The following is a 115,343-nucleotide window of genomic DNA, read 5'->3' as shown; positions in this document are numbered from 1 at the left end:
GGTCATTCGCATCGGCGGCTGAAAGCGCTACGAGGTCCGCAAGCACGGTTTTTAGTGCTGTCTGCTGTGCCAGATGGACGCGTAGGTCCGCCTCGTGCATTGGCGTCACGGGATGACGGCTCATGACCGGATGGCGGTCTATACGGTAGGTTTCACCCTGATAGGCGGCAAAGAGATTGCCGAAAGCGGTATAGCGCTTGAGCTGTGGTGCGCCGACTATCAGCGGCACATAAGCCTGATTAAAGATCGCCTTGCCGATTTCCACGGCCTTGCCGATATTTCCGACATGCGGTGCGGAATCGAATGTCGAGCAGACCTTGTAATGGGCAATCGCAGCATTGAGGCTTTTCAGCCAGTTGAATGCAGGTGTGAGATGTTCCTGCATCCATTCCGGCGTTTCGCTGCGGCTGGTGCCTGCAAGGCCGATGGCTTTGCAATGGGAAAAGCGTGACAGAAGCTTTTCATCCGGTACATTCATGAAAAGAACAGTGTCAACGCCGTTGGAAGCCATGGCTTCCATAACATCGGTCGAGCCGGTGAGGTCGTCGCCGTAATAGGACAGGAGAAGATTGTTCGCCATTATTCGCCTCCTTTCCCGAACTTATCGAGCGAGGCTGCAAGCTCAGGATGGTTCGTGGCATAGGTTTCAAGAGGGATGCCAGCGACTGCTGCTTCCCATGCCTGCTGCACGGCACGAACACCAGCTGCCGGGCCACCCGGATGACTGACAATGCCGCCGCCGCAAAGATAAAGAAGGTCCGTCGTGCGACCTGTGCGCTCATAGGTTTCAGGTGCCTGTCCGCCCCACTGGCCGGAACCTGCCACAGGCAGCGGGCAATCGGTCGGGTCGAACAGCGGCGTGCTGACAGCCTTGAACGAATTGACGAAGCTTTCGTCCGGCTCCCAGTATTTCACGCGGATGCCGTTGATCTGGAACTGATCGACGCCGAGCAGGCGCCAGAACTGCTGATAGACGCTGAAATCCATGCCTGCACCCGGATTGCGGGTCAGGATGTCCCAGCCGTTACGGTGCGCATGCAGCACAAGACCGGAACGCTTGCGCAGGAAGCTCATGCCGCCAAAACCGACGGAGTTGATGTTGACAACCGCGCAATTACCGCCAGCCTCCAGCACCATGTCATGATTGCGCATCATCTCATCAGGATCGGCGTGTGAAATGCCGAAAGCATACATAACTTTCTTGCCGGTCTTCTGCTCGTGATTGAGAATAAGCGGCATGATCGCTGCAATGCGCTCTTTAAGTGGCGAATAGGCAGGGCTCATCAGCTTTTCATCATCCTTGATGAAATCGACGCCGGATTCGATCAGTTCACCGACGAGTTCTGCGGTCTCATGCGGACGCAGGCCGAGTGCTGGCTTAACGATAGTGCCAATGATTGGGCGCTTTTCAACGCCTGTCAGACGGCGGCTTCCGGGTATGCCGAATTGCGGGCCGGGATGCGCGCCCTTGAAAGCTTCCGGCAGCTTCATGTCGATCACGCGGATGCCGGTCATGCCCTTGATCGAGTAAACACCGCCAACGGCAATCGTCATCAGCGCTGCAAGGTCGGTGCCGATCGCATCGAGCGGAAAAGCAATGTCCACATCAGCACGCTTGATAGGGCCGTGTCCGGGTTCAAGCTCTGGCCAGGCTGGAACTGTTGCGTCTTCAAGGGGGCGGATTTCCAACACACGCGCTGCAACGCGGGCTTTTAATTCTTCCGTTTCACCGAGGAGGGCGACAAAAGTGCCGGTCGACTGATCGCTGGCGATTTTGGCGGCCATCTTTTCGATGCTGCCGGTTGTCTCAATGCGATAGGTCAGACAGATGTTCATCGGGTTCTTTGTCGCTCGCTGCTTTTTTGAAGCGCATCCCGAAAACCGTTTCACACTTTTCGGGATTCGCTCTCGTGTTCCACCCATGTCAGAAAGGCTCTGACATTTTATGTCGCGCATTCGCCGGAAAGTTTCTCCTCACTTCCCGGGATGCCATTGAAGCACTTGGCTCCGATAGCGAACTGGTATAATGAGTATTCCAATATCTGCAAGTGGAAAATTGTTGGCCCATTGATGAGAATGTGGGTAACAACTTTCATCCCGTCGCTTGAAGATGCATAAGGGGGGAGAAAGCTCATGAACAGTGAGATGCCATGAACAAGCCCATAGAACCCATCGTTCGCCGCAAGTTATCTGACGAAGTTTTTGACCGGCTCGAAAACATGATTACGTCTGGCGAATTGACGCCCGGCGATGAAATGCCGTCTGAACGCGTGCTGATGGAGCGTTTTGGTGTGGGCCGCCCGGCGATCCGCGAGGCGATGCAGTCACTTGCCAAGATGGGGCTGGTCAGCATTTCGCATGGTGAGCGTGCAAAGGTGTTAAAGCTCACTGCGAGGTCTATCTTTCAGCAGGTTGATCCTACAGCGAAAATTATGCTCGCTCAATCGATTGATACGCTGGAGAATCTCAAGAGCGCACGTATCTTTTTTGAGCGTGGTATTGCACGTGAAGCTGCCCTTAAAGCGAGCGATAAGGACATTGCCGATCTTCGTGCGATCGTCGAGCGGCAGCGGGAATCGTTGGGCGATGCGGATGCATTCATTTCAGCCGATATGGAGTTTCATATCCGTATTGCGAAAATATCCGGCAATCCGATTTTTGTAGCGGTGAGCGAGTCTATGCTGTCCTGGCTGCGCGAATATCACACTCATATGCTGATTTGGACGGGTAAGGAAAACTACACGCTGGTCGAGCATGAAGAAATTCTTGATAGTATCGCTAAACGAGACCCGGATGCTGCGGAAGGTGCCATGCTTCATCACCTTGAACGTTCGAGGGGCTTATATACAAAATAGTAAGCCGTTCTTCCAACACCGCTAAAATGCGTTTTCAGAAGAGCCCCGCGCATCTGGAAAAATGCACGGGGCTCTCGATGTTAGGCTCTGCCTGTGAGGGAAGCATTGAGCAGATCAAGCGCACCCTGCTTCGTGAGTTCAATCGGATTGCCGCCTGCTGTCGGATCAACGATTGCCATTTCTGCGATCAGTGTCTTGCGGCCTTCGTCCATTTCAAGACCCTTGATAAAATCCTGCAATGTGTCGGGAACACCGAGATCGCTGCGTAACTTCATGATTGCGTCAATGAACCCGTCAAATCCGCCTTTGATACCCAGATAATTTGCAAGCCGTTCAATGCGCTTTTCGATTGCAGCCTGGTTATGATACAGAACATAAGGCATGAAAACGGCGTTGGTCATGCCGTGATGTGTGTCATAAAGCGCACCAATTGGATGGGATAGCGAGTGGATCGCGCCCAGCCCTTTTTGGAATGCGGTTGCCCCCATGGCGGCTGCGGCCATCAGATTGGCACGGGCTTCAATGTCAGAGCCATTGGCATAGGCCTTTGGCAGATTTTCAAATACCAGTCGGATACCTTCAACCGCAATGCCATCGGCCATGGGGTGAAAACCGGGCGCGCAATAGGCTTCCAGACAATGCGCAAGCGCATCCATGCCTGTGCCAACAGTGATGGAAGGCGGCATGCCGATTGAAAGCTCAGGATCGGCAATGACCGTCACGGGGAGCATTTTGGGGTGAAAAATAACTTTCTTGGTGTGGGTTGCTTCATTGGTCAGAACGCCCGCGCGGCCCACTTCCGAGCCGGTTCCCGCCGTGGTCGGCACGGCAATAATCGGCGCAATTGCGCTGCTGTCAGCGCGGGTCCACCAGTCGCCAACATCTTCAAAGTCCCAGACAGGGCGCGTTTGACCTGCCTGAAAGGCTATGAGCTTCCCCAGATCAAGTGCGGAACCGCCACCAAATGCAATCACACCATCATGCTTGCCGTCATTAAAGACGTTGACGCCAGCATTGAGGTTGCTTTCAACCGGGTTGGGCTTCACATCGGAGAAGACGGCATATTTGACGCCTGCCTTATCAAGAATGGCAAGCGTGGAAGCAACCACGGGAAGTTTTGCAAGTCCTGGATCGGTGACAAATAGTGGGTGTTCGATACCGGCTGCTTTCAGCACGGCCGGCAGTTCCTTAATACGGCCCGGTCCAAAAAGCACGGTGGTCGGGAAATTCCATTTGGCAGTCAGATCGGTCATGTCGATGCTTTCCAGATATTTGAAACAGATCAGATTTTTTCACGCAGGTGGAAGGATTTTGGCCGTGTCAGGTTGCCATAACCGATAGGCGAAAGGGCAGCACCCTTGCCGGTATCCTTCACGCCGGTCCAAACCAATGCCGGATCAAGATAATCGCAGCGGTTCATGAAGACGGTACCGGTTTCGATGCGGTCGCCAAGGCTTGCTGCACGGTCCGTGTCGGTTGTCCAGAGCGAAGCGGTCAGGCCGTAAATGCTGTCATTCATCAGCGCGAGCGCTTCCTCATCATTGCGCACCTTCATGATGCCTACAATGGGGCCAAAGCTTTCTTCCCGCATGACGCTCATCTGGTGATCAACATGGGTGAGCACCTCCGGCGCAATATAAGGCGAACCGGCGATGTCGTTCTCAACTTTCATATTGACGTGCGCTTTGGCACCCTTGCGCAAGGCTTCGGCTTTCTGCTCACGAATAAGATCGGCAAACCGTGCCTGCGCCATCGGTCCTAGCGTGGTTGCGGCATCCAGCGGATTGCCGACGACATATTGCTTTGTCAGATCGATGAAACCATCGACAAATCGGTCATAAACAGCTTCATGCACGTAGATACGTTCGATACCACAGCAGCATTGACCGGAATTGAAAAAAGCACCATCGACCAGATTGGCAACAGCATGGTCGAGATTAACGTCGGGCAATACATAGGCGGGGTCTTTGCCGCCAAGCTCTAGTCCCAGCGTCATGAAAGTGCCAGCGGCTGCCTTTTCGATAGCCCGGCCACCGCCAACGGAGCCTGTAAAGTTGACATGGTCGATGGTGCCTGATGCCAGCAGTTTTTCTGTAGAGCCATGATCGAGAACGATATTCTGGAAAACGCCTTTTGGAATGCCGGCCTTCTCAAAGGCCTGCGCGAAGCGTTCGCCCGTCAGCAAAGTTTGCGTTGCATGTTTAAGCAGAACCGTGTTGCCTGCCATCAATGCCGGAATGATCGTATTGACGGCGGTGAGATAGGGATAGTTCCACGGCGCGATGACCATGACCACGCCCAGCGGAACATGCTTTACATAGCGGCGAAAGCCATCTTTTTGTGCAGGCACATAAGGTTTCAGCGCTTCTTCTGCAATGTCGATCATGTACTGGCCGCGTTCCTGAACGCCGCCATTTTCGCCGCCATAACGTGTGGGGCGCCCCATTTGCCAGGCAATTTCAGGAATGATTTCATCCTGCATTGCGGCCAGCGCATCCAGAGCTGCACGACAATAACCGGCCCGTTCTGCAATGTTTAAAGCTGCCCATTGGGGTTGCGCCTTGCGTGCCGCCGTGACTGCCGCATGGATCGCGGTGTCACTGGCATAGGCGCGCTCTGCATAAACCGAGCCATCGATAGGGGAGATAATTCTGGCCGTGCCGCTCATCGGGCAATTCCTTATGTAAGTTTAGTAGCGTTCGAAACCACGATGCAGTTCCCAGTCGGTTACGCGACGGTCATATTCAATCTGCTCCCAGTGGGCGGTGTGGACATAGTGATTGACCACTTTTTCACCGAGTGCTTCCTTGAGGAATGCCGAGTTCTTGAGGGCTTCTGCCGCTTCGCGCAGCGTGTATGGAATTTCCTTGAGTTTGACTGCGCTATAGGCATCGCCAACGAAAGGATCTTCCAGTTCCAGCGCTTCGTCGATGCCCTTTAAGCCTGCCGCGATAAGCGCTGCAAATGCAAGATAGGGGTTGAGATCAGCGCCGCCAATCCGACATTCGATGCGGATAGATTTGCTGCCTTCGCCACAAAGCCGGAAGCCTGCTGTGCGGTTATCCTGACTCCACATGATCTTTGTCGGCGCGAATGTGCCCGCCTGAAAGCGTTTATAAGAGTTGATGTAAGGCGCCAGAAAATACGTATATTCAGCCGCATATTTAAGCTGGCCTGCCACCCATGAGCGCATCAGCGGTGTCATGGTGTGTGGTGCTTTGGGATCAAAAAACAATGGCTCCTTGCCATCCGCACTCCAGATAGAGTTGTGCACATGGCTTGAACTGCCAGCCTTGTCATAATCATATTTGGCCATGAAGGTGATGCACTTGCCATGGGCCTCGGCGATTTCCTTCATGGCGTTTTTCATGATGACATGACGGTCGGCCATTTCAAGTGCTTCCGCATAGCGAACATTGAGTTCCTGCTGACCCGGCCCCCATTCGCCTTTGGAGTTTTCAACGGGAATACCGGCAGCACCTAAATGATTGCGCATCGCGCGCAGAACCTGCTCTTCCTTGGTGGTCAGGTGGATCACATAATCCTGCACATAAGGAGAGGCGGTTTCCATCTCCTGCCAATGTTTGGCGCGCGCGGTTTTATAGGTTTCATCAAAGAGATAGAATTCGAGTTCCGATGCGAAATAGGCGCGATAGCCGCGTTCATGCAGGCGGGCGAGCTGCTTTTTAAGAACCGCACGCGGTGAATGCGCAAGGTCTTTGTGATCGTGATGATCAAGCACGTCACAAAGCACGATCGCGGTTTTTTCCAGCCATGGCGCAAGACGCAGGGTGGAGAGGTCTGGCTTCATCACGAAGTCGCCATAACCCTTGTCCCAACTTGCGGCTTCATAGCCCGGAACCGGCTCCATATCGATGTCATTGGCGAGCAGGTAATTGCAGCCATGCGTTTCATCATGGGCCGTTTCCACGAAGAATTCCGCATAAAAACGTTTGCCGATCAGGCGGCCCTGCATATCGACGAAGCAGGCGAGAACCGTATCAATTTCGTCATTTGCGACGGCTTTTTTTAATGTGTCGAAAGTTAGTTGTTCGGCCATTATGCTTCGCTCCTCACGGTATCACGCGCTCAATATCGCTAAAAATCGCAGCAAGTTGCTTAGCCCAGGTTTCCTGCGCTTCACGGGTGGCGATTTCGTCGTTGCGTATCTCAATCATTGCACAGGGTGCATTGCGCGGTCGCGCATGTCGCTCAAGGGTGTAATAAACGCGATCGGCTGGCGAATAGGGTTCATTTACGCCGACGTTCAGCGCCTTGTTTTTCTTAAGTGCAGCAATCAAAGGCTCTGCAATGCGCGCATCCGCATCATGAATAATGCCAATCTGCCATGGACGTGAGATGCCCTTATAGCTTGGTGTAAAGGAGTGAATGGTGACGATCCACGATGGTAGTCCACGTGTGGCACGTGCATGGATGACTTCTTCAATACAGCGGTGAAAAGGCCTGTGCGACAGGTCAATTCGTGCTGTGCGTTCAAGGGAATTGAGATCATGATTGCCGGGGATGACCGTCGTTTCGCTGATTTCAGGAATAAGATCGCGCGCTTCAAGTGGACGATTGCAATCAATCAGCAGGCGTGAATAGGTCGCCTCTATCAAAGGGGCATCAAGCTGTTGACTAAGATGGCGTGCAACCGCCACAGCACCCGGATCCCAAGCAATGTGTGCGTTTAACGATTGAGGGTCGAGGCCAAGCCCATCAAAGTGCTCAGGCATGAAATTGGATGCATGTTCGCAAACGAAAACATAGGGACTTCCCCCCGCTTCGTTGACGACCAGAACCGGCTTTAGGGCCGGGTCCTGATGATCTCGCTGGTCGGCCATTCTCTCTATTCCCCTGCGCTGTAACTTTTGTTACGTTTTTAAAAATATGCGCTATTGCGGAATATTTGATACGTCGTAAGATGCTTTGTCAAACATAATTTTGTGCGAAATTGAAAAGAGCTGCGGGAATGGAAATTGCCACATCGATGGGGGCCAGCATCGCGGAGTTGCTGAACGAACGGCTCGAAAGCATGCCCGCCGGAGAGCGCAGTGCCGCGCAAACTCTGATTGCCAATTATCCCATGCTGGGGCTGAAAACAGTGGCAGAATTTTCAGCACAGGCAGGCGTCAGTTCTCCGACCATTCTGCGGTTTGTAAACAGGCTCGGCTTTCAAAGTTATTCGGAGTTTCAGGCGCATTTGCAAAATGAGCTTGCTGCACAGTTGCAATCGCCGCATCATCGCAACGAAAAGCCTGAAAAGGCAACGGACACGGCCTATCCGGCAGTGGAATATACACTTGATAATATTCGGGAAAGTTTTCGGCATCTGGGCGACAAGCAATTGCAGCAGATCGTTGCTGCTCTGAGCAATTCCAAGGGAAACGTTTATCTGATCGGCGGGCGTTTCACAGATCCGATAGCACAATATATGACAGCGCATATGTCGATTATCCGGCCGCATGTTTTCCATCTGGGTGGACAGGAAAGCATGTGGCGTGATCGGCTGCTGGATATGGGAAAACGCGATGTTCTTGTTGTCTTTGACATTCGCCGCTATCAGGAAAGCTTGTTGAGCCTTGCGGAAAAAGCGCGTGGGCGAGGGGTTGAGATTATTTTGATAACCGATCAGTGGTTGTCACCGATTGCCCGTGTTGCCCGGCATGTCTTGGCGGGGCGGATTGCGGTGCCTTCTGCATGGGATTCATCAGCGTCGATTTTCGTTCTTGCGGAAACCATTATTCGCGAAATGACGCGCGCTTTAGAGCATGACAGTGCCGCGCGCATCGCTGAGCTGGAAGCACTCAGATGAGCGCATCACCAAATTAGCCGTGGCCAGAAGCATTTCCTGTTTTGATTGAATCCTTGGAAATGCTCTATTTCCCAGCTTTCGGTGCTTTAAAGACAGGAAACGGATATGTTTTGCCGAGAACGATGCCTGCTTTTTGCAGCACGTCTTCGGGTGCCGCATAAGGTTTATGGATCCAACGCTCCGGCAGGGTTGCAATTTCTGGCACCCATTCGCGTACATAAGCGCCTTCGCTGTCAAACTTGTCGCCTTGCAGAACTGGATTGAAAACGCGAAAGTAAGGGGCTGCATCCATGCCACAGCCTGCCACCCATTGCCAACTTCCCGGATTGCTGGCGATGTCGGCATCAACCAGCGTGTTCCAGAACCATTTTTCGCCTTCGCGCCAGTCGATCTGCATGTTCTTGCTTAAGACAGAGGCGACGAGCATACGCACGCGGTTATGCATCCACCCGGTTGCCCAAAGCTGACGCATGCCTGCGTCAATCATTGGCACGCCGGTATTGCCCTTCGTCCAAGCCTCAAACAATGCCGGATCATGTTTCCATTCGATATCTGCAAGCGTGTTGCGCATATCGTTTTCGGCAATATCCGGGCGAAAGTAGAGCTGATGATAATGAAAATCGCGCCAGATGAGTTCGGACAGGAATTTCTCGCCGCCGGTCTGGGTATCCGGGTTCTCATCCATCAACGATAGTGTTGCATGCCATGCCTGACGCGGACTAATCTCGCCAAAGCGAAGATGAGGCGAGAGCTTGGAAGTGCCTTCAACATTGGGGCGGTCACGATCGCCCGCATAATTGCGGATGGTCTTATCAAAGAAATGGTAGAGCTGATTGATGGCTGCGGCCTCGCCAATTTCCCACAGACCCTCCATTTTCTTCGACCAGAAAGGCTGTCTGAAAGGCGCTCTTTCCGGTTTATCTTGCAGCGTGGACGGTACAGCTTTCCAGTCAGACGATGAAAGGGGGCGGGTTACGCCTTGCTGGCGCAGGGTCTTTGCGTAAGGCGTGAAGACTTGATACGGTCCACCGCTGCCTGTTTTGATCTCCCATGGCTCTGACAGAAGATTGCCCGCAAAAGAGGCAACGTTCAGCCCTTTGTCTTTCAGAGCTGTTTTGACATGAGCATCCACGCCACGTTCTTGCGGGGCATAGCGCCGGTTCCAGAAAACAGCATTAAACCCATTTTTTTCGACGAGCTGTTCAATGATTTTCAATGCGTCGCCATGCATAACAATCAGTTCGACATTGCGCGCATGGAGGCTTTTCTCAAGCGAATTCAGGCTCTGTTCCAGCCACCAGAGCACAGCGCCGCCGGGCGCGCGCAATTGGGGATTGATTTCATGAACATAAAGCGCGGTTATACTACCGCCGAGTTTGACGGCTGCATCAAGTGCCGGATTGTCCGCAAGGCGCAGGTCATTCCGCAACCAGACAAGTGCATTTCCATTCATTGAATAATCCTTGCCTGACGGGCTTGAGAAGATTGAGCATGGGCTGCTTTGATTGTATATGCCAGTTTCTTCACTTGCAGGTTCGTGATTTACGACTTCGGCTTTCTGGGACCGGGAAAAAACGCATTGACGCGGCGTTGCAGTGCGCGGAATTTTTCTCCGCGTGATTTGATCATGTGGTCTTCAAGCGGTGGAATTCCCGATACGTGGACCAGCAGCCAGTACATCTGGATGGGGGCGAGCAGCGATAGCCAGCTCCATGGTGATGCGGTGATTGCCATGAACGGCCATGCGCACCAGAAAAGCCATTCGAAGAAATAGTTTGGATGGCGCGAATAGGCCCAAAACCCGGTCTCGCAGATTTCGGTTTTGGCGGCAGGCGTTTTGCGAAACTGCGCAAGTTGTGCGTCTGACAGCGCTTCGCCCGTGATCGCGATTGCGATAATTACGACAGTAATCATATCGACGAAATGCGGGAATTCAGGGCGGCTAACAGTGGCAAGATAGACTGAAAGCACCAGAATAAACGCTGCCAAAGCCTGTATCTGCAAAAACCAGAACAGACGTTTTGGTGCGCTATCGCCCCATTCCTTCATCAGCTTTGCATAACGTGGGTCTTTGCCGTGGGACATGCTTCGCTGTCCAATATGCAAGGCAAGCCGTAGCGACCATGCAAGGATGAGGATCAGGATCGCTGAACGGCGCGGCCAAGAGGTGTCGGCCAGAAGTACGGCGACCATCGCGCCCAGACCAACCGAAAGCGACCATATTGCATCGATCCAGCCGCTTTTGCCGGTTTTTCTCTCCAGCGCCCATGCAAAGCTCATGAGAAGAGACAGAAAGATAGCAACAATCAAAAGAAGGCCGATTTGCATGGCGCACCCTGGGTCAGAATGACGATTTATACCATGCAATACGTTTGGTCCCGCTGTTTGGTTTCCTAAGCCGTTTAAAAAAACCAAGAAAGTTTCAGCATCCGTTGAACCAATCGTCTTCTCAAAACGTAAGATAGAGAAATGCGGCACAGTGAGGGACTTATGGACATTACAAACCATCCGGGCGGCGCTAAACGTTTTAGGCTCGCGATTATCGGGAGCGGTATTTCTGGTCTGTCTGCTGCATGGCTTTTATCGCAACGCCATGACGTCACCGTTTTTGAAGCAGCGGAGCGCATTGGCGGGCATAGCAATACGGTCGAATTTGCAAGCAACACCGGCCCCGTTGCGGTCGATACGGGCTTTATTGTTTATAATGAAGTGACTTATCCAAATCTGACGGCATTGTTTAAAATACTTGATGTTCCGACTGCCGCATCGAATATGTCCTTTGCCGTCTCCATTGGAAATGGCGCTTATGAATATTCCGGCGGCACCGGGCTTGGCCTGTTTGCACAGCGCTCAAATCTCGTTCGCCCGCGTTTTTGGTCTATGATCCGCGATCTTTTGCGCTTTTACCGTAACGCTCCCAAAGACCTGGCGATGATGGGCGGCATTTCGCTTGATGATTATCTTGCGCGAAATGCTTATGGCCGGGCTTTCCGGGAGGATCATCTCTATCCGATGGCGGCTGCAATCTGGTCAACGCCTGCCATGGAAGTTGGTCAATATCCGGCAGCGAGCTTTGTTCGCTTTTGCTGCAATCATGGCTTGCTTGCTTTGCGGGATCGCCCGATCTGGCGGACAGTCAAGGGTGGCAGTCGTGAATATGTGCAGCGCATTACGCAGCCCTATGCCGACAATATCCGGCTTTCAACACCCATAAAATGGGTGCGACGGCATGAAAATGCGGTCGAATTGACCGATGCAAGCGGTGGTGTTCATTTCTTTGACGATGTGGTTATCGCAACTCACGCCGATCAGGCTTTGCGGATGCTGGCCGATCCCAGTGCAGAGGAAAGCCGCATTCTTGGTGCATTTAAATATTCACGCAATGAGGCGGTTCTTCATACCGATCTTTCGCTCATGCCAAAACGCCGGGCGGCATGGTCGAGCTGGAATTACCTGACCAATGCAGCCAACGGTTCGTCGCAGCCCTCAATCACCTACTGGATGAACCGCTTGCAGCCCTTGGGAACTGCGCCCGATACATTTGTCACGCTCAATCCGTGTCGTGCGCCGCGTGAGGATCTGGTGATCCATCGCGAGATCTATGAACATCCAATCTTTGATATGGCAACGGATCGCGCGCAGAGGGAAGTCTGGTCGTTGCAGGGACAGCGCCGAACCTGGTTTTGTGGCGCACATTTTGGTTCCGGTTTTCATGAGGACGGTTTGCAGGCCGGTCTTGCAGTAGCGGAAGACCTCGGCGGACTGCGTCGCCCATGGCGGGTTGAGCAGGAAAGCGCGCGCATTGTTCGCCAGCCTGTAACGATCCGGGAAAGGGCGCTGGCATGACCGGTATTTTCAAATCTGCACTGTTTCCGGGGCATGTGACCCATGCCCGCTTGCGGCCAAAGGAACATAAGCTCGCCTATAAAATCTATTCACTGCTGCTCGATCTTGATGAGCTGGATGTGCTTCACCGCAGGCTCAGGCTGTTTTCGGTCAATCGGTTCAATCTGTTTTCTTTTTGCGAAAAAGATCGCGGCAATGGATCAGCAACATCTTTGCGGGCGCAGATTGAAGATGCGATGCGCAGCACAGGTATGCAACCCGATGGAGGCGCGATCCGTCTTCTGACGATGCCGCGTATCCTCGGCTGGTCGTTCAATCCGTTGAGCATTTTCTTTTGCTATAATCGTGAAGATCGGCTCACGGCTATTCTATGGGAAGTCGACAACACGTTTAAGCAGCGCCATGGCTATATGATCCCGGTCGAAGCAGAGCAGGGCGAGCGCATCGTGCAGACCTGCGACAAGGCGTTTTATGTCTCACCCTTCATGGATATGAAGCTGCGCTATGAATTCGAGGTTCAGCCTCCGGCGGATAAGCTCGCAGTCAGGATCAACACCTTTGATGACGAAGGTCTGGTGCTGACAGCGCGTCATCTGGCGCGTCGTGTGGAGCTCAGTGACATGGCTTTGTTGCGTGCCTTTTTTGCCATTCCATTTCTGACGTTGCGCGTTGTCGGCGGCATTCACTGGGAAGCGCTGAAAATCTGGGCGAAGGGGATGAAACTCCGCAAGCGTCCAAGCCCACCGCAGGATCCCATATCCCATATCCATCATGACATGTCTCGGGAGAGGAACAGGGTTGCATGAGCCAGTTTGATGAGTCTTCCCATTACCCGGCCCCCATATCTGTTGGTCGTTCGGTTTTAAGCCCGTCGGCGCGTGTGTTAAGGCGGCTGCTCAGTCAGGTGCGATATGGCCGTCTGAACCTTGTTTTGCCTTCGGGACAATCCGTTGTTGCTCAAGGTATATTGCCCGGACCGGAAGCAAAAATCGTTATCAAGAGCTGGCGCTGCCTGCGTCGCTTGTTAGCGGGCGGCGATATTGGCTTTGCGCAGGCCTATATCGACGGTGACTGGTCGTCCCCGGACCTAACAGCGGTGATCCGCTTTGCCGCGCGCAATCGCGACACACTTGTTTCGACGCTGCACGGTTCACGCTTCATGCGCATTGTTCACCGTGTGGGGCATTTGCTCAATGCAAATACACGCCGTGGCAGCCGCAAGAATATCGAGGCGCATTATGACCTTGGCAATGATTTCTACAAACAGTGGCTTGATCACACGATGCTGTATTCGTCAGCCATCTGGAATGAAAACACGCATGGCCTTGAAGATGCGCAGGCATACAAGTTGAAGCGTATTGCTGACAAACTGGCGCTTGGGGGGGGCGAAAAAATCCTCGAGATTGGGTGTGGTTGGGGCGCCTTGGCAGCCCATCTTGCAGATGATGGCGATGCGCATGTCACAGGGATCACTTTGTCACCCTCCCAGCTCGCCTGGGGCAAGACTGTCGTTCAGAATGCGGGACTTAAGGATGCCGTTGATTTGCGCCTGCAGGATTATCGCGATGTCAAAGGGCAGTTTGACCGGATCGTTTCCATCGAAATGTTTGAGGCTGTCGGTGAGGCTTACTGGCCCGAATATTTTGCGACGCTCAAGCGGTGTTTAAAACCGGGCGGCAAAGCCGTTTTGCAAATCATCTCAATTGAAGATGCACGCTATGAAAACTATCGCCGCAAGGCGGATTTCATTCAGAAGTTCATCTTTCCGGGAGGTTTTTTACCTTCCGACAAGGTGCTTGAACGCGACCTCTCCAAAGCTGGTCTGGTTTTGAAAGAGATTGATCATTTCGGTCACTCTTATGCGCTCACGCTGGCTGAATGGCGGCAGCGTTTTACTGCCAATTGGCCTTCGATCGAAAAGCTGGGCTTTGACGACCGGTTCCGCAGGCTTTGGGAATATTATCTTTGTTACTGCGAGGGCGGGTTTGAAGAAGGCGCGATCAATGTCGGCCTTTATACGATTGAACATGCTTGATGACATGAATCCACGGATGCAGGAGGCACCGATGCAATGGATACGCATAATAGGGAGCATAGCTGTGTTAACGCCGTCGATTGCGCAGGCTGGCGACATAAGCGGCAACTGGGCGCGCGGCGATGGCAAGGCGCGGGTCAAGATTGCAGAATGTGGCAAGGATATTTGCGCCACCAATACGTGGATCAGGTCCGGAACCCCAAAAGAAAAAGCCGGCGACCGTCTGGTTATGAACATAAACCAGATTGCGGGCGGCCAATATTCTGGAACTGCTTTCGATCCCCAGCGCAACCTTACCTACAAGCTTAGCGTAAAGGTAAACGGCGATAAAATGACGACCTATGGCTGCGTTCTGGCAGGTCTTTTGTGCCGTGATGTCAGTTGGTCACGCATAAAGTAACGCAGAATGCATAATGTTTTAGTTAAGCCGGTTGGCACTGGAGAGTGGTTTAGATGAAATCCTATATTGTCGCTTATGTGGTCACAGCCTTCGCTTTTCTGGCAATTGATTCAGTCTGGCTGACGAATATGGCCAATGTGTTTTATCGCCCTGCCATGGGCGATATGCTTGCGCCAAGTTTCCGTCTCGCTCCAGCAGTCGTATTCTACGTGATTTTCGTATTTGGACTGGTGTTTTTCGCGGTGCGACCGGGACTTCTCGCAGGAAGTGGAGCCGTTGTGTTGCTCAACGGTGCGCTTTTAGGATTTGTTGCCTATGCGACTTATGACCTGACCAATCAAGCCACATTGAAAAACTGGTCATGGGCCCTGACAATTGTCGATCTGATCTGGGGGACTGTGCTGTCTGCCGTCTCGGCCTATATTGGCTATTGGGTAACGTCGCGTTTGGTCGGCTAGACTGGAGAAGTAATATGCAGAAATTGGGTCTTCTGGCGGTCTTCGTCCTTGTGACGATTACGATTGGCATGACGATGGGTATCAGTTTTCCTCCGGGTGAATGGTATGCATCGCTACAAAAGCCGTGGTTTACGCCGCCCAACGGCGCTTTTGCGCCAATCTGGACGATCCTCTATGTCTTGATTGCGATTGCGGGCTGGCGAACCTGGTTGAAGGACACCGGTTGGCAACGTCGCGGGCCATGGTTTGGTCAAATGGTGCTGAACTTTATCTGGTCGCCTATTTTCTTCGGTGCCCATATGACGATGCTTGGACTGGTGGTTATTATTGGCGCATGGCTTTGCGTGCTGTTGTTCATCATCCGCGCATGGCAGCCTGATCGCATATCCGCATTGTTGTTTTTGCCATATATCGTCTGGCTGTCTTTGGCGACTGCTTTGAATGCAGCCATCGTGGTTCTAAACTGAAAATGAAAAAGGCGGCAATTTTGCCGCCTTTTTCAGATGCCTATCAGCGGTTGAACCATGCGCATCAGCCAACCCTGGAATTTTAGTGGGGCATCCGTCACGGCAAGGCATATGCAATCACCGCCGTTCGAAGCGATTGGTTGATGCACAAGATCGGCATTTGCTTCTTCAATATCGCCACGCGCAAAAATGCCGGTTTCATCTTCGAAACTGCCACAAAGCACCAGCGTCAGCTCGCGTCCGCCGTGGCCGTGTTCGGGTACAGGTTTGCCAGCCGGGATCTTCAGCAGCCTGACATTGGTTTCGCCATCATTGATCGCAATCGGCACCTGATAAGCACCACGACCAAGAGATTTCCATTTCAAATCAGGCAGATCGCCACCAACGTAAGAGCGCAGTGGTTCAGGCAGAATGGCAGGCGTTGCAAGGGGTGAGCCGCGATGTTGCACGGGTTGCGGGGGCATCTTCGGCTGATTTGTGAGCCGGTCTTTTACCGAATCCCATGAATCAATTTTGATTTCCTGCGGAGCGACTGTTTCGAGAAGCTCACCGCCAATTTGCTCAAATTGTTTAAGCCGGGAGCGGCAGGCAGGGCAAAGCGCGAGATGTGTTGCGACAGCGATACTCCAGCCTTCAGCCAGTGTTCCGGCTGCATAGCTTGAGAGAAGTTCGTCGCTTAGATGGTGTTGAATGTTCATCACTGCGCTCCCGAATTATCGAGCGCAGAACGCAATTTGTTAAATGCCAGCCGCAGGCGTGATTTCACGGTTCCTAAAGGCAGATTGAGCTTTTTGGCTATCGCACTGTGGGTGCTTTCCTCGAAATAGGCGAGTTCGAGCAATGCGCTTTGCTCTATTGGCAGGTTCGCCATCGCAGCCCGCAACTGATTGGCGGATTGTTTCTGCGCAATCAGAATGTCGGCAGGCTGCTCTTCATCGGGCACGAAGGCCGGGTCGGTTGGGTCGAATTGCGGACGCCGCGCACGCCGAATGGCATCAATGCGTTGATTGCGTGCAATCGTGAAAATCCAGGTAGACAGGGCTCCTTTGGAAAAATCAAACTGGTCTGCCTTGTTCCAGACTGCAATCATGGTTTCCTGCATCAATTCTTCCGCTGTTTGCGTATCGGCAGACAATTTGGCCATATAGGCTTTAACGCGCGGTGCGAAATGTTTGAAAATCGCCTCGAACGCGTCCATGTCGCGCCGCGAACTGACCGCCAGCATCAATTCCTCCAGGGAGGGCTGATTTTCAGAAGCAGTCCGCTCGGTCATCCGTGTTGAATCCCATATGCTCAGATGCGACAAAGCCAGAAGCGGCGAATAGCACTCTATTTTCTTTTGCCACGTCTGTGAGCTGAAGGAAACGTTTGTATTCATAAAGCCTGATACGAAGGCAAAATGAAACTGGATCACAGTCCAGGTAAAACTGTCAATTTTTTGTGCTGTACGGCTGTATGATGGCTGAGTGTCGGGGCTGATAATCTTGCCCATAATCGCGCAACAGAGAGGTGGCAGTGTCATACTCTACGGCTTTGGAAAAGGCATAGCCTTGCCCAAGCTGGCATCCCATTTTTTCGAGAGTTTTTGCCAATTCAAGCGTTTCAACACCTTCTGCGACGAGTTTGATGTTCAAGTCTCTTGCGATTTGTACAATGCCTTTTACAATCGCGACACTTGGATCACCGGGCACAAGACGGCATACAAAAGACCGGTCAATCTTGATGATGTCGACCGGAACGGTGAGAAGATGGGCCAGTGCAGCAAAGCCAGTGCCAAAATCATCGAGCGCGATACGCACACCCAGTAAGCGAAGGTTTCGAATACCTGATGCAACAACATCGTCGCGCTGCCCGATATAGGCGTTTTCTGTTACCTCTATGATGAGATGGCACAGCGGAACATTATATTGGGCAAATGTCTTTGAAACGAAAGCAGCAAGATCGCCCACATAGAAGTCTGCTGCCGTGACGTTAACGCCGACATGCTGTACGGGAAGGCCCAGGTCCAGCCAGCGCCTTATGTCCTGCGCGACGATAGAAAGCATATATTGGGTGATCTCGGATGCAATATGCACATCGGAGAAAGATTCCTGAAACATGGCCGCAGAAAGAATGTCACCTGACGGCGTTGTCATACGGCTCAATGCTTCAAAGCCGATTATTTCCTTCGTATCAAGCCGGATGAGTGGCTGATAATGTGCCGTAATACGCTTTTCTTCGAGCGCTTCACGCACTTCCCTGATCGAGTTTCGCCTGTGAACGATCCGGGTGCCGACATTGGCTTGATAAAGCACAAAACTGCCGCGTGCATTTTCCTTGGCATGATAGAGCGCAAAATCCGCATTGCGGCGCACAGTTTGCGGATGCGTATCAAGAGCAGCAAGAACTGCTCCGCCGATCGTCACGCGTGGCAGGATTGTCTGACCGTCACAATGGACAGGCGAAGACAGAGCTTCAAAAACAAGATCTGCCGCATGATCAAGGTCGTAGAGTGCTTTATGGTTCTGGATGATGACGGTAAATTCATCCCCGCCCGTACGGAATGTTATATCCGGCGAAAGAGCCGCTGCAATGCGCGTGGCAATCGTGTTGATCAACACATCACCCACTTCATGGCCAAACGTATCGTTGGTGACTTTGAGGTTATCAATGTCGATAACAAACAAGGCCCAGCTACCGGGTAATTCGCAACGCAATTGCGACAGCGCATCATCAAAGGCTGTGCGATTGGCGACGCCCGTCTGAATATCCACCGTCGCTCTTCGCTCATAATTGAGGATTCGCATTTCGCGCATCATCGCAAGCTTGCAAAGCCCCACAGCTATATCGATGATTTCTTGCTCGGCTGCCGATGGCGTGTGCTTCTCATCAAAATAGACCGCCAATGCGCCCAGAGCATCGCCTGTATCGCTGAGGATGGGGATTGAAGTGCATGCAAGCAGCCCCAGTGGCAGGGCGAGCTGCTTATAACTTGCCCACTTGGGATCGTTTTCAATATCAGAAACGACGACCGGCACTTTGTAATAAATGGCGCGACCGCAAGAGCCGACGTTCGGCCCAACGACAATTCCATTGAAAGAATAGCCGTAACTATCGGGGAGATTTGGCGCGGCGAGCATATGCAGCATTCCCGCCTGATCGACGGAGCAAATCATCGTGCGGGCATTTAAAATCAGCCCTTCAATTCCAAGACACAACTGCTCAAGCGTTTGCTTCAGAGGATTGCCTCTGGCTATCAGCTCAAGAACATTGTTCTGAAATTTTAGCACGCATTCCCCTTCGTTTCGTCGTCTTATTTTGATTGTAATTTTACACGCTTATATCATTTTTCAAAGGACTGTCTTATGGGAGTATCGAATATAGTTACTTCAATATTTATTGAAGATTCATAAGTTTATTGCTTTTTTACTTTGTAGATTGTGAGCCTAAAATTAGAAATTGGTAATAGAAGGCGCACTGTTTCAATAATCGATCATCACCGCACCCATATCACGTTATGTGCCGGTAAATGGCGTGGTCTATGCTTTGGTTTGCATTCTGATAGAAGCGGGTAAGACAATGGATTGGCGCCCCTTCTTATAAGAGAGGTGTTGTGCACGAATTCCCGATGCTGCAAGCGTCGTGATTTGGCCATATGCGCCTGAATGGCAGGCTCAATGTAAAATCACGCCCGTGCCTTGTGGTTTTTGTCATCGCTCTGTCATGGGGGCAGAATAAAAGCGCGCAAACAATCAAAGATTGCGGGCAATGTTACACGTCTCAAATATATGCACTGATTTTGCTGTTCAGGCCGAGGGGATAAGCCTGGCCTATGGCTCAAGCATCATCCTTAAAAACATTGATCTGAATTTGCCAAAAGGCCAGACGCTTGCGCTGCTCGGTCCATCGGGGTGTGGCAAGACCACATTGCTGCGTCTGGTGGCAGGTCTTCTCGCACCAAAAACAGGTTCCGTCATGATTAATGGCGTGAAGGTTGCCGATGCTGCAACGGGGCGCTTTTCTCCGCCGGAAAAGCGTCAGCTTGGCATGGTGTTTCAGGATTACGCACTGTGGCCGCACATGTCGGTTTATAGGAATGTCTCGTTTCCGCTTGAAATGCGTGGGGTCGGACGGGCCGAGCGTGAGACTCGTGTGAAATCGGCATTGGATCGGGTTGGCCTTTCGGGTTTTGGTGATCGCTCGATCAGCGATATGTCGGGCGGTCAGCAGCAGCGTGTGGCGATTGCGCGTGCAATTGTTGCCGAACCTGGCCTCGTGCTGTTTGATGAACCGCTTTCCAATCTTGATCGTGAATTGCGTGAAAACATGGTCAGTGAAATCGGCCAGCTTGTCGCCAATCTCGGTCTGACCGCAATTTATGTGACGCATGATCAGAGCGAAGCTTTCTCACTGGCGCATCAGGTGGCGATCATGCGCGCCGGTGTTATCGAACAGCTTGCGGCACCCGAAATTCTCGTTGCGCAGCCGACCACACCAGCGGTTGCCGATTTTCTTCGGCTTGGCTGTGTGATGCCGGTGGAACGAGCGAGCGCTGGCTATCGGATAGCGCAAACGGACATTCATCTTTCACATCTTACGGCTCCCGAAATGGCCACGCACGTGCTGCTGCCGTCACGCTCGGTTCGCAGTGTTGAAATGAGTGATGCATCGATTCCTGCGACCGTTCTGCGCACACAGTTTCGCAGTGATGGGCACCTGACGACTGTCCGCATCGGTTCACAGCATGAGGGGCATGAACTGACCTATCTTGATAATCATCGTCACACGCCCGGTGTTCCTGTCGGCATAGCAATCAATGCTGAAGAGCTCCGCTGGTTCGCCTAACAATCACTTCACGTCCCATATCTCAGGAGAGATTTATGAAGAAGTCACTTATCGGTGCTGGTATGGCATTTGCCGCAGCTCTGCTCGCAAGCACGGCAGCATTTGCTGACATCACCGTTTATTCAGCTGGTCCCGGCAAACTGATTGAAGGCCTGGCCGCTGGTTTCACAGCCAAGACAGGCACAAAGGTCAATGTCTTTCAGGCAACGACAGGCAAGGTAATGGCGCGTATCGAAGCTGAAGCCGCCAACCCTGTTGTCGATGTTCTGATTTCGGCCTCATGGGATACAGCAACGGATTTCGCCAAGCGCGACTGGCTTGTGGCATACACAAGCCCAAATGCTGAAAAAGTTCCCGATTTTCTGAAAAATGAAACGGCTGTTGCACAGGGTGTTTCGGCACTTGGCATCGCATGGAATCCAAACAGCAAGACTCCAAAGCCAACCGAATGGGCTGACCTTGCCAAGCCTGAATACAAAGATCTGGTGAACCTTCCAGATCCATCGCAGTCGGGTGCAACTTTCGAGCTTGTTGCAGCGCTTTCGGAAACGCAGGGCTGTGATCTTTTCAAGAAGCTCCATGAGAATGGTGCGGTTGCTGCCGGTGCTAACGCAGAAGCGCTGAACCCCGTGCTTCAGGGCGCGAAAGCAGCTGTTTTCGGCGCTGTCGATTATATTTCCCTCGCAGGCAAGGCCAAAGGCGAGGCCATTGACGTGATTTTCCCGACATCGGGCACCGTCATTGCGCCGCGTCCGGCCATGATCCTTAAATGGTCCAAAAATCAGGATGAAGCCAAGCAATTCATTGATTACATGCTTTCGGAAGAAGGCCAGAAGATGGTGGCAAAAACCTATCTGATGCCCGCACGTTCCGACATTTCTGCAAACCGTCCTTTGATCAACGATCTAAAGATTCTGAAGATTGATGCAGCGGCCGTTTACGGCAAGCGTGATGAAACGCTGAAAGAGTTCAACGCGATTTTTGGCGCGAAGAAGTAATGAACCGGCGGCTCTCTCAATATTGGGAGAGCCGTTTCATATTGTTTATTTTTAAAAGCGCTGTCATTTTTCCAGACAGCGGGAATACCGCAGAGGCAATCATGAGTGCTAAGACCGCTACTGCTGCAAATCCGCTTGGGCTTGTGGCCGTCATCAGCCTTGCCATTGTCGTTGCGGTTCCTTTTATTTTCATCGTTCTGCAGGCGATTTTCCCGCAGATAGGGCAGGGTGTGTTCAGCGCGCCTTTTGTGCATTTGCCAGCATTGTTTGAAGATCCAAAGCTTATGCGTATGACCGGCAATACCATTTTGCTCGGTGTCAGTGTCGTCGTGCTGTCGGCTATTATCGCAGTGCCGCTCGCTGTGTTCCGAGCACTTTACAAAGTGCCGTTGGCGCTGGTCTGGGACGTGCTGATGCTCGTACCCTTCATGATCCCGCCCTATATTGCAACGCTTGGCTGGATCATGACTTTGCAGCCGCGCGGCTATCTTGAACAGCTTGCAGGGTTCAACCTGGCACCATTTCTGTTTTCGCTTGCAGGCATGACATTCGTGATGGCGCTCAACACGTTTCCGCTGGTCTATTTTGCGGTGTCCCGCACGATAGAAGCGGTCGGTGCGCGCTATTCTGACGTGGGCCGCGTGTTTGGTGCATCGCCTTGGCGCGCGTTCTTTCGCATCACACTGCCGCTGGCAACGCCCGGACTTGCAGCAAGCCTGCTGCTCGTTTTCGCTTCAGCAATTGAGGAATATGGCACGCCGGCCGCTCTCGGCAGCCGTTCGGGCTTCGATGTGCTGGTAACGGAAATCGACCTGCGCATATCCGATTGGCCGATTGATCTTTCGGGGGCTGCGGTCTTTTCGCTGGCACTGGTTTTGTTGTCGCTCGCGGCTTTCATGCTTCAGCGCTGGATTTTGACACGCCGTTCTTATGTGACGACTGGCGGTAAACCGCAGAACAAGGACAAGCGTGATCTTGGAGCGTTCAGGGTTCCGGTCGTTATCCTGTTTGGTGTGGTCGCTTTTGCGACAACCGGCGTGCCGCTCCTTGCCATTCTCGCAACTGCCATGTCGAAAACCATTTCCGGCGGGCTGACGCTGTCCAATCTCGGTTTCGATAATTTTGCTGATATCGCTGATAACAGCGCGGGCGCTATGCGAGCCTTGACAAACAGTCTTTCTTTGGGCGTCGCAAGTGCGCTTCTGACAGGTTTGCTGGGTGCTATCGCTGCCTATGCGGTTGTGAAGATGCGTTTTCGTGGACGTTTCTGGCTTGATGTTCTAACCGTTTTGCCGAACTCGCTTCCGGGTGTCGTGGTGGCAGTCGGACTTATCCTTGCGTGGAACCAGCCGTCGCTTTTAATCTCGCCTTACAATACGCCGCTCATTCTGCTGCTTGCTTATTGCTGCATTCTGTTGCCGCAGCCGATCCGCTATGCGACAGCGGCGTTTCATCAGATTGGTGACAATCTTGAAGCGGCAGCGCGCGTGTGCGGAGCAAGCAGTTTTACGACGTTCCGCCGCATCATGCTGCCGCTGATCGCACCAAGCTTGATCACCGCAATGCTGCTGGTTTTTGCAGTCGCAACGCGTGAGCTGGTCGCTTCCATTCTGGTGGCACCCGTCGGCATGCAGACGATTTCCATTTTTATCTGGCGGCAGTTTGAACAGGGATCAATTGGGCTTGGCATGGCGATGGCGTTCATTGCGATCCTGTTGACGACGCTGTTGCCGCTGTTGTTGATGGGGCTGCTCAAGCGCACCGGTTTGGTAAAAATCTAATTCTGTCGACAAATTGCGTACAGAGATTTATCCTTTCAGCATGCCACAGAGTCCGTGGCAGAGGCTGAAAGGAATAAGCAATGTCTCTCACCACTCAACACCCAAGCATTTCCAATGATGAGCGGTTGGCGCGTATTGATGTACTGCGCCGTCGTTTGAGCGAAAAAAACATTGGTGCCTTGCTGCTTGGGTCCACCGAGAGCCTGCTTTATTACACTGGCCTTGTCTGGCATTCGAGCGAGCGCCTACTTGGTGCAGTCATTACGCAAAGCGAGATTGTCTATATCGTTCCGGGTTTTGAGCAGAGCCGAGTGGAAAGCCTTCCGCATTTGGCTGGCGAAATCCGCATCTGGCAGGAAGAACAAAACAGTGCCGCCCTTGTGGCTTTTCTGCTGAAAGCCGGTGAAACGCTCGCTGTTGATGATGCTGTGCCGCTCTTTGTCTATAATGCTTTATGCAGAGAAATCGGTGCTGAGCGTCTTGTTGACGCTGGTCCGATCATTCGCGAACAGCGTATCGTTAAATCGCAGACCGAAATCGACATCATTAAATATGCCATGGGGCTGACACTGGAAGTGCATCGCCGCGCGCATCAGTTCATTCGTCCGGGCATTGCCGCTTCTGATGTCGTGCGCTTTATTGATGAGCAGCATCGTGAATTGGGCGCTGATGGCGGCTCGACCTTCTGCATTGTCTCTTTTGGCGAGGCAACATCGCTGCCGCATGGCGCGGATGGTGAGCAGTTTTATAAAAATGGCGATGTTATTCTGGTCGATACGGGTTGTCGGATTGATGGTTATCACTCTGATCTCACCCGCACCTATATGCTGGATGCGCCGACCGCCGAATTTGAGCGTATCTGGACGATTGAACGGCAGGCGCAGCAGGCCGTGTTTGATGCTGCAAAGATAGGGGCTGCCTGTTCCAGCCTTGATGATGCAGCTCGCGCCATACTGGTCAAGCATGGGTTGGGGCCGGATTATCAGCTCCCCGGTCTTCCGCATCGTGCGGGTCATGGTCTGGGACTGGAAATCCATGAAGCGCCTTACATTGTTCGTGGTAATTCGCTGCCGCTCCAACCGGGCATGTGCTTCTCGAATGAGCCGATGATTGTCGTACCGGGACAGTTTGGCGTGCGTCTTGAAGATCATATTTATATGAGTGCTGAAAGCGCGCAGTGGTTTACGCAGCCTGCCAAGGGACCAACAGAACCTTTCTCCTGATAACCGCAAAAGGATATGCTGATGACGGAAAGCGATATGAACGCCATCTCTGAACGCAAGCGCGGTTCTGGTGGGAAAATGGTCTATGACCTGCTGCGCGATGAAATCCTCGATCTGGTGCTGCCGCCTGGCAGCCCAATTGATGAGGTGCAGCTTGCAGAGCGGTTTAAAATGTCTCGCACCCCAATCCGCGAAGCTTTGGTGCGGCTGGCAGGTGAGGGGCTGATCGATACGCTGCCCAATCGTTCGACCATGGTATCGAATATCGATTTCCTCAATATGCACACCTATTTCGACGCGTTGACTTTGATGTATCGCGCCACGACCCAGCTTGCCGCCAAAAATCATCGGCAGGAAGATCTGGACATTATAGCGTTACATCAGGTGGAGTTCACGAAGGCTGTGGAAGCGCAGGATGCGCTTTTGATGATTGCGACCAATGCAGAGCTTCATCTTGCAATCGCCGAGGCGGGGCGTAATCCATATTTTACAAATCTTTTCAAGCGTTTGCTGGATGAGGGCCGACGCATTCTCCGTCTCTATTATCAATCCTATAATGATCAATTGCCTCGCAGTTTTGTGGAGGAACATGAAGAAATGATCGCCGCAATTGCTGCACGCGACATGAAGCTGGCGGAACAGCTTGCGCATGAACATGCCGAGCAGATCGTGCGTCAGGTGCAGAAACTCGTCATGCGTGAAGACCGTCTGGAAATAAACCTGTAGTGCCGTGTAATTTCTGTCGACAAATAAAATACAAACTGATATATCAGATATGGAGGGCCGAAAATGGCAATCGCCATCACAGGCCAATGGCTCTGGTTTTGTTTGTAGCATTGCCTGCATAAGTTGTTTGTCGGCAATACTCTGAGAGGATTTCTACATGGCTGCCAATATCTTTACCGGCGTGATTCCGGCTCTGATGACCCCTTGCAAAGATGATCGAACGCCTGATTTTGATGCGCTGGTGCGCAAGGGTAAGGAACTGATCGCCGATGGTATGTCGGCTGTCGTTTATTGTGGTTCGATGGGTGACTGGCCGCTCCTTACAGATGAACAACGTATGGAAGGTGTTGCACGCCTGACCGCCGCTGGGGTTCCTGTTGTTGTTGGGACTGGTGCCGTGAATACAACCATTGCCGCCGCCCATGCAGCGCATGCGCAGAAGGTCGGCGCCAAGGGCCTTATGGTTATCCCGCGCCTTCTTTCGCGTGGTTCGGTTGTTGCGGCTCAGAAAGATCATTTCAAGACTGTTCTTTCGGCAGCGCCCGATCTTCCAGCCGTCATCTACAACAGCCCATATTATGGCTATTCAACCCGTGCCGATCTGTTTTTCGCCTTGCGTGCAGAGCATCCAAACCTCGTTGGTTTCAAGGAATTTGGTGGGCCTGCTGACATGCGTTATGCAGCCGAAAACATCACCAGTCGCGATGATGAAGTCACGCTGATGGTTGGCGTTGATACGGCTGTGTTCCACGGCTTCGTTAATTGTGGAGCAACAGGTGCGATCACAGGTATCGGCAATGTGCTTCCAAAAGAAGTTATTCATCTTTGTAAGCTTTCGCAGGCCGCAGCAGCAGGCGACGCTGACGCCCGTCAGCGCGCGCTTGAACTCGAACAGGCGCTTGCCGTTCTTTCATCTTTCGATGAAGGCCCGGACCTCGTTCTTTATTTCAAGCACATGATGGTTCTGAAGGGGGACAAGGAATATACGCTGCACTTTAATGCAAGCGATGCCCTGTCAGACAGCCAGCGTGGTTATGTTGAAGCGCAGTTCAAGCTGTTCAACAAGTGGTATGCCGAGTGGAGCAAGCTGCCTGGCGCTGTTCAGACATACAAGGCTTGACATAGCCATAGGTTGAAAACAACTTCGTGCTGTCCGAAGGATGTAGCCTGGAGCGCATTCCGAAAAGTGTGAAACGGTTTTCTGACCAAGATGCGCATAAAAACAAAAAGATAGAGCGAGCAATCGGGTACGGTTAAGCGCGCACGCTCTGCCCAGAAGGTTTGTCAGCAGTTTGATGGCCGGGTGATTTATCACCCGGCCATTTTGATTAGTCTTTTGTTACTGTGGCGACATAGTTGGCATCAGCAACCATGTTGAAGTTATGCACATTCGCACCCGTTGCAGCTGTTTCGATCTGTTGATAGATAACAGCGATCGGGCTTGTTTCCTGAAACTTCTTCTGAATATCGTGGTACATTGCTTCGCGCTTGGTCGTGTCGCGCTCTTCGGCTGCTGCCATAGTTTCAGCAGTCAGTTCAGGAATGTCCCATGAAGCCTGCCATGCAGTGGTCCGCAAATTAACTTCATCGCCATTGTTCGGATTGTTGGTGAAGGTGACGGCATTCGTATGTGGATCCCAATAGTCCGGCCCCCAGATGCCGAGGGCAAGCTGGTGCTTGCGTGCGCGGACTTTTGTTGTCGTCAGTTTGCCGTCGCCCTGCAAAATCTCGACATTCACTCCAGCCTTTGCCATCGTCTGCTGAATGCTTTCAGCAATGCCGACATAAGGTTGGTTGTTGCGGACGTCTAAGGTGACGCTGATGCCGTCTTTTAATCCAGCTTTTTCAAGCAGTTCCTTGGCTTTTTCAACGTTGTAATCGAACGGATTGTCGTCCGTAGCGCCAAACATGCCAACCGGCAGGAAGGACTGATGCTTGCGGCCAATTCCCTTGATCAGGGTACCTTCGATGGTGTCGTAATCAATGAGATATTTCAGTGCCTGACGCACTTCCGGCTTGGCGAGTTCAGGGACACTCTGATTCATCGACAGATAATAGACGCGTCCCTTGGGGGCGTTGATGATGTTGAACTTGCTGTCCTTTGCCAGCTGCTCAATATCTCCCGGTTCCAGATTGCGTGCGATATCGATGTCGCCGGCCTCAAGCAAAAGCCGCTGCGACATGCCTTCCTTTACATGGCGGTAGATCACACGCTTCATTGCAGGCTTGGCGTCGGTATAATTGTCATTCCGTTCCAGCAAAAGTACTTCATTGGCACGCCATTGCTTGAGTGCAAACGGACCAGATCCTGCATAATTGTTCTTCAGCCATTCATAGCCAAAGTCAGTTTCATAGGGATATGTCTCGGTTTTTTCAGTTTTCTGCTCATGTTCCTTGACCAACTTGCTATCGACGAGCGAGGCGACGCTGGAGGTCAAACAGTTGAGAACAAAGCTTGGCGCAAAAGGCTTGCCGGTGGTGAAAACAAAGGTCTTATCGTCAACGGCTACTGCATTTTGCTCAACATTATCAGGCGTAATGCCAAACTGGCTGAGGATGAAAGCGGGACTTTTATCAAGTTTAATTGCACGTTGTATGGAGTAAGCCGCATCTTGCGCGGTGATCGGATTGCCCGAAGCAAACTTCAAGCCGTCGCGGATTTTGAATGTAATCGACTTACCATCATCAGAAAAAGTCCAGCTTTCGGCGATCTGTGGAATGATCTTAGTCGGATCCTTGGTATCTGTCGTTACCAGACGTTCGTAGGTGCTGGTCAGCATTTCCGATGTGGTAATTTCAAAAATTTCTGCCGGGTCGAGCGAAATGATGTCATCAATACTCATTGCAATCACCAGCGTGTCAGCGGGTGTCGCAGCTTCTACAGCTTGCGGCGATGCAGAAAGGCATAGGGCGAATATGAGTGCAGTTGGAATAGTTGAGCGCTTCAGGCGCCTCGGAGCGGTAGTCTTCATGCTTTTTCCTCTGGAGATCCAGGCTTCTGGGAGCCGGTAATCATCAATATTTTGCGGGTTTCAAGGGCGCTTCGGCGGAGGCGACTCTTAATATCGCAATTCATAATAGATTCCGGTTTTTCAACGGGCACAAGAGTTAGACAAATTTAGACGTAAATAAAAAGCGGCTGAAAATTCCAGCCGCTTTTGGTTTAGGAAATGGCATCCAGACCTTTTTCCAGAAGGAGATCAAGCTGGTCGATTTCTGCTTTGGTGAGCTTGACGCCATCGCTTTCAGATTCCGCGCGTGCCTTGAAGCGGCGCTGCGATGGCAGGCGAGCGCCCTGACCGACGATCGCCTCAAAGAAAGCTTCCGCACGGGCAAATGGATCACCGGGTCGGCCCTTGGCAAAGGCTTCCGGTGAAAATGCGATGATGAGCTCGCCATGCACTGGCGACAATGTGGTGGTGCCGAGGAAATCGAGCACTTCGGGGCTGGTCAGGTCGCCGATCATGATGGCAGCAAGCAGTTCAACCATTGTGCTGATTGCCGACCCCTTATGCCCGCCAAACGGCAGCATGGCACCTGCCAGTGCAGTTTCTGGATCGATCGTCGGGTTGCCTTCTGCATCCAGCGCCCAGCCTTCCGGCAATTGCTTGCCTGCGCGGCGATGCAGTTCGATCTCGCCACGCGCCGCAACAGAGGTTGCAAAGTCAAAGACATAAGGCGATGTTTCCTTGCGCGGCCAGCCAAAGGCAAAAGGATTGGTGCCGAGCAACGGCTTGTTGCCGCCGGTTGGCGCAACCGTTGCGTAGCTTGGGCACATGACGAGTGCTGCGAGACCTTCGCTCGTCAGCGCTTCGACTTCCGGCCAGAGTGCCGAAAAATGCGTGCAGTCGTTGATGACGAGGGCGGCTAAGCCGTTCTTACGTGCGCGCTCGGCAAGCACAGGGACGCCCAACTCGAAAGCCGGGTTTGCAAAGCCGAAATTCGCATTGACGCGCACGATGCTGGAGGCTTCATCTTTCACGATTTCAGGAATTGCGTCTGCTTTTACCTTCCCGGCCTTGACTGTGCGAAGCGCACCCTCGATACGGTATATGCCGTGAGATTTGCAGTGATCGCGTTCACCCGCAACAATCACACGAGCGACGGCAGCAGCCTGTATAGCGTTTAACCCTGCTTTACGAAAAATCGCCTCTACGCGGTCGTGAAGGCTAGCAATGCTCAGGATGGTCGTCTCGCTCATTATGCGTCTTTCATGGCTGCGCCTGACAGGAGGTGTCTACAGGCAATTGATATCTGCGCACACACTGTATACAAAGATTTAGGGTATACAATCATTAGGTATGTGCAATTTAGATGTAGCCGGATACTGGCTTAATTGTACGTCGATTTCTACAGGAGGATGAACGAATGGCATTCACGCCCAAAGGAAAACACCTTGTTGCTGGCGAGTGGCTCGACGGAGCCGGCACTTTTGAATCTTCACCAGCAAGTGGGCCTGCTCATTCGTTTGCAGTTGGTACAGTTGATCTGGTGAATCGTGCTTGTGAAGCAGCTGAAGACGCTTTCTGGTCTTACGGCTATTCAACCCGTGCCGAACGCGCTCAGTTCCTGCGCGCAATCGCTGATGAAATTGAAGCACGCATTGCCGATATCGTCGTGATCGGCTCACAGGAAACCGGCTTGCCGGAAGCACGACTTCAAGGCGAAACCGGACGCACCACCGGCCAGCTTCGACTGTTCGCCGACCATATCGAAAAGGGTGACTATCTTGATCGCCGTTTTGATGCAGCGCTTCCTGATCGTCAGCCAGCGCCGCGTCCTGAAATTCGTCTGGTTCAGCGTCCAATCGGGCCTGTCGCAGTTTTTGGTGCATCGAACTTTCCGATGGCGTTTTCGACTGCCGGGGGTGATACCGCAGCAGCGCTTGCAGCCGGTTGCCCTGTGGTCGTGAAGGGCCATTCGGCCCATCCGGGAACGGGTGAAATTGTTGCGCAAGCCGTAGAAGCCGCAATCAAGAAGACCGGCGTTCATCCAGGTGTGTTCTCGCTCATTCAGGGCGGTCGCCGTGATGTCGGTCATGCGCTCGTTCAGAACCCTTATATCAAGGCTGTTGGCTTCACGGGCTCTCTCGCCGGTGGCCGTGCATTGTTTGACCTTTGCGCTGCGCGTCCAGAGCCTATTCCATTCTTTGGTGAGCTTGGTTCGGTTAATCCGATGTTCCTGCTGCCGGAAGCCATGAAGGCGCGCGCCGAAACGCTCGGACAGGGCTGGGCTGGCTCGCTCACCATGGGTGCTGGTCAGTTCTGCACCAATCCCGGCATCGCCGTCGTTCTTGATGGTGCTGATGCCGATCGCTTCACTGCGGCAACTGTTGAGGGGCTCAAGAAAGTCGCTCCGCAGACCATGCTGACTGATGGTATTGCGCAGGCATATCATGAAGGCAAAGAGCGTTTTGATACGCGCAATGCAGTCAAGCCGCTCTACGAAACCCAGTCGTCGGGTCGTCAGGCTTCGCCAAACCTGTTTGAAACAACCGGTGAACGCTTCCTGTCCGATCATGCGCTTGGTGAAGAAGTGTTCGGTCCTCTCGGACTGGTTGTCCGCGTGGGTTCAGTCGATGAGATGGAAAAGCTTGCCCGCGGCTTTGAAGGCCAGCTGACCACGACCATTCATATGGATGCTGGCGACATTGCCTCTGCACAGAAGCTCCTTCCAGTGCTGGAACGCAAGGCAGGCCGTGTTCTCGTCAACGGCTTCCCCACCGGTGTTGAAGTGGTCGACTCGATGGTTCATGGCGGACCATATCCGGCTTCCACAAACTTCGGTGCAACCAGTGTGGGCACGATGTCGATCCGGCGCTTCCTGCGCCCGGTTTCTTACCAGAATTTCCCAAAGGAACTTCTGCCAGAAGATTTCGCATAATTTCGCAAACATAAAATCAGAAAGTCCCTCCAATAGAGGGGCTTTCTTCATTGGTTACTCGTAAAGCGCCGCAGCCAGTTTTCGGATTGCATCGGCTGTGCGTGGGCCAAATCCCAGCATATATGGTCCTTCCAGTACAATCAGTGACCGGCTGCGCGCGGCAGGCGTTTCTTGTAACGCTTTGTGTGAAAAGACATCTTCGTGCCTTGGCCCGCCATTGCCGTCAGAGAGCATCAAAACAATGTCCGGTTCAGCCTTGGCCAGCCATTCTTCGGATACAGGCTTATAGCCGGAATAGGCTGAAAGCGGATTGATCCCGCCTGCATAACGGATAAAAGCATCGGCTGCCGTGTCGCTGCCCGCACCGCTCAGACGCGCCAAACCATGAAAGAAGACCACTTTCTTTTGCTTGTCTGCCGATATTCTGCTGGCATAAGCCGTGGCCGCATCAAAATCGTCGATGACTGTCTGCGTCAGGGTTTCACCTTGCTGTTTCCGACCGAGGCGCTGTGCAATGAGGCTGATTTTTTTGATCAGTCCCTCTCGGGTGTTGTCTACGGGAACATAGAGAATTTCGACCGCTGATTGGTTGAGCACATCGGTTGTTTCCGGCGGACCAATATCTTCAGATGCAATAATCAGGTCCGTGTCGAGCGCCAGAATACCCTCTGGCGAAAGGCTGCGCCGGTAGCCAACATTGGCTTTAGCGGCAGTCTCGGCTGGAAATTTACTGCTTCGGTCAACAGCGATGATCCTGTCGCCTGCTCCCAGTGCGAAAATGATTTCCGTTATATCGGAGCCGAGAGAGACAATGCGTTTGGCGGGAGTATTTTCCGCAAAGGCCATCAGTGGTGCAACATGAAGCAGTATTAGCACAAACAGGGATTTTGCTATGCTGCGCAACAGGAAAACCCGGAGAGGATGTAAGAAATGCACGCCTGCCTGCCCATTTATTCTATGATCTGATCAGGAGTAGCTATTAAATATGAATTTAATAATCAAGTTAAATTACCCAAATTTATCACGGCGCGTGGAACGAGCCGCCTGTGTACTTACGATGCGCATAACACCCTTGACGGGCGGGCAAACACCCAGCCGAACCGCAGTGTCAAATTACTGTCGGTGCTGAGTTGATGATAATTGTGCTGACACCGAGCAGAGCTATTCCTTGCGCGCGGTGCGTTTGACGGGCTGTTTAGAAGTTGGCAATGGCCGCTTAAAATCTTGACGGTTAAAATAGAGAAAGCCCCGCGTTCCGGGGCTTTTTCGATGTTGAGTGGGCATCAACTGATTGCTCGGCCGACCCAGATCAATATACAGGCCCCGATAAAGCCGGCAACCAGATAGCCGAGCCAGCCACCGAACGACACACCGAGGAAGCCGAAGATAAAACTGGCGATCGCTGCGCCGATGATACCCAGAATGATATTCATGAATATGCCCGTGTCACTATTCATGAAATTGGATGCTATCCAGCCTGCAAGGCCCCCAATGATGATTGCTGCAATCCAGCCTATACCTGCCTCACCCATTCTTTGTCTCCCTGACTGATACAATAAAGATGGATATGTAGCAGCTCAGGCTTTCGGCAAGGGGTAAGATTAAGACGGGCAGGGGCTTGTCTCCGCCGCCCGGCTTACTCTGCGTTTTAGAATGGCCAGGCGCGCTGGGGTCCGCGCATCTCTTCCCACGCATGCGCCATTTGCAGAACGCCAAGGTCGTCAAAACGACGCCCGGAAATCTGCAAACCAATTGGCACCCCGGCGCTGTCATAACCACAATTGACAGAAATCGCGGGTTGCTCGCTCATGCTGTAAAGCAGCGTGAAATTGATATGCGCCATAGCCCGGTTAACATCGTTATCATATGGATAGGCCCAGTCTGCCGGGAAGCTTACATTTGGCGATACGGGCGAGAGGACGAAGTCATAAGCGGATGTGGCTGCGACAGTGGTTGAACGAATTTGCAACGCTTTCGTGTAGCTTTTGTAGACATCCTCGCCGCTTTTGCCCAAACCCGATTCCGCCCATGTGCGAATGATCGGCAACAACTTCTCACGCTTTTCATCGGAGAGAGCTGCAACATCAATACCTGCACGGGTGCGCCAGAAACTATCCAAACCGTTGAGCATATCTTCGCTCATCCATGGATCAAGCGTTTCAACAATCGCACCATTGGCACTGAACACGTCGGCTGCTGCTTTGACAGCATCATAAACTTGCGGATCAACAGGCATGCCACAGCCGGGATCAAGATGGAGGGCGATGCGCAATCCTTTTACATCGCGTTTGAGGTCGCTCCATGCAATATCTGCAAAGGGCAGGTTCATATGATCGCGGTGATCGGGCTGCGATAGCACGGCCATGGCAAGGGCAGAATCTGCAACTGTGCGGGTCATTGGTCCAACAACACGGCCCATGAAGGGCGGGTCAATAGGAATACGCCCAAGGCTTGGCTTCAATCCAGCAAGACCGCACCATGCCGCAGGCAGACGAACAGAGCCGCCAATATCTGTGCCAAGATGAATGGGGCCATATCCGGCTGCACCGGCAGAACCCGCACCCGCACTTGAACCGCCGGGGTTCATGTCCGTGTTCCATGGATTGCGCGCCAGCTTATGGAAACTTGAAAGGCCAGATGACAGCATACCGAAATCCGGCATCGTCGTCTTACCGATGAAGACTGCACCGGCTTCGCGCAGGCGCGCTGCCGGAGGCGCATCGGCTGCAAGGGGCTTCAACTCAGTCACCGCTGTGCCGAGCGGCATCGCATCGCCTTTGGTGGCGATGTTTTCTTTCAGTGTAACCGGCACGCCATCCAATGACACGCCATTGGCCATGATTTGCTCTCCGGCCTGCCAGCGTGCTTCAGAGGCTTTTGCGGAAGCAAGTGCACCATCCGCATCGACGAACCACATTGCATTCAATTCTGGTTCGTGGCGTTCAATATGCTCGAGAACGGCCTTGGTAACATCAACGGGTGAAAAGCGCCCGGCCTTATAGCCGTCAATCATTTCATGGGCGGTCAGTGCATTGAGTTTAGTCATGATCAGATTTTATCCATGGTATGGGAAACTAGAATTTGGTTTAGAAGGATTTGCTTCATGCGATGGCGAGTTCCCGGAATTGGGCAAAATCCCATTCTCTGCCGGGGGCTGCATCGATAAGGCTGCGCGTATAGGCGTGTTTTGGCGCGGAAAGCACGTTGAACGCGGTGTCGTATTCGACGACGCGTCCGTGCTGCATCACCAGCACATCGTCACAAATCTGCGCGGCGACCCGCAGATCATGGGTGATGAAAAGAATGGCAATGCCGAGTTTTTCCTGCAATTCGTCGAGCAATTGCAGCACCTGCGCCTGAACCGAAACGTCAAGCGCGGAAACGGCTTCGTCAGCGACCAGCACATCAGGTTCCATCGCAACCGCGCGTGCAATAGCAACGCGCTGGCGCTGCCCGCCTGAGAACTGATGCGGATAACGATTGATCGCATCCTCGGGCAGGCCAACCAGTTGCAGAAGTTCTGCCGCGCGCGCTGTCGCTTTGCGCTTTTCGACGCCCATATTGACCGGGCCTTCGATCAGGCTTCTGCCAATTGTCCAGCGTGGATTGAGCGAACGAAACGGGTCCTGAAAGATGATCTGGATATGTTTGCGATGGGGTTTAAGTTGGCGCTGGGTGAGTTGCGCAATATCAAAGTCCGCCACCTTAATCTCACCGGATGTCGGCTCGATCAGACGCATCACACAACGCGCTACCGTTGATTTACCAGAGCCGCTTTCGCCCACAATACCCAATGTGCGGCCACGTTTGATCGTGAAACTCACATCACTTGCCGCAAAGGTGTGATCGCCTTTTGCGAAGACGGAGTGGGTTCCGTAGCTCTTTTGAAGATCATTGACGCGAAGCGCGATTGCCTCGCAAGCAACATCGCGGGCCGCACGCGGCGTCAGGCTCGGCACCGATTGCAGCAGCTTCTTGGTGTAATCCTGTTGTGGTGCACGCAGCAGTGTTTCGACAGGGGCATGCTCGACCACATTGCCATGTTTCATCACATGAACTGTGTCGGCAATCTCGGCGACAACACCCATATCATGCGTGATGAAAAGCACGGCCGTCCCGTGCTTTTCCTGCATTTCAGAAATCAGGCTGAGGATCTGTTTTTGCGTGGTCACGTCAAGCGCGGTTGTTGGCTCATCGGCAATCAGCAATTGCGGCTCAAGCACCAGTGCCATGGCAATCATGATGCGCTGGCGCTGGCCGCCTGAAAGCTGGTGCGGATAGGAACGATAGACACGGTCGATGTCGGGCAGGTGCACCTGTTCCATGATGTCCAGAACGCGGGCTTTTCGTTCGTTGGCAGGCAGGTTCAAATGCGTGCGCAGCACTTCTTCGATCTGTTCGCCAACGCGCAACACCGGATTAAGTGCGGTCATCGGCTCCTGAAAGATCATGGATATTTTTCGCGCCCGAATGGCACGCATCGCCTGTGGACCGAGATCGAGAAGGTTTTTGCCCTCCAAATCAATTCGCCCGCCCGCAGGTTCCAGCGCGCCTTTTGGCAAAAGCCCCATGATCGAAAGCGAGGTGACAGATTTGCCCGAGCCACTTTCGCCGACAAGGCAGACCGTTTCACCTTTGCGGATTTTAAGCGAAAGGCCATTGAGAACTGGTGCAGCATTGCTATTGCCTGCAAGCCTCACGCTCAGATCGGTTATTTCGAGAACGGTGGGTTCTTTATCAAAATTGCGGTTCTTGAATATCATGATCAGCCCTCGCGTTTCTTCAGACGTGGATCGAGCAGATCGCGCGCCGTATCGCCCAGAAGGTTGATGGAAAGGATGCACAGCGACAGCAGCAGGCCCGGCCAGAAGATCAATGATGGCTTGAGCTGGAAGTAAAGCCGGCCCTCGGCCATGATGTTACCCCATGTTGGAATTTCGGTTGAAACACCGGCTCCGAGGAACGACAGAATTGCTTCGGTCAGGATTGCAGAGGCACAAACATAAGTGGCCTGAACTGTCAGCGGCGCCAAGGTATTCGGCATCAGATGCTGCCAGATAATTTTTGGTGTGGAAGAACCAAGCGAAAGCGCTGCTTCAATGTAAGGCTCTTCACGCGCCGAGAGCACGATGGAGCGTACCAGACGCACCACGCGCGGAATTTCCGGAATGGTGATGGCGGCAAGAACAGACCAGATGCTCGGACCGTTAAGCGCAATCAGCGCGATGGCAAGCAGGATTGAAGGGATTGCCATCAGGCTGTCCATGATGCGCATGATGATGGCATCTGCAAAGCGGAAGAAACCGGCAATCAGGCCAATGAACAAGCCAAACAACACGCTTATAATCGCCGCGCCAATACCGATGAGCAGTGAAACCTGTCCGCCCATCAGCACACGTGACAGGAGATCACGGCCATAACCATCAGTGCCCAACGGATAGGTGTCGGTTGGAGGCTTGAGGCGTTGCAGCGCATCCATGCCCATGGGGTCATGGGGGACAATCCATGGCGAAATCAGCGTTATGGCAACAATCACAATCAGAATGATGGCAGCGACCACCGGGCCAATTCCGAGCCGCGTTGCCTTGGAAAAGGATAAGGTATTGAGCAGCCATTGCAGGCGTGCTGCCGGGCGGGGTGAGGCTGACATCAGTAACGGATCCTTGGGTCGAAGAGGGTGTATGAGAGATCAATCAGCAGATTGACAAACACGTAGAGCGCACTGGTGAGCAGGATCATGCCCTGAATAACCGGATAGTCGCGCGCAAGCACCGCATCCACCGTCAGACGTCCAATGCCCGGAATGTTGAAGACGCTTTCGGTCACCACCACACCGCCGATAAGCAGGGCAAAGCCGGTACCGATCACCGTCAGGATTGGAACGGCTGCATTGCGCAATGCATGGTGAAAAAGCACCACTTTCTCGCGCACACCCTTCGCACGCGCTGTACGGATATAATCCTCACCAAGCACTTCGAGCATCGATGCGCGTGTCATGCGCGCAATTAGTGCCACGTAAATGACGGCGAGCGTGAAACAGGGCAGGGCTGCGCGTGATAGAAACTTGCCGAAATTCTGGGATGGAGCCGTGTACCCCTGAACCGGGAACCAGCGTAGCTCAATAGAGAAGAACTGGATGAACAGATAGCCGATCACAAAAACTGGTATTGAAAAGCCCAGAACCGATAGGGTCATGACACCATAGTCGATCCAGCTCCGATGACGCCATGCCGCAAGAATGCCCAGCGGTACAGCGATGACAACCGAGAGGACAATTGTCAGCACGGCGATGTTGAGCGTTGGCCAGATGCGCTGCCCAATCATTGTTGTGACCGACGTTCCCGAGATCAGCGATGTGCCGAGATCGCCCTGAAGCAGATGGCCGAGCCACGTTATAAACTGCACATGAAGTGGCAGATTAAGCCCCAGTGATTCACGGATGCGGTCCAGTTGCTCGGTCGTTGCGGCATCACCCGCAATGATTGCCGCCGGATCGCCGGGCGTCAGACGCAAAAGCAAGAAAACAAAGATCGCGACAATTGCCATCACCGGGATGACGGCAAGAATGCGACGCAGGATGAAACCGAACATCGAGTTGTCCTTGTCGGAAATTAGTCAAAGGGGTGTGAAGGTTGTAAAATGTAAGCAACGCTACGTTCACACCCTTGTCTGATTTTGTGAGGCGGCAGTTCTTAACGATCAGAACGCGCCGCCTGTCTGGTGTCCGCCGCTTTTATGCAGCCGTTTCAAAAGCCTATTCGGCCTTCTTCACGTTCCAGAAAACCTGCACCGGCGACATGACCATGTCTTCGAGAGCCTTGCTGCGTGCATGTGGCGAATAGAACTGGCCCAGCGGCAGATAGCTCACAGTATCCATCGCATGGACCTGAATTTTCTTCGCAACTGCTTTGCGTTCCTCAGGTGTCGTCGCGTCAATGAATTCCTGACGCATGACTTCGATTTCATCGTCTTTCGGCCAGCCGAACCACGCCTGATCGCCGCGGCCATTGAGCATCGGGCTGATGAGCGGATTATCAACTTCCGGCACGATCCAGTTTGTGAAGAACAGGTTCCAGCCGCCTTCGCTTGGCTTGCCCTTATTGGCACGGCGCGTGACAACGCTTTGCCAATCCATTGGCTGCATATCCACAGTGAAGCCTGCTGCTCGCAGAGCCTGTGCAGCAACGATAGGCTGGGAGGCAATGACACGAACGTCGGTCGGCTGAAGAATGACGACGGGTGTGCCGTCATAGCCTGCTTCTGCAAGAAGCTTTTTTGCGCCTTCAATATCACCACCGTTCACAAGCGTCTCACCGCCCGTTTCATCACCCAGTGGTGTTCCGCAGCCGAAGATCGCGCCGCAGACTTTGTAATATTCCGGGTTGCCGACGATGTTGGCCAGAAAGTCTTTCTGGCTCAGTGCCTTAAGAGCCGCCTGACGGACTTTTTTGTTATCAAAAGGTGGGTATTTGAAGTTCATGCGGCCAATGGCCTGATAACCCAGATCATCGCGCAGTTCGATTGCAATATCGTCACTGGTCTCAAGGATTGGAAGCAGATCGACAGGGACCTGATCAATGAAATCGACTTCGCCAGACATGATCGCGTTAACGGCGGTCTGGGAGTCTGCCATCGTGACCCATTTGACTTTCTCGACATTGACTTTTTTGCCACCGGCCATCCAGCTTGGTGGCTCATCGCGCGGTACATAATCCTCAAACTTGACATAGCTCGCACTTACGCCCGGCTGAAATTCTTCAGCCACAAATTTGAATGGACCCGATCCGATATGCTCGGTGATTGCGGTATCTGCCGGTGTTGCCGCGATGCGCGCAGGCATGATGAAGGGCGGAAGTGCAGACTGCTTGGCGATGGTATCAAGAAGCGGCGCGAAGGGCTCGCTCAATGTCCAGACAATGGTTTTGTCGTCTTTTGGTTCAAGGCTATCCGTCAGCTTGAAGATCGTTTGCCCACCGGAATCACGTTGGCCCCAGCGTTTGAGCGATGCAACGGCATCGGCGGCAGTGACAGGCGCGCCGTCATGGAATTTCAATCCGTCACGCAGTGTAAAAGTATAGGTCTTTTTATCATCGGAAACGGTCCAGCTTGCCATTTGTGGCTGTGGCTGAAATTCGTCGTCAACGGCCACAAGCACGTCATAAATCATGTAAGCATGATTGCGTGTGATATGCGCGGTTGTGATGACCGGATCAAGAACCCGCAGCCCTTCCATGACTGCTGTGATTGTCTGCGCCTGTGCTGGCAAGGAAAATGCAGCAGAGCTGGCGAGCAGTACGGCTGCCATTCCTGCGAGAGCAGATCTGAACCTGTTTAAGCTGCGCTTTGGCTGCGCTTTCGCTTTCCATGAAGGCTGAGAGTTCTTTTCATAAAACATTGTTTTTCCCATTTGCAGATGATGTTCCGTTGTTTTTTCTGACAGCGTTAAGGCTGCCTGGTGGCTTTGACATCCAACCTTTTTGCTCGCGTCGAAATTCAGATGTGTTTCGCGCATTTTTTCCTCCTCCAATCCACCCGTCACTCACTCCTCATGATTGACATAAGTATCGTTAGGCGATACGGTAGTATTGCTATTGACGATAGCTGGCATTTTGATAGGGTGTCAAGGGGATTTGAAGGAGGGGCTATGCGTGATGTTGAAAGAGTGGAATACGGAGTGCGTCCGGTTCCGGAAACAGAGGCGGAGGATCCGCTGTTCGTAAACGCCATAGCGCGGGCCATGCAGGTGCTTTCTGCTTTTCACGGAACCAGCAAACCGCTCACCCTCAACGAGATCGCAAAAATATGCGGAATGGGCAAAAGTGCCGTTCAGCGCATCGTTCATACCTTGCGCCAGCAGGGCTATATCGAACGCGATCCGAATGATCGGGGGTATGTACCCGGTATTCGTATTCTCGATCACACACTGGATTATTTGCGGCTTAACTCTGTGATCGTTCGCGCGCTGCCATCGCTGCTTGAGTTGCGGCGTGATGCGAGTGAGCGCGTCGATTTGAGCGTGCGCGACAATCTCAGACTGGTCTATGCTCTTCGCTTGCAAAGTAAACGCGAGGCTTTCTTCGCAACCCTTATCGGTAACAGTGTGCCTCTTTATTGCACGTCAGGCGGACGGGCGGTCATGGCGCAGTTGAGCGACGACGAGGTGAATGAAATCATCGAGCGGTCCAATCGACGAAAGTTTACGCCGCGCACGATCACCGATCCTCAGGCTATCTGGGAGAAGGTGCTAGAAGCGCGCGAGAATGGTTATGCGCTTGCATCGGAAGAGGTTTTGCAGGGCGAAATCGCGATTGGAGCGGCCATTCGTGGTCCTGATGGGCGTCCCGTTGCAGCGCTGCATGTGGGCGGTTCACTGAGCGAATGGAACAAAGAAACATTCTCCAGCCATTTCGCGCCATTGGTTATGGCGGCGGCGGGAACAATTAACCGGCTTTGACTGGGGTTAACCCCAGTTTTCGATGCGTAGTTTCGATCCATCGGAGAAGCGCGAAATATGGAACGGGGATGGATCAACGACTGGCGTTTCGCCGGTCACTATATCGGCCACCAGTCGCCCTGCTCCGGGGCCAATGCCAAAGCCATGCCCGGAGAAACCCGTTGCTACAATAAGACCATCAATGCCGGGCAAGGGCGAGATGACCGGAATAACATCTGGCATTGTGTCGATCAGTCCTGCCCATTCCTGTGCGATTTGAGCGGAAGCGAAAGACGGAATTGCTTGCTTGAGTTTGGTCAGCACTTGCGCATTGGCAGCGCGATGCGGCTCTGGATCAAGGATACGAATTTTCTCAAAGATGGAAGTTTGATCAGCCGGGCGAAGTTTCCATTGAAAAGCCTCTTCAAAGAACCGTTCGCCGAAACGAAAGCGCAATGAGCGCCATTCGGTTGAGAGTGACGGGATGAAATCCCGGAAGAAGCGGAAACTGTCGGGCACGATGTCGGCTATCGAGCCGCCAAGACTGGCAATCGTATAGCCGCCATCAAGGCGTTTGCGCAGCGCAAAGTCGGAAAACGCGATCGCCGGATCGATACCCGCATCAATGGGCGCAGTTCGGAATACGGATGAACGGACTTTCAACTGCGGAAGATGCGCATCAAAGCCTGACAAGATCAGTCGCGACCATGCGCCGCCGGCTACGACAATCGCTTCACAAGCAACGCGGCCTTTCTCGGTTAAAACCGCTGAAACCCGGCCATTGGTGGTTTCGATGCCGCGAACAGCACAGTTCTGCATAATAACAGCGCCCAGTTCCTGCGCTTTTGCGGCAAGCGCTGGAACCGCTTTTTGTGGTTCGGCGCGCCCATCAAGTGGCGTAATCATGCCGCCTTTGAGCGAACGCTTGAGCCCCGGTACAATGTCCGTTGCCTGCTTGCTGCTGAGAAGTTGTGTCTCAATACCATGTTCGCGCGCAATCCTGATCCACTGATCATAGCGCTCAACGTCCTCTTCTTTTTCGGCAGTATAAACAATGCCTGTCACGCGAAAGCCTGTTTCGCGCCCGGTATGTTCATTCATTGTTTCCCAAAGGCGCATGCTCTCGACGATCAGCGGCAGTTCGCGGCTGTCGCGACCTGTGCGGCGGCACCAGCCCCAATTGCGGCTTGATTGCTCACCCGCAATCTCGCCCTTTTCGAACAATGCGACAGGAATGCCGCGTTCTGCCAGAAAAAGTGCGGTTGAAACCCCTATCACGCCAGCACCGATGACGGCGACCTTCGTTTCCAGGGGCAAACGTTCAGCGGTTGTCACTTTGTCGGTGATCGGCCCCATGGTGCGTCTCCTGTCATGCAAATATGTTGGGTGCAGCATTGCGTGATTTGCGAGCTTATTCAACTGGATAAGGAGGCAAATTATTCTCATCGTCAGTGTATTCTGGCAAATGCCTGACGTAATTTCTCTTGTTTTATTGGCAAAGACGTTCAACTCGTTTTATATGCGCTTTGATGAAAACAGGACTCTCGGCCTCTTCTATGGATGCACGCACGCAACAAGACATGAAGCTACAGTACGAAACGGCCCCGGCACTGACACTTTCAGGCATTGGGCGTCAGTTCGGAACGGTGCGTGCGCTGGATCATATTTCGCTCGATGTGCAGCCGGGAGAGATTATCTGTCTGGTGGGGCATTCCGGTTGTGGAAAGACTTCGCTGTTGCGGATTATCGCCGGTATCGACGCGCCCGACGAAGGCCAATTGATCATGGGTGGGCGCACTTTGGTTGGTCCTTCGGTTTTTGTTGAACCGGAAAAGCGAAATATCGGGGTGGTCTTTCAGGACTATGCCTTGTTTCCGCATCTGACAGTGCGGGAAAATGTAATGTTTGGCTTGCGAAAGCTGCATAAGGACAAGGCGCTGGCGCGGGTCAATGAACTGTTGGATCTTGTCGGTCTTTCAGCCATGGCCGAGCGCTATCCCCACATGTTGTCAGGCGGCGAGCAGCAGCGTGTGGCCCTTATCCGGGCGTTGGCGCCCAAGCCCGATCTGCTGTTGATGGATGAACCTTTTTCCAATCTTGATCGTGGTTTGCGCGCGCGGGTTCGCAGAGAAACCATGGCGCTTCTGCGCGCGCTTGGCACACCGGTTATCATCGTGACACATGAGGCCGAAGAAGCGCTTTCCACAGGTGACCGGGTTGTTTTGATGCGCTCTGGCGAGATTGTGCAGCAAGGTCCGGCGCGGGATCTGCATGATCATCCGAGCAGCCGTTATGCTGCGGATTTTTTCTGTGATTTCAATGCGCTTGAGGGCGTGGTTCGCGGTAATGTTATCGAAACGGCAATCGGCGAGGTTAATCTGCCAAAGGATCGTTTGTTAACGGGGAATGTGCTGGTTTATGTCAGGCCACGTGACATCGCGGTTATTTCCGATGATGCGCCCGATAGATTGCGCGGTTATATCGAAACTCGTACCTATCTGGGTGAGACGGAAGAACTGCTGATCAATCTCGTTGATCATAAAGAACGGGTGCGTGTGCGTAACCAACATCATCTGCCTGAGAGCACAACGTCTGTCTGTGTGCGTGTCGATTGGGACAAAGCACTGGTATTTGCAAAATAATGAGTGAATTTATCATATTTATTGCCCCGCAAGATTGACCCTGCAAAATGCAGCCAATATATTCCGATTGCATCACATATAGTTCCAAATGAACATATTTTATCGGAGGTAATATGCCCAAGATCGCGCGTGCTGGACTGGCTCTTATGGCTGCGACGTTTCTCTCAGGTGCTGCAAATGCAAATGAGGTGAATATCTATACAACGCGTGAACCAGGCCTGATTCAGCCCTTGCTTGATGCCTATAAGGAAAAGACGGGAACAACCGTCAATACCGTGTTCCTTAAAGATGGTCTTGCAGAACGTGTTGCTTCGGAAGGTGATAAATCCCCAGCCGATATTCTTATGACGGTGGACGCAGGCAATCTTGTCGATCTCGTTGACAAGGGATTGACGCAGGCAGTTGATTCCCAGACGCTGAAGGATGCTGTTCCTGAACAGCTTCGCGATGCGAACGGCAACTGGTACGGCCTGTCGATGCGCGCGCGTGTGGTTTATGCGGACAAGGATCTCGAACTGGACCAGATTAACTATGAAGACCTGGCTGATCCGAAATGGAAAGGCAAGATCTGCATCCGTGCCGGTCAGCACCCTTATAATACGGCGCTGATTGCGGATTATATTGCGCATCATGGCGCAGAAAAGACCGAAGAGTGGCTGACAGGCCTCAAGGCCAATCTGGCGCGCAAGGCTGCCGGTGGTGACCGTGACGGCGCCAAGGATATTGCTGGCGGAATTTGTGACATTGCGGTTGCGAATTCCTACTATGTCGGACTGATGCGGTCAGGCAAGGGTGGCGATGAGCAGAAGACATGGGCCGATAGCATTAAGGTCGTTCTCCCAACGTTCAAGGATGGCGGAACACAGGTCAATATCAGCGGTGCAGCCGTTGCCAAAAACGCTCCAAACAAGGAAGAAGCCGTCAAGCTTCTTGAATACCTCGTTTCGGACGAAGCTCAGCAGCTTTATGCAAAGGCCAATTACGAATATCCTGTGAAGCCGGGTGCTTCGGTCGATCCGATTGTCGAATCCTTCGGCGAGCTGAAGATCGATCAGGTTCCACTTTCGGAAATTGTTACCCACCGCAAGCAAGCCAGCGAACTGGTCGACAAAGTTGGTTTTGACAATTAAAAGTCGATTACTGTTGTAAACGCGACGCCGGTGCACATCCTTGCGCCGGCGTTGTAATATGAGGAAAGCATGCCGGAAACAGCGCAAGCCGCATCGTCATCCCTGCCTTATCGGACCCGCTCCGGGCGCTGTTGGCTGTGGCTTTCCGGTCTGATTGCGCTGCTTTTTTGTCTGCCGGTGCTGGCGCTTATAACGGAAGCGTTCAGAGGTTCTTCCGGTTTGTGGGGCCATCTTTTCTCGACGATTTTTGCCTCTGCTTTCAAAGACACAGTTATTCTGCTGGTGGGGGTCGGGCTTATCACGGCGTTGGTTGGCACATCCACGGCATGGCTTGTGACGGCTTATGATTTTCGCGGACGTGGCGTGCTGGAATGGGCGCTTTTGCTGCCGCTTGCAGTGCCGACTTATATCGTCGCCTATGCCTATCTCGATATTCTGCATCCCATTGGCCCCGTGCAAAGTGCAATCCGCTTTGTGCTGGGTTTTGATACGCCGCGCCAGTTTCGTCTGCCCGATATAAGATCAATGACCGGTTGCATCATTCTGCTGGGCTTTGTTCTTTACCCTTATGTTTATATCCCGACACGCGCGATGTTTCTCACGCAGTCGGCAAGTTTGATCGAGGCCGCTCGCACCTTGGGCGTGAGCCGGAGGGGAATTTTCTGGCGGGTGGCGCTACCGCTCGCGCGCCCTGCGGTTGCAGTGGGGGTAAGTCTTGCCCTGATGGAAACACTCAACGACGTTGGTGCTGCCGAGTTTCTTGGCGTGCGTACACTGACAGTTTCGATCTATACGACCTGGGTGACGCGCTTTGATCTGCCGGGTGCGGCACAACTTGCGCTGGCGCTTTTGCTGTTGGTTGTTGCCCTTGTATCTGTTGAGCGCTGGGCGCGCCGCAAGCAGCGCTTTTCATCCAATATTCGCCATTCGCGCGGGTTTGAACCACTCAAAGTAACCCCACTCAGAGGTCTATGGCTGGCGGTGCTTTGTGCTCTGCCGATCATCATCGGCTTCATCATGCCTGCGACCTATCTGGTCATCGAAGCAATTAAACGTATGCGCTTTGCAGGCATCTCGCCGCGCCTTGCGGGAGAAGCCTTTAACACGGTCATGCTCGCGTCTGCCGCAACCATTCTGGTGCTGTTATTGGGTGTGATGGTCGCTTATGCAATGCGGCTTTTTCCCGGTGCTGCATCGCGCTGGTTTTATCGTTTTTCCACAATGGGCTATGCGGCCCCCGGAACGGTGATCGCAATCGGCATTATGATTGTTTCGGGCGCAGTTGATCGGTTGTTTGATCAGGTCTCTGGTTATCTGTTCGGACTATCAACCGGACTGCTGCTCATTGGCTCAGGTGCTGCAATTGTCTATGCCTATGTTGCGCGGTTTCTGGCGATTTCTGCCGGTGGCATCGATGCGGGACTCGAGCGCATTCCACAATCACTTGATCAGGCGTCGCGTAGTCTGGGGCGCGGTGTGACGGCCACATTCTATCATGTGCATCTACCGCTTTCCAAGACTGCAATCGTGGCGGCAGGATTGCTGGTCTTTGTGGATTGTGTGAAGGAGCTGCCTGCAACCCTTCTGTTGCGTCCGCTTAACATTGAGACATTTGCCACGCATCTTTATGGCGAGGCCGCGCGCGGCACTTATGAAGAAGCTTCTGTTGCGGCGCTGGCAATTGTTGTGGTCGGCATCCTTCCGGTTATTTTGTTGGCTCGTGTCGGTCGCCGACTGGGGCGCGCTCATTGATAGCTGTGGAAGCTCTGCAATATCAAATTGTTACAATATTGTTATGTGCCGTGGCTTTAACAGCGCGTTACATGCCCGTTTCTAAAGTCTTGAAGCTTAAAAACCCAGGACTATCAAAGGTTTTGAAGGGGAACGACATCATCTTCAAGTCAGATAGATCAATGATTTCAACACGATATTTCGCGTGATCGCAATAATATGTGACTGTATTAAAGCGCGGTTTCCATGCTTCTACCACTTTGACGCCACAAAGCGAAAGCTGAATGGCCACATGGAAACAACGCCGGGGATTTGCAGGCAATAGCCATTCGGGCTGGTCTTATAAAATCCCGGCATGACTTGGATGATGAAAACAATGCTGGATACGCAACACTGGCTCCCGGTCGAGTTGCTCAATATTGGTTTGGCTGCCGCCGTTTTCTTCGCTTGCCTTGTTCACTCTTTGTGGAAGGCGGTCTTTGATGAACTCAACCCCGTTTTCTGGCGTCGCACCGCTGCGGTTCTCTGGGCGGGTGTCGTTATCGTTGCTTTGAGCAGCGGAATTGAAAGTTTCAACTGGCCACAGGTCATTGGCTGGATGATGGTGGCGGGCGGCGTTGCTGCGACGACCATTCGCACCGGCATGAGCTATTATCGCCAGTATTCGGCGCATAATGGTCGCCGTACAAAACTCACACATTCTCACACGTCCGGACGGTGACAGCCATGTTTGCAAAGACTGTTCAAATGCCTTTGCGCCAGCACCGTCCGCGTAGTCTGCGTTCGTTCTTTATCCGCGCTTTTGGTTCTGCACGATCCCGTAAATATTCGTTGAGCGCGCTCCAGAGCGGCAGTAGCCCAAAATAGGGCCTTCGGCTTCGGCAATTGCTGAAGCCATATCGTCGACATTTTCCTGCGTTAGCTGGCCGCCGATCACTGGAATATAATAGGTCTTGATGCCAGCCTTTTCAGCAACTTTTGCAACTTCGGCAAAAGAAGGCTGATCCTCGCCGCCTTCGCCATCGGGACGATTGCAAATGATCGTCTGAAAGCCTTCGGCCGCAATATCACGCACGTCATCCGGCGTGATTTGGCCTGTGACCGAATAGTTGTCGTCGATCTGGCGAATATCCATTCTTTTCCACCTAAAAATAAGCTGCGTCTTTTTCAGACCTTCTGAGGTTAGCTGATATAGCTTGTTTGCAAGGTGCATCGCAAGGGTTGAGCATGTTGCTTCAAAGTCGTTGAGGTGTGGCCCGTAAATGCTATGACAGAGGGTGAGTTTGCATGTGTTTGCGGGGAGCGCAATGATGATACATAAAATCAGCCAGAATTTGCCGCGTCTGACACGCCGACACTCCAATTATCAAGAAAGTGATCGTGAGGTACCTGAAGAGGTTCCGATTGCGATGAGCTACAATGGCTCCACACAGGCCGTAATGATGGCAACGCCCGCTGATCTTGAAGATTTTGCCGTCGGCTTTAGCCTGACGGAAGGTATTATAAGTCAATTTTCGGAAATTGAGGATCTGAATATCGAAGTGCTCGATAAAGGCATTGATATTCAGATGCGACTGGTTGATGCGCGCAATGAAATGCTCACAGCCCGGCGCAGATTTATGGCCGGTCCTGTTGGGTGCGGCTTGTGTGGTATCGATTCCATTGATCAGGCCATCCGCCCGCTTGCCGGAATTGAAACACAAACAATGTTTGAAGCGGTTTCGGTCATCGCCGCAGTGAGTGAACTCGGCCGTTTGCAGCAATTGAATGCGCAGACTCATGCAGTGCACGGCGCCGGTTTCTATGTGCCGGGTGAGGGGCTTTTGATGGTTCGCGAAGATGTTGGAAGGCATAACGCGCTCGACAAACTGATTGGTGCATTGGCACGCGAAAATATATCTGCCAGCAAGGGTCTCGTCGCGCTGACAAGTCGTGTTTCTGTCGAAATGGTGCAGAAGGCGGTTATTCTTGGTGCGCCGCTGCTTGCTGCGATTTCAGCGCCCACTGCACTTGCCATTCGCACGGCACAAGCAGCCAAACTGACACTCGTCGCACTGGTGCGCGGCGACGATTTTGATGTCTACACCCACCCAGAACGCATCATCATTGAATAGCCGACCTTGCATTTGCAAGGCCGGCTGTCTCTTTAGGGGCATATGGTTATTGGAAAACCAACGCTCACGGTTTCGCACTCTGCGTTGGATTATACCAATGCTTCGATACGGGCGCGCTCACTGACGATCTGCAACGCTGCATGTGCAGCTTCGACACCCTTCACCTTGAAATGGTTGAAGAAGAAGTCGTGATGCTCCTTGCTGTCGTGATAATGATGCGGCGTGAGCGAAACGCTGAGAACCGGAACTTCGGTTTCGAGCTGCACCTGCATCATGCCATTGATGACGGCAGTGGCGACGAAGTCATGGCGATAAATACCGCCATCAATCACAAATGCAGCACCAACAATCGCCGCATAGCGGCCTGTCTTTGCAAGTGTTTTTGCGTGAAGCGGAATTTCATAAGCGCCGGGAACGTCGAAGACTTCGACTTCCACGTTGCTGCCGGTCTTGGCTTTGAGTTCAGCGATGAAGCTTTTGCGTGCTTCATCGACAATATCGGCGTGCCAGCGCGCCTGAATGAAGGCAATTTTGAAGGATGTCTTGTTCGGATAGCTCTGGTTCATAGGTTCCTCACGAAACTAGAATCAGGGCGCACAAAGGAACGCAAACCCGCGCGCAAGCCGAGTTTAACGCTCTTTCGCTCTCTTCCATCCGGACTTTAACCGTCGGCTCCGGCATCTCACCGGATCTGCTGACCCTGAAATCTTTACCCAAAAGGTTTTGGTTTCAGGCGCTCGCGGGCTCGAAGATCGCTCTTCATACCGCCGGTGGGGAGTTTCACCCCGCCCCGAGAACAAACCCGCACACCATTGTGCAGGTGAACGGAAATTATGCATTCTGATCGCGAATGTCCAGCCATATCACAGGAAATTTATACGCGTGCCTGAGTATCGCGGCGTTGATTTTTCTGCATTTTGACACCGAGATGAAATGTTGGCGCACGAAATGTACTTGAGGGGGTAAATGCCTCATTTTTCAACATTTTTTGGTTGTTTTTTTCAGCTGATGTCTTTCTTGCCTGCTCTATTTTGGGGTTGTCAGAGGAAATCTTATTGACACATATCGGGTGCATGAGCCTATGCTAGGGGCATATGTTGTCTTACGTTTATTTTTTCGGCCAAAAAAGACAACGTTGTCAATCGCAGGTGGAGCTGCGTGAATTACAGTGGGATGGAGGTCTCAAAACAGATTGAAGGCTGTTGCGGGTGTGCGGGGCAAGGCTTCCGTAATCATCCGGCGTGTTTTGTTTTATGGAGTTCTACGGGAGGTAGACATATGCATAAATTTTTTAAAATAGCCGCAATGGGTACGGCAGCATGCGCAATGTTTGCTGCAATGGCACCGGTTGCAAATGCGCAGGACAAGCAGAACGTTGAAGTTCTACACTGGTGGACCGCAGGCGGAGAAGCTGCGGCTCTTGATGTTCTCAAAAAAGATCTTGAGAGCAAGGGTATCAGCTGGACAGATATGCCAGTTGCAGGCGGTGGTGGTACGGAAGCTATGACCGTTCTGCGCGCCCGCGTTACCGCAGGCAATGCGCCAACTGCCGTTCAGATGCTCGGCTTCGACATTCGCGATTGGGCCGAGCAGGGTGCGCTTGGCAATCTTGACGAAGTTGCAGGCAAGGAAGGCTGGGACAAGGTCATTCCAGCACCTTTGCAGGATTTTGCGAAATATGACGGTCACTGGATTGCTGCGCCCGTGAATATCCATTCCACAAATTGGATGTGGATCAACAAAGCTGCTCTCGACAAGGCCGGTGGTAAAGAGCCGACCAATTGGGACGAACTCATTGCACTTCTTGATAATTTCAAGCAGCAGGGCATTACGCCAATCGCCCATGGTGGTCAGCCTTGGCAGGATGCAACGATTTTCGATGCGGTTGTGCTTTCTTTCGGGCCGGATTTCTACAAAAAAGCATTCATTGATCTCGACCCGGAAGCGCTGGGCAGCGATACGATGAAGCAGGCGTTCGATCGCATGACCAAGCTGCGTTCCTATGTGGATGACAATTTCTCCGGTCGTGACTGGAACCTTGCTTCGGCCATGGTCATCGAAGGCAAGGCTGGTGTTCAGTTCATGGGTGACTGGGCAAAGGGCGAATTCGTCAAGGCTGGAAAAAAGCCCGGCGAAGATTTTGTCTGCATGCGTTACCCCGGAACGCAAGGCGCAGTAACCTTCAACTCCGATATGTTTGCTATGTTCAAGGTTGCTGAAGACAAGGTCCCAGCACAGCTCGAAATGGCCTCGGCTATCGAAAGCCCGGCATTCCAGTCGGCTTTCAACGTGGTCAAGGGATCGGCTCCTGCACGGACTGACGTGCCGGACACCGCTTTCGATGCCTGCGGCAAGAAGGCAATCGCTGACGTGAAGGAAGCGGCTGAAAAGGGCACGATGCTCGGTTCCATGGCGCATGGCTATGCAAACCCGGCTTCGGTGAAGAACGCCATTTATGACGTTGTGACCCGTCAGTTCAACGGTCAGCTTTCTTCTGAAGACGCTGTCAAGGAACTGGTCTCCGCTGTTGAAGGCGCAAAGTAAGTAAAAGTGAGCGCCCGGCACGTCCGGGCGCTGTCTTTCCAAGCATGACAATTCATTGAACTTTTGGCGGATTTTTCGCTGAATAAATTCATTGCAGTGAACGGCAGACAGAAATGCCGTTGAAACAATAGCCCGCATCAAGAGCGCCGCGATTGAACGGCGCCGGGTGCGCAGCGCAGAAATGGGTGGCGCAGACATGAAGCGTAACAGCCGACTACAGGAACTGGTGCCCAAGCTGGTTCTGGCGCCGAGCTTTTTGATCGTTCTCGTCTTTGTATATGGTTTTATTATCTATACGGGCGTTCTTTCTGTCACCAACAGCCGCATGTTGCCCTCTTATGGCTTCGTTGGTCTGTCGAATTACCAAAAGCTGTGGGCCTTGCCACATTGGTGGCGTGCCGTCACAAATCTCGCGATCTTCGCATCGCTTTACATCATTATCTGTTCGGTCATTGGCCTGTTTCTGGCCATTTTGCTGGATCAGAAAATCCGTGGCGAAGGTTTTTTGCGCCCGATCTATCTCTATCCGATGGCGCTTTCCTTTATCGTTACCGGCACCGCTTGGAAGTGGTTTCTTGATCCGGGCATTGGACTTGAACACACGATGCGGCTATGGGGCTGGGAAGGTTTTACCTTCAACTGGATCAAGAGCAATACGATGGCGATCTATTGCCTCGTGATTGCGGCGGTCTGGCAATCCTCAGGCTTCGTCATGGCGATGTTTCTTGCAGGCCTGCGTGGCGTTGATAATGAAATCATCAAGGCCGCGCAGATTGATGGTGCTTCAACGACAACGATTTATCGCCGCATTATTATTCCGCTGATGCGCCCGGTCTTTCTGTCAGCTTTCGTGGTGCTCGCCCATCTTGCGATCAAGGCCTATGACCTTGTGATTGCATTGACGGGTGGTGGACCGGGACAGGCAACTGAACTGCCTGCGACTTTCATGTATTCCTATACTTTTACCCGCAATCAAATGGGGATCGGTGCGTCATCAGCAATTATCATGCTGGTGATGATTTTCTCGATCATCATTCCGTATCTTTATTCCGAATTGCGCGGAGGCTCACGCTCATGAGTGTCCAGACCCAGGAAAATGCGATCAACAGTGGTAAGTTTACACGCGCCCTGATTTATTCGGCGCTGCTGCTGTTTGCGATCTACTACCTGTTGCCGCTTTATGTGATGCTGGTGAATTCATTCAAACCGCTGGAAGAAATTCGTCAAGGCGGCATGTTGAGCTTGCCGCAGCAGTGGACGATTGAACCATGGCTTTCGGCATGGTCGACTGCACAGATCGGGGTGCAGCCGACCGGCCTCAAGCCATTTTTCATCAACTCAATCCTGATGGTTGTGCCAGCGGTTGCGATCTCAACAGTCGCGGGCGCTTTGAACGGCTATGTGCTCACAAAATGGCGCTTTCGCGGTTCAAACATCTTCTTTGGATTGCTGCTGCTCTCTTGCTTCATTCCGTTTCAGATTGTGCTGATCCCGATGGCACGTGTGCTTGGCATGCTCGGCATTGCAGGCACAATATGGGGTCTGATCCTCGTTCACGTGGTCTATGGTATCGGCTTTACAACGCTCTATTTCCGCAATTACTACGAGGCATTTCCGACCGAGCTGGTACGGGCTGCGCAGATTGATGGAGCAAGTTTCTTCCAGATTTTCTGGCGCATTCTTTTGCCATCGTCAGGCCCGATCATTGTCGTCTCGGTTATCTGGCAGTTCACCAATATCTGGAACGACTTTTTGTTCGGTGCTTCTTTTTCAGGCGCACATTCAACGCCTATGACGGTCGCACTCAACAATCTCGTTTCCTCCTCCACCGGCGTCAAGGAATATAACGTTCACTTTGCAGCAGCCATTCTGGCCGCTCTTCCGACGCTGATCGTTTACATCGTTTCCGGGCGCTACTTCGTGCGCGGTCTGATGTCCGGTGCCGTTAAGGGATAAGTCTCATATGTCATTTTTGAAAATCTCCAATCTCTACAAGGCCTATGGCAGCGTCTCCGTGCTCAAGGACATCAATATCGAAATTGAGGAAGGCGGATTTCTTGTGCTGGTTGGCCCTTCGGGTTGCGGCAAGTCCACGTTGCTCAACACGATTGCCGGTCTTGAGCCCATTACCTCTGGTGATATTTCGATTAATGGTCGCTCAGTATCAGGTCTGCATCCTTCGCAGCGCGATATCGCGATGGTGTTTCAATCCTATGCGCTTTATCCAAACATGACTGTGGGCGGCAATATCGCTTTTGGTATGGAAATTCGCAAAGTACCGAAGGCTGAACGTGAAAAGGCCATTCAGGAAGTCGCCGATATTCTGCAAATCGGTCATCTTCTTGATCGCAAACCAAGCCAGCTTTCCGGCGGTCAGCGTCAGCGCGTTGCGATGGGGCGCGCTCTGGTGCGCAACCCGCAGGTCTTTCTGTTCGATGAACCCTTGTCAAATCTTGATGCCAAGCTGCGTGTCGATATGCGTACAGAGATCAAGCGTTTGCATCATCGCATGAAGACCACGATCGTTTATGTCACGCATGATCAGATCGAAGCGATGACGCTAGCAACCAAGATTGCGGTCCTCAAGGACGGAATCTTGCAGCAGTTCGGGACGCCCGCCGAAATTTATAACAATCCCACCAATATGTTTGTTGCCGATTTCATGGGCTCGCCTGCCATGAACCTTCTTCATGCGAGTGTCGAGAAAAATGGAGAGGAGCTTGCCATTCTGCTCAAGCAGGGCGACGGGGAGGTCTTGAAGCTCCCGATCAAGAATGCGCCGAAAACTCTTGTTGATCATGTCGGCAAGGAAATCATCTTCGGCATCCGTCCAGAAGCGTTGACCGATCCCGATGGCGCGGATCGCAATGCGCGTTCTGTTGTCGAAGGGAGTTGCCTCATTGACGTGGTCGAACCTGCTGGTTCCGATACTTTTGCAGTGACGCGCATCGGTGGAAAGCAAGTGGTTGCGCGGTTGCGTGCGGATGCGCGGATTGATGCCGGGCAGCGCTCACCGCTTGCGTTTAATCTGGATAAGTCGGTGTTTTTCGATCCAAAGAGCGAAGAGCGTATTCGGTAGTCATGACGGCCACACACTTTGAGCTTTTGCAGGCAAATCCCTGGAATGGCATTCGCGGCGGCCGGATCTGGGACAGCGCATGCAGGTGCGTATGACCATAATGAAATTCTGAAGAAGAAACTGCTTACAGGTGTTTGCACGACATCTATTCTCGGATCGTAGCGAGAATAGAAATCAGTCGGGTAGAGTGCTTTCCCCGCGAAGGCGGCTCCCACTTTTCCGCGACATGCTTTACAAATGAAAAGAGTGTTCCTGCAATTTGCAGGAACACTCTTTTAAGACTTGCCTGGAGGGCAAATAAAACTTCACGGACGCAGCGGTTATCGCAGAAAGTCCAGCCCAAGAAGACCAATTGCCAGCGCTGTATTCAACGAAATGATCATCATTCCATAAACGATGGCTGTTCTTGTAATGTCATTCATTTTCTACCTCCTTGAACCGCGACGCCTCCACATCGGATTCTAAAGCACGAGAACTATAACGAAATGTAACAGCCTGTTACGCGATGCGCAACCCATTTTACACAAATGTGAACGAATGAAAGATTGCGTGAGGTGTCTTTGAACATGCTGCCAACATGCCGTGCGCTGAATCGGACGCTCTATCTCTTTGTTTTTACATATTTCATTATGGGGAAGCGGTTGCCACTTTTCATCGCAAGGCTCTTGCGTGTAAATTATCCTATACTCACCGCATTGTTACATACAATTGCTTGGAAAATTTCGAGTTCTCTATAAATAAAGCGCGTGAGACAATTATTAATGGCAGTATTTAAGTAACTGCTTTTATTCGGATTTAGTCGTGAACCGCATCGTTCCTCTCGTGCTGGCAATTGCTCTTTTCATGGAGCATATGGATTCGAATGTTATTTCTACATCGCTTCCCGCCATCGCTGCTGATATTGGCACAAGCCCAATCGCTTTAAAGCTGGCATTGACCGCATATCTGGTTTCGCTTGCGGTGTTCATTCCGGTCAGCGGATGGATGGCTGATCGATTCGGCGCGAAAAACGTGTTCAGAGCGGCAATTGCGATATTTGTGGTTGGTTCTGTGGCATGTGCTGCTTCAAACTCGCTTGCTGCATTTGTCGTGTCGCGTTTTCTGCAAGGGATGGGCGGTGCAATGATGACGCCTGTGGGGCGTCTGGTGCTTGTGCGCTCAACTCCGCGAAGTGAACTTGTGTCTGCGATGGCGTGGCTGACAGTTCCAGCAATGGTTGGGCCATTGGTTGGCCCTCCGGTCGGTGGCTTCATTACAACTTTTTTCTCTTGGCACTGGATATTTCTGATTAATGTGCCGATTGGAATTTTGGGTATCGGGTTTGCGACCCGTTTTCTACCGGACAATGACGAGCGCATTTTAAAGCCACTCGACTGGGCCGGCTTTTTGCTCTCTGGTATTGCAATGTCAGGGGTGGTGTTTGGTTTGTCTGTTGTAAGCTTGCCAGCGCTGCCTCCGGTGATCGGTCTGATCATCGTTGCTATTGGACTGGCCTCGACCATTGGCTATATTATCCATGCGCGGCATAACGAACATGCACTTCTCAATCTGAAACTCTTCGACAATCAGGTGTTTCGTTCGGCTGTTCTGGGCGGCAGTGTTTTCCGCTTTGGCATTGGAGCAATTCCCTTTCTGCTGCCGCTCATGTTCCAGCTCGGTTTCGGCATGACGCCGTTTCAGTCCGGCATGATGACGTTCGTTTCGGCCATTGGCGCTATCAGCATGAAATTTGGTGCCAGACGCGTTTTCAACCTGTTCGGGTTTCGCCGAACCCTGATGTATGGCTCACTGATTTCAGCATTTTTCATTGCAGCCAATGGGTTTTTCTTCCCCGATATGCCTTATGGTCTGATTATTGGGTTTCTCCTGATTGGTGGTTTTTTCCGTTCGTTGTTTTTCACGGGCGTAAATGCGTTGGCTTTTGCGGAGATACCGGATGACAAGACCAGCCAGGCAACCCCCATCACCGCAGTCGCGCAACAGGTTTCCATTGCTCTTGGCGTGGCTCTTGCAGGCGGTATTCTGGAAATGAGCACGGGTTTGCGTGGAAAAGGGCTGGAGCTGGCCGACTTCCATATCGCGTTTTTCGTGGTTGCCGCTGTTTCCGCGATGGCTTTCTTCTGGTTTGTAAGGCTCTCACCCGATGCAGGCCACGAATTATCCACGCCTGTCGCAAACAGAAAAAAGACCCGCGAAGCTGTTGCAGCCGAAGCTGCGGACAGCATTGCCGGAAAATAAAATCAGCCTTTAAAATCGCGGGCCAGCAGATAAAGCTCGACAGATTCCGCACGCGACGCTGGCGGCTTGATGTGGTGTACGGATTTGAATTTCTGTTTCAGCATGGCCAGCAAATCGTTTTCGGTGCCACCCTGGAACGTTTTGGTGAGAAAATGCCCGCCCGGTTTGAGCACGGAAACTGCAAAGTCTGCCGCAACTTCGCACAGATGGACGGTGCGAAGATGGTCGGTACGACGGTGCCCGGTGGTGGGCGCTGCCATATCGGAAATGACCAGATCTGGCTTGTCACCCAGCGATTCCATAAGTTTGTCGGGAGCGGTATCATCGAGAAAATCCATCTCAAGCAAAATGACACCGGGCAGTGGATCAACATGCAGATAGTCAATGCCGACAACCAACGGGTTTTCATCGGTTGAGCCAACAATTTTGGCGGCAATCTGCGACCAGCCGCCGGGGGCTGCACCCAGATCGATAATACGCTGGCCCTTTTTCAACAGGTCATAGCGATCATTAATCTCAATGAGTTTATAAGCTGCACGTGAGCGATAGCCGTCCTTCTTTGATTTGTGAACGTAAGGGTCGTTGAGATGGCGCTCCAGCCAGCGACGCGACGATTCCTTGATGGTCCCGGCTTTTTTCTTCACGCGAACACGAAGATTACTTGTGCCAGCGCCACCGCGTCCGCCGGTTTTCGTGCCGCCCTTGTTTCCGCCTGCTTTGCTCATCTTTAATGCCTGTTTCTTAAGTCGGGTTTGCCGCCGGTCTTGGCGATCTGAGCGCGGTTATGGCGCCAGGCACCGTCACGCGACATGAGTTCGGTCAATATGCCTTCGCGCAAACCGCGATCAGCAACAAGAAGTTTTTCACTCGGCCATACATTGCGAATGGCATCAAGAATAGCACAGCCAGCAAGAACGAGATCTGCGCGGTCCGCGCCAATGCAGGGATTGGCAACGCGGGCGTTGAAATCCCATGACAAAAGGCGGCTCGTCATCTGTGTAACGTCATCGGAATTCATCCACATGCCATCCACCCGACGACGATCATAGCGTTCAAGCCCAAGATGAATACCTGCAAGCGTCGTAACTGTGCCGGAGGTGCCCAGAAGATGAAAACGCGGGCTGGTTGCAAGACTGCCAAGGCAATGGCGTTCGGAAAAACTGGATAACAGCTCCGTTACATGCTCCACCATTGCGTTAAAACTTGCTTCCGTGACATCGCGTCCACCAAAACGCTCGGCAAGCGTAACTACGCCGACCGGAAGTGATGTCCATGCCATGATATGCTCGGCCAAACGGGGCGAGCGACGCTGCGATATGTCGATTAAGGCAATTTCCGAAGAACCGCCGCCAATATCGAACAATACAACCGCTTCCGTTTCGCGCGCCACAAGGGTTCCACAGCCCGACACAGCAAGGCGCGCTTCTGTCTGACGATCGACGATCTCCAGCTCAAGCCCTGTTTCCTGACGAACGCGATTAAGAAACTCCTCGCCATTTTCCGCTGCCCGACAGGCCTCGGTCGCGATCAGGCGGGACCGCCTGATCTTGCGTGCCGCAAGTTTATCCCGGCAGATTTTGAGCGCATCAATCGCGCGCTGCATGGCATGCTCGCTCAATCGACCTGTTGCGCTCAAACCTTCACCAAGACGGACGATTCGTGAAAATGCGTCCACCACGCGAAACTGGCCGGGACGGGTAGGTGACGCGATCAGAAGGCGGCAGTTGTTGGTGCCAAGATCAAGTGCTGCATAAAGTGGCGCTTCCTGCACATTGGCGCGCAAGGTGTGTGCACCAGCATTGTAGCGCTTGGGCGGCTGGACTGCGGCGCTGTCAGAGCGTGGAGCAGTGCTTTGTGCCTTCGTTGCGTTGTCAGTGTGCGCGGGTGCTCCCGCTTGCTGACGTGCCTGCTTTTTCTTGCGGGCGCGTCGGCGACGATTCGATAGCTTTCCAGCGGGTTTGCCTTCGGCAGATTTTGCGTCAGCGCCGGGAGGGGCTGCAACAGCCAGCTTTTGCACAGGCGTCTGCGCATCACGAGAAGCCTTGCCGCGATTGCGGCGGCGCGCGCGTTTACGCTGGCTTTGAGAGCCCTTGTTTTCAGTGTCTGAGCGTCCTTGTTCGGAGGCGCTGGATGCCTTGCCGACTTCTGGAACGGCTTGCTTGCGCTGTTTGCGCTTGCCGTTCTCGGACGGATTCCGGGTCTGTGTATTGCCCGTTTGTCCGCCGGACGCCCCTTGTTGCGCCAATCCTGCAGGGCGCTCCTCGGGGTTTTTCAAGGTTTTTATCCTTATGGCGCCGCGCGAACCTGAAAGGACGCAAGCATGGCGCTTCAATTTTTACGTTGTCCTTAATGTAGCAGTGCTTTGGACATTTACCAAGGGGCAGGCAGGAAAGTGGTGTTGGAAAATCGATAAAACCGCGAATGAATTTAAAATTACTTATAGGACAAAGGGCCTTGCAGAACGGAAGCCCTTCTAACCCGTTGCGCCCATTGGGACGCATAAAAATGCGCTCCCTTATTGAATCGAAGCATCGCCCAAAAAATGATCCTCGATTTTGGGGCGATGCTTGAGCCTGTTTAGATGTCGTAGCTGTGCGCTGCGTTGATCGTCGCCACAAATTGTTTTGTGCGTTCACGTGCCGGATTGACGAAAATATCGTGCGCACTTCCAGTTTCCACAATCGAACCCGCTTCCAGAAACACGACATTTTGCGCAATCTTTGAGGCAAGACGCAGATCATGGGTTGCCACAACCATTGTGGTGCCTTCCTTGGCCAGCTTGCTCAGGACATCCACCACTTCGGATGCGAGCTCTGGATCGAGAGCCGACGTTGGTTCGTCACACAGAAGAACACGCGGAGAAGGCGCAAGTGCACGCGCAATGGCAACACGCTGCTGCTGGCCACCCGAGAGCGTTGCTGGCCACGCATCGGCTTTGTGCGCCATGCCAACTTTTGTCAGCAGTTCCATTGCCCGTTCTCTGGCCTTTTCCTTTGGCCATTTGAGAACTGTGACGAGCCCTTCCATGACGTTCTGAATTGCTGTCTGGTGCGGGAAAAGCTGGAAATTCTGGAATACCATACCCGTCTGGCGGCGGATGGACTGGATTGCCTGCCAGCTCGGCTTGCGATCCGGGTCAAGCGTGATGCTCTGCCCGCCGATGATAAGTGTGCCGGAATTTGGAATTTCCAGCAGGTTGATACAGCGCAGCAAGGTGCTCTTGCCACCGCCCGACGGGCCAACGAGTGCCGTTACCGTGCCTTCGGCAATCTTCACGTTAATGTCGTTGAGGATTACAACATTATCGAAGCTTTTTACGATGTTTTTCAGCTCGATCATGCGTTTGTCTCCATCGTTCCACCATAGCGCCTGAAGCGTTTTTCCAGTCTTGCCTGAAGGTTGGACAGGATGGTGCTTAATGCCAGATAGATGAGCGCGGCTTCTATATAGAGGATGAGCGGTTCATAGGTTGTTGCGACGATGCGCTGTGCTGACTGGAAAAGCTCAGGCACCGTGATGGCTGCGGCGAGCGAGGTGTCTTTTACCAGCGAAATAAAGGTGTTCGACAATGGCGGCACAGCTGTGCGGGTTGCTTGCGGCAGAATGGTGCGGGTCAGCGCCTGACGCCAGCTCATGCCGATGGAATAGGCGGCTTCCCACTGACCTTTGGGTACTGAAGAGATAACCGCACGGATAACTTCGGAACTATAGGCGCCGACATTGAGCGAAAACCCGATCACCGCTGCGGGAAAGGCATCAAGATAGATGCCCGCGCTTGGTAAGCCGTAAAAAATCACGAATAGCTGTACCAACAAAGGCGTTCCGCGAAATATCCATACGTAGAAACGCGCAACAAACGATACCCAGACTGGTGCAAACAGACGTACCAGCGCGGTCAGCAATCCGAGCGACAGTCCGAAAATAAACGACAGAATTGTCAGAGGGATCGTGAACTTGAGCCCAGCCCAGAGCAGGGTGGGCAGTGAATCCGCCATGAGTTGAAACCAGTCGGGCACGTGTTCGATCCTTAAATATTAAACTCAGGGAATAGATGTGACGAAACAGATTCTATATATGCACAACGAAAGGAAGCCGGAAACACGTTCCGGCTTCTTTGCGACGATTCTCTAAAGCTTACTTGGAAACGTCCTGACCGAAATATTTCTGCGAAATTTTTTCGTAAGTGCCGTCAGCCTTGATTTCGTCGAGTGCCTTGTTGAGTGCTGCAACCAGATCATCGTCGCCCTTGCGCACGATAATTCCTGAAGCATCTGCATTTTTCTTTTCAGCAACAACTTTCACTGGCGCGTTTGGCTGCTGCTTTTTGAAATCCAGATATGACAAGCTGTCATTCAGCGTGGCGTCAGCGCGACCCGTCAAGACAAGCTGGATCGACTGGTCAAAACCGTCGGTCGCGACGAGCTCCGCGCCAGCTTCCTTCGCGATCTTGCCATAATTGCTGGTCAGCGACTGAGCTGACTTTTTGCCTTTCAGGTCGGCGAAGTCTTTGATCGTGTCATTCTTGTCATTGACGATCAGAACGACTTTGGAAACGATATAAGGATTGGAGAAGTTGAACTTCTTCTGGCGCTCTTCTGTGATGCCAACCTGATTGATGACGGCGTCATACCGCTTGGAATCGAGGCCAGCAATCAGGCCATCCCATTTGCCTTCAACGAATTCCGGTTTTACGCCGAGCTTCTGAGCGACGGCTTCACCGATTTCCACATCAAAGCCAACGAGCTTGTTGTCTTTATCGTGATAGGTGAATGGCGCATAGGTGCCTTCTGTGCCGATCTTGAGCACACCGTCTGCTTTGATTGCGTCTAGATTTTCGCCTGCAAGTGCAGTCGAGAGGAGGGCTGCCTGGAGAACGCCGACCGTTGCGAGGATTTTTGCAAACTTCATTTTGAGGCCACCTGTAAAATTATTCGATGAAATGTAAAATACAGGAATTCCATTCTAATGTAGCGTTGAAAATCGCAGCCATAAGGCATGATAGAGAAATTATTTCTATTTTTGTATCTTTTTTCGCAATATCAATCCGTATAATCGGAATTTGCGATTTCTGGTTCTAAAATATCGTGCGAACCGGGCTTTCAAGAGACGTATTGGGGCGAAAAGCGCAGTATTCTCTTAGTGATATTCAGCGCCACCTTATCTGAAATTGTCGACAAGTCCATCATTACAGATTTTATAGCTCCACTTTATTGACAAAATGTCGATAAGATGGTGACATAAAATCCAAACAAATTGGGGGCATTCAAATGGGGAACAATCGGGATATGGAGTTTGTGCCGGAAACGCTGACAAGTGGGCATGAGCAGAGCTTCGATGAAGTTTCTCTGCCAAAGCATCTGCGTTCCGTTGCTTCTCTGGGTCCTATCGTATCCTCTGCTCACCTTGCCGAAGGCGGGTCGCCCGGCATGTCGGAAGTTGAATACGGGCTTATTCTTGCGTCGCATGCTTTCTCGCGTTGGATGGTTCGTTGCATGGCTGCTGCCGGTATGCCCGGATTGTCGCCGATTGAAGTTCTGATTCTGCATTCGATCCGTCATCGTGGCCGTGAGAAGAAGCTTGCTGATATTTGTCTCGTGCTTGATATCGAAGACACGCACATTGCCACTTACGCGATCCGTAAACTCGAAAAAGCTGGCTTGTTGACCACTGGCAAGGCAGCCAAGGAAAAGACGGTCAAAATTACAGAGAAGGGGGCTGAGGCCTGCGCACGTTATCGGGAGATACGAGAGCGTTTGTTGATTGAATCAACAGCCAATGCCCGACCTTCGGAAGAAACGCTGTCGGAAGTGGCGGCTCTCCTGCGCTTCATGTCAGGTGCATTTAATCAGGCCACGCGGTCTGCGATAACACTATAAGAGAGTAACGATTTTGATCGGAACTGTGTCCAAGCCTCTTCTGTCGGTTGAGGGTCTGAGTGTTGAATTCGGAGCTAGTCGTGTTGTTGATGATCTGAGTTTTTCGGTGTCGCCGGGGCGTACTCTGGCGGTTGTTGGAGAATCTGGCTCGGGTAAGTCGATCACCTCACTCTCGATCATGCGCCTTGCCGATATGAGCGGCGCAAAGTTTCCCAACGGGCGCATTTTGTTTAATGGTCCCGAAGGTGAACGCGATCTGCTGAAAGCTGATCAGAAAGCAATGCGCGGCATTCGCGGCAAAGACATTGCGATGATCTTTCAGGAGCCGATGACTTCGCTCAATCCGGTCTTCACCATCGGCAACCAGATTTCAGAAGTGCTGATGCTGCATGAAGGTATGTCAAAGAGTGCTGCTCTGGCTGAAGGCAAGCGTCTGCTGGAAATGGTGCGCCTGCCGGATGCAGAAGGACTTCTCAAGCGTTACCCACATCAGCTTTCCGGCGGTATGCGTCAGCGCGTGATGATCGCGATGGCCCTTGCGTGCCGCCCGAAGTTGCTTATCGCTGACGAACCGACCACTGCACTTGATGTGACCATTCAGGCCCAAATCCTTCATATTATTAAGGATTTGCAAAAAGCGCTCGAAATGGCGGTCATTTTCATCACGCATGATATGGGTGTGGTGGCTGAAATGGCGGATGATGTTGTCGTCATGTGGAAGGGCAAGAAGGTTGAAGAAGGCCCGGTCGGCCGTATCTTTGAAGCCCCTCAACACCCTTACACGCAGACTCTTTTGTCGGCTGTTCCCAAACTTGGCAGTATGACGGGCGAGACGTTTCCGAAGCGTATGCCTGTGATGATGATGCGCGATGGTGTGCCCGTGCTGTCAGGCGAAGAGCGCATTCAGGATACCGCACGTTATAGCGACAAGCCGCTTCTTGCTGTTGATGATCTTTATGTTCGCTTTCCGATCAAGAAAAACCTGTTCGGCAAAGTCACCCATGTCTGCAATGCGGTTTCGAAAGTCGCTTTTGACATTTATCCGGGTGAAACACTGGCACTTGTTGGGGAATCCGGCTCGGGCAAATCGACTTTAGGCCGGACGATCCAGCAGCTTCAATCACCGCTCTCCGGCGATATTCGTTTTAATGGCAAAGCCTATTCGCAGATGAGCGCGCAAGAGCGCTATGCGATGCGCCGCGAAGTGCAATATATTTTTCAGGATCCGTTCGCTTCGCTTGATCCGCGCAAGACTGTCGGCTTCTCCATCGCAGAACCGATCCGCACCCATGGCCTTCTTGATAACAACAAAGCGACCAATGCGCGGGTGGCAGAGTTACTGGAACGCGTCGGCCTCGGCCCGGAACATGCTTCGCGTTATCCGCATGAGTTTTCAGGCGGTCAGCGTCAGCGTATCTGTATTGCGCGTGCCCTTGCTTCAAAGCCGAAGCTGATCATTGCCGATGAAGCACTTTCTGCGCTTGATGTTTCCATTCAGGCGCAGGTGATCAATCTGTTTATGGATCTGCAAAAGGAACAGGGACTGGCCTATCTGTTCATCAGTCATGACATGGCAGTTGTTGAAAAGATGAGCCATCGCGTCGCTGTGCTTTATCTTGGGCAGATCATGGAGCTTGGCTCGCGCCGGCAGGTTTTTGAAACGCCGTCGCATCCTTATACGCAGCGTTTGTTGTCTGCCGTTCCCGTTGCCGATCCATCGGCGCGTACGGAGCGCGCAGCCCTTGAAGGTGAAATTCCGAGCACAACGCGCCGGATCGACGAAAAGCCGACGATCTATAATCACCGCGAGATTTCACCAGGCCATTTCGTTGCCGAAAGCGCCTGAACTCCTGCAACTTTTTCCATCGCATTATCCAACGCAAAACCGCTTCACGCTTTTGCTGGAAATGCTCCAACAAACCCAAAGGGGAAAATAATGATAAAGAAAGCACTGAAAGCCGCTCTTCTGGCTTCCGCTCTGTCGGCCGCCGTGATCGCATCGGCTCCGGCTTTCGCCGCAGGCAAGCTCACTGTTTCGTCGCCGCAAGATCCGGGTAGCTGGGATCCGATCGATACGTTTCTCGTCAACTGGGCTTCGGTTGCAACCAATATTTTTGACGGTCTGGTCTATCGTGGCCCTGATCTCAAAATCGTACCGGGCCTTGCGGCCTCTTGGGAAGAACTGGACGATGGCAAGCGGATCCGCTTCAACCTGCGTGAAGGTGTGACGTTTCACGATGGCGAGCCCTTCAACGCAGAAGCGGTGAAGTTCACTTTCGATCGCCTGCTTGGTGACGAAGGCGCAAAAGGTCCGCAGCGTTCCAATTATATGGCGATTGAAAAGGTAGAAGTCATTGACGACAAGACCGTCGATTTTCATCTCAAAGCGCCTGACCCGGTGCTGATCACCAAGCTTGCTGGCTATGGCGCAATGATCGTGCCGCCGAAATATATCGCCGAAAAGGGTGAGGACTATTTCAACACGCACCCAGTTGGTACTGGTCCGTTCAAGTTTGTATCCTATGAGCCTAAGGTAAACATTAAACTTGAGGCTTTTGCCGACCATTGGGGTGGAGCGCCGAAGCTATCGGAACTCGAATACCGCTTTATTACAGAGCCTTCGACTGCCGTTGCGGAACTTCAGGCCGGTCGCGTTGATCTCGTTATTCCGCCAACGATCCCAATCGGCATGATCCCGACGATTGAAGGCGATGAAAATCTGGAACTGGTTACAACCGCTGGTCCAACTGTCGATGCTCTGCGCTTTAACACGCGCGATGGTATCACAAAGGATGAGCGCGTTCGTAAAGCCTTGATTATGGCTGTTGATCGCGATGCAATCATCCAGTCTATCCTTGCTGGTCAGGCAGAGCCAATTGCCAGCTTCCAGGGCGCATTGTCTTTTGGTTACGATCCTGAACTCAAGCCACTGCCATACGACCCTGAACAGGCCAAGAAGCTTCTTGAAGAAGCAGGTGTCCAGCCCGGCGCAACGGTGCAGATTGACGTTCGTGGTAATGATGCGACCTTCAATGAAGTGACACAGGCTGTTGCAAGCTTCCTGCAAATGGTTGGCATCAATGCAACGATCAAGCCATATGACGTGAATGTGCTGCTGAATGACGTCATTCCACAGGGCAAGACCGGCGCTATGTTCCAGCAGAAATGGGGCGGCTGGACGTTTGATTACGATAACACGGCTTACGCGATGTATCATTCGGGTGAGAAGTGGAACCCGTACGAAAAGGACGAGCGGCTCGACAAGATGCTCGAAGCGCAACGCTCTGTTCTCGACCGCGGTGAGCGTGAAAAGATGTTGCAGGAAATCGCCAAATATGCGGCTGATAAGGCATATGAAATGCCGCTTTATAGCTCCAAGGCGATTTACGGCGTGAACAAGCGGGTCAAGAACTTTGTGCCGGCACCGGATAACCGTCTGCGCCTCACAGACGTAACTGTAGAATAGTCAAAATGTATACGGCAAGCCGGTTAACGGCTTGCCGCTTTATTTCGGAGGCGCTCTGGTGGCCGGATTTCTGATAAAACGAATTTTGCAGGCGTTGTTCGTGCTGATCGCAATGACGATGCTCGTCGCCTATGCAATCCGCTTGACGGGCGACCCTGCACTGATGCTGACGCAAGGTGCGGGCAGTGTCACAGAGGCTGATCTTGAGCGCATCCGAGAAGGGCTCGGTTTGAACCAACCGTTCCTCGTTCAGTACTGGCAATTCCTCAAAGGGCTGCTCACATTCGACTTCGGTCGTAGTTTCCTCGGCGGTACGCCGGTTTCTGTACTGGTTGGAAAAGCCTTGCCGGCAACGCTGATGCTCGCGTTCGCGTCGCTGTTTGTTTCCCTTGTGATTTCCATTCCACTCGGCATCAAGGCAGCTGTTTCGCGCGGTAAATGGGCAGACCAGCTTATCCGTGTTTGCTCGCTGGTTGGCCTGTCATTCCCGAATTTCTGGCTGGCGACAATGCTGGTTCTGCTTTTTGGTATTTCGCTGCAATGGCTGCCACCAAGTGGTATGAGCGGTATCTCAAGTTTCATTATGCCAGCAATGACCATGGGCATTATTTTGACGGCAACCAATGTCCGTCTGGTGCGCACTTCGATGCTCGAAACGTTGCAATCGCAATATATTATGGTGGCGCGCGCAAAGGGGCTGAGTGAAAACAAAGTGCTCTACAAGCACGCTCTTCGTAATTGCGCCATTCCGCTGATTACATTCATTGGTCTTCAGTTTGGTGGTCTTTTGGGCGGCATCGTGGTCATTGAAAAAGTGTTCAATTGGCCGGGCATGGGCACGCTTGCCTTTGATGCAGTTGGTGGCCGCGATTATCCGGTTCTTCAGGCAACGATTGCCATTCTTTCGATGATGATTATCGGCGTCAATCTTCTGGTAGACATTGCATATGGCCTTGTCGATCCGCGTATTCGGACGGAGTAGAGCAGTGGCTACACAAGCGGTTAAAAAGACCTCGAACCTTCGGCTTTCACGCTTCGCAAGCATGGAATTCATTGTTGGATTTCTGCTGACAGGCGGCATCTGTTTTGCCGTTATCTTCTCCGGTTATCTGTTCCCGGCTGGTGCGAACAAGGTGGATCTTCTGGCGCGTCTGACGCCGCCATTTGTGAATCCTGCGCATATTTTCGGAACCGATCCGCTCGGACGTGACGTGCTGGCACGCGTCATTATCGGCGGCAAAATTTCGTTGTTCGTTGGCTTTGTCTCTGTGATTGGTTCGGTGATCATCGGTACGATCATGGGGCTGGTTGCAGGCTATTATCGCGGCTTTTGGGACATGGCACTGATGCGGTTTGTTGATGTGCAGCTGGCAATGCCATTCATCCTGCTCGCAATCACCTTCATGGCTATTCTCGGTGGCGGGTTGGTCAACACAATCATCCTGCTGATCGTTTCACAATGTGTGCAATATGCGCGACTGGTGCGCGGCTCAGTTTTGTCGCTGCGTGAGCGCGAATTTATCCTCTCAGCGCGTTCCATCGGCGTTAAAGACTGGCGCATCATCTTCCAGCATCTGCTGCCAAACCTTATGGGGCCTGTTATCGTTTTGATGACGCTCAATGTCGCCAATAACATTCTGCTTGAATCAAGCCTGACGTTCCTCGGTTTTGGTATTGATTCAACCATTCCTAGCTGGGGTGGCATGCTGGCCGATGGCCGCACTTATCTTCAGACAGCATGGTGGGTGAGCCTGTTCCCCGGCCTCGCAATCCTCTTCACGGTGCTTGGCCTCAACCTTCTGGGCGACTGGCTGCGTGACAGTCTTGATCCAACCGGCAGGACTTCACGATGAGCGTAATTTTTGAAAAGACTTACCAGCGTTCAATTGATGTGTTGATCGAACGCTTTTCAAAGCCGGAAATGCGCGATGCAAGAGTGCAAGCCTGGCTGTTCGATGATCAGCCAAGCCGCTTTGCTGCGGAAACGAAATTGCGTGAGGCAGGCATTGAGGCGCGCCTGCGTTCGTCTTATAAGCCGCTTCTGCATTTCTTTCTGGAAGAGGTGGATGGGGCAACCCTTAAGGCTGCAACAATTCGCTATCCGCGCCATGACAATTGTGTCGAGAACCGCTTTTTGCTGGAAACATATCCGCTGTCAGCACTTCTTCCAGATGCAAAGATCAGTTTCAGCGCATCCGGTAAGGATGATTTCTTCTACGAAGTCGATCTGACATTTGCCGATAGCCGCAGCGAAACTCATCGCGTTTTCGCTCCCAATCGTGTGCATGAAGATTTTATCGGCGAGACGCTTGTTTCACCAACTGGCTGGCTGATCGTCGAACATGAAGGCAGCATTAAAAGCGCACGCTTCGAGACAGCCTATGAAAAGCTGTTTCACGATACGATTTCGACTATTGCGACCCATGACTGGGGCAGGGGCGAGCCTTATTTCGAAGAGCTGAGCATTTCTGTCAGCCTGCCGATTACTGATCGCCGTCTGCCCTATGATGAGGAAGCGCTGAGCCTCACCGAAGCTCTGCACGAGGATATTTATTTCTCACTGCTCGAAGTTTTTCAGAAAAAGTCCGGGCGCCCGGTCGGTGATCGTGGCTTGCAGCCGGGGCAAATCGTGCCGGAGGTGCGTTTTCGCGATGCAGACCCTTGTGTGAAAGTGGAAACACGTCCGCTTGCAACAACTGATGCGCTGACTGCCGAGCAGGTTCTGGAAAAGGCGCAGGCGCCGCTATCCGCCGATCAGATCCGCCGTGAAATTGCAAAGCTCGGTGGTTCGCCTTTTGAAGCAAAGACCCGCGCCGGACGCACCGTGCGCGCCACCTATGTATCGGGCCGCGAAACACCGATGATGATCAGTGCTGGTCAGCATGCCAATGAGACGACAGGCGTTGTCGGTGCCTTGCGGGCAGCAAATCGTCTTGCTGCACGTGATGGCGGACATTTTACCATCTCGCCGCAGGAAAACCCGGACGGATATGAAATTCATAAGCGTCTGTGCGTTTTGCAGCCGCACCATATGCATCATGCATCGCGCTACACGGCTTTGGGTGATGATCTCGAATATCGCACTGGCGATGGGCTTTATGAGAAAGCGATCCGCGTAGAGGCAGAGGCACTTACAGGTGCCAAGCTTCACGTCAATCTGCATGGCTATCCATCGCATGAATGGACACGCCCATTGTCAGGCTATGTTCCACGTTCCTTTGCCATGTGGACGCTGCCAAAGGGCTTTTTCCTGATTGTTCGTCATCATGCATCATGGGAAAAGCAAGCTGAACAGCTGATGGATCATGTGACCAGGCATCTAGGTGCCATTGATGGTCTTCTTGACTACAATGATGCGCAGATTAAGCTTTTCGAGCAACATGCTGGCGAAACGGGCTTCCGCATCATCAACGGTTTTCCATGTCTGGTTGGCGTCGATGATCGTCACACGGTTCCGCTGACGCTGATCACTGAGTATCCGGACGAAACCATCTATGGCGATGCCTTTGTCAAAGGCCACACGGCGCAGATGGAAACGGTTCTCTCGGCCTATGATGCTTTGCAGCTGCTTTTCCCGAGCAAGCTCGTTGCATAATCAGAGATAGTAGATGCCAATACGGTTGCCGCCGATCATCTCGACGGCAATCTCCATCTCGTAAATATCGCGCAGAATATCCTGCTGAATGAGTTCTTCCGGCGATCCTTGATGCACGACCTTGCCCTTGCGCATGGCAACGATATGGTCGGAATAACAGGATGCGAAATTGATGTCATGCAGCACAAGCACCACTGTCTTGCCCAGCTCGTCCGCTGCACGCCGTAATAATTTCATCATTGACGCTGAATGTTTCATGTCGAGATTGTTGAGTGGTTCATCCAAGAGAACGTAATCTGTATTCTGGCAAAGAACCATTGCCACGAATGCGCGCTGGCGCTGGCCGCCGGAAAGCTCATCCAGAAAACGCTCTCCAAATTCATCAAGCCCCAGATAGCTGATTGCCTGCTCAACATGGTCGAGATCTTCACGGGTTGGGCGTCCTTTTGAATGCGGATAACGCCCGAAAGTCACGAGATCCCGCACGGTAAGGCGTGAATTGATCGCATTTTCCTGTCGCAGAATGGAAAGCCGTTTCGCAAGAACTTCGCCGGGTGTCGTGGAAACATCGAGCCCATCAATCGCAACTCGGCCTTTATCCATGGGCAGCAAGCGGCTGACCATGGAGAGCAAAGTCGACTTTCCCGCGCCATTCGGTCCGATGATGGAGGTAATACCGCGTGCGGGTATTTGCAGTGTTACATTATCGACGACGATGGCATCGCTGTAGGATTTGCTGACCTGATTTATTTCAATCAACGTGCGTTCCCCCTGACGAGAAGGATAATAAAGACGAGTCCACCCAGAAATTCGATGATGACGCTCAGTGCGGTGTTGAACGAGAACACGCGTTCAAGAATGGTTTGACCGCCGACGATGCAAAGGATTGCGAACAATATTGCAATCGGCATTACGATACGGTGCTTGGATGATCCTGCAATCATATAAGCGAGATTTGCGACCAGCAGGCCAAAGAAAGTTATCGGGCCAACAAGCGCCGTTGATACCGATACGAGGACTGTGACAATCAGCAGAATACGATGCACCACGCGGCTGTAATCAACACCCAGATTGATTGCCGGATCACGGCCAAGCGCCAGAATATCGAACACATTGAGAAAGCGCAGACCGTAAAGCGTGACGACGGCCACGATGATCGCCGCGAGCAGAAGAATATCCGCATTGACGCTGTTGAAACTTGCAAAGAAACGGTCCTGCAGCACTGCAAATTCGTTGGGGTCAATCATGCGCTGCATAAGGTTTGACAGGCTGCGGAAGAAGACTCCAAACACAATTCCGACCAGCATGACGAGGTGCAGGCTGCGTGAAGCCTTGGAAAACAGCCACGAATAAAGTGTGCTTGCAAAAACCACCATGATTGCTGTTTCGGCGAAGAAGCGCACATTGGGGCCAAGACCGTTTACATGAATGGCACCAAAGGCGAAAACTGCAATTGTCTGGATCAAGATATATAGCGCATCAAATCCCATGATGGAGGGTGTGAGAATGCGGTTGTTGGTGACGGTTTGAAACAGCACGGTTGAGACAGCAATTGAATAGGCAACCAGCACCATGGCCGCAAGCTTTGTGCCGCGGAAGGTGAGGATGAAAGACCAGCTGCCTTTTGCACCAAGTGTCATGAAGGCAACACAGGATACAAGGGCAAGCAATGCCAGAAGCAGGGTGATAAAGCCGGAATGTTTAAGCAAGGCGTGATCCTCGGCGCAAAAGCAGATAGAGGAAGATTGCACTGCCAACGACGCCCATCATCGTGCCTATGGGAATTTCATAAGGAAAGCGGATCAGGCGCCCGACGATATCGCAGGCGAGGACAAGTCCTGCGCCAAGCACGGCCACCCATGGCACAGCACGGCGCATGTTATCGCCAATGAACATGCTCACCACATTCGGCACGATCAGACCCAGAAATGGGATCATGCCAACCGTCACGACCACACTGGCACTGACCAACGAAACAATGACGAGCCCGAGCGTTACGACACGGCGATAGTTGAGGCCAAGATTGGTCGTGAAATCCTCACCCATGCCAGCAACCGTGAAACGATCAGCGGCGATATAAGCAATGACGGTTAGGAAAAAAGAGAGCCATAGCAATTCGTAGCGTCCGCGCAGAACACCGGAGAAGTCGCCCGTCGTCCACGAATTAAGCGATTGCAGAAGATCAAAACGATAGGCGATGAAAGTCGTCACCGCACTGATAACACCGCCGAGCATGATGCCGACAAGCGGTACAACGAGAACCGAGCGCAGAGGTATACTGCGCAGGATACGCAGAAAAAGCGCTGTGCCTGCAAGGGCCGTGGCAGAAGCCACAAGCATTTTACCGAAAACCGGTGTGTCGGGGGCGAAAAGAATGACCAGCAGGATGCCGAGACTTGCCGATTCAACCGTACCGGCTGTTGAAGGTTCCACGAAACGATTGCGGGTCAGCATCTGCATAATCATGCCCGCAACAGCCATCGACATGCCTGCGAGAATGATCGCAAGCGTGCGCGGTATGCGGCTGATCAGCAGCACTTCTGCCGCGCGATCAGTGCTGTTGGCACCCAAAAGTGTGCTGAGTGATACATCACTGACGCCGATGAACAGGCTGACGAAGGCCAGTATGACGACAACAATTATGGCTGCGGCAAGTGCCTTCACAAGGAATTCCTGTATTTTTGCCTTGTCAGCCGGGCTTTCCCGACTGACTGGGTAAGACGTTAATGCTTATTTTGCTTTGTCAAAGGCTTCAGACAGTTGCTGGATCGTGCTGTGAAGCGCACCGAGGCCACCGCCAACGAGATACCAGTTTTGAGCATTGAGATAGACGACCTGATCGTTCTTCCAGGCATTGGTCTGACGCACGAGTTCGTTGTCGAGCAATTGCTTGGCGGAGGTGCCTTCACGACCAATGGCCGCATCGCGGTCAAGCACGAAAAGCCAATCCGGATTGGTTTCGAGAATAAATTCCGAGCTGACTGGCTGGCCGTGATTGCCCACAGAAAGATCGGGGGCTGCTGCTTCGATGCCGAAACTGTCATGCAGCATGCCAAACCGTGAGCCGGGACCATAGGCACTGATTTTGCCGCCGGAGGTCAGGATCATCAGGCCGTTGCCTTTGCCCTTGGTCTTTTCTTTCAGCGCAGCAAGTTCGCTGTTGAGCTTATCAACTTCCGCTTTGGCTTCCGTTTCCTTAGCGAAAACCTTGCCGAGCTTTTCGATATTGGCTTCGGTACCGGAAATAAATTCCTTAGCCGGGACGGTGAGGTCGATTGTTGGTGCGATCTTTGCAAGTTCGCCATATTTCGCAGCCGAGCGACCACCGACAATGATTAGGTCAGGCTCTGCGGCATTGACCGCTTCGTAATCGGGTTCGAACAATGTGCCGACTTTGGTGTAATCAGCGCTTTCATATTTTTTGAGGTATTCCGGGTAAGCAATGCCGGTCGGAACACCGATTATTTTGACGCCGAGGCGGTCAAGATTGTCGAGTGTCGCAAAATCAAAAACCACAACTTTTTCAGGATTGGTCGCAACCGTGGTTTCGCCCTGCGCATGTTTTAAGGCGATATCGGCGGCGTTTGCGCCGGAGGCAAGTGCTGTTGCAACAAGTGCTGCGCCGCATAGACGGGAAAAGTGTCGGCTGAATTTCAGCATAGCGTTCAATCCTTTCGTCAATCCTGTGCTTTATAGTCCGGTTTTATGTCAGTCAAAGCCGGAAGGTTATAATTCAGTTGTTTTGTGCGCTTGGACTCTCATTGAGCAGAATGAATTTCAAACTGTCTTCAACGGTGAGGGGAATCATTGAGCCGTGGCTTTCATTATCGAAACGACGATAAGCGGCTTCAAAATCGGGCAGTTGTTTCAACTCGGTTTGAATATCTGCGCCAGATGGCCCACTGCGCAACTTCTTCAGGCGCTTGATTTCTTCTTTTGTCCGGCCCGGACGTTCGCCGCGCTTGCCGGACGATTCAACGAGCAACCGCATCGGTTTTGGATTGGCTTTGAAAGCCTCCACGAACCGATCTTTATCGGCAAGAATGGAACGACCGTTCCACCATATCGAAGGGTCTGCGGCAGCATAAGACTGAAATGAATCTGCATGATTAAACAGCGCGTAAAGTGTGAAAAGCCCACCAAGCGAATGCCCAAACAGCGCTTGTCTGGTTGGATCGATAGGAAACCGGCTTTCAATTTCAGCCTTTACCTGATGATTGATGAAATCGAAGAATGCGTCGCGACCGCCTGTTTTTGGAATATTGGTCTGGACGGGGATGAGATCATCAGGCGTCGGAGGCGTGAGATCAAAATAGCGCAAGCGGACGATTTCGTCCTTGTCGTCAGTCGGATAGCCAATGCCGACAAATATGGCTTCGAGCTTCGGATTTTCTCCCATCAGCTTTGCTGCGATTGGCAGCATTCGATTGCCATCCGTCATATAGATGACAGGAAAACCTTCTGCAGGCGCTTTTTTAGCGGGTGCGGCAACAAAAATTCGATAGTCGATACCGTTGGCTTGCATGTCAAAGGCGCTGACTTGCGGTGTTTCTGCCTGCGCGATCGCGCTTACGAGGATGCTCCCAAGCATGAAGCAAACTTTCAGAATTGTTTTTTTCATTCCGCTCATACGAGCACCCATTCCATAAAAATGACGCCAGCCCAAAGAAGCTGGCGTCAAACTGAGCATCAGAATCGTGATGTCATGCCGAGCCAAAGACGACGGCCTTCAACGACATTGTTTGTTTCATCAACCGTGACCTTCTTGTCGAAGATGTTGTAGACGGCTGCGTTCAGCGTCACGTTCTCACTGAATTCATAGGACCCGCCGAGATCGAGGGTTGCATAGCCCTTGTACTTGCGAGCAATCACGTCGCCTCGTTGGTTATAGGCATAAGGCTCACCGACCGTGCCGATGCGCAAACCGGCATTGATTTCGTCACCATGATAATTACCTGCCGTCCATGCCGTTAAACCTTCGACGGGCGTTTCCCAGTCGGCGCGAATGCTGGCCATATGCTTTGGAGTACGAGCCAGCGGCAGTCCTGCATATTCACCGGTTTTTTGTTCGGAATGGGTATAGGTATAGTTTGCACGAAGTTTGATCGTGTCAGTTGCTTCCCAGTCCGCTGTGAGTTCCACGCCTTGAATCACAGCATCATCAATGTTGTAGCTGTAATAAAGCACATAGTTCGGATCCTGATCCCAACGCAGCGGCAGGCCGGTGTTCGGGTCATATTGGATATTGCTGGCGATCTTATCTTTAAAATCGGTATAGAAGTAGGTTGCGCCCAGACGCAGCCCCCGCTGGTCGTCCCAAAGTACACTTGCTTCATAGCTTGTGCTCTTTTCCGGCTGCAAATTCGGATCGCCGATGATGACGCCGCATGTGCCGTTTGGACCATACGTACAATTTCCGCCGCCAGTCGTGTAAGCGTAACCGGGTGCAATCGTGCGAATTTCCGGTGCGCGGAAGCCTGTTGAAATACCGCCTTTGATAGTGAGCTGCTCGGTGGCATGCCACACTGCATAGCCACGTGGGCTCCAATGGGAACCATAGATTTCATGATGGTCCATGCGCAGGCCGCCGGTTAAGGCAAATTCAGGTGTGATCCACCACTCATCTTCTGCAAAAAGTGCCCACTGCTTGATGGTGAACTGCTCATCAAGCCCGGTGCGCCGACCGGGATTCTGGTCCGTCAGCGTGCCTTCGATAAACTGACCGCCTGTCACCAGCGTATGGTTGCCATAAAGTTCGAACGGGGTTGTGAATTTTCCGTCCAGAACAGAGTTGCGAATGTGTGGCGACCGAAGGTTCTCTACGAACTCACTGCGAGTGTTGTTCCAGCTAAAATTTGTTCTTTCAGATGTTTCCTGAAGGAAGGAGAAGTCGGAGGTTGTAGGCCCCCATCGTCCGGTGTGGCTGATCGACCAATGATTACGATCATTCAGATTATAGGTATCGACGGGGGCCGTCCCTCTCGTCGGCACCGGGTCGATATTGTTTCCGACGCTTGAATCGCGACGCAGACGTGTCTTGCCGACCTCTAAAACAATGTCATGGTCGGCATTTGGCGTGATTGTCACACGACCGGTGATATCAATGTCCTTTTGCTCAGGCGTACCATTGATAATCTGGTCCTCCTGACGCTTCATACCGCGTCCCCAAAGCTGAACACCAACAAGGTTGGGCACAAGCGGGCCGGTCATGTAATAAGACCCCTGATAGGAGTTTCCATATTTGGAATGCTGCTGCATGGTCGTATCGACGCTTAGCGAACCACTCCATTTGTCCGCGACTTTCTTGGTGATAACGTTGATAACGCCACCCATAGCATCGGAGCCGTAAAGCGATGACATCGGACCACGAATAATTTCGATGCGGTCAATCGCATTGGCTGGCGGCAGGAAGCTTTGCTCAAAACCGGAATTGCCGTTGGTGCGGGCATCACGCGTGCTCTGGCGCTTTCCGTCTACGAGAATGAGCGTATAAGTGCCCGGAAGACCGCGGATAAAGATGTCACGTTCCGCAGCGGCGCCTGTTACGGCAACGCCTTGAACATCCCGCAATGCATCGCCAAGATCACGATAAGCGCCTTTTTCGAGTGCCTCGCCGGGCACGACAGAAATACTTGCTGGAGCATCGGTGATATTTTGCTCAAAGCCAGTTGCCGATATAACGATCTGGTTGAGTGTAATCCCACCCTCAGCACTCACTTGTTCGGAAGCTTGTTTCTTTTTTGCGGCTTCTTCTTCTGCCGTCATTGCCGTCTGTGCGAACGCTGCTCCGCTCAGAATAAACGCTGTTGAAAGGCAGGTGCCGGCGAGGATCGCTTTTGCCAAAAGCGACCTGCTGGCCAATTGCCTGTTCTGCGAACCAAAGGTGCGCAATCCCCGAAACAAGCTGGTCATTTTTCACCACCATTAAAGTTGAGTTTTCAGCTCTCCTTATGTATGGCAAGAAGGTGACGTCAATCGTCATGATTTATAACAGTTCCAAGTTTCAGAAAACGCAACTGAACGGATGAAGCAGCAATGACTGGCAAGCGTATGAAAACGCAGGCGGACGTAGAAAGTGAAAGCCTGAGGCTTGGCCAATTGCGGCTGTTGATAGCGCTTGATGCACTTCTTGTCGAAGGCAGCGTTGGTGGTGCAGCCAAACAAATGGGGTTAAGTACAGCTGCCATGAGCCGGTTGCTTGGTCAGATTCGAGAAAAATTCGACGACCCCATTTTTGTTCGGTCCGGTCGCAATATGATAGCGACACCCAAGGCAGAGGCGTTGCGCGGACGCTTGCGCCGTCTGGCCAATGAAACGGAAGCACTGATGAATTTTGACAGCGATAATGCTGTTGAAACCCATTGTAGGAGAAAACATGGCTGGGAGCGCACAAGCACGATTGTGGCACCGCCGCCGCTCGGTATTCGTAAGGTCGTGGAGCTGGAAAACCATCCGACTCCTGAACAACTTGCAGCACAATTTGCGAATATTCAGGACGAGAATGATCCGGCTCTGCGGCTGGCAAAATATATAGGCATTACCGGACGCAAGGCTGGTCACACCCGGCCTCTCGAAATGCATGAAGCCGAAGATGCGTTCACAACAATCTTTGCAGGGCAGGCGGATCCCATGCAAATCAGTGCCTTGCTGCGTCTTATTCATTATCGCGGTGAAACTGCGCCGGAACTTGCAGGCATGGCGCAGGCAGCGAAGAAATATTATTCAACAAAAGCCGGTCTCGGCAGACCTGCTCTTGATTGGCCTGCCTATCTCTCGCCAAACTCGCACCAGTCGCCATGGTTTATGCTGTCCGCAATCCTTGTGGCGCGTGCAGGTTATCCCGTTGTGCTGCATGGCAATTGCGGGATGGGAGAAATCTCGGGCAAGCTGGAGCTGGCGGCAGAGGCCATCAAAATACCGATTGCCGGTTCATTGTCGCTCGGCGAGGAAGCTCTGAACGCACATGGCATCTGCTTCATGCCTTTGGCGGGATTTGCCCCACAAGTGCATGCATTGCTCGCACTTTATCCGCTGTTTCACTCCAGATCGTCCATCAACAGCCTCGCGCATCTGCTCAATCCAATGCAGCTTTCGGCGTCATTTCTTGGTGTCACGCAGCCAGCCTATCGCGAATTGCACCGTGATGCGGCGGCGCTTTTGGATTGGCAATCGGTCTCGGCGGTTTCGACGAGCCGTGACGTGGCGGAACTGGTACCCTTCCACGCCCATACGATTTACAGATGGGTTGATGGGCAAAAGTCTGACATGACATTGCCAACGCTCTCAAAAGCGACGACAGACAAGCATGCAAGTCTGACGACGTTTGAATATTGGCTTGCCGTCTGGTCTGGGGCTGCGGTTGATGAACGCGCGGAACTGACGGTTATTGCCTCAGCCGCAATGGCCCTCATGACCGTGCTTGGGGCCGACAATGAAAGCTATGGCCAGTTTCACAAGAAAGCAGAAGAGCTCTGGCGCACACGCCACACTGTTATGTGAGGATTGATAAGATTGTGCTTCAAATAAAATGATCGCAGTCCGGTCATCTGATTCAAACTGATAGCAACGTGTTTCGATCGGTGGAGAAAGATATTCTATATATGGCTTTTTAGAGAAAATAATTCCTGCCTTTGCAGCAGATCAGCACGTTGTTGCGTTGTTAACGGCCAGTGTAAGCCGTAGATTTTGCGGGAATAATCGGGACTCAGCAGGCGATTGCTCAAGCTGGTATTCCAAGGAGATTTTCTATGACTGCTCATTCGCATCCGTTCAATCTGCCGCTGCTTGATATATCCCGCTATAATGGAACGCCGGAAGAACGCGCCAATTTTATCGATGAACTTCGCCGCACGCTCCATGATCATGGCTTTTTCTATCTTACCGGGCATGGCGTTGACCCTCAGCTGATCGCGGATGTTATTGCGACAGCCAAGCGTTTCTTTGCGCTGCCAAGCGAAGAAAAGCTTAAAATTGAGATGATCAAAACATCGAATTTCCGTGGCTATAATCGTGCGGGCCTGGAACGCACGCGCGGAGAACAGGACTGGCGCGAACAGCTCGACATCAATACCGAGTTGGAGCCTGTCGACATTGGTCCTGACAGCCCGGCATGGAAGCGTTTGATCGGGCCAAATCAGTGGCCAGAGGCGTTGCCTGAGCTGAAGCCACTCTTGCTTGCTTATCAGGCGGAAGTGACGCGTGTTGGCATTGATGTACTCAAAGCCATTGCGCAGGCTCTCGGGCAGAGCGAAGATTTCTTCGCGCAAATCTATGAACCGCATCCCTCGCAGCTTTTGAAGATCATTCGCTATCCGGGGCGCGATGTGGCTGAAAGCGAACAGGGCGTTGGCGCACACAAGGACGGTGGCTTCGTGACCGTTCTGCTTCAGGATGTTGTTCCGGGTCTGCGCGTGCAGCGTGAAGACGGCGTCTGGATTGATGCGCCACCTGTGCCGGGCACGTTTGTCATCAATACGGGTGAACTCCTCGAATTGGCAACCAATGGGTTTGTACGCGCTGATGTGCATGGCGTTGTTGCGCCGCCTGCAGGCACTGAACGCTTTTCCGTCGCGTTCTTCCTTGGTGCACGTTATGATGCCACAATCCCTGTTATTGATTTGCCGGAAGACTTGAAGACAAAAGAGCGCGGCGTAAGCGTTGATCCGCTCAATACGCTTTTCCGCGAAGTGGGGCAGAACAATTTGAAGAGCCGCCTGCGTTCACATCCAGACGTTGCCCGCGCCCATCATCAAGATCTGCTGGACTCCCCGGAATTCGCCAGTCTCAAGCTGGGGGCTGCATATTAGAGTAGTGCTTTTGAAAGCGGGGATGCGTTCTGGGAAAAGCAGAGAAGTGAACCCGTTCCTTGCCGGCCGAATGCTCAAGTCGCTTTGGTCCATCAAGGAACAGGTTCGGGGGTACATATATATCATCCGCCCATTACGCCATTTATTATAGCTGGCAGGAATCACAGATAAATAAAGCGCCGGAGACCCGGCGCTTTTATTTTATTTTGTGGGTGTATTTCAGCCGCTGATCAGCTTCACTTCCATGAAGTCTTCCAGACCCCATTTGCCGCCTTCGCGTCCATTGCCTGATTGTTTGTATCCGCCGAACGGACTTCCGGCAACGCGCGATGTGCCGTTGATCTGAACCATGCCAGCGCGCAGCTTTCGCGCAACGCGCTTTGCCCGATCCGCATTGCCGGTCTGAACATAAGCCGCAAGACCATAAGGCGTATCATTGGCAATCGCGATGGCGTCTTCTTCCGTGTCGAAAGGAATCATCGCCAAAACCGGGCCAAAGATTTCTTCGCGCGCAATGCTCATATCATTGTTCACATCTGCAAAGATTGTTGGCTTGACGAAATCGCCTTCAGAAATACCGTCCGGACGGCCTGTCCCACCGGCAACCAGACGCGCACCTTCATCAATGCCCTTCTGGATCATTGTTTGAACCTTTTCAAACTGAACAAATGAGGAGAGGGGGCCGATATGTTCGCCTTCCTTTGCCGGATCATCGACCTTGGTATTTTCGGCTGCTTTTTTCGCAAACTCGACTGCCTTTTCGTAGACCGAACGCTCAACCAGCATACGCGTTGGCGCATTGCAGGATTGGCCTGTATTCTCAAAGCAATGGTTTACACCGCGTTTGATGGCCTGTTCGAGATCGCTATCCGCAAACACGATATTAGGCGACTTGCCACCAAGTTCCAGCGAAACACGCTTCACCGTCGCAGCCGCTGCACGCGAAACAGCCGTACCCGCACGCGTTGAGCCAGTGAAAGACATCATGTCGATATTCGGATGCTGCGACATTGCTTCACCCACGATCGGACCTTCCCCATTCACAAGATTGAATACGCCTTTTGGCAGCCCGGCCTCATCGATAAATTCGGCAAAGAGCATGGCCGACATGGGAGCGATCTCGGATGGCTTGAGGATAACCGTGCAGCCCACGGCAAGAGCCGGGATAACCTTGAGTGAAATCTGGTTCATCGGCCAGTTCCATGGGGTAATCAGGCCACAAACGCCAATCGGTTCATGTACGATTGTCTGATTGGGATGCTTGGGCGAAAGAATTTCCTCGAATTCAAAATTCTCGAATGCAGCGATAAAAGCCTTTGTATGCGACAGTCCCGCAGCGGCTTGAGACTCGCGCGCAAGTTTGATCGGCGCGCCCATTTCCTTGGAAATCGCCTGTGCCATTTCCTCAAGGCGGCGTTCATAAACATCCACAATACGGCGCAGATAACCAATGCGTTCTTCAGCGGGCGTTTCGCTCCATAGTGGAAACGCTTTGCGTGCAGCAGCGACAGCAAGATCAATATCCGCAGCCGAACCCGCAGAAATAACCGCATAAGGTTTTTCAGTTGCCGGATTGATGACCTCAATTGTTTTTGCCTCCAACGGAGCCTGCCACGCGCCGTCGATATAAAAATCCGTTTTCTGATCCAGATTTTTCTGAAGCATGATGAAGTCCTCCATGGGTGCTGATTTGATTTTAAGGGACGCCATTTCGCCCATTCCCGACGACGCATTATGCGCATTCATTTCGTATTCTAAACGATGCACCTTTCCCAAATACGACTTCGCTTTTGGGTCGCATTTTTCGCTTTGCGGAAACTACCTTCCATTCATGACGAGGTCAAAACAGAAGAAAGAATGGAACAATCAAATTTTCTTATTCATTATCGTAGGCTCCGAATTCGATGCCGAGCGTTTCCAGACCTTCTTCGATGTAGTCACCTAAAAGAGGAATGCCGAGCAGGTATTTCGCTTCACGTCCATTGTGACGATCTCCGGCTGTCGAGAGGGCTTCTTCCCATTCCGCAGCGCTGAAATCACCACGACCAACCCAGACCAGCGCCAGCAATTCGATGCGTTCATCTTCATTTAGCGATTGGATGGCCGCAATCAGTTCCTTTCGGGTCGGGTTGTCGACGGAGGAATCCAGAATGTCGACATCACCATCATCTGCTGCATTGGAGCCGGAAGATTCGTCCACCGCAGGCACTTGAACGTCATACTCCCGTGCTTTGGAGATGATGAATTCGATATTTTCAATATTATTGACCAGTTCGACCATGATTTGCCTCCGTTGTTCGCAGTTATTGCTTGTCGAGCGCTGCACGATGGGTCTGCTTCTGGATTGTGCTCTAAATCGAGAAGAATGGCAAAACCCAGTCGGCTATCAATTTAATCGACAGACCGAAAAGTGTGATCTGTACCAGCAGAAAAAACGGGCCATCCGGCATGACACGCGTAAGCTTTGCACCAATAAAGGTCCCGATGATTGCTGCTGGTAACAACCACAGGCCCAGCGACCAATCGAGATTGGAGAATTGCTGCAACTGCCAGTAAGGGATCAGCTTAACAGCATTAACGATGGCAAAGAGAATGGTCGATGTGCCTGCGAAAACCAGCTTTTCGAGATGTTGAGGAAGTACATACATCTGAAATGGCGGCGCACCTGAATGGGACACAAAGCTGGTAAGTCCGGTCAAAATTCCCCAGAAAGTGCCTCCCGGAATATCGGCCTTGCGCGCCTTACGGCGATATTTCGCGCCCATCCAGACATTGAAGCAGAAGAACAGGCCCACTAAGCCCACAAGCATGCCGATGAAAGTGCTTGAAAGATGTGAACTGAACAGCCAGCCCAATCCGACGCCAACAATGGCTGCGGGTGTGAGAATAGCGAGATTGCGCGCTGAAAAATGGTGCCGGTAAAGATAGAGGCCGAACATGTCACTTACGACATAGATCGGCAATAAGAGGGCTGCGGCTGTCACAGGCGAAATAACCAATGCCATCAATGGCACTGATAATGTGCCGACAGATGGCAGTCCGCCTTTCGATAATCCCACCAGAAAGGCCGCAATAACGGCGACTGTCATAAACAAAGGCGTATGTTCAAGCATTCAGACAGCCACCATTATATAATTTTGGCAAGAGACTCTCGCTCAGCTGTATCAGTTATTTACCCGTTTCCAATAGCGCGGCTGCCCAAAATGTGCGACCTGCCTTTGAAGAATTGCGGTCTATTTATCTTCGGCCAAAGCCGAGGACGGGTCAGATGTTGCCACGGCTGCCGGACCTTCAATTCCGCGCTGGCGTTCACGGACGAAAGTAAACAGGCCGGAGATGGTGATCAAAACGATGCCGATGAGCATTGGCAGATCGATGCGATCATGAAAGATAAAATAGCCAAATAAAATGGCCCAGAGCATCTGGCTATATTGCGGAGATGCAATGGCGCTGGCTGGCGCACGTTGTGCGGCAAGCATCAAAAGAATATTGGCGAATGCTGCCAGCAGGCCATAACCTGCCAGATAGGTCCATTGAATGGCGGATGGCGTCTGATAGCTCGGGATCATAAGCGCGCCGCAGATAAGGATCGGCCCGACCAGACCGGCGGTGTAAAGCGAGATGCGCTTTTCCTTTTTTCCCATAGCGCGAAAAATAACGATGCTGAACGCACCGCCGAGGCCTCCGCCAAGCGCACCAAGATGACCGATCGATAATTCGCGGAATCCCGGACGCAGAACCACCAAAACGCCGATAAAGCCGATGATAACTGCCAGCCAGCGGCGCCAGCCTACCTGTTCTTTGAGAAAAATCACGGAAAGGATTGTAACGAAAGCAGGCAGCAGAAAGATGAGTGCAAATGCCTCTGCCATGGAAAGATGGGTAAAGGCGACTACACTGCCAATCACCCCCATCGCGGCGGTCAGTGTTCGCAACAGCCAAAGCTTGAGATTGGTTGTCCTGAACATGTCCAGCCATTCGTCGCCGGGCTTTTTGGTAAAGGGAATGGCAAGTATACCCAGAACGGCACCATAGAAGGCAACTTCATAAGGGGAGAGTGTGCCGTCCAAAAACTTGACGCAGGCATCGCTTACAGCGAATGCGGCATAGGAAGCGAATGCGAGGAAAATACCGTAAAGCATTGTGATGTCCGAATATGGGCCAAGGATAGTTTCCTCCGCGGATCGGATTAATCGATTAAAGCCGATTTAGCAAAAGGCAATTTTGTGGAATTTCGAAAAACTGACCTAAAGTTTATCGCGCTTGATCGCGCAGATGGCACTCGCTCTAAACTGCTTTAATTACCGTCGGTTTGCAAACGTTCAATGAACCCATTTTGCTGCGCATGCTTTCGCTGTGCAGCCTATGGTGCAGGGGATAGCTGCCTTTTTAAGGCAGCGAGCTCCACCGAAAATGCATGCCTCATTTGCAATCATATCCGTGGTGGAATTTTGTGCAAAAGACTATTTATGAGGCATCCAACGAGGAGAGAAGAAATGAACATTCGTCAGAAATTCCAGCAGTATGTTTCCCGCCGTCGTGCAATGCGTGAACTTGGTGCGATGGACGATCATCTTCTTGCCGACATCGGCGTATCGCGTTCGCAGATTCAGAGCGCAGTGTTCGGTAAGTAATCACTGATGGTGCGGCTCACAATCGATCGCCCCGAAAGTGAAATTCAATCAATATAACAAAGCGTCGGTCCTCCAGTCCCGGCGCTTTTGTTTTTAAAAATGGCTTATTATAGATCATTCCATTAAAGCATTTTGATATCGCGCGTTGATTGCGTTTCTGTTCCAGAGTCAATTTTTTCTTTTTGAGACAAAACACCCATTAAATTGGGACGTTCTTCTCTTGCTTATGTATGCAGCTCTTGTAACCTGTATTTGTGTGGGGGCCAGCGATGAAGCTACGCTTCTTTATAGATGTAAAGATAGTTTAGCATCGAAAATCATCACTGCTGATTAGATAGAAGCTTTCATTCCGTAATTGTATACTGTCCCATACGTAAGGCATTATCGTAATTGGAATGTATTGCGGGCTCTAGCCCAAAACGGAATATTAAATATTAAGGCTTGCACATCGGGTAGCCACACGCTTATGTGGCTACCCGATGTTGTGTAAGGCCTTCCTATGATCAATCTCATTCTCAATGGAATAATAATCGGCATCGGTGCGACGATTGTCATGGATGTCTGGGCGCTTGCGCTTGCGCAGTTTCCCGGTCAGTCGCGCCCGAATTGGGGTCTTGTTGGCCGCTGGTTCTGGCATTTGTGCGACGGGCAGATATTTCACGATGACATTGCTGCATCCCGGCCCTATGCGCATGAGGTCGCTTTGGGCTGGATTGGTCATTATGCCGTTGGTATTCTTTATGGCGTTATTTTTGCGCTTTATGCCGGCAGTGTATGGTTCGCGAATCCAGCATTTCTTCCGGCATGGATATTCGGTCTCCTGACAGTGGCTGCAGGCTGGTTTTTGTTACAGCCGGGCTTGGGAATCGGCTGGGCAGCATCGCGATTGCCCAATGCGCGCACGGTGAGAGTGCTGAATCTGGTTGCGCATACATTCTTTGCGCTTGGCATGTATGGCACCGCAATTTTGCTAAAAATATTATGATAAACAATTAGATAGTCTTAGAAGTGCGACGTTGGGTATCTGTCATTTTTGAAGCTCTTTCAAAAAATAAAGCCTGAATGGACGGCTGGCGCAGCGCAAAATCTCGGTCCAAACTAAATCACGTTAATAAACAGGCATTCTTGCGGCAGAACTGTGTTTTTGATCGTATTGGGTGTATGGGGAACAAATCCGCTTGCTGTTATGTGGCTGCGGTTAACAAATACGGCATTCGCAATAGATTGCACTGATTAAAAGTGGCTGAGCGATCTCTTTCGCGTTGCGTCATTCATTGGTGTTATGGAAAGCGAGCTTTTGCCCTGGAGGGACCATGCTGGAAAAGCTGTTCAAGTTGCAGGAACACGGCACATCGGTGAGAACGGAAGTTATCGCCGGTTTGACGACCTTCCTGACCATGTCTTACATCATCTTCGTCAATCCTGATATTTTGTCCAGCACGGGCATGGATCGCAACGCGGTTTTCGTTGCAACCTGTCTTGCGGCGGCATTGGGTTCGATCGTCATGGCACTTGTTGCCAATTGGCCGATCGGCATGGCTCCGGGCATGGGCCTGAATGCCTTTTTCGCCTTCACAGTTGTGGGCGCTATGGGCTTTTCCTGGCAACAGGCGCTTGGCGCGGTGTTCATCTCTGGTGTCATCTTCCTGCTCCTCACCGTAACAGGTATTCGACGTTGGCTGGTTGAGGGTATTCCACAATCATTGCGCAGCGCCATTGCAGCCGGTATTGGCATGTTTCTGGCGTTGATCGGTCTTAAGAATGCAGGCATTGTTGTTGCTAATCCGGCAACACTGGTCGGTCTTGGCGATTTGCATGGTGCCGGTCCGCTTCTGGCGATTGCAGGCTTTTTCATCATCGCAGCTCTGGATGCGCTCAAAATTCGCGGCGCAATTCTGATCGGTATCCTCGTTGTTACCATTGCATCGATTTCGCTCGGCATTACGCAGTTTAATGGTGTGTTCGACACGCCTCCAAGTCTCATGCCGACATTCATGCAGCTTGATATCATGGGTGCATTGCATACCGGCATTCTGCATGTGATTCTGGTTTTCGTGCTTGTCGAAGTTTTTGACGCGACCGGTACGCTGATCGGTGTTGCAAAGCGCGGCGGCCTGATCGAACCGGGTAAGCCAAATCGCCTTGGCAGGGCCTTGTTTGCAGATAGCACAGCCATCCTCGGCGGCTCACTGCTCGGCACATCCTCAACGACCGCTTATGTCGAAAGCGCATCCGGCGTTCAGGCTGGTGGCCGAACAGGTTTGACAGCACTTGTTGTTGCTGTGCTGTTCCTTGCTGCGCTGTTCATTTCACCGCTGGCAGGTTCCGTGCCTGCCTATGCCACAGCACCGGCACTTGTTTATGTTGCCTGCCTGATGATGCGTGAGTTGTCAGAAATCAAGTGGGACGAGATCACAGAAGCAGCGCCTGCCGCTCTGACGGCACTTGCAATTCCATTCACCTATTCGATTGCAAACGGTCTTGCTTTTGGTTTCATCACCTATGTTGTGCTCAAAGCTGTCACCGGAAAAGCACGCGAGGTGCATCTGGCAACATGGATTGTAGCGGCATTGTTTGTGATCCGCTTCGCATTTTTCCCAGAATAACAATAAACGCCGGGGCAATACCCCGGCGTTTTTCTATCTGCTTTATTTGGGAGTTCAGATGATGGCACCGGATGAATTTAAGCTGCTTGAGAAGCTAATTGATGTCATTGAACAAGACATCATTCCTTTGACCCAACAGGGCGTTGCAAAAGGCAACAAGGTGTTTGGTGCTGCACTTTTGCGCAAGTCAGATTTGTCTCTGGTGCTGGCTGAAACGAATAATGAAACCGAAAATCCCCTCTGGCATGGTGAAGTGCACACGCTCAAACGCTATTATGAAATGCCGGAGCAGGGGCGCCCCAACACCAAAGATATGGTTTTCCTGTCCACGCATGAGCCATGCTCTATGTGCCTTTCGGCGATCACGTGGAGCGGGTTTGATAATTTTTATTATCTGTTCAGCCATGAGGATTCACGCGATGCGTTTTCGATCCCGCATGATCTGAAAATCCTCAAAGAGGTCTTCACATTGGAGCCGGGTGGCTACAACCGCGATAATAGCTTCTGGCACAGCCATTCAATTCCAAAAATGGTGGCATCGCTGCCGGAGCCGGATCGTCAGCGGCTGGAAAAGCGACTGGATGCAATTCGCGCACAATATGATGCAATGTCCGGCGCGTATCAGTCATCAAAAGACGGAAATACTATTCCGCTGAGCTAATTCAAAGGCCGCATATCAAATCTGATATGCGGCCTTATTATTTTAAATCTTGTCGAGCAGATTGCGCTTCTGAAGGTTCTGGATCAAAGCGCGAATACCAAAAGTCCATTCGGCGCAGTTATCGGTGCGATCCACCCAATTAACGAGACATCCGAGCTTAGGCGTAGAGATTTCCACCTTGTCGCCGATTTCGTGTGTGAAGCCCTGACCTGCTCCACGACGGTCTTTGACGGGGGCAAACATTGTGCCGAGGAAAAGAACGGCACCATCAGGATATTGGTGGTTACGGTTCATCATTTGCCCGGCAAGATTTTCTGGATCGCGACTGATCGCTTCCATTGGGCTTTCCCCGGTCATTTCGAAACCATCGCTACCGGTTACTTTGAGCGAAAGCTTGAGCTTGCGCAGCACATCCATGGTGAAGTTTCCGTCGAAAAGACGAATGAACGGGCCAACTCCGCAGGATGCATTGTTGTCCTTGGCCTTGCCGAGAAGCAACGCTGAGCGCCCTTCGACGTCACGCAAATTGACGTCATTTCCGAGTGTTGCACCGACAATGCGGCCATCCGAAGCCACAGCCAGGACCACCTCCGGTTCAGGATTGTTCCATTGCGAGATCGGCAGGATGCCAACCGTGGCACCACAGCCAACTGCAGACATGGGCTGCGACTTGGTGAAAATTTCAGCATCGGGACCGATCCCGACTTCCAGATATTGCGACCAGAGGCCCATTTCCTGAAGCAGCGCCTTGACCTGTGCAGCTTTCTCGGAACCGGCGGCGACGCCGCGCAGACTGTCGCCAATCACTGGTGCAAGCCGATCACGGACTTCGCGCGCGCGCGTCGGATCGCCTTTTGCCTGTTCTTCGATCACGCGCTCGAGCATGCTGTCGGCGAAAGTGACGCCTGCAGCTTTGATTGATTGCAAATCGATGGGCGCCAGCAATTCGCCTTTTGCGCCGGAAAGATAATCGTCTAAAGCTCCAAGATCGGCAAAGCGGCTGACATCCTTGAGCTCATCGACCAGTGTTTTACGTTCGAGCAAGCCGGAAACGGTTGCGGAAAGTTGAGAGAGATCATGCACATGGCCATTGGCGACCAAAACGGGGCAGGGACCATTTTCAGCCTTTGACCACACCCGGCCGATCAGAACTGCCGATGCACTGTCTTCGGGCAGGATGGTGGATGAATTCAGAATATGCTTGTCTTGCACGGATAGTCCTCCCATTTGGCAATATCTCCTCAACTCAGAAATCCGGATTGAATTGAATCCGAATTTATTGTCTGGTTGTCTGATAACTATATATACCTGCTTTGAAAACAGTTTTATGCACCAAATGCGGTTTCGACATGAAATAGTGTTTCACATTGCAGAACCATAACAGGTCAAATATCAATGGCTTCAATAGCGGTCGAGTGTCAGGACATTATGGGAGAACGCCTTGTTCGATGAAATCAGACGGAGTGAACAGCTTCCCGCCCGTATTGCTTCTGAGATTGTGCGCCAGATAACCGAAGGTAGCTGGCAACCGGGGCATAAATTGCCAACCGAACATCGTTTGGCCCAAAGTTTTGGCGTTAGCCGTTCGGTCATTCGCGAGGCTATTGCGCAACTGCGCAGCGAGGGGCTGATTGAAACGCGACAGGGGGTTGGCGCATTTGTTACCGAACCCGACCGGCGTCAAGCGATTCGTATTGAGCCTGAAACGCTTGCCGACCGCGATCATTTCCGCAGCTTGTTTCAGCTGCGCATGGCACTTGAGATTGAGGCTGCTGGCCTTGCGGCTGTGCATCACACGGCCGAGGACATGTGCAAGCTGGATGAAGCGCTCGCAGGAATGAGTGGCCACAAGAAATGGGCCGATGAAGGCATTGATGCCGATCTGGCATTTCACCGCGCATTGGCGAGTGCCACGCATAACGAATATTTTCCTCTCGTTCTTGGTTTTATTGCAGAGCGTATCAGCCAGGCCATTCGCGCCGCGCGGGCGCGTGCGGTTCTCGAAGAGATCGTTGAAATCACAATTCAGGAGCATCAAGCAGTCCGCGATGCGATTGCCGAGCGCGATCCTTTAAAGGCGCGAGACGTCATGCGAAAGCATGTGGTCGGCGCTGCACAACGCGTTAATCTTGAGTTGGAGACATTCTGAGCATGTCGGGATTGCATATAATAGTCATGGGCGTTTCCGGCTCCGGTAAATCGACAGTCGGGGAAAGGCTGGCAGAAGCCCTTCATCTGCCTTTTCTTGAAGGTGACAGCCTGCATCCACAATCCAATGTCGATAAAATGGTGGCTGGAATTCCGTTGCAGGATGATGATCGTTGGCCTTGGCTTGACCTCATCGCAGAGCGTCTTGCAACGGGTGAAAGCGGAATCATCATATCCTGCTCATCGCTTAAGAGAAGCTATCGTGAGCGCCTTCGGAAGGCTGCACATGGACCGCTGTTGTTCATTTTCCTCGATGGCAGTTTTGAAGTTCTGCATGAACATATGGGCCACCGTACCGGCCACTTTATGCCATTAGCAATGCTGGAAAGCCAACTTGCCACCCTCGAAAGCCCGGTCGGCGAACCCATGGTATTCCGCGCAGATGTTGTCGATCCTATTGAGAAAATCGTTTCAGAAAGCCTTGAATGGATGCGTTCGATGGCGGCCGAGTTACCGTAGCGGCCAGAAGAACATCAGCGCAGGCACTGTTACAAGTGCGATAATGATCGATAATGGCAGCCCAAGTCTGGGATAATCGCTGAACTTATAGCCGCCGGGACCCATCACAAGCGTATTGCACTGATGTCCGATCGGGGTGAGGAAATCGCACCCCGCGCCAATCGCTACCGCCATAAGAAAGGCTTCCGGCTTAAAGCCCAGTCCCGCTGCGAAACTCGTTGCAATCGGAGCCATAACCAGCACCGTTGCGGCATTGTTGAGAAAAGGCGTGACCATCATGGCCGTCACCAGAATGAGCGCCAGTGCGCCAGCAGGCGGCAATTGGTGACCAATGTTTGACAGCCATTGTGCGATCAGCTCAGTGCCTCCCGTTGTTCGCAAAGCATCAGACACAGGTATCAGGGCCGCAAGCATCACCAGAATTGGGCCGTCGATCTCATCATAGACTTCGTTGATCGGAATGACTTTGAATAGCAGCATAGCAACGGCCGCGGCAAAAAATGCAACCGCGACAGGCACGATACTCAATGCCGTCGCACCAATTGCAGCAATGAGAATGGTAAGCGGGACGAGGCCACGCCGGACACTTCCAAGCATCAGCTTGCGTCGTGCCAATGGCAGCAATTCAGATTCGGTCAGGAAGTTTGAAAGGCTGGCTTGTCTGCCTTGCAGAACCACCACATCCCCAAAGCTCAGACGTACCTCACTCAGCCGTTCTGAAATACGCTGGCCGGGCCGACTGACTGCGAGCAGATTGACCTCATAGCGCGCGTAGATATCAAGCTGTTGTGCGTTCAGGCCGACCAGGCGGGAATTGGTGCCGATAACAGCCTCAACGGTTTCGATCTCCGTTGAACCGCTTGTTTCAGACGGGTTTCTGTTTTTCGATAGAGTGAGTTTTCCAGAACTTACAACGGTGTCCAGTGCTTTCGGATCGCCCTCAAGCAGCACGACATCGTTTTCAACAATCACGGTATCGGGCAAAGGTGTAATGCGGCTGTTCTTGCGAACGATCGATGTTACCATCGCCTCGCCTTCAGCTGGCTTGATCAGATCACTGATGCGTTTGCCAACAACAGGAGAATTGGCAAGCACACTGGCTTCACAGGCGTAGTTTTTGATCTTAATCGCTTCGTTGAGCGAAATGTTTTCGCGCGTGCGCTGCGGCACAAGCCAATAAAAAGTCACAAGGTAAATCAGACCTACACTGGCGAGTATAGCGCCGACGGGGGTGAAATCGAACATCGTGAAGGGCTGACCGACCATTTCACCGCGAATGCGCGACACAACGATGTTGGGTGAGGTGCCCACTTGCGTCATCAAGCCACCAAGCAGCGCACCAAACGCCATTGGCATAAGGAAGGTTGATGGCGAGACATTGGAGCGGCGCGCAAACTGGAACGCAACCGGAATCATAATTGCCAATGCACCAACATTTTTCACGAATGCCGATAAAACCGTAACAATGGCAACAAGAACCGCAAGCTGCAATCGAACGCTGTTTATATCCGGCAGAAATCGCTGAACCGCGTTTTGCATAAGGCCTGAGCGTGCCACTCCGGCACTCACAATCAGCGCGCTGCCCACGATAATGACGATGTCATCACTGAAACCGGTAAAAGCCTGATCATAAGGGACGACGCCAACGGCAACAGCCAATAAAAGCGAGCAGAGAGCTACAATATCGTAGCGAAATCTGCCCCAGATAAATGCCCCCATCATAAGAATGATCACTGCAAAGGACAGTATCTGCGGATGGGTCATCGAATGCGCGTTCCTCGGAGGGAGAAAAATATTCTATTTCGTGTAGCGCATAACAAAGAAAACGAAAATGCTAAAATGAAGCGATTTCTTATATATCGGGCGCTCAAAATGCAGAACGCCCGATATTGAAATTAGTTGCCCGCGCGGCGACCATCGGCACCAAAAATATGAACGTCTTTCGCAGAAGCGCCGATTTTGACCATTTCATCTATGGAATGTTCTGAGCGACCGGCAACGCGGAAGATCAGCGGCTTGCCATCGGAGAGAGAGCTATGGATATAGCTTTCGGCGCCAACCAGTTCGATCGCGTCAATACGTACTTCCGTGTTGAAGCCATCTGCGTCAGGCTCACCGTTCTCAATGATACGAATATCTTCAGGACGCACACCAAAAGTGTACTTCTCCGAAGGAAGCGCAACCGCTTTACCCGGCAGCCAGACAGTGCTTTCGCTCTTTTCGAGCAGATTCATCGATGGTGAACCGATGAAAGTGGCAACGAAGGTCGAAGCCGGTTTTTCATAAAGCTCAATTGGGGTGCCAACCTGCTCAATATTGCCGGCGTTCAATACCACGAGACGATCAGCCATGGTCATGGCTTCCATCTGATCGTGTGTGACGTAAACACTGGTTGTGCCGAGTGCACGTTGAAGGCGCTTGATCTCAACGCGCATCTGTACGCGAAGTTTTGCATCGAGGTTTGAAAGCGGTTCATCGAAAAGGAATGCAGCCGGTTCACGCACGATAGCGCGACCCATGGCAACGCGCTGACGCTGACCGCCCGAAAGCTGGCGCGGCTTGCGATCAAGAAACTGTTCAATTTCAAGCGCTTTTGCGGCCTTGTTGATGCGGCGTTCGATTTCGTCTTTGGGCGTTTTGCGATTTTTCAGACCATAGGCGAGATTTTCGCGAACAGTCATATGCGGATAGAGCGCATAGTTCTGAAACACCATTGCGATGTCGCGTTCGGCTGGTTCGACATCGTTGACGATCCGGTCACCAATGGAAATTGTACCAGCACTTATGCCTTCAAGTCCTGCGATCATGCGCAGAAGCGTGGACTTTCCGCAGCCTGAAGGTCCAACAAGAACGACGAACTCGCCGTCCTGAATATCCAGCGAAACGCCTTTGATGACTTCAACACCGCCGCCATAGCTTTTGCGGACATTATCAAGAATGATCTTGCTCATTATTTTTCCGTTTCAACGAGACCTTTGACGAACCAGCGCTGCATCAATACCACCACGAGAATAGGCGGTATGATAGCCAGAATGGCCGTGACCATGACGTAATTCCACGGTGTGGAAGCATCGGCGAAATCCACCATACGGCGCAGGCCGATGATAATGGTGTTCATCTTTGCGTCATTGGTCACGAGCAGCGGCCACAGATACTGGGTCCAGCCATAAATGAAGAGAATGACGAAGAGGGCAGCAATGTTCGTCTTCGACAGCGGCAGCAGAATATCACGCATGAAGCGAAATGGACCTGCATTATCGATGCGTGCAGCTTCTACCAACTCACCGGGAATGGTGAGGAAGAACTGCCGGAACAGGAATGTTGCCGTTGCCGATGCCATCAAAGGCAATGTCAGACCAGCGTAAGTGTCAATCAAACCGAGATCGACGATGACCTTATAGGTCGGGAGAATACGCACTTCGACAGGCAGCATCAGTGTAACAAAAATCATCCAGAAGAAGAACATGCGGAATGGAAAGCGAAAGAACACAATCGCAAACGCCGACATGAAGGAGATGATGATCTTGCCAACGGCAATCAGCATGGCAACGACGAATGAATTCCACAAAAGCCGTTCAAGACTGACGCCAACAACACGTTCAACGCCGCCGAATATGGCTTCGTTATAGTTCTCCATCATATGCCCGCCGGGCAAGAGCGAGATTGGCGGACGGATGATCTGGCCGGATGTCATCGTTGACGCGATGAAGGTGTAATAAATCGGAAAGGCAACAATGATGATCCCGATGATCAGGATCAAATGGCCGATCAGATTGGAGACTGGGCGTTTTTCAATCATTCTCGCCTCACTCACGAATAATGCACGCGCTTCTCAATGAAGCGGAACTGGAATGCGGTCAGGGCGATCACGATAATCATCAGAATAACTGACTGCGCCGATGAAGAGCCGAGGTTAAGATTGACGAAACCGTCATTATAAACCTTGTAGACCAGAGTTTCGGTTGCTTTGGCAGGGCCGCCGCCGGTTACAGCATGGATGATGCCGAATGTGTCGAAGAAGGCATAAACCGTGTTGACCACCAGCAGGAAGAATGTGGTTGGCGCCAGAAGCGGAAACACGATCGACCAGAATCGCCGCGCGCCGCGCGCCCCATCAATGGCAGCAGCTTCGATCAGTGATTTTGGAATGGCCTGAAGGCCCGCGACAAAAAACAGGAAATTGTAAGAGATCTGTTTCCATGCGGCTGCACCGACAATCATCGCCATCGCCTGATTGCCATTGAGCAGAGGATCCCATGCAAAGCCGCTGCTGCGCAGCAGATAGGCAAGTGTGCCCATCGCTGGGTTGAACATGAACAGCCACAACAGGCCTGCAACAGCTGGGGCTACAGCATAGGGCCAGATCAGCAATGTACGATAAAATGTCTTGCCGCGAATGACACGGTCAGCAGCCGTTGCAAGCAGCAAGGCTGCGCCCATGGCTACAAACGCAGTCAGAAGATTGAAGACAATCGTGACCTGAACGGAATGCAGGTAATTGGGGTCGGATAACACATTCGTAAAATTGGCAAGTCCAACGAATGTGGATTTCAATCCGAACGCGTCTTCGCGCATGAAGGATTGATAAATTGCCTGACTGGCTGGCCAGAAGAAGAAGATCACAGTCAATATGATCTGCGGGGCCAGCAGGAAAAAGGGTAAGACTTTGTTTGGAAACGTGACTTTCTGCACGGGGAGTTTCCTTGCGGATAGCAATACCGCCAACCCTAATGGGCCGGCGGTATGCTTTATTTCATCATATTATTATTGTGCGGCGGCAATCGCTTCGTTTGCGCGTTTTACGGCGTTATCGAGAGCCGTTTTTGCATCCTGCTTGCCACCAAGCATTGCTTCGTATTCTTCATTCAGAATATCGCGAACCTGCGGCAGGTTGACGAGGCGGACACCTTTGGAATTTTCCGTCGGTGCTTTACCCATCATCTGAAGGATTGGCGTTTCACGGCCCGGATTTTTTTCATAAAAATCCGAGTTTTTGGTTGCTTCATAAGCAGCCATCGTCACAGGCAGATAGCCGGACTTTTCATGCAATTTCTGCTGAGTTTTGGTCTGCGAAAGGAAGTTGAAAAATTGTGCGATGCCTTTGTACTGATCGTCGCTGAGACCTGCGAAGACCCAGAGGCTTGCGCCACCCGGAATAGTGTTCTGCGGGCCATGGCCTTCATAATAAGGCAACTGACCGATGCCGTAATTCATGCCAGATTTCACCACATCGCCAAGTCCGCCCGAAGATTCAGTCAGCATTGCGCATTCACCCGAGGTAAAAAGCTGCTTTGCTTCAGATGTACGGCCGCCGTAACGGAAGGTGCCGTCCTTGGCAAGATCGGCAATTGCCTGAAAATGTTCAACGAAAAGTGGTTCGTTGATCTTGAGTTCCACATTCGTGCCTGCAAGGCCATTTTCGTTGGTGCCGTAGGAAATATTATTCCATGCAGCAAAGTTTTCGGTCTGAATCCATGTCAGCCATGTCGAGGTAAAGCCACAGGCCGATGCGCCGCTTGCCTTGATCTTTTTGGCTGCTTCAAAAACTTCTGGCCATGTCTTTGGCGGGTTGTTTTCGTCAAGGCCAGCTTTCTTGAAAGTGTCCTTGTTATAATAGAGGATCGGCGAAGAAGAGTTATAAGGGAAAGACAGCATGGTGCCGTCTGGCTTCGAATAATAAGCCACGATACCCGGCAAATATTGTGACTTGTCGAACTTATAGCCACCTTTTTCGAGCACTTCTGCTGCTGGAACCACCGCGCCTTCAGCAGCCATCATAACACCGCTACCGGCATCGAAGACCTGAATGATTGCAGGCGGCTGCTTGGAGCGGAATGCAGCAATGCCTGCATTCAGCGTTTCAGGATAGCTGCCCTTATAGACTGGAACGATCTTGTATTCGCTCTGGCTTTCGTTGAACTCTTTGGAAAGCTCATTGACCATTTCATTGTTTGCACCGGTCATGCCATGCCACCATGACAGTTCTGTCTGGGCAAAAGCCTGCGAGCCAAGTGTGAACGCAAGAGCGCCGGTCAGCGCCGAAGTCGTAATCAGACGGGTAAACATATTTCCTCCTCAGGAAATGAGGTTTCGTGAGCATCAAGAACGGATTCGATCCGGCCTCTGGGTGTCGGAACCTGCATTATCGTTATTACACTTATATGACTTCAATTTTCATTGAACAACTTTTAACTCCCGAAAACAGAATAAATCCGAAAATTTTATTTGTTGAAAGGAAAAAAAACGAAAACGAATTGATAACATTGGGGAGAAAGTGTGGATAGAGGCGTTTTTCCTGATGATTGCCTGACGATTGATTGCGACTCTTTAGCGATGAGGCCTTCACGATGAAATCTTTATGGTTTAGATGGGCCCAAATTTCTGTGCATCATTTTGCAGGTTTTATTCCGTAAAACGTGCAACGCAGCGGCGGAAATGCGGACCGATTTTTAAGAAAAGTGCATTGGAACGTTTTATCGTTCCCGAAATTCGCAGGCGGAGTTTTTATGTCCATCAAAGCAGACTGGAATGCAGCCTCTTTATCTGCAAAGATTTATTCCAGAACATGGGACAAAAATGAGCCAGGCGGAGTCATTATCGGGTTTGATCTGAACGGCACGAAGTTCGCTTATGCCGGAGGTCTGGAAAGTCTCGCGACAGGTATTCCATTTACCGCCAACACCGTTATTCGCTACGCATCGATCACAAAGCATATGTTTTGCGCAATGGTGCTGCGCCATAGAGATATCATTGATTTTAATGACAGGCTTGGCGATCATCTCCCAGAGTTGCAAAGCCCGTTGGCGGACGTTTCAATCGGTCGCGCTTTGGATATGACATCTGGTTTACCGGATGTGCGGGAGTGTTTGACATTATTGGGCCTGTCGGTTGATACGCATACGGGTGCTGAAAGCCTGATCGAGTTTCTATCGTCTATGACGCGGTTGAATTTCGCGGACGGGACTGAAGTTTCCTATTCCAATACCGGGTATCGACTGGTTGAAGCCGCTTTTGAGCGGAAGGGTCTGTTTTTCAAAGATTTTGTACGCTCCGAGATCGGTCTTCCTCTCAATATATTTATGGATGCACCTGACTGCTGGGCAGATCCGGTCAAAGGACTGGTCCCAGGCTATTGGAAGTCCGGCGAAAAATGGCAGCAGAGCCATGCTGGCCTTCAACTCTCTGCGTCTGGAAGTGTGGCAGGCAGTGGTATGGCGCTCACGAAATGGACGCAGGCTCTTTTGGCCGGTGAGGGTGCGTTGAGCGGGCTGCTTTCGGCACTTTCCGCGGGGCATTTTTTAAATGATGGCCGCCCGACAGGTTATGGCCTTGGTCTGCGTTGGAACGAAATTGGTGGCAAGCATTTTGTCGGCCATGGCGGATCGCATCCGGGCTATAAAAGTTATTTTCTCCTCGATCCTGCCGAAAAAACAGGAATCATCGTTGTTTGCAATCGGGAAGATGCAGACACATACACAATCGCTCGCGACTGTATGGCTGCTCTTAATGGGCTTTCGCTTCCTGAAAAGACGTCTGCTATCCCCGATGGACTGTATGTCGCTGATACGGGGCCATTCTGGCTTGAGATGCGCGAAGGCGTTGCCAATTATCTGGGGGCGGAAGACCGGCTTTATGACGTTGGGGAAGGTTGGGCTTCTTCACTGTCACCATCGTCGCCGATGAAGCTGCGCTGGAATGGAGAGGTGCTTTACGGCGAAATCGGCCATGTGCAGCGCGAACTGCGCCCGGTGCAGGCGGGGCCTGTGGACAATCAGTTTGACGGCCAGTGGAATGCGCCTCTTTATGGCGCGTCGTTTGTCATCGACAATGGGCACATCATTATGGGCGTAGGCCCTGCGCGTCAGGTCATGCCGGTTGAAGATTTGGGCAATGGCAGAGCCTTGTTCATGTTGCAGGATGGACCATGGAACAAACGCATTTGCATCCATCGTCTGGGGAACGATAGGCTTGAACTGGTCCTCAACCGTAGCCGCGTCATGGAATATCAGCGTTCAAACAAAATTGGAGTGCCGATCTGATCCAGTCAGATCGAAACACGCTCTAAAAACGCTCCACTGTGTTATTTTCGAAAAATTGATTCCGAAAATGATTTGAATGGAGTGAGCCAATGCTTGAACAGATGATCGATCAGGGTGCCGGTCGCGAACCCGCCGATATCGTGTTGAAAGGCGGCTGCTTCTTCGATCTTGTTACCGGCGAGCTTGTTGAAAGCGACATTGCGATCAGTGGCGATCGCATTGTCGGTACATTCGGCACCTATCAGGGAAAAAAGGAAATCGACATTTCCGGTCGCATTGTTGTGCCGGGTTTTATCGATACGCATCTGCACATTGAATCATCCAATGTGACACCCCACGAATTTGATCGGTGTGTGCTGCCACAGGGCGTTACGACAGTGATTTGTGACCCACACGAGATTGCCAATGTTCTGGGCGTAGAAGGTCTGCAATATTTCCTCGATAGTTCGCTGGAAACGATTATGGATATTCGGGTGCAGCTTTCAAGCTGCGTGCCTGCAACGCATATGGAAACGTCCGGTGCGCAACTGCTGATCGATGATCTGCTGCCTTTTGCCGATCATCCAAAGGTGGTCGGTCTCGCCGAGTTCATGAATTTTCCGGGTGTTTTATCAAAAGACCCAGAATGCATGGCGAAGCTAAAAGCCTTTCAGGGACATCATATTGACGGTCATGCACCGCTTTTGCGCGGGCTTGATCTGAATGGCTATATTGCGGCAGGCATTCGCACCGAGCATGAGGCGACCACTGCCGAAGAGGCGCTTGAAAAGATGCGCAAGGGTATGCATGTGCTGGTGCGCGAAGGCTCGGTTTCCAAAGACTTGCATGCCTTGATGCCGATCATCACAGAGCGGCACTCGCAGTTTCTGGCACTTTGCACCGATGATCGTAATCCACTCGATATTGCTGATCAGGGCCACCTTGATTATCTCATTCGCACGGCGATTGCAGGGGGTGTTGAGCCGCTTGCGATCTATCGTGCTGCAAGCATTTCCGCAGCGCGCGCCTTTGGCTTGTTTGATCGCGGATTGGTTGCGCCCGGCCAGCGCGCCGATCTCGTGGTCGTCGATAGTCTCGAAGGCTGCCATGCAGAAATGGTATTATCTGCGGGCAGGGTGGTTTCTGAAGAGCTGTTCTCAACGCGTGGATCTGTTGCGGAAGTTGGACGCAACAGTGTGAAAGCGCCGACAGTCAGCGCATCGAGCTTCAGATCACAATCCAATAGCGGCAAGACCCGCGCCATCGGCATCGTTCCGGGCAAGATTATTACCGAAAGCCTGGAGTTTGATCTTAAAGTCGGCCCACATGGTGTTGAACCCGATCTTGAGCGCGATGTGGTCAAAATTGCGGTCATTGAGCGACATGGCAAGAATGGCAATATCGCCACTGGCTTCGTGCATGGTTTTGGCCTGAAAGCCGGCGCTATTGCGTCAACCGTCAGTCACGACAGCCATAATATCTGCGTGGTCGGCGTTTCGGATGAAGATATTGCGGCGGCGGCTAACCGGCTTGGTGAAATTGAAGGTGGTTTTGTCGTGGTTCGCGATGGCAACGTGCTTGCAGAAATGCCTTTGCCGATTGCCGGACTGATGAGCGTTGAACCCTATGAAACGGTCCGTGAACAGCTGCGCGAACTTCGCCATGCTGCGGAAGAGCTTGGCTCGGTTCTGGAAGAACCGTTTCTTCAACTCGCCTTTGTTGCATTGCCGGTCATTCCGCATCTGAAAATCACGGATCGGGGACTCGTTGATGTCGATAAGTTCGAATTTGTCGGAAACTGATTATCGATCAATCCGCGTCGAGAGAATGATCGATGACATGGTGCGCTCGACGCCTTCGAGCGCACCGATTTTGTCGAGAACAACATCCAGTTCCTGAATTGACGGCGCTTCGACCACGACAATCATATCGAAATGGCCGCTGACCGAGTGCAATGTGCGCACAGCCATGATACCGCGCAGCGCTGTTTCAACCTTTGGTGCAAATTTCGGCAATGCTGTCACCAGCACATGCGCCCGCACCAGATCACGCTCAAATTCAGGAGCGATTCGAACGGTATAGCCTTCGATGATCCGCCTTTTTTCCAGCTTTTCCAGCCTGCTTTGGACGGTTGTTCGTGACACGCCGAGCCTGCGAGCAAGGTCGGCAGTGGAGGCACGGGCATTTTCACGCAGCAGGGCGATGAGGGCTAGGTCAGCATTTGTCGTCATAATGCATATTGAATACGTCAAATCGTACAAACAAACAACGTGAAATCGTCAGTTTAAATGCTTCTTTTCGCCGAAATTTGTGAGATTCTTTGTTCATCAAAATTGCATTACCCAAGGGGAAAATACATGAAAGAGATCGTTGTTGTCGGTGCGGGCAAAATTGGTGCAACCATTGCCGATCTTCTGGCTTCGACTGGTGACTATGCTGTGACGGTTGTCGATCGTTCGCAGGCTCAGCTCGACGCGTTGGACACGGGCGCGGAAGTCAAAACGCAGGCACTCGACATTGCAGACGCTAAGGCGCTTGAAACCGTTCTCGCCGGCAAGTTTGCTGTTCTGAGTGCTGCGCCATTTCAGCTCACGACGCTGATCGCTGAAGCGGCTGCCAAGACCGGCGTGCATTACCTCGATCTAACCGAAGACGTTGCCAGCACCAAGCGCGTCATGGAATTGGCCAAGGATGCACAGACAGCATTCATCCCACAGTGTGGGCTGGCTCCGGGCTTTATCTCGATTGTTGCCTATGACCTTGCAAAGCGTTTCGATACACTCGAAAACGTGCGTATGCGCGTTGGTGCCTTGCCAGAATTTCCGTCGAATGCTCTCAACTACAACCTGACCTGGAGCACAGACGGTCTGATCAATGAATATATCGAGCCATGTGAAGCTATCGTCAATGGCGTATTGACCAAGGTTCCTGCACTTGAAGAGCGTGAAGAATTCTCGCTTGATGGCGTAACTTACGAAGCGTTCAATACGTCGGGTGGTCTCGGCACGCTTTGCGATACGCTCGAAGGCAAAGTGCGCACGCTCAACTACCGCACGATCCGTTATCCGGGCCATGTTGCGCTCATGAAGGCGCTGCTCAACGATCTCGGCCTGCGTCATCGCCGTGAAGTGCTCAAGGATATTTTTGAAAATGCCCTGCCAAGCACACTTCAGGACGTTATCGTGATTTTTGTTACCGTTTCGGGCACCAAGAACGGCCGTTTGGTTCAGGAAACCTATGCGAACAAGGTTTATGCCAATCAGGTTGGCAAGATCGTTCGTTCAGGCATCCAGATCACCACGGCCTCGGCAATCTGTGCCGTGCTTGACATGCTCGCCAAGGGCGAAATCGCACAGAAGGGCTTTGTTCGCCAGGAAGACATCACGCTGGATGCATTCCTCGCAAACCGTTTCGGCAAAGCTTATGCGCAGGAAGACCATGCAACGCGTCTCGTTGCCTGAAAGCACCGTTAAGGCCTTGTCAGACCCGTTGCGTTCAATACGCAGCGGGTCATCTTGCGTTAAAATAGCACCAAAGTTGCAATTGAATTTGTTCGGCTTTGCGGGCAATCCGAACTGAGGACTGCATAAAAAGCCCGTGTGTTAAAAGTGAAATAGGGAAGCGATGTTTAAAACAATTTTGCTGGCCGGTCTGGCCTCTGTCGTCCTTTCCATGCCTGTGCAGGCAAAGGAATGGAAAGAAATCCGTATCGCCAGTGAAGGCGCCTATCCGCCCTTCAACTATATGTCGCCAGACGGCAAGCTGGTCGGATTTGACATTGATATTGCGAATGCGCTTTGTGAAGCGATGGAAGCCAAGTGTGAAATCGTCGCCAATGATTGGGACGGTATGATCCCCGGCCTTCAGGCCAACAAATTTGACGCAGTGATCGCTTCGATGGCCATTACGCCCGAGCGTGAAAAGCAGGTCGCTTTCTCGGAGCGCTATTACACCACACCACTGGCAGTTGTCGTGCCAAAGGATAGCGATATTACCTCGCTTGAGCCTTCAGCATTTGACGGAAAAACCGTTGGCGCACAGGCTGGCACCACACAGGGCAATTATGCCGATGACGTTTATGGCAAGGCTGGCGCAGATGTGAAGCTTTATCCAACGGCTGATGAGGCCAATGCCGATCTTGAAAATGGTCGTATTGATGCAATTGCAGCTGATAAATTTCTCGCAGCCGACTGGCTGAAGAAACAGGGTGCAGATTGCTGCAAATTCCTGGGCGATATTCCGGGTTCTGAAACAAAAATCGCGGTTGCTCTGCGCAAGGGTGATGACGATCTGCGCGAGCAGTTCAATGCTGCAATCAAAAAGATCCGCGACAACGGCACTTACGAGACAATTCGCAAGAAATATTTCGACTTCGATATCTATTGATAAAATTATCGGACGCCGCTCAATCTTTAACTTGAAACAGGCGGCGTCCGGTGCTTCATTCTATAAATAATTGCTGGCATAGACCTGCAAAACAGAGCCATAAAACGGTCAAGGGGAATATTATGTTGAAATCGATCCTGTTCGCAGGCGTTGCTTCCATTATCGCCGCACTTCCGGCGCAGGCTAAAGAATGGAAGGAAATCAAGATCGCGACAGAAGGCGCTTATCCGCCTTTTAATTTCGTTGCGGCCGATGGTTCTTTGCAGGGATTGGATGTTGATATCGCCAATGCGCTCTGCAAAGCGATGGAAGCCAAGTGCACCATCATTGCTAATGATTGGGACGGAATGATTCCGGGCCTTCAGACCAATAAATTCGATGCGGTTATTGCATCGATGAGTGTGACCGAAGAGCGCCAGAAGCAAGTATCGTTCACCGATAAATATTATTCAACGCCGCTCTCCGTTGCCGTTCCAAAAGACAGCCCGATCACTTCACTCGCCCCAGAAGCTTTCAAAGGCAAGTCGGTGGGCGCGCAGGCTTCCACCACACAGGGCACCTATGCGGAGGACGTTTATGGCAAGGCCGGAGCGGACATAAAACTCTATCCGACTGCCGATGAAGCCAATGCCGATCTTAAAAGCGGTCGTCTTGATGCGGTGGTTTCCGACAAGTTCCCGATTTCCGACTGGATCAAGGCTGATGGTGCTGATTGTTGCAAGCTGATTGTTGATGTGCCTGGCACGCAGACCGACACGGCAATCGCTGTGCGCAAGGATGACAATGATCTGCGCGAGCAGTTCAATGTGGCTATCAAGAAAATCCGCGACGATGGCACCTATGCGACCATCGTGAAGAAATACTTCGACTTCGATATTTACTGATTAAATAAAGTTTCTTGTAAAAGTTTGCTCACTTTGATGTATGAAAGCGCGCGCTGACTGTTTATCGGTGCGCGCTTTCATTTCATGGAATGGTTCGGGGATACCATGCAGCAACAAGATGTCATCGTTCTGGGCGCGGGTATTGTCGGGGTTTCAGCAGCACTTCATTTGCAGGCGCGGGGGCGGTCGGTCACGCTGATTGATCGTGGCGAACCGGGGCAGGCCACAAGCTTTGGCAATGCTGGTCTTATCGAACGTTCGAGCGTCATTCCCTATTCTTTTCCGCAAGGGTTGGGTAAGCTCCTACGATATAGCCTCAACCGGCGTTCCGATGTGCGCTACGATCCATTTTATGTTCCACGCATTGCGCGGTGGCTGTTTCAGTATTGGCGTGAATCTTCGCCTGAACGCTTGAAAGTTGCGACTGAAGCCATGTTGCCTTTGGTTGAAGCGAGCGTTCGCGAGCATGATGGATTGATTGCACAGGCTGGTTGTGAGCGGCTGGTGCGTGCGCAGGGCTGGATTGAAGTTTTTCGCAATGAGCCCGCATTTAAGGCTGCTGTTCAGCGCCTGCCGCAGTTGCAACGGTTTAATCTGGCCTATGACATTCTTGATACGTCTTCCTTGAAACAACGCGAAACGACACTGGGCGATGTTGTCGGGGGTATTCATTGGCTTGATCCCAAAACCATCGTCAATCCCGCTGGTCTGGTTCAGGCTTATGCGGACTTGTTTCGCTCGAATGGCGGCCTGTTTGTACATGGCGATGCAGCAACGCTTGCGGAAAGCGCAAACGGCTGGCAGGTGATGACGGAGGACGGTCCAAGTTTTGCGCGTGAAGTTGTGGTGGCCCTTGGTCCACAGTCGGGGCTGGTTTTCCAGAAATTTGGCTATTCTATACCGCTCGGTATCAAGCGCGGTCATCATATGCATTTCGAAATGCACGATGGTGCACGGCTTGGCCATACCGTGGTTGATGAAGAGGCAGGCTATGTGCTCGCGCCGATGGTGCAAGGCGTCCGCCTTTCCACTGGCATCGAGTTTGCGTCACCCAAAGCGCCTGCTAATTTCATTCAGCTCAAACGTGCTGAAAGAGTTGCGCGACGTCTGTTACCACAACTGGGGGCGCCTGTAGAAACCAAACCCTGGCTTGGTCTGCGCCCTTGTTTGCCGGATATGCGGCCTGTCATTGGTGCCGCGCCGCGTCATAAAGGACTGTGGTTTGACTTCGGTCATGCCCATCACGGGCTGACACTTGGCCCGGCCAGCGGTCGATTGCTTGCAGAGATGATGACGGGTGAGAAGCCATTTACTGATCCAGCCCCTTATTCAGCAAATCGCTTTCTATAATTTCCTTCAATTTTCGGCGAGCGGCCTTGTCAGGCACGACAAAGCGGGGTTATCAATTACGCCCCTTCACATCCGCGTCCTGCGGGCAAATTGATCCGGAAAAATCTCGTGAAAATGAAGCCTTTGGGCCGCACAGGCCTCAATGTTACAGAAATCTGCCTTGGCACCATGACCTGGGGCGTGCAGAACACTGAAAATGACGCACATGATCAGCTCGATTTTGCTATCGATGCTGGCGTCAACTTTATTGATACAGCCGAAGCTTATGCCATTCCGATGAGCCCTGAAAGTTTTGGCAAAACCGAAACTTATATCGGAAACTGGTTTCAGAAATCGGGAAAGCGTGATCGTGTCATCCTCGCCAGCAAAATTGCAGGTGGTGGACGTCAACCATGGATCCGCGGCGGTGCGAAGCCAAGTCGTGGCAGTGTTGCGGAAGCTGTGAATGACAGTCTGAGGCGTTTGCAGACAGATTACATTGATCTTTATCAGATTCATTGGCCATCCCGCCCGCATTATCATTTCGGTCAGGGCTGGAGTTTTGATCCCTCAAGCGTTGATCCTAAGGCGGAACGTGAACAGATCCATGATGTTCTACTCGGTCTTGAAGATGCTGTTCGTGCGGGCAAAATTCGTCATGTCGGTCTGTCGAATGAAACGGCTTGGGGCACCATGCAATGGCGGAAAATTGCCGAAGAACATAATTTGCCACGTATGGCGTCGATCCAGAATGAGTATGGCCTGTTGCAGCGGGAATTTGATCACGATATGGCAGAGGTATCGCTGTTTGAGGATGTTGGTCTGCTTGCCTATTCAACATTGGCAGCAGGCGTGCTGACCGGAAAATATATTGGCGGTAAAATCCCCGAAGGATCGCGTGCTTCGGTAATGGACGGTGGCATGTGGCGGGATAATTCCTATTCACAGCCAGCAATCCTCGCTTACATCGATGTTGCGAAGAAGCATGGTCTTGATATTGCGCAGATGGCGATTGCTTTTTCTGCATCAAGACCTTTCATGACCTCTGTCATTATTGGAGCAACAACCGTCGAACAGCTTAAGACAAATATCGCTGCAAGCGAATTAAAGCTTTCAGACGAAGTGCTGGCGGACATCGAAAACGTCTACCGCAATTTCCCGCGTCCTCTTTGATTGAAAATAGCCAGCCACCTATGTGTGGCTGGCTTTTAGCCTAGCGTGTCGCGTTTCATCCTACCCATCGGCTCGCTCTATCTTCTTGTTTTTACGCATCTCGTTCTCGTAAAATCGGTTTTCACTTTTCCGCGACATGCTTTAGATAGGCCACGCGTTGGATTGGCGTGTCGCTTGATGAACTGACGACTATGAGGCAGTCGAGCCGCATATATTAGTTGCAGCACAAAGAGCCTCCTGCAAATTAAACGCTCAGGCGATTTCAACTTGATGTTGCGCTTTTGTGCGCGCTGTGCGCCAGGACGAAAACAGAAAGGCCGCAATGAAAATTACGGTCATCAGCAGAACGATTGTTGGAGCAGGGGCGCTGTCGATGAAAAATGACAGATAAACGCCCATAAAAGACGAAAACACAGCAACGATAATTGCGACAATCATCATACTGCTGAACCTGCGGGTGAGCAGGAAGGCGATTGCACCGGGTGCGATTAGCAGAGAAATCGCCAGTATGATGCCGACTGCTTTCAAAACACCGACGATCGTCAGCGAAATCAGGCACAGAAGTCCATAATGAAGAAACCTGACAGGCAAGCCGACAGCGCGCGCCTGCGCAGGATCAAACGCATGGAGCAGGAAATCTCGCCATTTGACGATGAGAACGCCGGCGGTCACAGCGGCGATAATTGCTGTCTCAATCAGGTCGCTGGTGTTGATGCCCAGAATATCGCCAAACAGGATGTGATCGAGGTGAACATTTGCGCGCACGGAGACGTAAAGCACGAGCCCCAGCCCAAACATGCCGGAGAAGACAATGCCCATGACCGTATCCTGCTTGATACGGCTGTTTTCTTTGAGAAAGCCGGTGGCAAGCGCGCAGACCATGCCAGCAACGAAAGCACCGATGCCAAAAGGAAGGCCAACCATATAGGCGATCACAACCCCCGGCAGTACAGCGTGGCTGATCGCATCGCCCATCAGTGACCAGCCTTTAAGAACCAGAAAGCAGGAGAGCAGGGCGGTCGGAATGGCAATCAGCACCGAGGCAGCCAATGCGTAGATCATGAAGTCAAACTGAAACGGCATCAGGAGTGTTTCGGGAAAGCTCATAGCTTAACCTCCTTGAATGCTTTGGTCGCACGTCGGCGGGCCGCAAACATTCCATGCTTGGGCGCCAGAAAAAATACGGCAAGAAACACAAGCGTTTGCAGCACGACGATAATGCCACCTGTCGCGCCGTCCATGAAATAGCTGGCATAGGCACCCATGAAGCTGGTCAGTGCGCCAATAAGCACCGCAATCCACAAAAGCCGTGAAAAGCGGTCTGTGAGGAGATACGCGGTCGCTCCGGGTGTCACGACCATACAGATGACCAAAAACGCGCCTACGGTCTGCATTGCCGCAACGGTGGATGCTGAAAGCAGCGTAAAGAACATGATTTTCAATGCGGTTGGCTTTAAGCCGATGGAACGCGCATGGCTTTCGTCGAAAAAGACCACCATCAGGTCTTTCCATTTCAACAGCAGCAACGCCAGCGAAACGAAGCCGATGATCGCCAGTTGCAGAATATCGCCGGGCGTTATCGCCAGAATATTGCCAAGCACAATGGTCTGAATGTTGATCGCAGTTGGCCGCAAAGAAATCATAAAGAGACCAAGACCGAAGAACGCTGTGAAAATCAGCCCGATAATCGCATCTTCCTTGAGCTTTGTACGCTGATTGAGAAACAGCATCGCCGCAGCAGCCAGCCCGCCGGAAAAGAAAGCCCCGATAGAAAATGGCAGGCCCAGCATATAGGCTCCCGCCACGCCGGGAACGATGGAGTGGGAGAGAGCGTCACCGATGAGCGACCAGCCCTTGAGCATCAAATAGGCAGACAGAAATGCACAAACACCGCCAACAAGAGCCGAAACCCACATCGCATTGAGCATATAGCCATAAGAAAACGGTTCGAGCAGCAGAGCCATCAATTCTGCCCTTCCTGCTTTTGCTCATAAAGCACAAATGGCCGTTCATCATCGGTAATCACACCAACGGCCAAACGATCGGATTGCTTGGCCTCATTCAGAATAAGATGACGCAGAACGCCGCCAAATGTCTTTTCGAGATTGGCCTGTGTGAAAACTTCCTTCGTTGAACCATAAGCAAGCACAGTATTCTTGACGAGAACAGTGCGGTCACAAAATTCAGGAACGCTGCCAAGATTATGTGTCGAGACCAGCATGACCCGGCCTTCATCACGAAGCCCACGCAGCAGCAGCACAATCGCCTCCTCGGTCTTCACGTCTACCCCGGTAAAAGGTTCATCAAGAAGGATTACCTGCGCATCTTGCGCAAGCGCACGAGCGAGAAATACGCGCTTTTTTTGACCGCCGGAAAGCTCACCAATCTGCCGCTTGCGAAAATCCAGCATATTGACACGACCGAGCGCCTTTTCCACCGCCTCATGGTCGGCACGACGCGCAACACGCATCATGCCCATATGTCCATAGCGGCCCATCATAACGACATCTTCCACCAGAACAGGGAAGTTCCAGTCTACCTCTTCGCTTTGCGGCACATAGGCGACGAGATTGCGCTTGAGTGCCTGTTTTACCGGCTGGCCAAGAATAGAAATGTCGCCCCTTGCCAGACGAACAAACCCCATAATGGCCTTAAACAGTGTCGACTTGCCCGATCCATTCACACCAACCAGCGCCGTAATCGTGCCTGTTGGAATTTCAAAGCTCGCATTGCGCAGTGCTGTGTGGCCGTTGCGATAGGTGACGGTTGCATCTTTGACTTTAAGCCCTTCAGACACGCTATCATTGAGCGCGGCTTGTGCCCGAAGGTGTTGATCTATCGGAACATTCATTGTTTGAGGCCTTTTGCAATCGTGCCCGATGTAACTTTGAGAAGGTCAATATAGGTCGCAACAGGGCCATCAGCTTCGGAGAGAGAATCGACGTAAAGCACACCGCCATATGTCGCGCCGGTTTCACGCGCGACCTGCTTCGCAGGGGCTGCCGACACCGTACTTTCCGAGAAAACCGCGGTGATCGTATTTGCACGCACGGCGTCAATCACTTTGCGAACCTGCTGCGGAGTGCCTTGCTGGTCGGCATTAATTGGCCAAAGGTAAAGTTCCTTGAGATCAAAATCACGGGCGAGATAGGAGAATGCTCCCTCGCTGGTGACCAGCCATCGCTTGTCAGCCGGAATCAATGCGAATTCGGCACTGATCGGATCGATGGTCGCCTTTATCTTAGCCTTATACTTCTCCGCATTGGCTTTGTAAGCCTCTGCATTTTCCGGGTCATATTTGACGAAAGCATCACGGATATTATCGACATAGATGAGAGCAGAGGTCGGGGACATCCACGCATGTGGATTTGGTTTGCCGCTATACGGACCCTCGGTGATGCCCATCGGCACAACGCCGTCGCTCACCACCACGCTTGGAACATTTTTGAGGCGTGAGAAGAATTTCTCAAACCATAGTTCCAGACCGAGACCGTTCCAAAGAATAAGATCCGCACCCTGCGCCTTAATGAGATCTCCGGGGGTGGGCTGATATTCGTGAATTTCAGCACCGGGTTTTGTGATCGATTCAACTGTTGCTGTATCACCAGCCACATTGCGCGCAATGTCGGCGATGACCGTAAACGTCGTTATCGCCTTAAATTTGTTTGATGCAAATGCATTTGCCGGTGCCATCAGTATCACAAGGCTCACAGCCAGACTTGTAAACAGTCTGCGGTTGATCGGTCGATGCATTGCTCTCTCCTTCAAATTCATCCTGTCGGCTGCAAGACGGTGCACGGCCGGATACCTTTAATGCGAATAATTAGCATTTGCATAAATGAAGTGAGAGTGACTTTCAAGCGCTTTTGCAAATCATTTGCAATAATGCCGTAACCGAATTTCCATAGGTGATTTTGCGATTTTTCACTTATAAATTGTATTAACGTGATTTCTGTGTAATTTTTCTTCTATGGGCGAAAGCTTCGTTTAGGCCATTTGAGGCGGTAAACCCTCTGCTTGAGATAGAGCTTCAACGGCATAAGAAAGTAATTGGAATCCCATTTTCAATTTTTAATTTTGATTTGATCATCGGGGATACTAATGCGGTTAAAGATGAAAAATAATATTAAAATTCATGAATATAAGGGCAATTTATCCACGGGCAACAAAGGAGGGGAGAGTTTTACTGCGGACGAAATTTCAAGGGGAGCCTTTCTCTACACCCGCTCCTCAACAGGGATCGATATCTACACGCCGGAAGATATAGTCGCGCTCATTTTGCTTGAACCTGTGCGCAACCTTAGATGGAAATTTCCTGAAGGGGGTGAAAATACATCAAGCTTTTCGGCAGGTACGGTTTTGCTCATTCCGGCGGATCAAAGAACGATTATAACCTGGCCCGGGCAGGTCAAGTTATTGAAAGTCTTTATCGGTCGAGATCAAAATTGCGGGCAAGATGCTCAAGATATAGCCTTGCGCGTTAGCGATACGCATGGCCGTATGATCATTTTTTACAGCAAGCAATGTTTACGGATCAGTGAATTGATTTTGGAGCAATTGCGGGTAGAAACCCCTTCGGCGCAAAGTTATCTTGAATCATTATATTCTGCACTTCTCTATCAAATTGCGTCTAATGCAGCGACTTCGCTTAGCATGGAGGCTTCACCGTCCGGTTTGCGAAGTTACGCCTGTCGGCAGATAGAGGATTACATGAAAGAAAACTTCCGCAATTCGATCAGTGTGCCGCAAATGGCATCGTTGCTCAACATGTCTGCCGGGCATTTTTCGATGTGTTTTCGCAAAAGCTTTGGCCTTACGCCATATCAGTACTTGATGGGACTGCGGTTAGACAAGGCAGAAAAGTGGCTTATTGAAACCGACATGCCAATCAGTGAAATTGCAATAAAGCTTAATTTTTCGAGCCAGAGTCATTTTACGACTGCTCTAAAAAAATATCGCAATCTGACACCAGGTGAGGTTAGGCGGCGTAGAAGCAAGGAATATCTTCAAACAAAGACGAAGCGATAGCACAGCCTCAACGGCAGGTATCAGCCTGCCGTTGGCGTGGAGCCTCGCTTAAGCCACTTACGCCAGATGTGAACCTCACTCTTACGGCGCCAGCGCCTGACGCGATGAGAATCGTTTGAAAGAACGATCAGCCCAAGTGGAAGCATCCAGAAGCCGAGGATGGGCAGGAAACCAAGCGTACCTCCGACTACCAGCGATCCTCCCAGCGTTCTGCGCATTGCGACGGACTGCGGCATAGGGATTCGCTTTCCGAGAATCACAATTGTGCGTTTTGGTGGTTTAAGGCCGTCTTGTTCGTCCACTTTTTCAGTCTCGCACGGTTTGAGGTGTTTAATTTATTTGTAAAACGCACCAGAGAATATAGGGTTTCGTGAGAAGAATGCAAAAATTTGGAAAAAAACGAAAATAGGGCTTGGCAAATCAGAAATCCTCCTGCTATACGCCACCTCGCTGACGCAACGAGCACCTCTTCCCCGGTAGCTCAGTGGTAGAGCAACCGGCTGTTAACCGGTTGGTCGCTGGTTCGAATCCGGCCCGGGGAGCCAGCTCTTTTCATTAGGTGATTGGCCTAGGTCGTTTTCCAGTGGTAATAACGTATTTTATCGGCATTTAAAATTCGGCTCCGAGATTTGATTAGTCCGCATATTCTGGTTCTTTGTTGGCCATAACTGCCGCTCTTTAAACGTTCCTCTTTGTTTGAATTTTAGTGCCTTCGCTTATATGGCGTGAATAAGTTTAGAGGGGCGTTTCCTTTAGAGGATTTCCTGTTTTGATTGAACCGCTGTAAGACTATTATGCTTACAATGGGCGTTATTTGGCTTTCAGCGCCCTAATCGCAGCCCATTAACTTGACCGGCTTTTTCATTCTGAGACAGCACTGAATTCCAGAAAATTAAAAAGGCGGTGAACCAAATTCGTCTGGTTGCGTTGTTAATAAGTGATTAATCATTATTGGAGGCAGCCATGCTTATTTATTCGCGAATAGAGGCCATCGTCGCAGTAGCATTTTTGCTGATCATTCCTTTAATGCTACTTGTCAGTTAAATCGTTGCAAAGCGTTTACTGTGTTATAAAAGCCGCCTTTTTCGACTTCTAAAGCGCCTGATATTCATTCGATGTCAGGCGCTGTTTGCGTGTAATTATAATGAAATTTATTCACTTGATTATATAAGCTGGCTGAATGTTTATTTTGCTCGGTGAATTTTGATAGAACATTGATTTTATTTAATGTTTTGCGGATATTTCATTCATATTGCGTTCACTTTACCTCCTGTATTCTGGTGTCAGAATAAAGGAGTATTTCATGATTAAAAAAGCCGTACTCGCCGCCATCGCACTGTCGTTTATTGGTGCACCTCTTGCTCAGGCGCAAAATTACAATCAGCCGCGCAAGCCGGGCTATAGTCATGTTGAGCCGCAACACCCTTCCCATGGGAAAGATTTTAAACGCCATGACCGGTATGACCGTCGTGACCGCGATCACAAGCGTTGGCGGCAGGGAGAACGCTATGGCGACTGGCGTCGCCATCAGGAAATTCGTGATTACAAGCGTTATGGTCTTCGCAAGCCGGGCCGTGGTCAGCATTGGGTGAAGGTCGACAATCAGTATCTGCTGATTACAGCTGCAACCGGCCTTATTGCAGGTATTTTGGTCGCTCGTTAAAGCATTTCCTGTTTTGGTTGAATCGCTGAAAATGCTTGATCGTTTGTTTCACGCATTATCCCGCGCAAAACCGCTTATTCGCAATCCTACAATGGTGCAGACAGTTCCCTGTTTGCACCATTTTGCGTTTTGTCGGAATTAACGCGCGTTTTATTCATGCCGGGCTTTTTCAAACACTTGCTGAAAGCCCTTCACATCTGCAATGTGTCGGAAATCATATTTGCGCTGAAAGCGGAGACACCTGCATGAGTGGCCTTCTGGCACTTCTTGATGACGTGGCGGCAATTACCAAAATCGCGGCGGCATCCGTCGATGATATATCCGCCAATGCCGCAAAAGCGGGAACAAAGACAATTGGCGTGCTGATCGACGATACGGCGGTTACGCCGAAATATGTTGTCGGTATTGCGGCTGCACGCGAATTGCCGATGATTGGTAAAATCGCGCTTGGAAGTCTTCGGAATAAGGGGCTGCTTATTCCGGTTCTGCTTTTGCTCGATTATTTTTTGCCGCTAGCAATCACCGCATTATTGATGCTTGGCGGGGCTTATCTGTGTTTTGAGGGCGCTGAAAAGGTTTGGCACACGCTTTTTCCCAGTGAAGAGCATGATGGAGAAGAATCCGAACAAAGCAAAGATGCAACCGCGCTTGAAGAAAAGCGTGTTGCAGGTGCAATCAAGACGGATTTGATCCTTTCCGCCGAGATCATGACACTCGCGCTTTCGATGATCGAAACCAATTCAATTTGGATCGAGATAGCCACTTTGGCTATGGTCGGGATCATGATTACGGTTCTTGTGTATGGCGTTGTGGCCATAATTGTGAAACTGGATGATTTTGGCGTGTTAATGGCCCGTAAGGGGCGGTCTTCTGCAACGCGTGCACTGGGGCGATGGATGGTGCGAGCCGTACCCAAGCTGCTGGTGGTGCTGACAATTGTGGGAACAGCAGCCATGCTGTGGGTTGGCGGTAACATTTTCATTCATGGTTTGCACGGTCTTGGCGTCCATCAGCCATTTGCATGGATTTCAGAGACCGCAGCGGATATTGCAGGGGAGGTGACGGCAAATCTCTCTGGTGCTGTTGATTGGATGGTCACAGCCCTGGCCGATGGCATCTTTGGCTTTGTGCTGGGCTCGCTGATTGTGCTTTTTATGATCAAAATAGCATCACCACTTTGGAATGCACTCAGGGCTTGAAGAGGGGCGTATCAAATCCAGCAAAGCCGTTTCTCACCTTTGCTGGAAATGTTCTAGCCCAGCCGAATGCCACGCCTTGCTTGACACTGATGGCCTCAAGCACCGGATGATCGGTGTTGAGAAGACGTTCGTGAGTGCGCTACAGAAACGCGTTATTTCAAAATATCGGAAAGACGCTTTTGCTCTTTCGCCGCACGTTTGAGATTGAGGCCAGCGAGCAAATCAAGAATGTGCGTTTTCATCAATTCCGAAGCTTCACTTGTTTTACGGCGTTCAATAGCATCGACCAGAGCATTATGCGCGTGGCTTTCGCACGTGGTTTCGCGGCGCCGCCAGTAAAGCGCAATAATCAGGGATGAGCGCGGCAGAAGGTCTGTGACAAACCCTGCCAGAATGGAATGACCAGCAATGCTTGCGAGTTCGAGATGAAAGCGCGCAGACAAACGAATGGCATCGCTGTCGCGGCCTGCATGAAGGGCTTCATGTTCTTTATCCAGATGCTCCCGCAGCTTTTTCACATCGTCTGCGGTCGCCACTTTTGCCGCAAGTGCTGCAACCTCCGGCTCAATCAGCATACGCGCTTCAAACACTTCGCGCGCTTCTTCCTGCGAGGGCTCGGCTACAAATGCGCCGCGGTTCGGTTCAAGCCGTACCAGACGATCGTGGGCAAGAGCCTGCAATGCAGAACGCACAACGGCGCGACTGACCGAATAAATCGACGCCAGTTCGTCTTCCGGCAATTTTGTTCCGGGCAGCAATTGGTGGCTCACGACCGCATCGCGTAGCCCCTCATAGACAGGATGCCAGCGTGTGGACCCGTTATTGCCACTCATCTCGTTGTTGTCAGTTGTTTGCGTGTCCAGAAAATTCATTTTCATCCAGATACAAACGGGTCAAGGTTCAGGGCCGTTTTGTATGTCTTTGAGTTGCAACTCATATACATATCGAAGCAGCACTCTTCATTGTCAACGATATTGCCGTTATGGTTTACAAAATATCGTGTCGTTTGAAATTGGCAAGATCGTTTGATTGGCCTTCAGTTTCGTGGTGAAAAAGGTTCAAATATACCCTGAAACTCTTTTGATCTTGGCGTCTGATAGCCACCAATTTTCGATGTTCTAAGACCAAGCGCGACGAGACTTTCGCAGAGCTTTACCGCAGCAGTCACACCATCTATGACGGGAATTCCATGCTCTTCCGATAAGGAGGAGGCAAGATCTGCCATGCCTGCACAGCCCAGAACGATTGCTTCGGCGTGATCATCGCGCATCGCATGTGCGATCTCTTGCGCTATGCGGCGTCGGGCATCTGAGCCGGGAATTTCAAGGTCAAGCACGGCCACATCGCTGGCCCTGACACGGGCGCAACGTGTTGCAAGACCGTAACGTGACAGATTGTGCTCAATGGCCGGAACTGAGCGCGACAGGGTGGTTACAACGCTGAATTTTCCTGCAATCAGGCTTGCCACATGAAAAGCAGCTTCACCGATACCGATCACAGGCATCGTGCTTGCGCAGCGCGCCGCGTCGAGTCCCGTGTCGTCAAAACAGGCAATCACACAGGCATCGGCTTTCGGATGTTTGCGCATTTCCCCAATCATGCCGGGGATGGCAAAAACCTCATCGAAATAGCCTTCAATGCTGGGTGGTCCATCCTTGGGGTTGATGGCAATGATATTCGTTTTGGCTGCCGCCACGCTTCGCGCAGCGTCACCGATTTTCCGCGTCATAGACGCGGTTGTATTCGGGTTGATGACAAGTATGTCCATTTCCTCAAACCATCGATTGTTTTTTTATCGTTGTAGTTGTTTCAGGGCGCTTTAGCGCGCCCTGAAATCAAATTTCGCCGCCCAGATAAAGCTTCTTGATACGGTCGTCAGAAACAAGTTCTTCAGAGTTCCCGGAAAGAACGATCTTGCCCGTTGCCAGCGCATAGGCGCGCTGTGAAATACGCAGTGCCATGCGGGAATTCTGCTCGACCAGAAGAACACTGACCTTTTCATCGCGGTTGATGGCGACAATTGAACGTGCAATGTCCTGCACAAGCTTTGGTGCGACCCCGAGCGAGGGTTCATCCAGCAACAGCAGCTTGGGTTTTGCCATCAATGCGCGCCCGATGACCAGCATTTGC

102 protein-coding genes, 1 tRNA gene, 1 pseudogene and 1 riboswitch (2 of these 105 cut by a window edge) are annotated in these 115,343 nt (G+C 51.9%); of the genes and pseudogenes, 51 read left to right on the top strand and 53 right to left on the bottom strand.

Translation table 11 applies throughout. The features are described 5' to 3' along the window. Both ABE527_RS09500 and oiaX read right to left on the bottom strand, forming a co-directional pair. Positions 1–580: the start of a four-carbon acid sugar kinase family protein gene (locus ABE527_RS09500; protein ID WP_499696757.1), read on the bottom strand. 758 nt of this gene lie to the left of the window's left edge; 580 of the gene's 1,338 nt are visible here — the first part of the coding sequence; the start codon lies at positions 578–580; its stop codon lies off the left edge, out of view. Further along, entirely contained in the window at positions 580–1,836 is a 1,257-nt protein-coding gene (gene oiaX / locus ABE527_RS09495) for a 3-oxo-isoapionate-4-phosphate decarboxylase OiaX (protein WP_499696756.1), read from the bottom strand. The genes ABE527_RS09500 and oiaX overlap by 1 nt, the downstream gene beginning before the upstream one ends. Positions 1,837–2,150: 314 nt before the next feature. Between oiaX and ABE527_RS09490 the strand changes: the two genes are divergently transcribed. Next, positions 2,151–2,855, top strand: a complete 705-nt coding sequence (locus ABE527_RS09490; RefSeq protein ID WP_499696755.1) for a transcriptional regulator NanR — start codon at positions 2,151–2,153, stop codon at positions 2,853–2,855. An 80-nt stretch (positions 2,856–2,935) separates the two neighbouring features. Here the strand turns inward: ABE527_RS09490 and ABE527_RS09485 are convergent, their stop codons facing one another. Genes ABE527_RS09485 through ABE527_RS09470 form a run of 4 tightly spaced genes read right to left on the bottom strand, consistent with a single transcriptional unit; the run spans position 2,936 to position 7,699 of the window. Beyond that, positions 2,936–4,108, bottom strand: a complete 1,173-nt coding sequence (locus tag ABE527_RS09485) for an iron-containing alcohol dehydrogenase (protein ID WP_499696754.1) — start codon at positions 4,106–4,108, stop codon at positions 2,936–2,938. A gap of 29 nt (positions 4,109–4,137) precedes the next feature. Continuing rightward, entirely contained in the window at positions 4,138–5,523 is a 1,386-nt protein-coding gene (locus ABE527_RS09480; protein ID WP_499696753.1) for an aldehyde dehydrogenase family protein, read from the bottom strand. Between the two features lie 21 nt (positions 5,524–5,544). Then, positions 5,545–6,915: a glutamine synthetase family protein gene (locus ABE527_RS09475; protein ID WP_265983999.1), complete on the bottom strand. Its 1,371-nt coding sequence runs from the start codon at positions 6,913–6,915 to the stop codon at positions 5,545–5,547. Positions 6,916–6,928: 13 nt separating this feature from the next. Beyond that, on the bottom strand, positions 6,929–7,699 hold the full coding sequence (locus ABE527_RS09470; protein WP_499696752.1) for an N-formylglutamate amidohydrolase: 771 nt from the start codon (positions 7,697–7,699) through the stop codon (positions 6,929–6,931). A 128-nt stretch (positions 7,700–7,827) separates the two neighbouring features. Here ABE527_RS09470 and ABE527_RS09465 point away from each other — a divergent pair, with 128 nt between their 5' ends. Further along, positions 7,828–8,670 carry a MurR/RpiR family transcriptional regulator gene (locus ABE527_RS09465; protein WP_499696751.1) on the top strand — a complete coding sequence of 281 codons (843 nt, stop codon included), beginning with the start codon at positions 7,828–7,830 and terminating at the stop codon, positions 8,668–8,670. A gap of 64 nt (positions 8,671–8,734) precedes the next feature. On the opposite strand, the gene ABE527_RS09460 is transcribed toward ABE527_RS09465, so the two are convergent. Next, positions 8,735–10,123 (bottom strand): cryptochrome/photolyase family protein, encoded by a 1,389-nt coding sequence (locus ABE527_RS09460; protein ID WP_499696750.1) that lies wholly within the window; start codon positions 10,121–10,123, stop codon positions 8,735–8,737. Between the two features lie 89 nt (positions 10,124–10,212). Further along, a complete protein-coding gene (locus tag ABE527_RS09455) occupies positions 10,213–10,998 on the bottom strand; it encodes a DUF1295 domain-containing protein (RefSeq protein ID WP_499696749.1) in 786 nt (261 codons plus the stop codon). A gap of 162 nt (positions 10,999–11,160) precedes the next feature. Between ABE527_RS09455 and ABE527_RS09450 the strand changes: the two genes are divergently transcribed. The 6 genes and pseudogenes from ABE527_RS09450 (at position 11,161) to ABE527_RS09425 (ending at position 15,876) form a co-directional block, all read left to right on the top strand. Then, entirely contained in the window at positions 11,161–12,516 is a 1,356-nt protein-coding gene (locus tag ABE527_RS09450) for an NAD(P)/FAD-dependent oxidoreductase (protein ID WP_499696748.1), read from the top strand. Further along, positions 12,513–13,332, top strand: a pseudogene (locus ABE527_RS09445) (DUF1365 domain-containing protein). Before ABE527_RS09450 ends, ABE527_RS09445 begins: the two are co-directional and overlap by 4 nt. After that, positions 13,319–14,551, top strand: a complete 1,233-nt coding sequence (locus ABE527_RS09440) for a class I SAM-dependent methyltransferase (RefSeq protein ID WP_499696747.1) — start codon at positions 13,319–13,321, stop codon at positions 14,549–14,551. Before ABE527_RS09445 ends, ABE527_RS09440 begins: the two are co-directional and overlap by 14 nt. A 31-nt stretch (positions 14,552–14,582) precedes the next feature. After that, entirely contained in the window at positions 14,583–14,951 is a 369-nt protein-coding gene (locus tag ABE527_RS09435; protein ID WP_265984007.1) for a DUF2147 domain-containing protein, read from the top strand. 53 nt (positions 14,952–15,004) lie between these two features. Beyond that, positions 15,005–15,409: a DUF2177 family protein gene (locus tag ABE527_RS09430; protein ID WP_265984008.1), complete on the top strand. Its 405-nt coding sequence runs from the start codon at positions 15,005–15,007 to the stop codon at positions 15,407–15,409. Positions 15,410–15,423: 14 nt separating this feature from the next. Continuing rightward, positions 15,424–15,876 (top strand): TspO/MBR family protein, encoded by a 453-nt coding sequence (locus ABE527_RS09425; protein WP_499694327.1) that lies wholly within the window; start codon positions 15,424–15,426, stop codon positions 15,874–15,876. Positions 15,877–15,908: 32 nt separating this feature from the next. On the opposite strand, the gene ABE527_RS09420 is transcribed toward ABE527_RS09425, so the two are convergent. The 3 genes from ABE527_RS09420 to ABE527_RS09410 all read right to left on the bottom strand — a co-directional run bounded on the left by ABE527_RS09420 (position 15,909) and on the right by ABE527_RS09410 (position 19,145). Continuing rightward, on the bottom strand, positions 15,909–16,574 hold the full coding sequence (locus ABE527_RS09420) for a ChrR family anti-sigma-E factor (protein WP_499696746.1): 666 nt from the start codon (positions 16,572–16,574) through the stop codon (positions 15,909–15,911). Next, positions 16,574–17,149 (bottom strand): sigma-70 family RNA polymerase sigma factor, encoded by a 576-nt coding sequence (locus ABE527_RS09415; protein ID WP_499696745.1) that lies wholly within the window; start codon positions 17,147–17,149, stop codon positions 16,574–16,576. Before ABE527_RS09415 ends, ABE527_RS09420 begins: the two co-directional genes overlap by 1 nt. 157 nt (positions 17,150–17,306) lie before the next feature. Further along, complete coding sequence (locus tag ABE527_RS09410) at positions 17,307–19,145, bottom strand: bifunctional diguanylate cyclase/phosphodiesterase (protein WP_499696744.1); 1,839 nt, start codon at positions 19,143–19,145, stop codon at positions 17,307–17,309. Positions 19,146–19,623: 478 nt separating this feature from the next. Here ABE527_RS09410 and ABE527_RS09405 point away from each other — a divergent pair, with 478 nt between their 5' ends. The 6 genes from ABE527_RS09405 to ABE527_RS09380 all read left to right on the top strand — a co-directional run bounded on the left by ABE527_RS09405 (position 19,624) and on the right by ABE527_RS09380 (position 26,548). After that, positions 19,624–20,700, top strand: coding sequence for an ABC transporter ATP-binding protein (locus ABE527_RS09405; protein WP_499696743.1), 1,077 nt, complete (start codon positions 19,624–19,626; stop codon positions 20,698–20,700). 35 nt (positions 20,701–20,735) lie between these two features. Beyond that, a complete protein-coding gene (locus ABE527_RS09400; RefSeq protein WP_499696742.1) occupies positions 20,736–21,698 on the top strand; it encodes an ABC transporter substrate-binding protein in 963 nt (320 codons plus the stop codon). 101 nt (positions 21,699–21,799) lie between these two features. Further along, the gene (locus ABE527_RS09395) at positions 21,800–23,479 is read left to right on the top strand and encodes an ABC transporter permease (protein WP_499696741.1); all 1,680 of its coding nucleotides are present in this window, start codon (positions 21,800–21,802) and stop codon (positions 23,477–23,479) included. Positions 23,480–23,559: 80 nt separating this feature from the next. Next, on the top strand, positions 23,560–24,702 hold the full coding sequence (locus ABE527_RS09390) for a M24 family metallopeptidase (protein WP_499696740.1): 1,143 nt from the start codon (positions 23,560–23,562) through the stop codon (positions 24,700–24,702). 21 nt (positions 24,703–24,723) lie between these two features. Further along, on the top strand, positions 24,724–25,428 hold the full coding sequence (locus tag ABE527_RS09385; protein ID WP_499696739.1) for a GntR family transcriptional regulator: 705 nt from the start codon (positions 24,724–24,726) through the stop codon (positions 25,426–25,428). A 157-nt stretch (positions 25,429–25,585) separates the two neighbouring features. Beyond that, positions 25,586–26,548: a dihydrodipicolinate synthase family protein gene (locus tag ABE527_RS09380; protein ID WP_265984018.1), complete on the top strand. Its 963-nt coding sequence runs from the start codon at positions 25,586–25,588 to the stop codon at positions 26,546–26,548. A 208-nt stretch (positions 26,549–26,756) separates the two neighbouring features. Here the strand turns inward: ABE527_RS09380 and ABE527_RS09375 are convergent, their stop codons facing one another. Beyond that, positions 26,757–28,400 carry an ABC transporter substrate-binding protein gene (locus ABE527_RS09375; RefSeq protein WP_265984019.1) on the bottom strand — a complete coding sequence of 548 codons (1,644 nt, stop codon included), beginning with the start codon at positions 28,398–28,400 and terminating at the stop codon, positions 26,757–26,759. A gap of 191 nt (positions 28,401–28,591) precedes the next feature. Continuing rightward, the gene (locus tag ABE527_RS09370) at positions 28,592–29,629 is read right to left on the bottom strand and encodes an Ldh family oxidoreductase (protein ID WP_499696738.1); all 1,038 of its coding nucleotides are present in this window, start codon (positions 29,627–29,629) and stop codon (positions 28,592–28,594) included. Positions 29,630–29,796: 167 nt separating this feature from the next. On the opposite strand from ABE527_RS09370, the gene ABE527_RS09365 reads away from it, so the two are divergent. Further along, positions 29,797–31,311: an aldehyde dehydrogenase (NADP(+)) gene (locus ABE527_RS09365; RefSeq protein WP_499696737.1), complete on the top strand. Its 1,515-nt coding sequence runs from the start codon at positions 29,797–29,799 to the stop codon at positions 31,309–31,311. 54 nt (positions 31,312–31,365) lie between these two features. Here ABE527_RS09365 and ABE527_RS09360 read toward each other — a convergent pair whose 3' ends face one another. The 7 genes from ABE527_RS09360 to ABE527_RS09330 form a co-directional block, all read right to left on the bottom strand. Then, positions 31,366–32,187, bottom strand: a complete 822-nt coding sequence (locus ABE527_RS09360; protein WP_499696736.1) for a heme/hemin ABC transporter substrate-binding protein — start codon at positions 32,185–32,187, stop codon at positions 31,366–31,368. A 407-nt stretch (positions 32,188–32,594) separates the two neighbouring features. Next, the gene (locus tag ABE527_RS09355; RefSeq protein ID WP_265984023.1) at positions 32,595–32,843 is read right to left on the bottom strand and encodes a GlsB/YeaQ/YmgE family stress response membrane protein; all 249 of its coding nucleotides are present in this window, start codon (positions 32,841–32,843) and stop codon (positions 32,595–32,597) included. A gap of 116 nt (positions 32,844–32,959) precedes the next feature. Further along, on the bottom strand, positions 32,960–34,357 hold the full coding sequence (locus tag ABE527_RS09350) for an amidase (protein ID WP_265984024.1): 1,398 nt from the start codon (positions 34,355–34,357) through the stop codon (positions 32,960–32,962). A gap of 55 nt (positions 34,358–34,412) precedes the next feature. Then, positions 34,413–36,074, bottom strand: a complete 1,662-nt coding sequence (locus tag ABE527_RS09345) for an ABC transporter ATP-binding protein (protein WP_499694314.1) — start codon at positions 36,072–36,074, stop codon at positions 34,413–34,415. 2 nt (positions 36,075–36,076) lie between these two features. Continuing rightward, positions 36,077–36,961 carry an ABC transporter permease gene (locus ABE527_RS09340; RefSeq protein ID WP_499696735.1) on the bottom strand — a complete coding sequence of 295 codons (885 nt, stop codon included), beginning with the start codon at positions 36,959–36,961 and terminating at the stop codon, positions 36,077–36,079. Then, a complete protein-coding gene (locus tag ABE527_RS09335; protein ID WP_265984027.1) occupies positions 36,961–37,902 on the bottom strand; it encodes an ABC transporter permease in 942 nt (313 codons plus the stop codon). Before ABE527_RS09335 ends, ABE527_RS09340 begins: the two co-directional genes overlap by 1 nt. A gap of 163 nt (positions 37,903–38,065) precedes the next feature. Continuing rightward, on the bottom strand, positions 38,066–39,616 hold the full coding sequence (locus ABE527_RS09330) for an ABC transporter substrate-binding protein (protein WP_499696786.1): 1,551 nt from the start codon (positions 39,614–39,616) through the stop codon (positions 38,066–38,068). A gap of 339 nt (positions 39,617–39,955) precedes the next feature. Here ABE527_RS09330 and ABE527_RS09325 point away from each other — a divergent pair, with 339 nt between their 5' ends. Next, positions 39,956–40,765: an IclR family transcriptional regulator gene (locus tag ABE527_RS09325; protein ID WP_265984028.1), complete on the top strand. Its 810-nt coding sequence runs from the start codon at positions 39,956–39,958 to the stop codon at positions 40,763–40,765. A 6-nt stretch (positions 40,766–40,771) separates the two neighbouring features. Here the strand turns inward: ABE527_RS09325 and ABE527_RS09320 are convergent, their stop codons facing one another. Then, complete coding sequence (locus ABE527_RS09320; protein WP_265984029.1) at positions 40,772–42,100, bottom strand: NAD(P)/FAD-dependent oxidoreductase; 1,329 nt, start codon at positions 42,098–42,100, stop codon at positions 40,772–40,774. Positions 42,101–42,300: 200 nt separating this feature from the next. Here ABE527_RS09320 and ABE527_RS09315 point away from each other — a divergent pair, with 200 nt between their 5' ends. The 4 genes from ABE527_RS09315 to ABE527_RS09300 all read left to right on the top strand — a co-directional run bounded on the left by ABE527_RS09315 (position 42,301) and on the right by ABE527_RS09300 (position 46,968). Beyond that, entirely contained in the window at positions 42,301–43,386 is a 1,086-nt protein-coding gene (locus tag ABE527_RS09315) for an ABC transporter ATP-binding protein (RefSeq protein ID WP_499696785.1), read from the top strand. A gap of 113 nt (positions 43,387–43,499) precedes the next feature. Then, a complete protein-coding gene (locus ABE527_RS09310; RefSeq protein ID WP_265984030.1) occupies positions 43,500–44,516 on the top strand; it encodes a Fe(3+) ABC transporter substrate-binding protein in 1,017 nt (338 codons plus the stop codon). A 69-nt stretch (positions 44,517–44,585) separates the two neighbouring features. Further along, on the top strand, positions 44,586–46,268 hold the full coding sequence (locus ABE527_RS09305) for an ABC transporter permease (RefSeq protein ID WP_499696734.1): 1,683 nt from the start codon (positions 44,586–44,588) through the stop codon (positions 46,266–46,268). Between the two features lie 334 nt (positions 46,269–46,602). Next, complete coding sequence (locus ABE527_RS09300) at positions 46,603–46,968, top strand: hypothetical protein (protein WP_265984032.1); 366 nt, start codon at positions 46,603–46,605, stop codon at positions 46,966–46,968. A gap of 69 nt (positions 46,969–47,037) precedes the next feature. Here ABE527_RS09300 and ABE527_RS09295 read toward each other — a convergent pair whose 3' ends face one another. Continuing rightward, positions 47,038–47,382, bottom strand: a complete 345-nt coding sequence (locus ABE527_RS09295; protein WP_265984033.1) for a protein tyrosine phosphatase family protein — start codon at positions 47,380–47,382, stop codon at positions 47,038–47,040. A gap of 172 nt (positions 47,383–47,554) precedes the next feature. On the opposite strand from ABE527_RS09295, the gene fdhD reads away from it, so the two are divergent. Next, the gene (fdhD, locus tag ABE527_RS09290) at positions 47,555–48,361 is read left to right on the top strand and encodes a formate dehydrogenase accessory sulfurtransferase FdhD (RefSeq protein WP_499694308.1); all 807 of its coding nucleotides are present in this window, start codon (positions 47,555–47,557) and stop codon (positions 48,359–48,361) included. A gap of 89 nt (positions 48,362–48,450) precedes the next feature. Here the strand turns inward: fdhD and ABE527_RS09285 are convergent, their stop codons facing one another. Then, positions 48,451–48,927: a 6,7-dimethyl-8-ribityllumazine synthase gene (locus tag ABE527_RS09285; RefSeq protein WP_265984035.1), complete on the bottom strand. Its 477-nt coding sequence runs from the start codon at positions 48,925–48,927 to the stop codon at positions 48,451–48,453. A 72-nt stretch (positions 48,928–48,999) separates the two neighbouring features. Next, positions 49,000–49,163: riboswitch (FMN riboswitch) on the bottom strand. A gap of 476 nt (positions 49,164–49,639) precedes the next feature. Here ABE527_RS09285 and ABE527_RS09280 point away from each other — a divergent pair. The 5 genes from ABE527_RS09280 to ABE527_RS09260 all read left to right on the top strand — a co-directional run bounded on the left by ABE527_RS09280 (position 49,640) and on the right by ABE527_RS09260 (position 56,222). Continuing rightward, on the top strand, positions 49,640–50,905 hold the full coding sequence (locus ABE527_RS09280) for an ABC transporter substrate-binding protein (protein WP_265984036.1): 1,266 nt from the start codon (positions 49,640–49,642) through the stop codon (positions 50,903–50,905). A gap of 196 nt (positions 50,906–51,101) precedes the next feature. Next, a complete protein-coding gene (locus tag ABE527_RS09275) occupies positions 51,102–51,983 on the top strand; it encodes a carbohydrate ABC transporter permease (protein WP_265984037.1) in 882 nt (293 codons plus the stop codon). Beyond that, positions 51,980–52,861: a carbohydrate ABC transporter permease gene (locus tag ABE527_RS09270; protein ID WP_499694307.1), complete on the top strand. Its 882-nt coding sequence runs from the start codon at positions 51,980–51,982 to the stop codon at positions 52,859–52,861. The genes ABE527_RS09275 and ABE527_RS09270 overlap by 4 nt, the downstream gene beginning before the upstream one ends. A 7-nt stretch (positions 52,862–52,868) precedes the next feature. Next, a complete protein-coding gene (locus ABE527_RS09265; protein ID WP_499696733.1) occupies positions 52,869–53,984 on the top strand; it encodes an ABC transporter ATP-binding protein in 1,116 nt (371 codons plus the stop codon). Positions 53,985–54,785: 801 nt separating this feature from the next. Beyond that, positions 54,786–56,222, top strand: coding sequence for an MFS transporter (locus ABE527_RS09260; protein ID WP_499696732.1), 1,437 nt, complete (start codon positions 54,786–54,788; stop codon positions 56,220–56,222). A 2-nt stretch (positions 56,223–56,224) separates the two neighbouring features. On the opposite strand, the gene ABE527_RS09255 is transcribed toward ABE527_RS09260, so the two are convergent. The 5 genes from ABE527_RS09255 to ABE527_RS09235 all read right to left on the bottom strand — a co-directional run bounded on the left by ABE527_RS09255 (position 56,225) and on the right by ABE527_RS09235 (position 61,130). Then, positions 56,225–56,947, bottom strand: a complete 723-nt coding sequence (locus ABE527_RS09255; RefSeq protein ID WP_265984042.1) for an RlmE family RNA methyltransferase — start codon at positions 56,945–56,947, stop codon at positions 56,225–56,227. A 2-nt stretch (positions 56,948–56,949) separates the two neighbouring features. Beyond that, positions 56,950–58,497 carry a Ppx/GppA phosphatase family protein gene (locus ABE527_RS09250; protein WP_499694305.1) on the bottom strand — a complete coding sequence of 516 codons (1,548 nt, stop codon included), beginning with the start codon at positions 58,495–58,497 and terminating at the stop codon, positions 56,950–56,952. Between the two features lie 302 nt (positions 58,498–58,799). Next, the gene (locus tag ABE527_RS09245; RefSeq protein WP_499694304.1) at positions 58,800–59,561 is read right to left on the bottom strand and encodes an amino acid ABC transporter ATP-binding protein; all 762 of its coding nucleotides are present in this window, start codon (positions 59,559–59,561) and stop codon (positions 58,800–58,802) included. Next, positions 59,558–60,238, bottom strand: a complete 681-nt coding sequence (locus ABE527_RS09240) for an amino acid ABC transporter permease (RefSeq protein ID WP_499696731.1) — start codon at positions 60,236–60,238, stop codon at positions 59,558–59,560. Before ABE527_RS09240 ends, ABE527_RS09245 begins: the two co-directional genes overlap by 4 nt. A gap of 118 nt (positions 60,239–60,356) precedes the next feature. Continuing rightward, positions 60,357–61,130: an amino acid ABC transporter substrate-binding protein gene (locus tag ABE527_RS09235; RefSeq protein WP_265984046.1), complete on the bottom strand. Its 774-nt coding sequence runs from the start codon at positions 61,128–61,130 to the stop codon at positions 60,357–60,359. 359 nt (positions 61,131–61,489) lie between these two features. Here ABE527_RS09235 and ABE527_RS09230 point away from each other — a divergent pair, with 359 nt between their 5' ends. From ABE527_RS09230 to ABE527_RS09205, 6 genes are all read left to right on the top strand, one after another. After that, complete coding sequence (locus ABE527_RS09230; protein WP_499694303.1) at positions 61,490–62,098, top strand: winged helix DNA-binding protein; 609 nt, start codon at positions 61,490–61,492, stop codon at positions 62,096–62,098. 25 nt (positions 62,099–62,123) lie between these two features. Continuing rightward, on the top strand, positions 62,124–63,944 hold the full coding sequence (locus tag ABE527_RS09225) for an ABC transporter ATP-binding protein (protein WP_499696730.1): 1,821 nt from the start codon (positions 62,124–62,126) through the stop codon (positions 63,942–63,944). Positions 63,945–64,034: 90 nt separating this feature from the next. Beyond that, entirely contained in the window at positions 64,035–65,564 is a 1,530-nt protein-coding gene (locus ABE527_RS09220; RefSeq protein WP_499694301.1) for an ABC transporter substrate-binding protein, read from the top strand. 58 nt (positions 65,565–65,622) lie between these two features. Further along, entirely contained in the window at positions 65,623–66,546 is a 924-nt protein-coding gene (locus tag ABE527_RS09215) for an ABC transporter permease (RefSeq protein WP_265984049.1), read from the top strand. 61 nt (positions 66,547–66,607) lie between these two features. After that, a complete protein-coding gene (locus ABE527_RS09210; protein WP_499694359.1) occupies positions 66,608–67,417 on the top strand; it encodes an ABC transporter permease in 810 nt (269 codons plus the stop codon). Further along, on the top strand, positions 67,414–69,159 hold the full coding sequence (locus ABE527_RS09205) for a peptidase M14 (protein WP_499696729.1): 1,746 nt from the start codon (positions 67,414–67,416) through the stop codon (positions 69,157–69,159). The genes ABE527_RS09210 and ABE527_RS09205 overlap by 4 nt, the downstream gene beginning before the upstream one ends. Here the strand turns inward: ABE527_RS09205 and ABE527_RS09200 are convergent, their stop codons facing one another. From ABE527_RS09200 to ABE527_RS09175, 6 genes are all read right to left on the bottom strand, one after another. Then, positions 69,160–69,918 (bottom strand): iron ABC transporter ATP-binding protein, encoded by a 759-nt coding sequence (locus ABE527_RS09200; RefSeq protein ID WP_499696728.1) that lies wholly within the window; start codon positions 69,916–69,918, stop codon positions 69,160–69,162. Further along, a complete protein-coding gene (locus ABE527_RS09195; RefSeq protein WP_499696727.1) occupies positions 69,915–70,868 on the bottom strand; it encodes an iron chelate uptake ABC transporter family permease subunit in 954 nt (317 codons plus the stop codon). Before ABE527_RS09195 ends, ABE527_RS09200 begins: the two co-directional genes overlap by 4 nt. Then, positions 70,861–71,823, bottom strand: a complete 963-nt coding sequence (locus ABE527_RS09190) for an ABC transporter permease (protein WP_499696726.1) — start codon at positions 71,821–71,823, stop codon at positions 70,861–70,863. The genes ABE527_RS09195 and ABE527_RS09190 overlap by 8 nt, the downstream gene beginning before the upstream one ends. Before the next feature lie 66 nt (positions 71,824–71,889). After that, on the bottom strand, positions 71,890–72,819 hold the full coding sequence (locus tag ABE527_RS09185; RefSeq protein ID WP_499696725.1) for a siderophore ABC transporter substrate-binding protein: 930 nt from the start codon (positions 72,817–72,819) through the stop codon (positions 71,890–71,892). A 73-nt stretch (positions 72,820–72,892) separates the two neighbouring features. Next, complete coding sequence (locus ABE527_RS09180; protein ID WP_499696724.1) at positions 72,893–73,780, bottom strand: alpha/beta hydrolase; 888 nt, start codon at positions 73,778–73,780, stop codon at positions 72,893–72,895. Between the two features lie 68 nt (positions 73,781–73,848). Next, positions 73,849–76,071, bottom strand: coding sequence for a TonB-dependent receptor domain-containing protein (locus tag ABE527_RS09175; protein ID WP_499696723.1), 2,223 nt, complete (start codon positions 76,069–76,071; stop codon positions 73,849–73,851). A 123-nt stretch (positions 76,072–76,194) separates the two neighbouring features. Here ABE527_RS09175 and ABE527_RS09170 point away from each other — a divergent pair, with 123 nt between their 5' ends. Both ABE527_RS09170 and ABE527_RS09165 read left to right on the top strand, forming a co-directional pair. Further along, entirely contained in the window at positions 76,195–77,658 is a 1,464-nt protein-coding gene (locus ABE527_RS09170; protein WP_499696722.1) for a glycosyl transferase family protein, read from the top strand. Between the two features lie 248 nt (positions 77,659–77,906). Then, positions 77,907–78,965: an isopenicillin N synthase family dioxygenase gene (locus tag ABE527_RS09165; RefSeq protein WP_265984066.1), complete on the top strand. Its 1,059-nt coding sequence runs from the start codon at positions 77,907–77,909 to the stop codon at positions 78,963–78,965. Between the two features lie 219 nt (positions 78,966–79,184). On the opposite strand, the gene ABE527_RS09160 is transcribed toward ABE527_RS09165, so the two are convergent. The 4 genes from ABE527_RS09160 to ABE527_RS09145 all read right to left on the bottom strand — a co-directional run bounded on the left by ABE527_RS09160 (position 79,185) and on the right by ABE527_RS09145 (position 83,107). Next, positions 79,185–80,630 carry an aldehyde dehydrogenase family protein gene (locus ABE527_RS09160; protein ID WP_499696721.1) on the bottom strand — a complete coding sequence of 482 codons (1,446 nt, stop codon included), beginning with the start codon at positions 80,628–80,630 and terminating at the stop codon, positions 79,185–79,187. A gap of 211 nt (positions 80,631–80,841) precedes the next feature. After that, a complete protein-coding gene (locus ABE527_RS09155) occupies positions 80,842–81,246 on the bottom strand; it encodes a DUF3775 domain-containing protein (protein WP_265984069.1) in 405 nt (134 codons plus the stop codon). Positions 81,247–81,316: 70 nt separating this feature from the next. Then, positions 81,317–82,078: a sulfite exporter TauE/SafE family protein gene (locus ABE527_RS09150; RefSeq protein WP_265984071.1), complete on the bottom strand. Its 762-nt coding sequence runs from the start codon at positions 82,076–82,078 to the stop codon at positions 81,317–81,319. Positions 82,079–82,198: 120 nt separating this feature from the next. Beyond that, positions 82,199–83,107 (bottom strand): DMT family transporter, encoded by a 909-nt coding sequence (locus tag ABE527_RS09145; protein WP_265984072.1) that lies wholly within the window; start codon positions 83,105–83,107, stop codon positions 82,199–82,201. Positions 83,108–83,461: 354 nt separating this feature from the next. On the opposite strand from ABE527_RS09145, the gene ABE527_RS09140 reads away from it, so the two are divergent. The 4 genes from ABE527_RS09140 (at position 83,462) to ABE527_RS09125 (ending at position 86,866) form a co-directional block, all read left to right on the top strand. After that, entirely contained in the window at positions 83,462–83,599 is a 138-nt protein-coding gene (locus tag ABE527_RS09140) for a DUF1127 domain-containing protein (protein WP_084486677.1), read from the top strand. A 499-nt stretch (positions 83,600–84,098) separates the two neighbouring features. After that, positions 84,099–84,584: a DUF2938 domain-containing protein gene (locus ABE527_RS09135; RefSeq protein WP_499696720.1), complete on the top strand. Its 486-nt coding sequence runs from the start codon at positions 84,099–84,101 to the stop codon at positions 84,582–84,584. A gap of 328 nt (positions 84,585–84,912) precedes the next feature. Beyond that, a complete protein-coding gene (locus ABE527_RS09130; RefSeq protein ID WP_265984079.1) occupies positions 84,913–86,205 on the top strand; it encodes an NCS2 family permease in 1,293 nt (430 codons plus the stop codon). A gap of 61 nt (positions 86,206–86,266) precedes the next feature. Further along, a complete protein-coding gene (locus tag ABE527_RS09125; RefSeq protein WP_499696784.1) occupies positions 86,267–86,866 on the top strand; it encodes a deaminase in 600 nt (199 codons plus the stop codon). A gap of 42 nt (positions 86,867–86,908) precedes the next feature. Here ABE527_RS09125 and ABE527_RS09120 read toward each other — a convergent pair whose 3' ends face one another. Continuing rightward, positions 86,909–88,093, bottom strand: coding sequence for a fumarylacetoacetate hydrolase family protein (locus ABE527_RS09120; RefSeq protein ID WP_265984080.1), 1,185 nt, complete (start codon positions 88,091–88,093; stop codon positions 86,909–86,911). A gap of 214 nt (positions 88,094–88,307) precedes the next feature. On the opposite strand from ABE527_RS09120, the gene ABE527_RS09115 reads away from it, so the two are divergent. Together ABE527_RS09115 and ABE527_RS09110 are read left to right on the top strand one after the other, a co-directional pair. Further along, positions 88,308–89,015, top strand: a complete 708-nt coding sequence (locus ABE527_RS09115) for a FadR/GntR family transcriptional regulator (RefSeq protein ID WP_265984082.1) — start codon at positions 88,308–88,310, stop codon at positions 89,013–89,015. Positions 89,016–89,017: 2 nt separating this feature from the next. After that, complete coding sequence (locus ABE527_RS09110) at positions 89,018–89,533, top strand: gluconokinase (RefSeq protein WP_499696719.1); 516 nt, start codon at positions 89,018–89,020, stop codon at positions 89,531–89,533. On the opposite strand, the gene ABE527_RS09105 is transcribed toward ABE527_RS09110, so the two are convergent. The 5 genes from ABE527_RS09105 to ugpB all read right to left on the bottom strand — a co-directional run bounded on the left by ABE527_RS09105 (position 89,525) and on the right by ugpB (position 95,599). After that, the gene (locus ABE527_RS09105; protein WP_499694287.1) at positions 89,525–91,297 is read right to left on the bottom strand and encodes an SLC13 family permease; all 1,773 of its coding nucleotides are present in this window, start codon (positions 91,295–91,297) and stop codon (positions 89,525–89,527) included. The genes ABE527_RS09110 and ABE527_RS09105 overlap by 9 nt on opposite strands. Positions 91,298–91,428: 131 nt before the next feature. Beyond that, positions 91,429–92,484 (bottom strand): sn-glycerol-3-phosphate import ATP-binding protein UgpC, encoded by a 1,056-nt coding sequence (locus ABE527_RS09100; RefSeq protein WP_499696718.1) that lies wholly within the window; start codon positions 92,482–92,484, stop codon positions 91,429–91,431. Beyond that, complete coding sequence (gene ugpE / locus ABE527_RS09095; RefSeq protein ID WP_265984088.1) at positions 92,484–93,332, bottom strand: sn-glycerol-3-phosphate ABC transporter permease UgpE; 849 nt, start codon at positions 93,330–93,332, stop codon at positions 92,484–92,486. Before ugpE ends, ABE527_RS09100 begins: the two co-directional genes overlap by 1 nt. A gap of 11 nt (positions 93,333–93,343) precedes the next feature. Then, complete coding sequence (gene ugpA, locus ABE527_RS09090; protein WP_265984090.1) at positions 93,344–94,225, bottom strand: sn-glycerol-3-phosphate ABC transporter permease UgpA; 882 nt, start codon at positions 94,223–94,225, stop codon at positions 93,344–93,346. Positions 94,226–94,297: 72 nt separating this feature from the next. Further along, the gene (gene ugpB, locus ABE527_RS09085; protein ID WP_499696717.1) at positions 94,298–95,599 is read right to left on the bottom strand and encodes a sn-glycerol-3-phosphate ABC transporter substrate-binding protein UgpB; all 1,302 of its coding nucleotides are present in this window, start codon (positions 95,597–95,599) and stop codon (positions 94,298–94,300) included. A gap of 440 nt (positions 95,600–96,039) precedes the next feature. Here ugpB and ABE527_RS09080 point away from each other — a divergent pair, with 440 nt between their 5' ends. Both ABE527_RS09080 and ade read left to right on the top strand, forming a co-directional pair. Next, positions 96,040–97,572, top strand: a complete 1,533-nt coding sequence (locus ABE527_RS09080) for a serine hydrolase domain-containing protein (protein ID WP_396996191.1) — start codon at positions 96,040–96,042, stop codon at positions 97,570–97,572. Between the two features lie 89 nt (positions 97,573–97,661). Further along, entirely contained in the window at positions 97,662–99,353 is a 1,692-nt protein-coding gene (ade, locus tag ABE527_RS09075; RefSeq protein ID WP_499696716.1) for an adenine deaminase, read from the top strand. On the opposite strand, the gene ABE527_RS09070 is transcribed toward ade, so the two are convergent. Further along, on the bottom strand, positions 99,354–99,782 hold the full coding sequence (locus ABE527_RS09070; protein WP_265984095.1) for an Lrp/AsnC family transcriptional regulator: 429 nt from the start codon (positions 99,780–99,782) through the stop codon (positions 99,354–99,356). Positions 99,783–99,908: 126 nt separating this feature from the next. On the opposite strand from ABE527_RS09070, the gene ABE527_RS09065 reads away from it, so the two are divergent. From ABE527_RS09065 to ABE527_RS09045, 5 genes are all read left to right on the top strand, one after another. Further along, a complete protein-coding gene (locus ABE527_RS09065) occupies positions 99,909–101,012 on the top strand; it encodes a saccharopine dehydrogenase family protein (protein WP_499694282.1) in 1,104 nt (367 codons plus the stop codon). A gap of 163 nt (positions 101,013–101,175) precedes the next feature. Continuing rightward, the gene (locus ABE527_RS09060; protein WP_265984099.1) at positions 101,176–101,937 is read left to right on the top strand and encodes an ABC transporter substrate-binding protein; all 762 of its coding nucleotides are present in this window, start codon (positions 101,176–101,178) and stop codon (positions 101,935–101,937) included. Between the two features lie 122 nt (positions 101,938–102,059). Then, positions 102,060–102,821: an ABC transporter substrate-binding protein gene (locus ABE527_RS09055; RefSeq protein WP_499696715.1), complete on the top strand. Its 762-nt coding sequence runs from the start codon at positions 102,060–102,062 to the stop codon at positions 102,819–102,821. A 105-nt stretch (positions 102,822–102,926) separates the two neighbouring features. Next, entirely contained in the window at positions 102,927–104,171 is a 1,245-nt protein-coding gene (locus ABE527_RS09050) for an NAD(P)/FAD-dependent oxidoreductase (RefSeq protein WP_499694279.1), read from the top strand. A gap of 114 nt (positions 104,172–104,285) precedes the next feature. Beyond that, complete coding sequence (locus tag ABE527_RS09045) at positions 104,286–105,323, top strand: aldo/keto reductase (protein WP_499696783.1); 1,038 nt, start codon at positions 104,286–104,288, stop codon at positions 105,321–105,323. A gap of 252 nt (positions 105,324–105,575) precedes the next feature. Here ABE527_RS09045 and ABE527_RS09040 read toward each other — a convergent pair whose 3' ends face one another. Genes ABE527_RS09040 through ABE527_RS09025 form a run of 4 tightly spaced genes read right to left on the bottom strand, consistent with a single transcriptional unit; the run spans position 105,576 to position 109,016 of the window. Beyond that, entirely contained in the window at positions 105,576–106,430 is an 855-nt protein-coding gene (locus ABE527_RS09040) for a metal ABC transporter permease (protein ID WP_499696714.1), read from the bottom strand. Further along, complete coding sequence (locus tag ABE527_RS09035; RefSeq protein WP_499696713.1) at positions 106,427–107,287, bottom strand: metal ABC transporter permease; 861 nt, start codon at positions 107,285–107,287, stop codon at positions 106,427–106,429. The genes ABE527_RS09040 and ABE527_RS09035 overlap by 4 nt, the downstream gene beginning before the upstream one ends. Next, positions 107,287–108,174, bottom strand: a complete 888-nt coding sequence (locus ABE527_RS09030; protein ID WP_499696712.1) for a manganese/iron ABC transporter ATP-binding protein — start codon at positions 108,172–108,174, stop codon at positions 107,287–107,289. The genes ABE527_RS09035 and ABE527_RS09030 overlap by 1 nt, the downstream gene beginning before the upstream one ends. Beyond that, on the bottom strand, positions 108,171–109,016 hold the full coding sequence (locus ABE527_RS09025) for a metal ABC transporter substrate-binding protein (RefSeq protein ID WP_265984477.1): 846 nt from the start codon (positions 109,014–109,016) through the stop codon (positions 108,171–108,173). The genes ABE527_RS09030 and ABE527_RS09025 overlap by 4 nt, the downstream gene beginning before the upstream one ends. Before the next feature lie 420 nt (positions 109,017–109,436). Between ABE527_RS09025 and ABE527_RS09020 the strand changes: the two genes are divergently transcribed. Next, complete coding sequence (locus ABE527_RS09020; RefSeq protein WP_499696711.1) at positions 109,437–110,351, top strand: AraC family transcriptional regulator; 915 nt, start codon at positions 109,437–109,439, stop codon at positions 110,349–110,351. A gap of 20 nt (positions 110,352–110,371) precedes the next feature. Here ABE527_RS09020 and ABE527_RS09015 read toward each other — a convergent pair whose 3' ends face one another. After that, positions 110,372–110,587 carry a hypothetical protein gene (locus ABE527_RS09015; protein ID WP_265984109.1) on the bottom strand — a complete coding sequence of 72 codons (216 nt, stop codon included), beginning with the start codon at positions 110,585–110,587 and terminating at the stop codon, positions 110,372–110,374. Positions 110,588–110,821: 234 nt separating this feature from the next. Here ABE527_RS09015 and ABE527_RS09010 point away from each other — a divergent pair. The 3 genes from ABE527_RS09010 to ABE527_RS09000 all read left to right on the top strand — a co-directional run bounded on the left by ABE527_RS09010 (position 110,822) and on the right by ABE527_RS09000 (position 113,213). Continuing rightward, positions 110,822–110,896 (top strand) — tRNA-Asn (locus ABE527_RS09010). Positions 110,897–111,654: 758 nt separating this feature from the next. Continuing rightward, positions 111,655–112,014: an RcnB family protein gene (locus ABE527_RS09005; protein ID WP_499696710.1), complete on the top strand. Its 360-nt coding sequence runs from the start codon at positions 111,655–111,657 to the stop codon at positions 112,012–112,014. A gap of 245 nt (positions 112,015–112,259) precedes the next feature. Next, on the top strand, positions 112,260–113,213 hold the full coding sequence (locus ABE527_RS09000) for a DUF808 domain-containing protein (RefSeq protein ID WP_499696709.1): 954 nt from the start codon (positions 112,260–112,262) through the stop codon (positions 113,211–113,213). A 152-nt stretch (positions 113,214–113,365) separates the two neighbouring features. Here the strand turns inward: ABE527_RS09000 and ABE527_RS08995 are convergent, their stop codons facing one another. The 3 genes from ABE527_RS08995 to ABE527_RS08985 all read right to left on the bottom strand — a co-directional run. Further along, positions 113,366–114,046 (bottom strand): GntR family transcriptional regulator, encoded by a 681-nt coding sequence (locus ABE527_RS08995; RefSeq protein WP_265984480.1) that lies wholly within the window; start codon positions 114,044–114,046, stop codon positions 113,366–113,368. 203 nt (positions 114,047–114,249) lie between these two features. Continuing rightward, positions 114,250–114,981, bottom strand: a complete 732-nt coding sequence (locus tag ABE527_RS08990) for an aspartate/glutamate racemase family protein (protein ID WP_499696708.1) — start codon at positions 114,979–114,981, stop codon at positions 114,250–114,252. Positions 114,982–115,048: 67 nt separating this feature from the next. Next, a protein-coding gene (locus ABE527_RS08985; protein ID WP_265984215.1) for an ABC transporter ATP-binding protein crosses the window boundary here: on the bottom strand, positions 115,049–115,343 show its 3' portion. Its footprint extends 428 nt past the window's final position; the window shows 295 of its 723 coding nt (coding positions 429–723); its start codon lies beyond the right edge, outside the window; it ends in the stop codon at positions 115,049–115,051.

Origin of the sequence: Brucella sp. TWI432 (assembly GCF_039674445.1) — a bacterium.
GTDB classification, from domain to species: domain Bacteria; phylum Pseudomonadota; class Alphaproteobacteria; order Rhizobiales; family Rhizobiaceae; genus Brucella; species Brucella chromiisoli.
This window is presented reverse-complemented; position numbering and strand designations above follow the sequence as displayed.

Bases quoted from the DNA above. Each gene is read 5' to 3' on its own strand.
- ABE527_RS09020 (WP_499696711.1), top strand. From the start codon at position 109,437: ATGAAAAATAATATTAAAATTCATGAATATAAGGGCAATTTATCCACG.
- ABE527_RS09475 (WP_265983999.1), bottom strand. From the start codon at position 6,915: ATGGCCGAACAACTAACTTTCGACACATTAAAAAAAGCCGTCGCAAAT.
- ABE527_RS09120 (WP_265984080.1), bottom strand. From the start codon at position 88,093: ATGGGAGGACTATCCGTGCAAGACAAGCATATTCTGAATTCATCCACC.
- ABE527_RS09060 (WP_265984099.1), top strand. From the start codon at position 101,176: ATGTTTAAAACAATTTTGCTGGCCGGTCTGGCCTCTGTCGTCCTTTCC.
- ABE527_RS09045 (WP_499696783.1), top strand. From the start codon at position 104,286: ATGAAGCCTTTGGGCCGCACAGGCCTCAATGTTACAGAAATCTGCCTT.
- ABE527_RS09245 (WP_499694304.1), bottom strand. From the start codon at position 59,561: ATGATCGAGCTGAAAAACATCGTAAAAAGCTTCGATAATGTTGTAATC.
- ABE527_RS09230 (WP_499694303.1), top strand. From the start codon at position 61,490: ATGGGGAACAATCGGGATATGGAGTTTGTGCCGGAAACGCTGACAAGT.
- ABE527_RS09435 (WP_265984007.1), top strand. From the start codon at position 14,583: ATGCAATGGATACGCATAATAGGGAGCATAGCTGTGTTAACGCCGTCG.
- ABE527_RS09265 (WP_499696733.1), top strand. From the start codon at position 52,869: ATGTCATTTTTGAAAATCTCCAATCTCTACAAGGCCTATGGCAGCGTC.
- ABE527_RS09480 (WP_499696753.1), bottom strand. From the start codon at position 5,523: ATGAGCGGCACGGCCAGAATTATCTCCCCTATCGATGGCTCGGTTTAT.
- ABE527_RS09365 (WP_499696737.1), top strand. From the start codon at position 29,797: ATGGCATTCACGCCCAAAGGAAAACACCTTGTTGCTGGCGAGTGGCTC.
- ABE527_RS09280 (WP_265984036.1), top strand. From the start codon at position 49,640: ATGCATAAATTTTTTAAAATAGCCGCAATGGGTACGGCAGCATGCGCA.
- ABE527_RS09100 (WP_499696718.1), bottom strand. From the start codon at position 92,484: ATGAGCAAGATCATTCTTGATAATGTCCGCAAAAGCTATGGCGGCGGT.
- ABE527_RS09170 (WP_499696722.1), top strand. From the start codon at position 76,195: ATGACTGGCAAGCGTATGAAAACGCAGGCGGACGTAGAAAGTGAAAGC.
- ABE527_RS08995 (WP_265984480.1), bottom strand. From the start codon at position 114,046: ATGAGTGGCAATAACGGGTCCACACGCTGGCATCCTGTCTATGAGGGG.
- ABE527_RS09110 (WP_499696719.1), top strand. From the start codon at position 89,018: ATGTCGGGATTGCATATAATAGTCATGGGCGTTTCCGGCTCCGGTAAA.
- ABE527_RS09470 (WP_499696752.1), bottom strand. From the start codon at position 7,699: ATGGCCGACCAGCGAGATCATCAGGACCCGGCCCTAAAGCCGGTTCTG.
- ABE527_RS09400 (WP_499696742.1), top strand. From the start codon at position 20,736: ATGAAGAAGTCACTTATCGGTGCTGGTATGGCATTTGCCGCAGCTCTG.
- ABE527_RS09375 (WP_265984019.1), bottom strand. From the start codon at position 28,400: ATGAAGACTACCGCTCCGAGGCGCCTGAAGCGCTCAACTATTCCAACT.
- ABE527_RS09340 (WP_499696735.1), bottom strand. From the start codon at position 36,961: ATGTCAGCCTCACCCCGCCCGGCAGCACGCCTGCAATGGCTGCTCAAT.
- ABE527_RS09295 (WP_265984033.1), bottom strand. From the start codon at position 47,382: ATGGATATTCGCCAGATCGACGACAACTATTCGGTCACAGGCCAAATC.
- ABE527_RS09220 (WP_499694301.1), top strand. From the start codon at position 64,035: ATGATAAAGAAAGCACTGAAAGCCGCTCTTCTGGCTTCCGCTCTGTCG.
- ABE527_RS09330 (WP_499696786.1), bottom strand. From the start codon at position 39,616: ATGGCAGCCGTACTGCTCGCCAGCTCTGCTGCATTTTCCTTGCCAGCA.
- ABE527_RS09005 (WP_499696710.1), top strand. From the start codon at position 111,655: ATGATTAAAAAAGCCGTACTCGCCGCCATCGCACTGTCGTTTATTGGT.
- ABE527_RS09285 (WP_265984035.1), bottom strand. From the start codon at position 48,927: ATGAACCAGAGCTATCCGAACAAGACATCCTTCAAAATTGCCTTCATT.
- ABE527_RS09165 (WP_265984066.1), top strand. From the start codon at position 77,907: ATGACTGCTCATTCGCATCCGTTCAATCTGCCGCTGCTTGATATATCC.
- ABE527_RS09440 (WP_499696747.1), top strand. From the start codon at position 13,319: ATGAGCCAGTTTGATGAGTCTTCCCATTACCCGGCCCCCATATCTGTT.
- ABE527_RS08990 (WP_499696708.1), bottom strand. From the start codon at position 114,981: ATGGACATACTTGTCATCAACCCGAATACAACCGCGTCTATGACGCGG.
- ABE527_RS09185 (WP_499696725.1), bottom strand. From the start codon at position 72,819: ATGCTGAAATTCAGCCGACACTTTTCCCGTCTATGCGGCGCAGCACTT.
- ABE527_RS09460 (WP_499696750.1), bottom strand. From the start codon at position 10,123: ATGAATGGAAATGCACTTGTCTGGTTGCGGAATGACCTGCGCCTTGCG.
- ABE527_RS09490 (WP_499696755.1), top strand. From the start codon at position 2,151: ATGAACAAGCCCATAGAACCCATCGTTCGCCGCAAGTTATCTGACGAA.
- ABE527_RS09210 (WP_499694359.1), top strand. From the start codon at position 66,608: ATGGAATTCATTGTTGGATTTCTGCTGACAGGCGGCATCTGTTTTGCC.
- ABE527_RS09140 (WP_084486677.1), top strand. From the start codon at position 83,462: ATGAACATTCGTCAGAAATTCCAGCAGTATGTTTCCCGCCGTCGTGCA.
- ABE527_RS09405 (WP_499696743.1), top strand. From the start codon at position 19,624: ATGTTACACGTCTCAAATATATGCACTGATTTTGCTGTTCAGGCCGAG.
- ABE527_RS09420 (WP_499696746.1), bottom strand. From the start codon at position 16,574: ATGAACATTCAACACCATCTAAGCGACGAACTTCTCTCAAGCTATGCA.
- ABE527_RS09390 (WP_499696740.1), top strand. From the start codon at position 23,560: ATGTCTCTCACCACTCAACACCCAAGCATTTCCAATGATGAGCGGTTG.
- ABE527_RS09320 (WP_265984029.1), bottom strand. From the start codon at position 42,100: ATGGGGCCGATCACCGACAAAGTGACAACCGCTGAACGTTTGCCCCTG.
- ABE527_RS09130 (WP_265984079.1), top strand. From the start codon at position 84,913: ATGCTGGAAAAGCTGTTCAAGTTGCAGGAACACGGCACATCGGTGAGA.
- ABE527_RS09050 (WP_499694279.1), top strand. From the start codon at position 102,927: ATGCAGCAACAAGATGTCATCGTTCTGGGCGCGGGTATTGTCGGGGTT.
- ABE527_RS09030 (WP_499696712.1), bottom strand. From the start codon at position 108,174: ATGAATGTTCCGATAGATCAACACCTTCGGGCACAAGCCGCGCTCAAT.
- ABE527_RS09255 (WP_265984042.1), bottom strand. From the start codon at position 56,947: ATGAGCAAAGCAGGCGGAAACAAGGGCGGCACGAAAACCGGCGGACGC.
- ABE527_RS09065 (WP_499694282.1), top strand. From the start codon at position 99,909: ATGAAAGAGATCGTTGTTGTCGGTGCGGGCAAAATTGGTGCAACCATT.
- fdhD (WP_499694308.1), top strand. From the start codon at position 47,555: ATGATGATACATAAAATCAGCCAGAATTTGCCGCGTCTGACACGCCGA.
- ABE527_RS09235 (WP_265984046.1), bottom strand. From the start codon at position 61,130: ATGAAGTTTGCAAAAATCCTCGCAACGGTCGGCGTTCTCCAGGCAGCC.
- ABE527_RS09300 (WP_265984032.1), top strand. From the start codon at position 46,603: ATGACTTGGATGATGAAAACAATGCTGGATACGCAACACTGGCTCCCG.
- ABE527_RS09335 (WP_265984027.1), bottom strand. From the start codon at position 37,902: ATGTTCGGTTTCATCCTGCGTCGCATTCTTGCCGTCATCCCGGTGATG.
- ABE527_RS09345 (WP_499694314.1), bottom strand. From the start codon at position 36,074: ATGATATTCAAGAACCGCAATTTTGATAAAGAACCCACCGTTCTCGAA.
- ABE527_RS09145 (WP_265984072.1), bottom strand. From the start codon at position 83,107: ATGCTTTACGGTATTTTCCTCGCATTCGCTTCCTATGCCGCATTCGCT.
- ABE527_RS09035 (WP_499696713.1), bottom strand. From the start codon at position 107,287: ATGGCTCTGCTGCTCGAACCGTTTTCTTATGGCTATATGCTCAATGCG.
- ABE527_RS09385 (WP_499696739.1), top strand. From the start codon at position 24,724: ATGACGGAAAGCGATATGAACGCCATCTCTGAACGCAAGCGCGGTTCT.
- ABE527_RS09325 (WP_265984028.1), top strand. From the start codon at position 39,956: ATGCGTGATGTTGAAAGAGTGGAATACGGAGTGCGTCCGGTTCCGGAA.
- ABE527_RS09465 (WP_499696751.1), top strand. From the start codon at position 7,828: ATGGAAATTGCCACATCGATGGGGGCCAGCATCGCGGAGTTGCTGAAC.
- ABE527_RS09275 (WP_265984037.1), top strand. From the start codon at position 51,102: ATGAAGCGTAACAGCCGACTACAGGAACTGGTGCCCAAGCTGGTTCTG.
- ABE527_RS09025 (WP_265984477.1), bottom strand. From the start codon at position 109,016: ATGGCACCGGCAAATGCATTTGCATCAAACAAATTTAAGGCGATAACG.
- ABE527_RS09160 (WP_499696721.1), bottom strand. From the start codon at position 80,630: ATGCTTCAGAAAAATCTGGATCAGAAAACGGATTTTTATATCGACGGC.
- ABE527_RS09270 (WP_499694307.1), top strand. From the start codon at position 51,980: ATGAGTGTCCAGACCCAGGAAAATGCGATCAACAGTGGTAAGTTTACA.
- ABE527_RS09125 (WP_499696784.1), top strand. From the start codon at position 86,267: ATGGCACCGGATGAATTTAAGCTGCTTGAGAAGCTAATTGATGTCATT.
- ABE527_RS09415 (WP_499696745.1), bottom strand. From the start codon at position 17,149: ATGACCGAGCGGACTGCTTCTGAAAATCAGCCCTCCCTGGAGGAATTG.
- ABE527_RS09180 (WP_499696724.1), bottom strand. From the start codon at position 73,780: ATGAAAAAAACAATTCTGAAAGTTTGCTTCATGCTTGGGAGCATCCTC.
- ABE527_RS09080 (WP_396996191.1), top strand. From the start codon at position 96,040: ATGTCCATCAAAGCAGACTGGAATGCAGCCTCTTTATCTGCAAAGATT.
- ABE527_RS09370 (WP_499696738.1), bottom strand. From the start codon at position 29,629: ATGAGCGAGACGACCATCCTGAGCATTGCTAGCCTTCACGACCGCGTA.
- ABE527_RS09070 (WP_265984095.1), bottom strand. From the start codon at position 99,782: ATGACGACAAATGCTGACCTAGCCCTCATCGCCCTGCTGCGTGAAAAT.
- ABE527_RS09150 (WP_265984071.1), bottom strand. From the start codon at position 82,078: ATGCTTGAACATACGCCTTTGTTTATGACAGTCGCCGTTATTGCGGCC.
- oiaX (WP_499696756.1), bottom strand. From the start codon at position 1,836: ATGAACATCTGTCTGACCTATCGCATTGAGACAACCGGCAGCATCGAA.
- ABE527_RS09155 (WP_265984069.1), bottom strand. From the start codon at position 81,246: ATGGTCGAACTGGTCAATAATATTGAAAATATCGAATTCATCATCTCC.
- ABE527_RS09305 (WP_499696734.1), top strand. From the start codon at position 44,586: ATGCCGGAAACAGCGCAAGCCGCATCGTCATCCCTGCCTTATCGGACC.
- ABE527_RS09315 (WP_499696785.1), top strand. From the start codon at position 42,301: ATGGATGCACGCACGCAACAAGACATGAAGCTACAGTACGAAACGGCC.
- ABE527_RS09000 (WP_499696709.1), top strand. From the start codon at position 112,260: ATGAGTGGCCTTCTGGCACTTCTTGATGACGTGGCGGCAATTACCAAA.
- ABE527_RS09310 (WP_265984030.1), top strand. From the start codon at position 43,500: ATGCCCAAGATCGCGCGTGCTGGACTGGCTCTTATGGCTGCGACGTTT.
- ABE527_RS09040 (WP_499696714.1), bottom strand. From the start codon at position 106,430: ATGAGCTTTCCCGAAACACTCCTGATGCCGTTTCAGTTTGACTTCATG.
- ABE527_RS09205 (WP_499696729.1), top strand. From the start codon at position 67,414: ATGAGCGTAATTTTTGAAAAGACTTACCAGCGTTCAATTGATGTGTTG.
- ABE527_RS09450 (WP_499696748.1), top strand. From the start codon at position 11,161: ATGGACATTACAAACCATCCGGGCGGCGCTAAACGTTTTAGGCTCGCG.
- ABE527_RS09055 (WP_499696715.1), top strand. From the start codon at position 102,060: ATGTTGAAATCGATCCTGTTCGCAGGCGTTGCTTCCATTATCGCCGCA.
- ABE527_RS09105 (WP_499694287.1), bottom strand. From the start codon at position 91,297: ATGACCCATCCGCAGATACTGTCCTTTGCAGTGATCATTCTTATGATG.
- ugpB (WP_499696717.1), bottom strand. From the start codon at position 95,599: ATGTTTACCCGTCTGATTACGACTTCGGCGCTGACCGGCGCTCTTGCG.
- ugpE (WP_265984088.1), bottom strand. From the start codon at position 93,332: ATGATTGAAAAACGCCCAGTCTCCAATCTGATCGGCCATTTGATCCTG.
- ABE527_RS09175 (WP_499696723.1), bottom strand. From the start codon at position 76,071: ATGACCAGCTTGTTTCGGGGATTGCGCACCTTTGGTTCGCAGAACAGG.
- ABE527_RS09430 (WP_265984008.1), top strand. From the start codon at position 15,005: ATGAAATCCTATATTGTCGCTTATGTGGTCACAGCCTTCGCTTTTCTG.
- ABE527_RS09380 (WP_265984018.1), top strand. From the start codon at position 25,586: ATGGCTGCCAATATCTTTACCGGCGTGATTCCGGCTCTGATGACCCCT.
- ABE527_RS09455 (WP_499696749.1), bottom strand. From the start codon at position 10,998: ATGCAAATCGGCCTTCTTTTGATTGTTGCTATCTTTCTGTCTCTTCTC.
- ABE527_RS09355 (WP_265984023.1), bottom strand. From the start codon at position 32,843: ATGGGTGAGGCAGGTATAGGCTGGATTGCAGCAATCATCATTGGGGGC.
- ABE527_RS09350 (WP_265984024.1), bottom strand. From the start codon at position 34,357: ATGACTAAACTCAATGCACTGACCGCCCATGAAATGATTGACGGCTAT.
- ABE527_RS09395 (WP_499696741.1), top strand. From the start codon at position 21,800: ATGAGTGCTAAGACCGCTACTGCTGCAAATCCGCTTGGGCTTGTGGCC.
- ABE527_RS09135 (WP_499696720.1), top strand. From the start codon at position 84,099: ATGATCAATCTCATTCTCAATGGAATAATAATCGGCATCGGTGCGACG.
- ade (WP_499696716.1), top strand. From the start codon at position 97,662: ATGCTTGAACAGATGATCGATCAGGGTGCCGGTCGCGAACCCGCCGAT.
- ABE527_RS09015 (WP_265984109.1), bottom strand. From the start codon at position 110,587: ATGCCGCAGTCCGTCGCAATGCGCAGAACGCTGGGAGGATCGCTGGTA.
- ABE527_RS09485 (WP_499696754.1), bottom strand. From the start codon at position 4,108: ATGACCGATCTGACTGCCAAATGGAATTTCCCGACCACCGTGCTTTTT.
- ABE527_RS09425 (WP_499694327.1), top strand. From the start codon at position 15,424: ATGCAGAAATTGGGTCTTCTGGCGGTCTTCGTCCTTGTGACGATTACG.